This is a genomic window from Streptococcus sanguinis (genome assembly GCF_003943655.1).
Classification (GTDB): domain Bacteria; phylum Bacillota; class Bacilli; order Lactobacillales; family Streptococcaceae; genus Streptococcus; species Streptococcus sanguinis_F.
In genome coordinates, this window is the sequence record NZ_RJMM01000005.1 from 1 (window position 1) to 85,334 (window position 85,334).

Annotated in this window: 72 protein-coding genes, 2 tRNA genes and 1 rRNA gene; 69 read left to right on the forward strand and 6 right to left on the reverse strand. The window is 43.6% G+C overall.

Annotated features, from left to right (window positions below):
• Positions 1-38: 38 nt before the first annotated feature.
• The 3 genes from D8886_RS03750 (at position 39) to D8886_RS03760 (ending at position 6,750) form a co-directional block, all read left to right on the forward strand.
• Positions 39-1,289 (forward strand): dicarboxylate/amino acid:cation symporter, encoded by a 1,251-nt coding sequence (locus D8886_RS03750; protein WP_002914012.1) that lies wholly within the window; start codon positions 39-41, stop codon positions 1,287-1,289.
• Between the two features lie 14 nt (positions 1,290-1,303).
• A complete protein-coding gene (locus D8886_RS11680; protein ID WP_185761244.1) occupies positions 1,304-2,242 on the forward strand; it encodes an ATP-grasp domain-containing protein in 939 nt (312 codons plus the stop codon).
• Between the two features lie 281 nt (positions 2,243-2,523).
• A complete protein-coding gene (locus tag D8886_RS03760; RefSeq protein WP_125434281.1) occupies positions 2,524-6,750 on the forward strand; it encodes a GH32 C-terminal domain-containing protein in 4,227 nt (1,408 codons plus the stop codon).
• 150 nt (positions 6,751-6,900) lie between these two features.
• Here the strand turns inward: D8886_RS03760 and D8886_RS03765 are convergent, their stop codons facing one another.
• Positions 6,901-7,737: a MerR family transcriptional regulator gene (locus tag D8886_RS03765; RefSeq protein WP_125434282.1), complete on the reverse strand. Its 837-nt coding sequence runs from the start codon at positions 7,735-7,737 to the stop codon at positions 6,901-6,903.
• Between the two features lie 86 nt (positions 7,738-7,823).
• Here D8886_RS03765 and D8886_RS03770 point away from each other — a divergent pair, with 86 nt between their 5' ends.
• Complete coding sequence (locus tag D8886_RS03770; protein WP_125357298.1) at positions 7,824-8,858, forward strand: NAD(P)H-dependent amine dehydrogenase family protein; 1,035 nt, start codon at positions 7,824-7,826, stop codon at positions 8,856-8,858.
• Positions 8,859-8,916: 58 nt separating this feature from the next.
• On the opposite strand, the gene D8886_RS03775 is transcribed toward D8886_RS03770, so the two are convergent.
• Positions 8,917-12,024, reverse strand: coding sequence for an LPXTG-anchored zinc carboxypeptidase (locus D8886_RS03775; RefSeq protein ID WP_125357299.1), 3,108 nt, complete (start codon positions 12,022-12,024; stop codon positions 8,917-8,919).
• A gap of 255 nt (positions 12,025-12,279) precedes the next feature.
• On the opposite strand from D8886_RS03775, the gene D8886_RS03780 reads away from it, so the two are divergent.
• The 32 genes from D8886_RS03780 to D8886_RS03935 all read left to right on the forward strand — a co-directional run bounded on the left by D8886_RS03780 (position 12,280) and on the right by D8886_RS03935 (position 44,801).
• Positions 12,280-12,546, forward strand: coding sequence for an ACT domain-containing protein (locus D8886_RS03780; RefSeq protein WP_002893729.1), 267 nt, complete (start codon positions 12,280-12,282; stop codon positions 12,544-12,546).
• Between the two features lie 10 nt (positions 12,547-12,556).
• On the forward strand, positions 12,557-13,894 hold the full coding sequence (locus D8886_RS03785) for a PFL family protein (RefSeq protein WP_125434283.1): 1,338 nt from the start codon (positions 12,557-12,559) through the stop codon (positions 13,892-13,894).
• Between the two features lie 132 nt (positions 13,895-14,026).
• Positions 14,027-14,923, forward strand: a complete 897-nt coding sequence (locus tag D8886_RS03790; protein ID WP_125434284.1) for a hypothetical protein — start codon at positions 14,027-14,029, stop codon at positions 14,921-14,923.
• 136 nt (positions 14,924-15,059) lie between these two features.
• Positions 15,060-15,761: a histidine phosphatase family protein gene (locus tag D8886_RS03795; protein WP_125434285.1), complete on the forward strand. Its 702-nt coding sequence runs from the start codon at positions 15,060-15,062 to the stop codon at positions 15,759-15,761.
• A 99-nt stretch (positions 15,762-15,860) separates the two neighbouring features.
• Entirely contained in the window at positions 15,861-16,559 is a 699-nt protein-coding gene (locus D8886_RS03800; RefSeq protein WP_125434286.1) for a histidine phosphatase family protein, read from the forward strand.
• Positions 16,546-17,334: a M15 family metallopeptidase gene (locus D8886_RS03805; RefSeq protein ID WP_125434287.1), complete on the forward strand. Its 789-nt coding sequence runs from the start codon at positions 16,546-16,548 to the stop codon at positions 17,332-17,334. The genes D8886_RS03800 and D8886_RS03805 overlap by 14 nt, the downstream gene beginning before the upstream one ends.
• A 218-nt stretch (positions 17,335-17,552) precedes the next feature.
• Complete coding sequence (locus tag D8886_RS03810) at positions 17,553-17,876, forward strand: PadR family transcriptional regulator (protein WP_125434288.1); 324 nt, start codon at positions 17,553-17,555, stop codon at positions 17,874-17,876.
• Positions 17,876-18,448: a DUF2812 domain-containing protein gene (locus D8886_RS03815; protein ID WP_125434289.1), complete on the forward strand. Its 573-nt coding sequence runs from the start codon at positions 17,876-17,878 to the stop codon at positions 18,446-18,448. The genes D8886_RS03810 and D8886_RS03815 overlap by 1 nt, the downstream gene beginning before the upstream one ends.
• Before the next feature lie 41 nt (positions 18,449-18,489).
• Positions 18,490-19,329, forward strand: a complete 840-nt coding sequence (locus D8886_RS03820) for an ABC transporter ATP-binding protein (protein ID WP_125434290.1) — start codon at positions 18,490-18,492, stop codon at positions 19,327-19,329.
• On the forward strand, positions 19,322-20,050 hold the full coding sequence (locus tag D8886_RS03825; protein WP_125434291.1) for an ABC transporter permease: 729 nt from the start codon (positions 19,322-19,324) through the stop codon (positions 20,048-20,050). The genes D8886_RS03820 and D8886_RS03825 overlap by 8 nt, the downstream gene beginning before the upstream one ends.
• A gap of 163 nt (positions 20,051-20,213) precedes the next feature.
• A complete protein-coding gene (gene hrcA / locus D8886_RS03830; RefSeq protein WP_125434313.1) occupies positions 20,214-21,248 on the forward strand; it encodes a heat-inducible transcriptional repressor HrcA in 1,035 nt (344 codons plus the stop codon).
• 35 nt (positions 21,249-21,283) lie between these two features.
• On the forward strand, positions 21,284-21,820 hold the full coding sequence (grpE, locus tag D8886_RS03835) for a nucleotide exchange factor GrpE (protein ID WP_060976579.1): 537 nt from the start codon (positions 21,284-21,286) through the stop codon (positions 21,818-21,820).
• 137 nt (positions 21,821-21,957) lie between these two features.
• Positions 21,958-23,787, forward strand: a complete 1,830-nt coding sequence (gene dnaK / locus D8886_RS03840) for a molecular chaperone DnaK (RefSeq protein WP_125434292.1) — start codon at positions 21,958-21,960, stop codon at positions 23,785-23,787.
• A gap of 226 nt (positions 23,788-24,013) precedes the next feature.
• A complete protein-coding gene (locus tag D8886_RS03845) occupies positions 24,014-24,646 on the forward strand; it encodes a DJ-1/PfpI family protein (protein ID WP_125434293.1) in 633 nt (210 codons plus the stop codon).
• Between the two features lie 198 nt (positions 24,647-24,844).
• A complete protein-coding gene (gene dnaJ, locus D8886_RS03850; protein WP_002905343.1) occupies positions 24,845-25,978 on the forward strand; it encodes a molecular chaperone DnaJ in 1,134 nt (377 codons plus the stop codon).
• A gap of 320 nt (positions 25,979-26,298) precedes the next feature.
• Positions 26,299-32,031, forward strand: a complete 5,733-nt coding sequence (locus D8886_RS03855; RefSeq protein WP_125434294.1) for a ZmpA/ZmpB/ZmpC family metallo-endopeptidase — start codon at positions 26,299-26,301, stop codon at positions 32,029-32,031.
• 256 nt (positions 32,032-32,287) lie between these two features.
• Entirely contained in the window at positions 32,288-33,037 is a 750-nt protein-coding gene (gene truA / locus D8886_RS03860) for a tRNA pseudouridine(38-40) synthase TruA (RefSeq protein WP_002905341.1), read from the forward strand.
• Positions 33,027-33,797 (forward strand): bifunctional hydroxymethylpyrimidine kinase/phosphomethylpyrimidine kinase, encoded by a 771-nt coding sequence (locus D8886_RS03865; RefSeq protein ID WP_125434295.1) that lies wholly within the window; start codon positions 33,027-33,029, stop codon positions 33,795-33,797. The genes truA and D8886_RS03865 overlap by 11 nt, the downstream gene beginning before the upstream one ends.
• Complete coding sequence (locus tag D8886_RS03870; protein ID WP_125379907.1) at positions 33,778-34,260, forward strand: ECF transporter S component; 483 nt, start codon at positions 33,778-33,780, stop codon at positions 34,258-34,260. The genes D8886_RS03865 and D8886_RS03870 overlap by 20 nt, the downstream gene beginning before the upstream one ends.
• Positions 34,261-34,272: 12 nt before the next feature.
• Positions 34,273-34,836 (forward strand): TIGR01440 family protein, encoded by a 564-nt coding sequence (locus tag D8886_RS03875; RefSeq protein WP_125434296.1) that lies wholly within the window; start codon positions 34,273-34,275, stop codon positions 34,834-34,836.
• Between the two features lie 79 nt (positions 34,837-34,915).
• Entirely contained in the window at positions 34,916-36,199 is a 1,284-nt protein-coding gene (gene tig, locus D8886_RS03880) for a trigger factor (RefSeq protein ID WP_125434297.1), read from the forward strand.
• Positions 36,200-36,384: 185 nt separating this feature from the next.
• Positions 36,385-36,975, forward strand: a complete 591-nt coding sequence (rpoE, locus tag D8886_RS03885; RefSeq protein ID WP_002898937.1) for a DNA-directed RNA polymerase subunit delta — start codon at positions 36,385-36,387, stop codon at positions 36,973-36,975.
• A gap of 120 nt (positions 36,976-37,095) precedes the next feature.
• Complete coding sequence (locus tag D8886_RS03890; protein WP_002908763.1) at positions 37,096-37,782, forward strand: B3/B4 domain-containing protein; 687 nt, start codon at positions 37,096-37,098, stop codon at positions 37,780-37,782.
• A gap of 197 nt (positions 37,783-37,979) precedes the next feature.
• Positions 37,980-39,593, forward strand: a complete 1,614-nt coding sequence (gene pyrG / locus D8886_RS03895) for a CTP synthase (protein WP_125434298.1) — start codon at positions 37,980-37,982, stop codon at positions 39,591-39,593.
• A 70-nt stretch (positions 39,594-39,663) separates the two neighbouring features.
• Entirely contained in the window at positions 39,664-40,074 is a 411-nt protein-coding gene (locus D8886_RS03900) for a GyrI-like domain-containing protein (protein WP_125434299.1), read from the forward strand.
• A 144-nt stretch (positions 40,075-40,218) separates the two neighbouring features.
• Positions 40,219-40,304: transfer RNA gene (locus D8886_RS03905), tRNA-Leu, on the forward strand.
• A gap of 177 nt (positions 40,305-40,481) precedes the next feature.
• A complete protein-coding gene (locus D8886_RS03910; protein WP_002902377.1) occupies positions 40,482-41,363 on the forward strand; it encodes a class II fructose-bisphosphate aldolase in 882 nt (293 codons plus the stop codon).
• A gap of 205 nt (positions 41,364-41,568) precedes the next feature.
• The gene (locus D8886_RS03915) at positions 41,569-42,561 is read left to right on the forward strand and encodes an ABC transporter ATP-binding protein (RefSeq protein WP_002905304.1); all 993 of its coding nucleotides are present in this window, start codon (positions 41,569-41,571) and stop codon (positions 42,559-42,561) included.
• Position 42,562: 1 nt separating this feature from the next.
• Positions 42,563-43,381: an ABC transporter permease gene (locus D8886_RS03920; protein ID WP_002905303.1), complete on the forward strand. Its 819-nt coding sequence runs from the start codon at positions 42,563-42,565 to the stop codon at positions 43,379-43,381.
• A 1-nt stretch (position 43,382) separates the two neighbouring features.
• Positions 43,383-44,168, forward strand: a complete 786-nt coding sequence (locus D8886_RS03925) for an ABC transporter permease (RefSeq protein WP_125380128.1) — start codon at positions 43,383-43,385, stop codon at positions 44,166-44,168.
• A gap of 50 nt (positions 44,169-44,218) precedes the next feature.
• Complete coding sequence (locus D8886_RS03930; RefSeq protein WP_002902392.1) at positions 44,219-44,677, forward strand: GNAT family N-acetyltransferase; 459 nt, start codon at positions 44,219-44,221, stop codon at positions 44,675-44,677.
• Positions 44,678-44,728: 51 nt separating this feature from the next.
• Positions 44,729-44,801 (forward strand) — tRNA-Thr (locus D8886_RS03935).
• A gap of 52 nt (positions 44,802-44,853) precedes the next feature.
• Here the strand turns inward: D8886_RS03935 and D8886_RS03940 are convergent.
• Positions 44,854-45,117 carry a SemiSWEET family transporter gene (locus D8886_RS03940; protein ID WP_002902394.1) on the reverse strand — a complete coding sequence of 88 codons (264 nt, stop codon included), beginning with the start codon at positions 45,115-45,117 and terminating at the stop codon, positions 44,854-44,856.
• A 272-nt stretch (positions 45,118-45,389) separates the two neighbouring features.
• On the opposite strand from D8886_RS03940, the gene D8886_RS03945 reads away from it, so the two are divergent.
• The 16 genes from D8886_RS03945 (at position 45,390) to D8886_RS04020 (ending at position 59,631) form a co-directional block, all read left to right on the forward strand.
• Positions 45,390-45,836, forward strand: a complete 447-nt coding sequence (locus D8886_RS03945) for a LytTR family DNA-binding domain-containing protein (protein ID WP_023917202.1) — start codon at positions 45,390-45,392, stop codon at positions 45,834-45,836.
• Between the two features lie 5 nt (positions 45,837-45,841).
• Entirely contained in the window at positions 45,842-46,504 is a 663-nt protein-coding gene (locus tag D8886_RS03950; protein ID WP_002905297.1) for a LiaF transmembrane domain-containing protein, read from the forward strand.
• A 126-nt stretch (positions 46,505-46,630) separates the two neighbouring features.
• Positions 46,631-46,819, forward strand: a complete 189-nt coding sequence (gene rpmB / locus D8886_RS03955; RefSeq protein ID WP_001140948.1) for a 50S ribosomal protein L28 — start codon at positions 46,631-46,633, stop codon at positions 46,817-46,819.
• A 141-nt stretch (positions 46,820-46,960) separates the two neighbouring features.
• Positions 46,961-47,326 carry an Asp23/Gls24 family envelope stress response protein gene (locus tag D8886_RS03960; protein WP_002893676.1) on the forward strand — a complete coding sequence of 122 codons (366 nt, stop codon included), beginning with the start codon at positions 46,961-46,963 and terminating at the stop codon, positions 47,324-47,326.
• Positions 47,327-47,328: 2 nt separating this feature from the next.
• A complete protein-coding gene (gene fakA, locus D8886_RS03965) occupies positions 47,329-48,993 on the forward strand; it encodes a fatty acid kinase ATP-binding subunit FakA (RefSeq protein ID WP_002917709.1) in 1,665 nt (554 codons plus the stop codon).
• Positions 48,994-49,103: 110 nt separating this feature from the next.
• On the forward strand, positions 49,104-49,712 hold the full coding sequence (locus D8886_RS03970; protein WP_002911751.1) for an SP0191 family lipoprotein: 609 nt from the start codon (positions 49,104-49,106) through the stop codon (positions 49,710-49,712).
• A 417-nt stretch (positions 49,713-50,129) separates the two neighbouring features.
• Positions 50,130-51,005, forward strand: a complete 876-nt coding sequence (locus D8886_RS03975; protein ID WP_004192172.1) for an ABC transporter ATP-binding protein — start codon at positions 50,130-50,132, stop codon at positions 51,003-51,005.
• A 10-nt stretch (positions 51,006-51,015) separates the two neighbouring features.
• A complete protein-coding gene (locus tag D8886_RS03980; RefSeq protein WP_004184210.1) occupies positions 51,016-51,750 on the forward strand; it encodes an ABC transporter permease in 735 nt (244 codons plus the stop codon).
• A gap of 4 nt (positions 51,751-51,754) precedes the next feature.
• Positions 51,755-52,855, forward strand: a complete 1,101-nt coding sequence (locus tag D8886_RS03985; RefSeq protein ID WP_125434300.1) for a sensor histidine kinase — start codon at positions 51,755-51,757, stop codon at positions 52,853-52,855.
• Positions 52,852-53,451: a response regulator transcription factor gene (locus D8886_RS03990; protein WP_060976592.1), complete on the forward strand. Its 600-nt coding sequence runs from the start codon at positions 52,852-52,854 to the stop codon at positions 53,449-53,451. Before D8886_RS03985 ends, D8886_RS03990 begins: the two co-directional genes overlap by 4 nt.
• A gap of 260 nt (positions 53,452-53,711) precedes the next feature.
• Positions 53,712-55,412 carry an acetolactate synthase large subunit gene (locus D8886_RS03995; protein WP_060976593.1) on the forward strand — a complete coding sequence of 567 codons (1,701 nt, stop codon included), beginning with the start codon at positions 53,712-53,714 and terminating at the stop codon, positions 55,410-55,412.
• On the forward strand, positions 55,405-55,881 hold the full coding sequence (gene ilvN, locus D8886_RS04000) for an acetolactate synthase small subunit (RefSeq protein WP_002898887.1): 477 nt from the start codon (positions 55,405-55,407) through the stop codon (positions 55,879-55,881). The genes D8886_RS03995 and ilvN overlap by 8 nt, the downstream gene beginning before the upstream one ends.
• A 64-nt stretch (positions 55,882-55,945) precedes the next feature.
• Positions 55,946-56,968: a ketol-acid reductoisomerase gene (gene ilvC, locus D8886_RS04005; RefSeq protein WP_060976594.1), complete on the forward strand. Its 1,023-nt coding sequence runs from the start codon at positions 55,946-55,948 to the stop codon at positions 56,966-56,968.
• A gap of 99 nt (positions 56,969-57,067) precedes the next feature.
• Positions 57,068-58,318: a threonine ammonia-lyase IlvA gene (gene ilvA, locus D8886_RS04010; RefSeq protein WP_125434301.1), complete on the forward strand. Its 1,251-nt coding sequence runs from the start codon at positions 57,068-57,070 to the stop codon at positions 58,316-58,318.
• Between the two features lie 56 nt (positions 58,319-58,374).
• Positions 58,375-59,307, forward strand: coding sequence for an SPFH domain-containing protein (locus tag D8886_RS04015; RefSeq protein ID WP_002898882.1), 933 nt, complete (start codon positions 58,375-58,377; stop codon positions 59,305-59,307).
• Positions 59,308-59,415: 108 nt separating this feature from the next.
• Positions 59,416-59,631 (forward strand): capsule biosynthesis transcriptional regulator, encoded by a 216-nt coding sequence (locus D8886_RS04020; protein ID WP_002893653.1) that lies wholly within the window; start codon positions 59,416-59,418, stop codon positions 59,629-59,631.
• Positions 59,632-59,724: 93 nt separating this feature from the next.
• Here D8886_RS04020 and D8886_RS04025 read toward each other — a convergent pair whose 3' ends face one another.
• On the reverse strand, positions 59,725-60,465 hold the full coding sequence (locus D8886_RS04025) for an amino acid ABC transporter ATP-binding protein (RefSeq protein WP_002893646.1): 741 nt from the start codon (positions 60,463-60,465) through the stop codon (positions 59,725-59,727).
• Entirely contained in the window at positions 60,462-62,027 is a 1,566-nt protein-coding gene (locus D8886_RS04030) for an ABC transporter substrate-binding protein/permease (protein WP_125434302.1), read from the reverse strand. Before D8886_RS04030 ends, D8886_RS04025 begins: the two co-directional genes overlap by 4 nt.
• A gap of 131 nt (positions 62,028-62,158) precedes the next feature.
• On the opposite strand from D8886_RS04030, the gene D8886_RS04035 reads away from it, so the two are divergent.
• The 9 genes from D8886_RS04035 (at position 62,159) to sufB (ending at position 72,412) form a co-directional block, all read left to right on the forward strand.
• Complete coding sequence (locus D8886_RS04035) at positions 62,159-64,054, forward strand: DUF2207 domain-containing protein (RefSeq protein WP_125434303.1); 1,896 nt, start codon at positions 62,159-62,161, stop codon at positions 64,052-64,054.
• Between the two features lie 139 nt (positions 64,055-64,193).
• On the forward strand, positions 64,194-65,036 hold the full coding sequence (locus D8886_RS04040; protein ID WP_125434304.1) for an undecaprenyl-diphosphate phosphatase: 843 nt from the start codon (positions 64,194-64,196) through the stop codon (positions 65,034-65,036).
• 175 nt (positions 65,037-65,211) lie between these two features.
• Entirely contained in the window at positions 65,212-65,964 is a 753-nt protein-coding gene (gene mecA / locus D8886_RS04045; protein ID WP_002911767.1) for an adaptor protein MecA, read from the forward strand.
• On the forward strand, positions 65,955-67,121 hold the full coding sequence (locus D8886_RS04050) for a glycosyltransferase family 4 protein (RefSeq protein WP_125434305.1): 1,167 nt from the start codon (positions 65,955-65,957) through the stop codon (positions 67,119-67,121). Before mecA ends, D8886_RS04050 begins: the two co-directional genes overlap by 10 nt.
• Before the next feature lie 89 nt (positions 67,122-67,210).
• Positions 67,211-67,981, forward strand: a complete 771-nt coding sequence (gene sufC / locus D8886_RS04055) for a Fe-S cluster assembly ATPase SufC (RefSeq protein WP_011837463.1) — start codon at positions 67,211-67,213, stop codon at positions 67,979-67,981.
• A gap of 41 nt (positions 67,982-68,022) precedes the next feature.
• A complete protein-coding gene (gene sufD, locus D8886_RS04060) occupies positions 68,023-69,285 on the forward strand; it encodes a Fe-S cluster assembly protein SufD (protein ID WP_125434306.1) in 1,263 nt (420 codons plus the stop codon).
• Positions 69,286-69,325: 40 nt separating this feature from the next.
• Positions 69,326-70,558, forward strand: a complete 1,233-nt coding sequence (locus D8886_RS04065) for a cysteine desulfurase (RefSeq protein WP_125434307.1) — start codon at positions 69,326-69,328, stop codon at positions 70,556-70,558.
• Positions 70,545-70,982 (forward strand): Fe-S cluster assembly sulfur transfer protein SufU, encoded by a 438-nt coding sequence (sufU, locus tag D8886_RS04070; RefSeq protein ID WP_125434308.1) that lies wholly within the window; start codon positions 70,545-70,547, stop codon positions 70,980-70,982. Before D8886_RS04065 ends, sufU begins: the two co-directional genes overlap by 14 nt.
• Positions 70,983-70,999: 17 nt before the next feature.
• Positions 71,000-72,412 (forward strand): Fe-S cluster assembly protein SufB, encoded by a 1,413-nt coding sequence (sufB, locus tag D8886_RS04075; RefSeq protein ID WP_002893631.1) that lies wholly within the window; start codon positions 71,000-71,002, stop codon positions 72,410-72,412.
• A gap of 139 nt (positions 72,413-72,551) precedes the next feature.
• On the opposite strand, the gene pbp3 is transcribed toward sufB, so the two are convergent.
• Complete coding sequence (gene pbp3, locus D8886_RS04080; RefSeq protein WP_002920145.1) at positions 72,552-73,820, reverse strand: D-alanyl-D-alanine carboxypeptidase PBP3; 1,269 nt, start codon at positions 73,818-73,820, stop codon at positions 72,552-72,554.
• A 295-nt stretch (positions 73,821-74,115) separates the two neighbouring features.
• Here pbp3 and D8886_RS04085 point away from each other — a divergent pair, with 295 nt between their 5' ends.
• From D8886_RS04085 to D8886_RS04125, 8 genes are all read left to right on the forward strand, one after another.
• Positions 74,116-76,071, forward strand: coding sequence for a peptide ABC transporter substrate-binding protein (locus D8886_RS04085; RefSeq protein ID WP_032911845.1), 1,956 nt, complete (start codon positions 74,116-74,118; stop codon positions 76,069-76,071).
• Between the two features lie 191 nt (positions 76,072-76,262).
• Positions 76,263-78,233, forward strand: coding sequence for a peptide ABC transporter substrate-binding protein (locus D8886_RS04090; protein WP_125434309.1), 1,971 nt, complete (start codon positions 76,263-76,265; stop codon positions 78,231-78,233).
• Positions 78,234-78,465: 232 nt separating this feature from the next.
• Positions 78,466-80,451, forward strand: a complete 1,986-nt coding sequence (locus D8886_RS04100) for a peptide ABC transporter substrate-binding protein (RefSeq protein ID WP_125434310.1) — start codon at positions 78,466-78,468, stop codon at positions 80,449-80,451.
• A gap of 64 nt (positions 80,452-80,515) precedes the next feature.
• Positions 80,516-82,012, forward strand: a complete 1,497-nt coding sequence (locus D8886_RS04105; protein ID WP_125434311.1) for an ABC transporter permease — start codon at positions 80,516-80,518, stop codon at positions 82,010-82,012.
• A complete protein-coding gene (oppC, locus tag D8886_RS04110) occupies positions 82,012-82,938 on the forward strand; it encodes an oligopeptide ABC transporter permease OppC (RefSeq protein ID WP_002908085.1) in 927 nt (308 codons plus the stop codon). Before D8886_RS04105 ends, oppC begins: the two co-directional genes overlap by 1 nt.
• An 8-nt stretch (positions 82,939-82,946) precedes the next feature.
• Positions 82,947-84,014, forward strand: coding sequence for an ABC transporter ATP-binding protein (locus D8886_RS04115; protein WP_002908886.1), 1,068 nt, complete (start codon positions 82,947-82,949; stop codon positions 84,012-84,014).
• A gap of 10 nt (positions 84,015-84,024) precedes the next feature.
• Positions 84,025-84,951, forward strand: a complete 927-nt coding sequence (locus D8886_RS04120; protein ID WP_125434312.1) for an ATP-binding cassette domain-containing protein — start codon at positions 84,025-84,027, stop codon at positions 84,949-84,951.
• A gap of 316 nt (positions 84,952-85,267) precedes the next feature.
• Positions 85,268-85,334, forward strand: a 16S ribosomal RNA gene (locus tag D8886_RS04125); the annotation flags it as partial.

Consider the following 85,334-nt stretch of genomic DNA (forward strand, 5'->3'; position numbering starts at 1 on the left):
AATAGAATAGCTATCAAAATAGACTAAAGGAGTTTGGAATGAAAATCGTTTCTTTATGGTCAAAGGTTTCTCTGGGCTTACAACTCTTGATTGCTTTAATTTTGGGTGTTCTTGTTGCTCTTATTTGGCCGCAGTTTTCGGCTTTTTACCAGTTTCTGGGTCAAGCTTTTATCAGTTTGATTAATATGGTGATTATTCCGCTGGTCTTTCCGGTTGTAGTCGTAGCAGTAGCCAGTGTGATTGGTAAGAAATCTTTCGGGAAGCTTTTGTCAAAGAGTCTGCTCTATTTCTTTGGGGTCACGACGGCGATTACCTTTATTTTTGTCTTTGCATCTTATTATCTGGGCTTTGGTAAGGGAGTCAATATCGGTCAGGCGGGAGCCAGCATTGACGGGATTGCCAAAAGTATTCAGCTGGATGAGTTCTTGCTTAGCTTCATTCCCTCCAATATTGTCAAGTCGCTTTCAGAAGGAGCTCTGCTTCCTATTATTGTTTTTGCTATATTTTTAGGATTTGGGCTTGGAAGTCTCAAGGAAGAAAAGACTCAGAAAGCTGTTGAGCTGCTGCAGATTTGGATTGAGGCTATTTATAAAATTGTCGGTGTGATTGTGAAGCTGTCTCCGATTGGTATTTTTGGTTTTATTGCTAAGGATGTGGCGACGACAGGAGTTGACAAGTTGGTCGGTTTGGGGCAATTTGTAGCAGGAACTTATCTGGCTTATGCGGTTCTAGCTTTAGTGATTTTTCCTTTGATTGCTTTTGCTTTTAGAGTTCCTTATCTGACAAGTTTACAACGGATTTGGAGCCTTCTGACTTTGGCTTTTGTCTCTGGCAGTTCTAGTGTTGTCCTGCCGCCACTGTTGAAGGATTTAAAGAAGCAGGGGTATGATGAGCATGTCATAGATTTGGTTGTGCCTTTGGGTTACACTTTTAATCTTGAAGGGGCTGCTGTTTATTTCTCTGTAGCAACCATTTTTATTGCGCATGCTTATGGGATTGCTTTTTCTGTGTCAGGACTCTTCTTCACTGTTTTGCTTTTGACTTTGATTGGTAAAACGGCTGCGACTGTGCCTTCAGGAGCGATTGTTGTCTTGCTGGCAGCTGCGCCTCAGCTAGGCCTACCGGTGGAAGGCGTTGCTTTGATTTTTGCGGTTGATTTCTTTGTCAATGCCGGTCGAACTGCCCTCAATGTTCTAGGTCAAGTCTTGGCCGTCAGTGTTATTGAAAAGACGGAAGGCAATGTAGTAGAAGAATCGAAAAGCAGCAAGCTGGCTGTTAGGTATTCCTAAAGGAGAGAAGACTTATGAGTCAAGCAAAAGTATACGTTATTCATGAAAATTTGGAGTGGACGCAGCACTTGGTCAAGTGGCTGGAGGAAAAAGATGTGCCCTATGAACTGTGGGATTTGTCCAGCGGGATCCTAGATCTGCAGAGTCCGCCCCCAACAGGAATTTTCTACAATCGGATGTCTGCTTCTTCTCATACGCGTGGACACCGCTATGCACCGGAATTTACAGAACAAGTTCTAGCTTGGCTGGAAGCTCACGGTCGCAAGGTCATCAACGGAAGTGGGGCTATTAATCTGGAAATCAGCAAAATTAAACAGTATTTGAAGCTTTCTGAAGTTGGAATTGCTTATCCGGATACAGTAGCCGTTTTGGGACAGGAGAATATTCTTGAGGCAGCTAGAAAGCTTAATATTTATCCTCTGATTACCAAACATAATCGGGCTGGGAAAGGTTTGGGAGTGCAGCTCTTCAATAGTGAGGAAGAGTTGGAAGCCTATGTAGACAGTCCTGCTTTTGAACCTTCTGTGGATGGGATTACCCTGCTTCAGGCCTATATCAAGCCTGCGGATGGTCGGATTCGTCGTTCGGAGTTTATCAACCAGAAGTTTCTTTATACTGTGTCCATTGATTCATCAGATGGCTTTCAGCTTTGTCCGGCAGATGGGTGTCAGATTGGGCAAAAGCCTGCTCAGTTGGAAACATCGGATAAGTTTCAAATCACGGAGCCGCTGCATGCTAGTCAAAGACAGGCTTATGAAACCTTTCTAGCTCAGGCTGGTATTGATGTAGCAGCTATTGAGTGGGTAGAGTCGGAGTCGGGTCAGATTTATGTCTATGATGTGAATACCAATACCAACTATAATCCGACAGCAGAAGAAAAAGCAGGAATTTTTGCTCATCAGCACTTGGCAGAATATCTAAAGAACGAGCTGGCAGCATCCTATCCAGAATAAATTTAAAACAAACAAAAGCTTTCCGTTTTGGAGGCTTTTTGTTTTTTCTTCATTATTTCTAAAATATGACATCTGTCATTTTGTTTTTATGACAAACGTTAGATGAAGCGCTTACAAAAATTTGTTATATTTAAATTATTGAGATTGCTTCTTTTTTATAAGGGAGTTAGGTGTTAAACCAGGTGTTCATTTTGAACAAGAAAAGTTGAAAGGAGTGTGTTATGTAGAAGCAATTTGGTTGTGAGAAGTCTGATTTTATTTTTAGAATATTGAGGTGTGTCATGAAAAATCATCAGGAAAAAGTGTGTAAAAATTGGTTTATGAGAAAAAGCGGCAAGCGTTGGGTTTTTGGGTGTGCCCTGCTGACTTTTGGAGCATTCTTGTTAGATGGGGGTGGAGTGGTTTATGCGGATGAGGCTAAGGCTAATCCAGCTCCTGCGCAGGTCTTGCAGGCTGATTCATCAGCTGTCTCAGAGCCTGAGAGCGGACAAACAGCTGCTCCTACAATGAATGCTGATAAGACAGAAAACCTTGTAGCTGGGGAGACTGCTGCAACTGTAGCGACGGAAGCGGGTGGTCAGGATGCAGTAGTAGAGTCAGCCAACCAAAAGGCTGATAAGGAAGATCAAGTCACAGCAAATGCTAAAGAGACCAAACAGGAAGAAGACGAACAGCCAGCGGCGAAGGAAGTTGCTTCGGAAAAAATCCCTGCCGTAGAGACTGTAGATAAGCAGTCAGGCTTCAATACTAATTTGGCAGAAGCCAAGGGAGACAAAAATGGAGTTTGGGAAGTCCGGGAACAAGGTCTTTATAGTGATGCCAGAGGCAAAGGTGATAGTTTCTTTTACTCTCAAAGTCAGGGCAAGGATTTTGTTTACTCAACGGATGTAACTTTCCTCAGTAAGGAAGGGGCGGCAGCCCTCATTTTCCGCAGTAATAATAATCCGGATGACAAGAGCAGCTATGCAGTTAATATTGATGGTGGTAGCAACAATGTAAAGTTTTGGCGTTGGCAAGGCGGTCGTGACTATCAGTTTATCAATGAAAAAAATATCGAGCCAACGGATGATAATAAATATCGACTCAAGGTCGTTTCTATCGGCTCTTGGGTATCCTACTATGTCAATGATATCCTAGTGGCCAGCTCAGGAGATTACACGCTCCAGAGAGATGATAAGGGGCAGAATACTTATCTGTCAGAAGGTTATTTTGGCTTACTTAACTGGAATAGCGAGCTGCTTTTTCAAAATACCTTTTATAAAGAAATCACTCCTCAGTCTAATCCCGAGTTGGAGGATATAAGTGTGACTTCTTCGGTTGGGAAAGTGGAGCAGAAAGGTCAGTTTACTGCTCCTATCACTATCCAGTATGTCAAGCATGATGCTGAGACTGTAGACTTGACTGTCGTAGCGAAAAATCCTGCTGCCAAGGTAAGCGTGACCGATGCTGCGGGTAGGGTTTATAGTGATTTGAAGAGTATCCCGCTGGCAGTGGGGGCAAACTATCTGACTGTGACCAGTACTGTGACGGATGCGGATGGGCAGGAGGTCAGCCTGACTTACCGGCTCAATGTCCATCGTCGGCAGGCAGATGAGGTATACTACAATGAGCTCTATCGCGGTCAGTATCATTATTCGGTCAAGGACGGTTGGGCCAATGATCCCAACGGGCTGGTTTATTACAAGGGAGTCTATCATTTCTTCTATCAGTTTTATGACGATACCAAGTGGGGGCCTATGCACTGGAGCCATGCGACCAGCAAGGATTTGATTCATTGGGAAGAACAGCCGATTGCCTTTTATCCGGATGCTAATGGGGCTATGTTCTCAGGCTCTATTGTAGCAGATACAACCAATTCCTCTGGTTTATTTGACAATGACCAGGGCGGTTTAGTCGCACTGATTACTGCCGACGGAAACGGTCAGCGCATTAAGCTAGCCTACAGTAAGGATGAGGGCCGGACTTGGACGAAGCTTAATCAAATTGCAGCTGACTGGACGGATGATCCACTGCAATCTCAGGATTTCCGTGACCCCAAGGTCTTCCGTTGGGAGGGTAAATGGTTTATGGTCGTTGCAGGCGGACCGCTGAGAATTTATTCGTCTGATAATCTGCGTCATTGGAAGGTCGAGTCAACTTATGCGGATCTCCATACGGAGTGCCCAGATCTCTATCCTCTACTGGCAGATGATGGTAGCCTAAAATGGATCCTGTCTCGTGGCGGGCGTTCCTATAAGGTCGGTGATTTTAGACAGGTGGAGGGCAAGTGGACCTTCGTCCCAGATGCTGAGTTTGCTCAGGCTGATCAGGTCATGAACTTTGGTAAAGATTCTTATGCGGCCATGACTTACTACGTTCAGGACTTTGGCAGCAAGGCTAATCCAACCCTGCCCGACATTATTGAGTCTAACTGGATGAATACCTGGGAAGACTACTGCAATCTGGTAGCCGATACCGTCGGTCAGAAGTTTAACGGCACCTTCAATCTTAACCTCAAACTAGGCCTTATCAAGCAAGACGGCAGCTATCGGCTGACTCAGACACCAATTGCAGCTTATCAGACTCTGCGTCAGGAAGACAAGGCTGTGTTGTATAAAGACGTAGAAGTTAGTGAGAAGAATGAGCTGTTGAAAGATTTTTCCGGTGATCAGTATGAAATTGTCTCTACTTTCCGGCCAAGTGAAACGACCAAGAAAGTCGGTTTTAACCTGCGGGTTGGAGATGGAGAAGTGACTAGAGTTACCTATGATTTAGAAAAGGAAACTCTTTCTATTGACCGCAGCCAGTCCGGTATTCTTCTCAGTAATAAATTTGCTCAGGTGGATAGTCAGTCCGTCAAGCGCAATGCGGATGGCAGCATAGATCTGCATCTCTACATAGATCGCTCCAGCCTAGAAGTCTTTGCCAAAGGATATACTGTGGCGGGTGCCAATCAGATATTCCCTGCGCCAAATAGCCTTGCGGCTAGTGTTTTTGTAGAAGGTGGTGCTGCTAAGGCTGACATTGCTCTTTATCCGCTGAAGGGCATCTGGAAAGACAAGCAGGCAGTGACCAAACCACTGGAACTAGTGCAGGCTTCTCCTGTAACAAATAATATTTATGTCGGCGATACTTTGGATTTGAAAGCATATGTCATGCCAGCAAGTGTCTCTCAAGCGGTCAGCTGGAGTGTTGATCAGCCAGATCTGGTCTCTGTCGCGGAAGATGGCAACAAGCTGCGAGTGACTGCTCTGCAAAGGGGTGTGGTCAAGGTAACGGCGACCTCTAAGGAAAATCCAAGCCTTTCCAAGGCCTTCACCATCAATATCAGCCGCAATGACTTTAAGACCAATGTTCCAGACTTAAAAGCTGTCTCTGGTAAGTGGTATGTCGACGGTGAAAGCCTCTATAATCAGAATACCAGCGCCAATGATTATTATATGGGAGGTCAGAAGATTCCTTTCTCTGAGTATAACTTGGATGTGGATCTCAAGTATCAAAAAGGCTTGATTAACATTTTCTATGCGTCTGAAAATGTTGATCCTCGCAATGCTTATTCTATTCAATTTGGCGATAATGATAAGATTCGACTTTACCACTTTATGGGAGAGACGATTGCAGAAAGTAGCATGAATGGCAAGCATCTTAATGACGGCCAGTTCCACCATGTTAAGCTAGTGAAAACTAAAAATGGTGTCAGTGTATCTGTGGACGGTGTAGAATACCTGAACCACCAATTTGATACGGTTGAGCCTTATTATAATGATGCCTACGTCGGTCTGGGGCTTTGGGATGGAGATTTGGAAGCGCGCAATTTCTTTGTGACCAATCTTCATGCGCCAGCGGTTAATAAGACTTCTCTGCAGAAAGTGGTAGACAGTACATCTAGTCTAGATCCGAGCCTCTACACAGATGAGACAGTTCAGGCTTACCAGTCAGCCTTGGCTCGAGCTCAATCTCTTTTGGCAAATGAAAAAGCGGAGCAGGCAGATTTAGATAGAGCAGAGCAGGATCTGAAGACAGCTCTTGCAGCCCTAGCTCTGAAACCAAGTCATCAGGTCACTCCGGAAGAAGGGATAAAGGACCTAGTGGAAGAAAAGCCGTTCTTAGAAGTCGTAATGGAAGAGATTGCATATCAGACTCAAGAACAGGAAAATCCAGAACTGGAAAGAGGGCAGCGGCGGATACTTCTAGCCGGCCAAAAAGGTCAAAAGCGAGTCTTTGTAGAAGTCTTGAACGGTCAGCGAACCATCCTCGGTCAGGAAGTGCTCTCTCTAGCAGTTGACGAACTAGTAGAAGTTGGCAGCAAGGTGGTGGCTGAAAGTGCTAAACAGCCTTTGACAAGGCCCCAGCCACAAGCTCTGAAGCAAGGTGAGAAAGGAAAAGTTATTCCGACGCCAAGATTGCAGCCAGCTCCCGACTCAGCTCTGCCTAAGACTGGCACTCAAGAAGATAAGTTTTTGCCTCTGGCTGGTTTAGCTTTTCTGGGAATGGGTCTTCTAGCTGGAAGGAAGAAACAAGGAGACTAAGATGCCAAGCAATGGTTATTGGCACATAAAAAGGATGGGTGTTTTCCCGTCCTTTTTTGATATAATTATGGCTTGCGAAATGATTCGTTTCTAGCTGAGCATGCTCCAGTATTTGGTAAGAAATTTCGCTACATCCTCTTTCCTCCTTTCTTAATCCTCTATCCGAACTTGCATCCGGATGAACATATCGCGGTGCTGCTCCTGGAGTTGTGGCTGTTCATGAATCACCTCGCAGATATAATCGCCCACAGGAGTATATCCAGCTTGGGTCAGAGCTTGGTGAAAATGCGGCAGAGCTTTTAGTTCATCTGCAAAGGAAGAGCAGTAAGCAACAGCATAAGTTCCTGCCGGCAGCAATATTCGATTTAAGTGAGGGAGTTCATTGGGAGTATGATGGAAGAGACAGAGTTGTTTGGAAATCCATCTTTCTTTTTGGAAATCTTCTTGTTTCATAATGGAGCCAACACGGCTGAAATGAGTGAAAAAAGGACTGTAACGCAGGATTTCTTGCTTGAAGCAGCGGAGAGCAAGTTCGTATTCCTCACTTTTCATTTGATAAATATTTTGATCGATTTCAAAAGTAAGCAGCTGCCGTTCATGAAAAGTTAGGATTTCCAGTTCTTGCTCGCTCTGCTTTTCGCCATAGATACGGGCACCAGACCGAAAGATTTCGATTTCTTGGATTTGTTTTTCTAAATTCTCTTTTTCCTCTAGAAGGCGCTGATAGCGCTCCTCGATAAGCAGGTGCAGTTGAAAATGGTCCTTGTCAGATAGGATTTCTTTGATGTCTTCTAGAGAAAAATTCAGTTGACGCAGGTACTGAATGGAGTCAACCAGAGAAGATTGATTGATGTGGTAGTAGCGATAGTTGGTTTCTGGATCGACTTTATAGGGTTTTAAAAGACCGATTTGGTCATAGAATCGTAGAGTTTGGATGGAAATCTGATTTATTTGGGAAAACTCTCCGATACGCAAAATTTTTTTCATTTTTTAAAACCCTCTATTGACTCTCTAGTTACTAGAGATATTATACTATAATTGTGAAAATAATAACAATTAATGGAGGGTTTGCCATGAGAAATACAAAAATTCGTGCTGTCCAGTATGGCTGCGGCAAGATGTCTAAAGTGATTTTCAAGTACCTACTGGATCACGGTGTAGAAATCGTCGGAGCTATTGATAACAATCCAGCTGTTGTAGGGCAGGATGTTGGTGATTTTGCAGAGCTAGGCTATAAGACTGGTGTCCTGATTTCTGATAATGCTGAACGTGTCTTTAAAGAGTGTGACGCTGACATTGCTATTGTCACCATTGCTTCCTATATGCCGGAAATGTATGATTTTTTTGAAACAGCCATCAAACATGGAGTTAATATCATCACGACCTGTGAGGAAGCCATCTACCCTTGGACGACATCGCCATCTGAAACAAACCGCTTGGACAAGCTGGCCAAAGAATATGGTGTCACTGTAATGGGCTCAGGCATGCAGGATATTTACTGGATTAATATGCCTTGCTTGGCTATGTCTGGCCTTAATCGCATTCAAAAGGTGAAAGGGATTGTCAGCTATAATGTAGAAGATTATGGTCTGGCTTTGGCAGAAGCGCATGGTGCTGGTTACGATTCAGAGCGATTTGAAAAGGAAATTGCCAGTGCTGAGAGTCTTCCGTCCTATATGTGGAATGCTGCTGAGGCTATTTGCTCTAAGATGAACTGGACCATTCAGGATATTTCACAAAAGAGTGTTCCTTACATTTTGGATGAAGATGTTTATTCTGAAACGCTGGGACGTACAGTACCGGCGGGTCAAGTAACGGGTATGTCAGCTGTGACAACCATTCATACCCATCAGGGAATTGAGTTAGAAGTAGAGTGTATTGGCAAGGTCTATCGTGAAAATGACGGAGATATGTGTGATTGGGAAATTACTGGTGAGCCAAATCTAGTCTTCTCAGTCAGCAAGCCTGATACCGTAGCCTTGACCTGTGCCACTATCGTCAATAGAATCCCTTCTGTATTAGACGCACCGGCAGGTTATGTAACTTCAGAGTTGGCGCGTGAGTTGGCCTATCCGACTTATCCGCTTCATACCTATGTGGAAAAATAACAAAGCTTATAACTAAAAATACACCTCCCGCATCAGTTGGGAGGTGTGTTTTTAAGTATTAGTCTTCCTTTTTCTTTAAAAGTAAGAGTCCAGCTGCCCCTGCGATTAGGAGTCCAGCTAGAGCAAAGCTAGTAGGTTTTTCTTGACTGCCGGTCTGCGGAAGGGTCTGACTCTTGTAGGTCAGGACTACTGTTTGAGCCGGTGGATTCACTGTAGCAGGCTTCCAGTCAAGGACAGTCTGACTTGGTGCTTGATAGGTTGGGTCAGGTGCCGCAGGACTTGGAAGATCTGTCAGCTCGGCCAACTGGCTGCCAAAGATAGCATTGGAGATCCAGCGGTAGAAGTGAACAGGGTGAAGCCGATTGGTCGGATTGCCAGCGTAGACAAAGAGAGGCTGTTCTTTATAAGTGCCGGCAATGGCTACGACTTTGTTGGCCAGCTGTTCATTGCCAGGCCACCAGCCAGCGATGTAGAAGTCACTGCCAGCAATGCTGGCAAGAGTCCTAAAGTTGGCAGGAATCTTAGCAATCCAGTTACCAGAGTTGGAGTAAAAAAGTCCATCCTTCTTGTAGCCGCTGGTCAGCGGGTCTTGGTCTTGGATAACGGCCTTCATCAATCCTTCATAGTCACTGCCGTTCTTGAAGCGCTCAGCGTCAAATCCATCTAAGATTCCTAGTTTTTCCAAGCGCTGCATAGCAGAGCCTCCGACGACGATGGTTGGCTTAAGTCCGACAAGAGACTTGTCATAGTTGTTGCTTTCAAGAACGATGACGTCCGCTTCTTCTGGGCTGTCAACGATTTCAAAGCCCATATTTTTCAGAGCTAAGGCAGTATGTGCTGGAGCGTCCACGCCTGCCCATGAGAATTGATGCGGTGGTGCGTAGACCTTGAGAGGCTTCAGAGTTGGTCCCTGTGGAATCTTATAGAGGGCATCACCGTAAATAGCATAACGATCTAAAAGGCTAGTAAAGGTCGGTGTATCAACGATGTAGCCGTCATCTGTCAGGTAGACTTTCTTGCCTTCAGCAAGAGCTTTGTTGACGGCCTTGACCGCGCTCTCAGACGTATTGGCAATGACGTAATAAGGCGCTTTATGATCAACCTGACTGGTACGTGCAGCACGGAGGGCTGTCACGTCGCCTAGCTTGCCTTCAAAGAGCTTGTCGCCAAAGACTGGCTGGGCTTTGAAGCCTTTCATATCAGGAAAATTGACGACCAATTCCGCATACATGGCTGCCCACTTAGATTCATTTGAGCCTTTGTAGAGGACATGGTTGGCATAGCCACGCTTAGCCTGCGCCATATCGACAACCAAATCGCCTTTTTTATAGTTGCCGCTGTCTTCCTTGAGTTCTTTGACCAGGACACCGTTGCGCTTGAAATAGTCAATCATATTAAAGGCTTCTTGGGTATCGTTGTCCTTGTCTACTCCCATCGGGATGACATAGTAGTCTGGGAAGAATTTTTCCTGTCCTTTTTTAATCCGGCCTACGACCTGACCATCAGGTCCGACGAGTTCATTTTCTGCCTTAGGATCTTCGACTTTATTGATTCCGCGCAGGTAGAAGTTGAGACGCATCTCCATGAGCCTGTCGGGGTTCTGAGACAGATAGTCAAGGCCTCCTAAAACTGCATAATATCCAGCCTTGTAGGACTCTTGATTGCCCTCGGGAATTTCGATGGTATGTCCCAGAATGCCATGGTACATAGAATAAACTGCTGTGTAGCCGGAGAAGGAATCGTCCCATCCGTCTCCCCAGTCCAGTTTTGGAATGATGTATTTGTCGTAGCCAGAGTTGGCAACGCCGGCCCGTCCCATATGATGGGCATTGTCCAGCATGAGGTCAGATAAAAGGTCATATTCAAAGTTAGGATCGTGAGGCGGGGTTGCCGGCTCAATCAGGAATTCCTTGACAAAGCCGTGGATATCATAGAGGGCAATTGGGTTCCATTTGTTAATCAATCCAGCAACGATACGGGTTTCAGGATTGGCTTGGTAGCCAGTATCACGGTTAGGGTCAAGTCCATTGGCCAGAGCCCGAGTGTTGAGGACATCGCCGTCAGGGTTCTCCGTAAAGTCAAAGAGGAAGATAAACTTCTTTAGTAAATCTTGGATTTTGAGAGTGACAAGTTTTTCAGAACCATCGGCAGCGGTTGTTTTGAAGCTGACTTGGTCTTTAGTTGCAAAAGTTTTAAAGAGACCTGTGATAATATCAATCCCAGGCTGTTCATCAGCATGGGTGTTGTTAATGAGCACAGGCAGTTTATAATCTAAGTTGCCATTTTTGAGAGCTGCCAGCATTTCTGCTGGTTTGGTCAAGGCCTGCGGATTAGTTGTGCTGAGGTAGTCGTCGATGCTCTTTTGGTCAGAACTGATGATACCCAGCTTGATATCGCGGCCCTGAGCGCTCTTTCCAATGTTCTCAATCTGTACCAAACGATCTGTTTTGGCATCCTGTCTGCTTTTTTCAATAGATGCCAGCATCTCCTCATGGCTATGGAAGTCTTCATAAGGGCGCAAGACGATATTTTTGCGAATAGTCAGGTTCAGGTCCTGGCTCGTACCGACCAGTTCATGGTTGCCAATGAAGTTTCGATAGGTCCGGCGAATATTATGGGGAGAGCGCAGGCTGAGATCGTCTCCGAAAAGCTTTTGAAACTGCAGATTCAGATGAAGATTGTTCCCGTCGGCCTTTTCCTCAATTGTGACAAAGGGTTGGCCGGTAAAGGTGCCGCTGTCCATGTTCCAGGTTTTCCAGTCGGCTATTGGTTTATTGTCCAAAGTCCAGGTCAGTTTGCCCGCCTGAGAAGCCTGTCCTTGGACAGTTTCCTTGAGCTCTGCAGGCTCGGACATATAAACTGTACTGTCAGCCAGCTGGGTCTTGGCTTCCTCAGAAGCAGCTACTCTTGTTTGAGCTGCTGCAGAGACAGCTGGATTGTCCGCTGCAGGAGCAGGAGTCTGTTCTTTTTCTCCTGTCTGATTTGGAGTAGCTTGAGCTGCTTCTGTTGCAGGAGTGACAGCCTCTACTTGATTGGCAGCTGGCAGTGACTCAGTGCTGTTCTGCTGGTCAGCTGCAGCCTTGCCCTGAGCCAAAACAGTCATCAATACAGCGGCTGATAAACTTAAGGCCTGAGTATAGAGACGCTTCTTGTATGAATCGTTCATTAGGAAATCTCCTTTGTGTAAAATATTCTATATTTAGTATAACAAATATCGAAAGCGCTTTCAATTAAAAATAGAAAAAACTTACAAAGGTGTTCAAAATAGTTTCTCAGGTGAATTGCTGAGAATAGGGGGATTTTCCTTATTCCGAGTGCTATTTGCAATATCCGAACCTTCTGTCTTTATTTTCTGAAATAGTATACAAATTCCTCGAATTTATGCTACAATGAGACAAACTAAAAATGATTGGAGCCAAGCATGAAAGCAATTATTACCGTTGTCGGAAAAGATAAAACAGGGATTGTAGCCGGAGTTTCCACTAAGATTGCGGAGCTGGGGCTGAATATTGACGATATTTCCCAAACCGTTTTGGAGGAATATTTTACCATGATGGCCTTGGTGTCAAGCGATGAAAAGCAAGATTTTACGGCCCTTCGCAATGAGTTTGAAGCTTTCGGCCAAGAGCTCAACGTCAAAATCAATATTCAAAGCGCAGCCATTTTTGATGCCATGTACAATATCTAAGGAGTCAAGGATGGATATTAGACAAGTAACAGAAACCATTGCCATGATTGAGGAGCAGAATTTTGATATTCGGACCATCACCATGGGCATTTCACTCTTAGACTGTATCGACACAGATATTGATCGGGCGGCGGAGAAGATTTACCAAAAAATAACTACCAAAGCGAAAGACCTGGTGGCAGTTGGGNATGAAATTGCAGCAGAGCTCGGGATTCCCATCGTCAACAAGCGGGTTTCAGTGACTCCGATTTCGCTGATTGGGGCAGCGACAGACAGCAGAGATTATGTGCCGCTAGCCAAGTCTTTAGACAAGGCGGCCAAGGAAATCGGTGTTGACTTTATCGGCGGCTTCTCGGCCTTGGTACAAAAGGGCTATCAAAAAGGCGATGAAATTCTTATTAATTCTATTCCACGTGCTTTGGCTGAGACGGACAAGGTCTGCTCCTCTGTCAATATCGGCTCAACCAAGACCGGTATCAATATGACGGCAGTGGCGGATATGGGGCGGATTATCAAGGAAACAGCCCAGCTTTCTGACATGGGGGCGGCCAAGCTAGTCGTCTTTTCCAATGCGGTAGAGGATAATCCTTTCATGGCGGGTGCCTTCCATGGTGTCGGTGAAGCAGATGTGGTCATCAATGTCGGTGTTTCTGGGCCTGGTGTTGTCAAACGAGCCTTGGAAAAGGTTCGTGGTGAGAGCTTTGACGTGGTCGCTGAAACGGTCAAGAAAACGGCCTTCAAAATCACCCGTATCGGTCAGTTAGTCGGTCAGATGGCCAGCGAGCGTCTGGGCGTCAAGTTCGGGATTGTTGACTTGAGTCTGGCTCCAACACCGGCAGTCGGAGACTCAGTGGCCCGTGTCTTGGAAGAAATGGGCTTGGAAACAGTTGGCACTCATGGCACGACAGCGGCGCTTGCCTTGCTAAATGACCAGGTCAAAAAAGGTGGTGTCATGGCCTGCAATCAGGTTGGTGGTCTGTCTGGTGCTTTCATTCCTGTGTCAGAAGATGAGGGCATGATTGCTGCAGTACAGAATGGCTCGCTCAATCTAGAAAAGCTAGAAGCTATGACAGCTATCTGCTCGGTAGGTTTGGATATGATTGCCATTCCAGAGGTGACACCGGCTGAAACCATCGCGGCCATGATTGCGGATGAGGCAGCGATTGGCGTTATCAATCAGAAGACGACAGCTGTGCGGATTATTCCAAAGGGCAAGGAAGGCGATATGATTGAATTTGGCGGGCTCTTGGGAACAGCTCCGGTCATGAAGGTCAATCAGGCTTCGTCAGCTGCCTTTATCGCCCGGGGGGGTCAGATTCCAGCGCCCATTCACAGCTTTAAAAATTAAAAAGCTAGATTTGAAACAGCTTTTAAGATAGCCTCGTAAAGGACAGCTATTCAGTTTCCGAATAGGAGTTTGAGTGATTGAGTCTAGCTGGATGCTTGAAATGTAGGGGATTATAAGGAGATTGTTTAGGTTATGAATAAAAGAGAGCTAGCTGAGCTGGCCCTTGATTTAGGTTTGGATTTTGATAAAGAGAGCGGCATTATATATGGCCGTAGAAGGGATTATGCTTTTTATCTAGAGACCATAACAGATGGCGATGAATTTGCGATTTTCTTTTCAGTCAGATGTGAGCAGGGCTATATAGGTCGAGATACCTTAGAAGCTCTGATCAACGATTCCGAGGTCTTGATTGATTTTGAGAGAGCTGGCTATAGCCTAGCCTGTCAGATTTTGGCTAATCAAGACCGAGATTTGCTGCCGGACATTTTGGAGGAGGCTATCGAAGACTGCACCCGCTACTTTGAGGAACAAGGGCTGGTTAGCGCCTGTGAGAAAACCGGTGAAACTGGAGATGTGAACCTGTATCAGTTCAAAGGAGATTGGCTCTTTCTCACGCCATCTAGCTATGAGCGGATGGTTTCCATCTCACAGGATAAGGTGACAAAGCGCTCCCTTCCTCATCAAAGACCGCAGAAAATACATTATTTTCTGGGGATTGTCGGGGCTTTCTTGACTAGCTTGCTTGGTGCATGCCTTGTCTTCTTCCTGACAGGTGCATCCTTGGCTATGGGCTTCATATCAAGTTTTACACTGCTATTTAGCATTGCTTGTTATGAAAAGTTTGTCAAAGGGATTTCGGTTTTAGGAATTGTAGCAAGTTTCTTTTTTACTTTAACGATGAGCTTTGTAGCTGTTCAAATTGGTTATGCCAATTCTTTTTACCAAGGGGAAGGCAATATTTTGCAGGCTATTATCGCTATTAATAAAGCCGCTTTATCCGGACAGTTTGGTCTTAATTATTGGCTCCATTATCTGTTCATTGTTCTTGGATGTGTCAGTGCTGTAAAAGTTCATGTTAAGTCTCTATAGTTGATTAGATGCTGATTTCACGGTAAGCCTCTGTCTATCATAGCGGAGAACTGAGTTCTCCCTCTTCTTTATCCTAAAGAATTCGAAGGCCTTTTTCAAAATTTACTATAACAAACAAAAATAAAAGAGGTAAACTATGTCAAAAACAAGACTCTATGTTATCCGTCATGGCAAGACCATGTTTAATACTATCGGCCGGGCACAGGGCTGGTCTGATACGCCGCTGACTGCCGAAGGCGAGCGCGGTATTCGTGAGCTGGGTATCGGATTGCGAGAGTCTGGCTTGCCTTTTATCAAGGCTTTTTCAAGTGATAGCGGCAGGACCATTCAGACCATGGGGATTATCCTAGAGGAGCTGGGTCTGACTGGCCAGATTCCCTATCGCTATGACAAGCGCATCCGGGAGTGGTGTTTCGGAAGTTTTGATGGTGCCTATGGGGGTGAGCTCTTTCATGGCGTTATCCCACGAGTTCTTAAGACGGATAATTACAAAGAGCTCAGTTGGCCGGATTTGGCGAATGGTCTGGTAGAAGTGGATTCGGCTGGCTGGGCTGAGCCTTGGGACAAGCTTAGCGGTCGGATTTTAGAAGGCTTTGAAGCCATTGCTAGAGAGGTGGAGTCCTCTGGCGGCGGCAATGCTCTGGTTGTCAGCCACAGCATGACCATTGGTACTTTGGCTTATCTGGTTGATGAGAATATCACGAAAAATCCTAATGTCGATAATGGCAGTGTCACAGTGTTGGAGTATGAAAATGGTCGCTTCAGCATTCAAGCTCTGGGCGATGTGTCTTACCGTCAGCTCGGCGCAGCTATATTGGACCGAGAAAATCAAGAATAAGCGGGAGTTTTGAGACTCCTGCTTTTTGCTTTGAAAGCCAGATGGCGCCAATTTCTTTATAAAATGGTATAATATGAAAAGAATAACGGAGGAAATGAAATGGCAAAAACAAGATTATACTTGGTTCGTCATGGCAAAACCATGTTTAATACTATCGGCCGGGCTCAAGGCTGGTCTGATACCCCTTTGACTGAAGTTGGGGAACGTGGCATTCATGAGTTGGGCATTGGCCTGAGAGAAGCTGGGCTAGAGTTCAAATTAGCCCGTTCTAGTGACAGCGGCCGAACTATTCAGACCATGGGCATTATTCTAGAGGAGCTGGGATTGACAGGACAGATTCCTTATACCTTTGACAAGCGGATTCGCGAATGGTGCTTTGGCAGTTTTGACGGTGGTTATGATGGAGAACTCTTTATGGGTGTGATGCCCCGGGTTTTCAATATTGAGCATGTCCATCAGCTCAGCTATGCTGAGTTGGCAGAAGGTCTTGTAGAAGTCGATACAGCTGGCTGGGCGGAAAACTGGGAAAAGCTCAGCGGCCGAATCTGGGAAGGTTTTTCAGCCATAGCTGAGGAGCTGGAAGCTGCTGGCGGTGGCAATGCTCTTGTCGTTAGCCACGGCATGACCATCGGAACCTTTGTCTATCTAATCAATCGAACTCGGCCTCATGGTTTGGACAATGGTAGTGTGACGGTTGTAGACTATGAAGACGGTAAATTCACAGTAGCTTGCGTCGGAGACATGTCTTATCGAGAGGTCGGTGCCAAAGTAATGGAGGAAGAAGTTGAAGCGCGCTAAACATCGCAAAGAAAAGAGAAAATCGAAGTCTAAGAAGATTGGGTTAACGTTTTTGTTGTTAACCGTCTTGTATCTGGCAGCTGGAGGAACGGTGATTTATTTCCGTCCGTCCCTGCTGCAGGATCTGCTTGCAAAGATTCAGTTTTCGGGTTCGTCCAGCAGTTCTGCTACGAAGGGCACTTCTAGCTCAGAGAGTTCGCAGTCTGATTTGCCCAAAGTTTCTTCTGCTGACTGGAATTTGATTTTGGTCAATCGTGACAACCAGCAAGAAGAAAAGACACCTGATCTAACTCAGATTGGAGAGGTCCAGGTCGACAGCCGCATTGCTGAAAATACTCGGCAATTCCTAGCTGCAGCCCAAGCGATAGCTCCTGAAGAAACTTTAATCTCTGGCTATCGCAGCCGAGCGGAGCAGGAGGAACTCTATAACGAAAAAGTTGCTGGGGAAGTCGCCAAAGGCTTGTCAAATGAAGAAGCAGTCAGTATCGTGCTGAAGCAGGTGCAGCTTCCAGGAGCCAGCGAACATCAAACGGGCTTGGCTATTGATATGAGCGTTCCAGAAGGCCAGGAGGATGAACTGGCAGCCAAAATTGCTGAGCTAGCTCCGCAATATGGCTTTGTCCTTCGCTATCCGGATGGCAAGAGTGATATTACTGGAGTTGATTTTGAGAATTGGCATTACCGCTATGTCGGTGTGGAGAATGCCCAGTATATGCAGAAGCATAATCTGGTTCTGGAAGAATATATCGCCCTGCTGAAGGCAGCTGGAAAATAAAAAAGTAAGTCAGGTGTTCCTGGCTTTTTCTATGCAGATTTATCAGGATGCAGCTCTCTAATCCTTTTAGCTCCTGATTAAATCAACTACAAGTATTGAAAGATAAAAATGAATCACTTTCTGTAAAAAATATTTATAAATCCTTGACAACTATATCGGACTGCGATATAATTTTTATATCAAGGTTCGATATATCGAGGTGAAAGTGAGATAAAAAGATGAGTGGATTGACAGAAAAGCTTAGGAGAGTCTATGTGCCAATGACAGAGACAGGTTTTTATATCCTCTTCTGTCTTCAAAAGGAGAGGCATGGTTACAGTATTACTCAAAAAGTCAAGGAACTGACAGAAGGGCAGCTATCTATCAGCCCGGGAACCATGTACGGAACCTTGGCAAAGATGGAAAAAGATGGTCTGATTGTCTTTGTTCGTGAGGAAGAAAAGAGAAAGCTCTATTCTATCACGGAGCTTGGAAGACAGATTTTAGAGTTGGAAATCCAGCGGATTGAGCGCCTTTACCGCAATAGTAAGGAGGAAGTTTGATGGAAAAGAAGATTGTCTATAAAATCTTTACCATTGCAGACTATGACAGAGAAGCGGCTTATTTTAAAAAAATGCATAGCCAAGGCTGGAAATTGAAAAAAGTAAGTTATTCTCACTTTCTTGTTGCGGTTCGTTATGCTTTTGAAGCCTGTCCGCCTCAGGACGTGGCCTATCAATTAGATTTTCGCCCCATAAAGAAGGCGGAGCAAGAATCCTATTATCAACTGTTTGAGGATTGTGGCTGGGAGCATATTACAAACTTTAATCAATTTTCTTATTTCCGCAAGCCAGTTTCTCAGATTGATGCGGAGAGCAATCTTGAAATCTATAATGACGCATGGTCTAAGCTAGAAATGGTCAAGCGTTTACTTGTATGGCGGTTTTTGCCAGCCATCATGGTTTTGTGTGTCACGACTTATCTCATTCTAGATATTTCCCAGAAAAGTTTGAAAGCAAGTCTGTTATTCAAATCAATCTTAGCAATAGACTGTCTTATATTGCTCATTCTGTTCTGTCAACTGGTCCATATTGCCTTGCGTTTTTGGAAAATGAGGCAGGAACTGAAAGACTGATTGCAGTTTTGTTAAATACTGTTGTGAAAGCGAGGAAAACAATGAAAAAGACCATTATTGAAGTGCAAGGCTTGAAAAAGAAATTCAAGGAACAAGAAGCCTTAGCAGGAATCGATTTTTCCATCCGAGAGGGAGAAATCTTTGGCTTCCTAGGACCATCTGGATCTGGTAAAACGACGACTATCAATATCTTGACTGGTCAGTTGTCTGCAGATGCTGGGACAGCTCATGTGCTGTCTGCACCGGTTGAGGATTTGAAGGCAGAAGTGCTGGAGCAGATAGGGATTGTCAGCGATGGCAGTGGTTTTTATGAAAAGGTGTCACTTTATAAAAATCTCAAAGCCTATGCCATGCTCTTTGGGGTTAAGATGACAGAAGTCGATGAACTTCTCCGAAAAGTGGGGCTTTATGATAGCCGCAACAAGGTGGCTGAAAAACTATCTACGGGTATGAAACAACGGATGCTACTGGTTCGAGCCCTGATTAATCAGCCCAAATTGCTCTTTTTGGATGAGCCAACCAGTGGTTTGGATCCGTCAACCTCTCGCACCATTCATGAACTACTGCTGGAACTAAAAGCTCAGGGGACAACTATTTTTCTGACGACTCATGATATGCAGGAAGCTACCCTCTTGTGTGATCGCTTGGCCTTGCTAAGTAAAGGAAAACTAGTCGAAGTAGGCAGTCCGCATGAGATAATCCAAAAGTATAATACAGATAAGAGGGTTCGTTTAGAATATGAAGATTTGACGACGAAGACAGTTACCTTTGATGAACTGCAAGGTGGTTTGGATTTGTCCAATGTTATCAGTATTCATTCCTGCGAACCAACTTTGGAAGATGTTTTCATCACTTTGACAGGAGGTACCTTAAATGTCTAATAAATTCAAAGGTATGATTTGGCTGAGAGGTCAAGTGACACTAGCTAATAAAAGTATTCTATTGCAGGTTTTTATGCCGATTTTCCTCATTTTTCTCTATAAATTTATTTTTTCTCTGAATGGAGCAGGTAAGGAAATTGGAGCGGATAAACTAGCTACTATGTTGCTTACGGTCTCTCTGCCCTTCTCTCTAGCCATGTCAGTTGGGACACCTATTATCATCATCCTAGCTGAGGAAAGAGAAAAACATAATTTGCAAAGTTTGCGCTTGTCTGGTGTGACAGCTGGTCAATACATTCTCTCTGCTTTAATCTGGCCAGCGATTATTGGGATTTTTTATATCGTTATTACCCCAATTTTGGTGGGAGCCAAGCTTTCTAAACATCTGTTCAGCTATGGTTTGGTTCTCTTATTGACCATGCTGGTCTTAATTTTCTTCTTTTTAATGGTTGGTCTGTTTTGTAAAAATCAGGTCATGGCACAATCTCTTAGTGTTCCAGCCATGCTCTTGGCGGCATTTATTCCTATGTTTTCAAATATGAGCGAGGAGTTATTTAAGGTGCTGCGTTATAGCTTTATGGGCCTCTTTAGTAGTTATATGAAAGATTGGTCTCATTTCCATTTATGGAGTGGAGAATTTTTGGCTCTGCTAGTTTGGCTGCTTCTTTTTGCAGGAATTTCTTTCTATTTGATGCGCCATTTGCAAATCTTGGACGACTAATCTAGGTCGCTAGACCGATTTTTAGCACTCTTGTAAAAAGAGTGCTAATTTTTTGAGTTTTTGTCTTGACTTTGGTGTGGAAGAGTGTATAATAGAATCATGAGTTAGCACTCGAGGTGGTCGAGTGCTAATCGACAACAGAATCTTGATTGGAGGTGATGCCGTGGTCACGGAGCGTCAAAATGAGATTTTGAATTTGATTATTGATATCTTTACCAAGACCCACGAGCCGGTCGGCTCCAAAGCCCTGCAGGATTCCATCAATTCCAGTAGTGCTACTATCCGAAACGATATGGCAGCTTTGGAAAAGCAGGGGCTTCTGGAAAAGGCGCATACGTCCAGCGGTCGTAAGCCTAGCGTGGCTGGTTTTCAGTACTTTGTCAAGCATTCTCTGTCCTTTGATCGTCTCGCTGAGAATGAACTTTATGAGGTTATCAAGGCCTTTGACCATGAGTTTTTTAACTTGGAGGACATTCTTCAACAGGCAGCAGACCTTTTGACCAAGCTCAGTGGATGCACGGTTGTTGCACTGGATGTAGAACCCAGTCGGCAGCGTTTGACAGCTTTTGACATCGTTGTGCTCAGTCAGCACACGGCTCTGGCGGTCTTCACCTTGGATGAGTCCAATACCATTACTAGTCAGTTTATGATTCCGCGCAACTTCTTAAAAGAAGACCTGGATAGGCTTAAAGGCCTAGTAAGGGAGCGGTTTTTGGGACAGACAGTGCTGGACATCCATTACAAGATTCGGACGGAAATTCCGCAGATTATCCAGCGCTATTTCACTACGACGGACAATGTCATCCAGCTCTTTGAGCATATCTTTGGTGATATTTTCAAGGAAAATGTGATTCTGTCTGGCAAGGTTCAGCTCTTGGAATTCTCAGATCTGACGGCCTATCAGTTTTTTGATGACCCGCAGAAAGTAGCCTTTGAAATCCGCGACAGCTTGGCCGAGGATCAGATGCAAAGCGTACGCGTGGCAGACAGTAGGGAAAGCTGTTTGGCTGATTTGACATTGATTTCCAGTAAATTTCTGATTCCTTATCGAGGCTTCGGAGTACTGGCAATTGTCGGTCCGGTCAATCTTGACTACCAACGGCTGATTAGTCAGATGAATGTCGTCAACCGCGTGCTGACCATGAAACTGACCGATTTCTATCGCTATCTTAGCAGTAATCACTACGAAGTCCATTAATTATAGTATAAATATTCCTAAAAAGGAGGTGCCTTGTGGCAAAACACAAACAAGAAGAACATCCAGAAGATGTGGAAGTAAAAGAGGAAGCTGTAGAAACAGCTGAGCAAGCTGAATCAGCAAGCCCTGAAAAATCAGAATTAGAACTAGCCAATGAACGGGCAGAAGATTTTGAAAACAAATATCTCCGTGCTCATGCAGAAATGCAGAACATCCAGCGCCGAGCAAATGAAGAACGCCAGCAGCTGCAAAGATACCGCAGTCAGGATCTGGCAAAAGCTATTTTGCCTTCGATAGATAATCTGGAGCGCGCGCTTGCCGTTGAAGGTCTGACAGATGATGTTAAAAAAGGACTGGAAATGGTGCAGGAAAGCTTGATTCATGCTCTCAAAGAAGAGGGTATCGAAGAAATTCCAGCCGACGGAGCTTTTGACCATAACTATCACATGGCCATTCAAACAGTTCCAGCCGACGATGAGCACCCAGTTGACACTATCGCGCAGGTCTTCCAAAAAGGCTACAAACTTCATGATCGTATCCTGCGCCCAGCAATGGTAGTGGTCTATAACTAGGCTAGAAAACTTGAAAAATCTTGTCCGAAACGACAATAAACTATGAAGAAAGATAAAAAATTGTTCAGCTTTGCAATAGTGAGCGAAGCGAACCAAAGAGTATCAAAAATAAAATTAAAGTAAAAAGAGGTAAAAATATGTCTAAAATTATTGGTATTGACTTAGGTACAACAAACTCAGCAGTTGCAGTTCTTGAAGGAACTGAAAGCAAAATCATCGCAAACCCAGAAGGAAATCGCACAACACCATCTGTAGTGTCATTCAAAAATGGTGAAATCATCGTTGGTGATGCGGCAAAACGTCAAGCAGTGACAAACCCAGATACAATCATTTCCATCAAATCAAAAATGGGAACATCTGAAAAAGTAGCTGCTAACGGTAAAGAATATACTCCACAAGAAATCTCAGCTATGATTCTGCAATACTTGAAAGGCTATGCAGAAGAGTACCTTGGTGAAAAAGTAAGCAAAGCGGTTATCACAGTACCAGCTTACTTTAACGATGCACAGCGTCAAGCGACTAAAGACGCTGGTAAAATCGCTGGTCTTGAAGTAGAACGTATCGTCAACGAACCAACTGCAGCAGCACTTGCTTACGGTCTTGACAAACAAGATAAAGAAGAAAAAATCTTGGTCTTTGACTTGGGTGGTGGTACCTTCGACGTTTCAATCCTTGAGTTAGGTGATGGTGTATTTGATGTACTGGCAACTGCTGGTGACAACAAACTCGGTGGTGATGACTTTGACCAAAAGATTATCGACCACATGGTGGCTGAGTTCAAGAAAGAGAACGGCATCGACTTGTCAAATGACAAGATGGCGCTTCAACGGTTGAAAGATGCAGCTGAAAAGGCTAAAAAAGATCTTTCAGGTGTAACTTCAACTCAAATCAGCTTGCCGTTTATCACAGCTGGCGACGCTGGACCTCTCCACTTGGAAATGACTTTGACTCGTGCTAAATTCGACGATTTGACTCGTGACTTGGTAGAGCGCACTAAAGAACCAGTTCGCCGTGCTCTTTCTGACGCAGGCTTGAGCTTGTCAGAAATCGACGAAGTAATCTTGGTTGGTGGTTCAACTCGTATTCCAGCTGTTGTAGAAGCTGTTAAAGCTGAAACTGGTAAAGAGCCAAACAAATCAGTAAACCCTGACGAAGTAGTTGCCATGGGTGCTGCTATCCAAGGTGGTGTTATCACTGGTGATGTTAAGGATGTTGTCCTTCTTGACGTAACACCATTGTCACTTGGTATCGAAACAATGGGTGGCGTCTTCACTAAGCTAATCGACCGTAACACAACAATTCCAACTTCTAAATCACAAGTCTTCTCTACAGCAGCAGACAACCAACCAGCCGTTGATATCCATGTTCTTCAAGGTGAACGCCCAATGGCAGCAGATAACAAGACTCTGGGACGTTTCCAATTGACAGATATTCCAGCTGCTCCTCGTGGAATCCCTCAAATCGAAGTAACCTTTGACATCGATAAGAACGGTATCGTGTCTGTTAAGGCTAAAGACCTTGGAACTCAAAAAGAACAACACATTGTTATCCAATCTAACAGCGGCCTGACTGACGAAGAAATCGACCGTATGATGAAGGATGCGGAAGCAAATGCTAAAGCAGATAAGAAACGTAAAGAAGAAGTTGACCTTCGTAACGAAGTTGACCAAGCTATCTTTGCGACTGAAAAGACTATCAAGGAAACAGAAGGCAAAGGCTTCGACGCAGAGCGTGACGCTGCCCAAGCTGCTCTTGATGAACTTAAGAAAGCGCAAGAAGACAATAACTTGGACGACATGAAAGTGAAATTGGAAGCTCTCAACGAAAAAGCTCAAGCACTGGCAGTGAAACTCTATGAACAAGCTGCTGCGGCTCAACAAGCCCAAGCAGGAGCAGAAGGAGCTGAAAACGCGGGCTCAACTAAAGCAGACGATGATGTCGTAGACGGAGAGTTTACTGAGAAATAGGCGGTGAGACAGAACTAAAATTGAAAGTTTTTAGTTCGTAGTCGAACCCCCGCGAGGATGATTAGGATTTTTGGGAGTCTGAAAGACGAACCTAAAATCCAATCAGCTACCGCGTCAAAAATTTTTCGAAAAATATTGTTTTGAAAATTTCACGTCGTAATGATAGGAAGAAATCCAGAGGTTGCAACCCAGCCTCTGTTTTTCGCTAAACTAGAGGGTGACGCTTATGAAGAAAGTGCTCTGTTTAATTTATCCTAATTTCTCACTTTATGAAGTAGTTGGTCTGACTAGTACTTTAGCTCTATCTTTTGGTGTCGAGGTTGATTATGCTGGTTCAGATAGAAATGTTATAAGATCGGAAGATGGATTAGTCTGTCAACCTACTAGAACACTGGATGAAGTAGTTATAGAAGACTATTCTTGTGTCATTTTGCCAGGAATGATAAACATCGCTCCTGCTTTGCATGATGAAAAATTGATTTCTTTCCTAAAAAGTTTGAAGCAGCAAGAGATTTTGATTGCAGCTATTTCCTCAGCGTCCATTTTATTGGCGAGAGCAGGCTTGTTGAACGACACGAAATTTACTGGTGGGATTTGGCAAAACTTCTTTGACTATTTTGAGTTTCTTCCACGGGAAAATTTCAAAGCTCAAGCTGTTCTGCAAGATAAAAACATCATTACAGCTGTTGGTTTTGCACATCAAGCGTTTGCGAGAAAAGTGCTTCTTAGTCTAGGTTTGGTAGATAATGCTGACAACTATTTTAAAGAACGGAATCAATATTCGGAAGAGGACTTGATATTCACTTTATCAGAAGAAGAGTTTGCTGAAATGAAGCATGAATTTGAAAATACCCTCTGATCAATATTTTCTAAAATTTAAAGAAAGGAACATGGGTGTTCGCAACTGAACACGGGTTCCAAAAATTCTGACTCAATATAAAAGAAAGGAACTGAACCCGACCTAAATTCTCGGAAAAGAGAGAAATCTGTCTAGGAGCATCGCTCCGTCGCCTGATTTCCTATTTTTCAGTCGAATTTTACGGTCTTGGTATCTTACATGAACAATACAGAATATTACGACCGTCTAGGTGTCTCTAAGAATGCTTCTCAGGATGAGATCAAGAGAGCCTATCGGAAATTATCTAAAAAGTACCACCCCGACATTAATAAGGAAGCTGGGGCGGAGGACAAATATAAAGAAGTCCAAGAGGCTTATGAAACGCTGAGCGACGAGCAAAAGCGGGCAGCCTATGATCAATACGGTGCAGCGGGAGCTAATGGTGGCTTTGGCGGTGGTGCAGGCGGCTTCGGTGGCTTTGATGGCTCCGGCTTTGGTGGCTTTGAAGATATCTTCTCCAGCTTCTTTGGTGGTGGCGCTTCGCGTAATCCTAATGCTCCGCGCCAAGGGGATGATCTTCAGTATCGTGTAAATCTCCGCTTTGAAGAAGCGATTTTCGGAGCTGAGAAGGAAATCAAGTATAACCGCGAAGCGACTTGTCGTACCTGTGACGGGTCTGGTGCTAAGCCAGGAACTAGCCCTGTTACCTGTGGTCGCTGCCATGGCTCAGGTGTCATCAATGTTGATACCCAGACACCGCTTGGCATGATGCGTCGGCAAGTGACCTGTGATGTCTGTCATGGCCGAGGAAAAGAAATCAAAAGTCCTTGTGAAACCTGTCACGGAACGGGTCATGAAAAACAGGCTCACAGCGTTAAGGTGAAAATCCCAGCTGGTGTGGAAACTGGTCAGCAGGTCCGTCTGTCTGGTCAAGGTGAAGCAGGCTTTAATGGCGGCCCTTATGGTGATCTTTATGTTGTGGTCCAAGTTGAGCCGAGTGACAAGTTTGAGCGAGATGGCTCTACCATTTACTACAAGCTCAATCTCAACTTTGTCCAAGCAGCTCTTGGTGACAGTGTGGATATTCCAACTGTTCACGGGGATGTGGAGCTGAATATCCCAGAAGGAACACAGACTGGCAAGCGTTTCCGCCTGCGTGGCAAGGGAGCACCGAGTCTGCGTGGTGGAAGCATGGGTGACCAGTATGTTACAGTTAATGTTGTGACGCCGACTGGCCTCAACGACCGTCAAAAAGCAGCCCTCAAAGAATTTGCGGAAGCAGGCAATATCTCGGTCAATCCTAAGAAAAAAGGCTTCTTCGACAAAATGAAAGATGCCTTGGAAGATTTGTAATCATATAAAAAGGAGCAGCCTAATGCTGTTCTTTTTATGTTTTCTAGAAGGCTATTGGGAAAATGTAGTCAAAAAAGAGAGCAGCTCTGATCAGCCATTTAATTAAAAGAAATTATCTATAAAAAGTGTAAAGAGATTTTTTCTCTTTACTTTTATAAAAATTAATTGTTTTTTTAAGTAAAATCTATTGTAAAAATTTCCTAAAAGATATATGATAATACTATATGTATAAAACGCATCTTTTTAGCCTGCTGGGGAGTTGGCTAGAGAGATAATGGGAGATTAGCTTTATACATTTTAGGAAAAAGGGGATTTATAAAGTGAAACGTTTTGAAAAAGTGCAGGAGCGAATTCAGAAATATTCGATTCGCAAATTGTCTGTCGGTGTGGGCTCAGTTGCCGTTGCAGCTCTGATTTTTGGGAGCTCTTTGTCCAGTTCGACTGTTGCTGCAGATGAAGTAGGAGGCGGTGCGACTGCTCACTATAGCTATGTCGAAGAGCAAGAGCTAACAGAGCAGGAAAAAGGGCTGATTAAGAAAGGTCTGCCTGAAAATCTGCAAACAGGGGAAAATTATTACCTGATTTATCGGAAGCAAGATGGGCAAACTGTCTTGCCGAGTACAGGAAATAACGGTCAGCCGCTTCTCAGCTTATTTGCGGGAACGGCTATTTTGGCTGTCTTGGTATTCTCACGAAAGAAATCTGGTAAGTTACTAGGAGTGCTTTTGCTAGGTAGCTTGGGACAGACTCTATTACAGTCTCCTCAAGCGTTTGCGCTAGAAAATCGGGAATTACTTTCCTATAACCGTCAAGTTGCGGTTTCGTCAGCAGTTTCTGAAGCGGATGTGACTATTGCAGGCTATAACTATATCGGTTACTTTACAGCTTCTGATTTGCGTACTTTGACAGAGACCAAGCCAACCTCTTTGTCAGCTGGTCAAGAGGCTCAAGCGCAAGCAGAAGTGTCAGAATCTGCAAAAGAGGCTTCTGATTCTATTGATCGAGCTGCTCAGGCAGGGTTGCAGTATCAGCTGAATCCTGATGAAAGTGATTCTGGCCAGATAGGGAATCTTCCAACTCCAGCTCCAGCTCCAAATCTTAGTCCAGCTCCTCAGCCGTCAAATCCACCTATAGAAACGGCAAAAGGAGAAAGTTTACAAGAGCCCGCCTTACCGGAGTACAGCGGTGCTGTGAACGGTGAGTCGCTAGTTCAAGCGGAAACTCCAGTCTATACTGCCCCAGTCGTTACAGTTGGCGACACAGCCCCAGTCGAGTCAGCCCTCCCAGAATACACAGGCGGCGTTAATGGCGAATCGCTAGTTCAAGCAGACAATCCAGTCTATGATGCTCCAGTAGCTACAGTTAGTGACGTGGCTCCAGTTGAGCCAGCTTTGCCAGAATACACAGGCGGCGTTAACGGCGAATCGACAGTTCAAGCAGACAATCCAGTCTATGATGCTCCGGTAGCTACAGTTAGTGACACGGCTCCGGTTGAGCCAGCTTTGCCAGAATACACAGGTGGCGTTAACGGCGAGTCGACAGTTCAACCAGAACAGCCTAGTCTACATACAGACATCAAGCTAGAAACGATTGAACCTCAAGTTGTCAACAAGACAGATGATAGCAAGTATCTTGATGAGGAGACCACTGTCGATGGAACTCCAGGACAAAAAGAAATTGTAACCAGCTATGAAGTCTTGGATGGTAATCGCATATCGGAGCCACAAACAACTGAAAGAATCTTGCATGAAGTAGTTGATACAGTGGTCACTCGAGGTAGCAAGGCTCGCATCAATAAAGAAGAATTGAGCAAGCAGCTGGCTTTAGCAGCAGCTGTGGATCCTGCAGTTTACACTAATCAATCCTATCAGCAGCTGCAGGCAATTAAGAATATGGCTGCGACGGTTTATCAAACTTCGTCAAGTCAAGATGAAGTAGATGCGGGTGTCAACCAACTTAAGCAGGCTTTGGCCGACTTATTGGCTCTTAAAGCAGCACCAACTCTGACTGTTTCAGCGGTTAAGAAGGATGAATTGCAGAAATCAGTTCAGATTCAATACCAGCTGACGGACAGAGATCAAGCCTTTACTAGTGCTCATGTTCGTCTGAAGAAGGATGGCCAGCTGATAGCAGAGCAGAACTTGACGGCAGGCCAGTTGACTGCTAGCTTCAGTGGTTTGGACTACTATACACCGTATAAGATTGAGACGATCCTGTCCTATGATTTAGGAAATGGCTCGGAAAGTCAAGAATTAGCTCAAGAGACAGTCCAGCTTGATCTGAAGAAGGTGGAACTCAAGTCCATCACTAATGTCGCTTTGATGAAGGTTGAAAATGGCCAGACAAAATTGATGCCTACTCTGGCTGAGAAACCAGCAAATCTGGACCAATATTACCTGCACTTTACATCCGACCAGTTCAAGGACACTGTCCTGCCAGTTACTTCTATCGAGGAAGTGGTCGTTGACAACCAGCCTGTCTTTAAGATTCAAGCTCAGCTGCCAAACTTGCTGCAAAGAAGCACAACTGGTCTTCAAAACAGCTTTGATTTCTATCTGGAAAAGGCCAAGAAGCGTGAAGGAAATGTCTATTATGACTTCCAAGACCTCTTGGACGGCATCAAGGAAAATCCTTCTGGAACCTTTATTCTGGGCCGGAGTATCAGTGCCAAGTTGATTGATAAACCTGCCAACAGCAAGTCTTACCTGCAAGGTGAATTTAAAGGCCAGCTGATTGGTGGTCAAAATGGTGAGCGCCATGCCATTTTAGACTTGGCGCATCCTCTATTTGATACGATTACTGGCGGAACGGTCAAGGATATTGACTTTAAGCGAGTCAATATGGTTTATCCAGATTCGCAAGCGGGCGATACAATTGCCACAATTGCTGCTCGCTTGAAGAATAAAGGAATAATCGAAAACGTCAATGTCCAAGGATACTTGGAAGGAAGAGATCATATTGCCGGTCTGGTTAATAATATAGAAGGTCAGTCTCGAGTGGAAAATGTCTCCTTTAAGGGCCGCATCAAGTCCAAGGGTGGAAATTCTGTGACAGGCGGTATCGCAGGCACCAACGCCATGTCCTTGGTGAAACGAGCCTACGTTGAAGCAGATATTTGGGTTAAGAGTGGCCAAAATGCTGGTATGCTAGTCGCTCAAAACTTCACTGACTATTCAGGTACAGGCTGGGGGAATTGGGGCAGATTGATGCAATCAGTTGCCAAAGGTAAGTTAGAGGATGCAGGCTCAAGAAATTCAGCAGGTATCGCTGCTTCCATTTGGCCGTATGGAACCATCAATGACACTGTCAGCTATGCCACTGTAGTGAACGGTAAAGAGCTCTTTAGCTCAGATAATGAGATTACCGATGCTTGGATGGGACAAAAACTCCAAAATCTCTTTGGTGTTCAGGGGCAAAGCTCTGGAACCAAGACAGGAAAAGATGCCAAGTTCCGCCGCTTGACAGAAGCTGAAGCGGAGCAAAAAGTTAAGAGCTACCAGATTACCGCTCTTGACCAAAGCAGCGCAAATGAAGTGACAACTGAGAAGCTAAATGCTGCTATCCTGAGAACAAGTACTTATCAAGACAAGCCAGGTTACAAGGCAGAAAATGAACAGCTTTATCAGAACCTCGAGCGCTTTATGCCTTTCTACAACCAAGAGTTCTTGATTCACGAAGCCAATAAGCTGGTGGATGCTGGTAAGGCGGGAGATCTGTTGACTAAGAAAGTTCTATCAGTTCAAGCCCTGAAAGGCAATCAGTTTGTTGCTAGCGGAACGGATGCAGATAAGATATTAGTCCATTTTGCAGACGGAAGCAAGACCATCTACAATCTTCAAAATCAAGCACGATTTGAACAGACTGCTCTGCCGGAATATCAGATTGCAGAGCTTGACACAGTCTATACTCCAAATCACTCAACGGCAGTCAATGAAGACTTGCTGACCCAGCTGACTGAGAGCTTGAAGAGTTTTGAGCTGTACAGTGATGAAGTCTATCGATCTGTTGGTCTTCCAAATGATAATGACAGGGTCAACAAAGTCAAGCGCCTCTTCTTGGATGAATCTCTGGCTGAGGTGAAAGCCAACTTGCAGGATATGATTGGTAAGCTCTTGGCCAATGAATGGACACGATTCCATGCTGACAATCCAGCAGCCAACGAAGCTCTGAAAGCTAAAATCGAAGAGAACAAGACCGCCATCATGCTCGGACTGACCTACCTCAACCGTTATTACGATCTCAAGTTTGGCGACTATAACCTCAAGGAGCTGGTGCTCTTCAAACCAGACTTCTATGGTGAAAAAGTGCCATTGTTGGATCGCTTGATTAAGATTGGACGTTCGACAGAAAATCAACTGAAAGGGGCAGACAATGTCAATATGTTTGCACGTCAGTTGAAGGCTGAGTCCAAGGCTAGTGATTTGGTGGCTTACTTGGATTACAACCGTCGCCTGCTGACTGACTTTGCGGACATGGATACTTGGTTCAAGGATGCAACTCGAGGCTTTATTCAGTTTGAAGAACGCCAGTCAGAAGTCGAGGAGATTAAGACTGCTAAGTATCGCGTCTTTGATAACCTCAACTCGGAGTACTTCAGCAACTATATCCTTCCGCTGCTAACCTTGAAGAATACGCGCTTAGCCATTCTGTCAAACTATAGCACGATGGCCTTTGTCAACAGAGACAAGCGTCGGTCATGGTCTGATGAACGATTTAATGCGCGCATCAAGGAAGTAGCGACCCAGCATAGAAATCACGTAGACACTTGGTACAAACTGCTCTCAGATGATATCAAGTCCAGAATGGTCAAGGAAAATGTAACGGCTGTATGGGATGGTTTTGATGTAGAAGGACGCGGCTGGATTGATGTCAACGGAAATGATAATAAGGGCAATCCTTATGCACCATCCCGCGAGTTCTTTAACCTAGTTGGTGGCAGAGCTGGTGGCTGGTACAAGTCAAATGGCTATGGCGCCCATGCTGCCGGTTCAATCCGTGTTAACTTTGAGGCCTTTGACCTCTTGACAGAATACGGTGTGTCCGTCTTCACGCACGAGCTCACCCACGTCAATGACAGAGATATTTATCTGGGTGGACATGGCAGACGACAAGGTATCGGACCAGAAGGTTATGCCCAAGGTATGCTCCAATCACCTGTTCCTGATCAGCCAGGTTGGGGTGCTTTGGGTCTCAATATGGCCTTTGATCGTCCAAATAATGGCAGCCTCATTTTCAATAGCTCGCCAAGTCTCTTCAAGAACCGAGCAGACATCGACCATTACATGAAGGGATATAATGATACCCTCATGCTGCTGGATTACCTTGAAGGCCAAGCGGTTGTGGATAAAGGAAATGAAGCAGCAGCCAAATGGTTCAAGAAGGTTGAACCGAAAGTTGTAGATCCTCGAACCCAATATGACGTCGTAAGAGAGTTGACGGCTGAGGAGAAAGCGGCCATGTCAGTCTCTTCTGTAGAGGACTTGGTTGACCAAGGCTTGCTGTCTAACCGTGCTGTGGACAATCGAACCTATAACCCTGCTGATTACGACTCTAGTTACATTGCTATTGACTTCATGACGGGTATCTATGGTGGCGGTCAAAACAATACTGGAGCACCAGGCGCCTTGATGTTCAAGCATAATACCTTCAGAATCTGGGGTTACTATGGCTATGAAAAAGGCTTTGTAAGCTATGCTTCTAATAAACACCGTAAGACAGCCAATGAGCAAGGTGTGACTGGTTTGAGCGATAACTTTATCATCAAGCAAATTTCTGAAGGCGAATTTGAAACCATGGAAGCCTTCAAGAAAGCATACTTCAGACAAGTTGCTGAGAAAGCTCAAAACTTAGGAATTAAGCCAGTGACAGTCAACGGAAAAGTCTACAGTACTTTTGAAGAGCTGAAGGCCGGTTTTGCAGAAGCTGTTGAAAAGGATCTGAAGAAGGCTCGTGTCGATGAACGCGCAACCAAGGACTTCAAGTATGCTGTCTTTACGCAATTGCTCAAGAACACCAACAGTTTTATGGATGAAAACTCTATTTGGGGTTCCTAAGAAAAAGTGTCAGATTTGCTGCATGTGTAACTGCAAATAATGACCTTTAGCAATATGCAATCAACAACCCATTTGAATTAGCTCTGTTTGTGTCGTCACTGACAGTCTGATTCAGATGGGTTGTTATGTTGCATAACGGCAACAAACAGTATCGATTATCTCTAATTCTTATATGGTATTTTCATAAAAATCTGTCCCCAGACAGTTCCTGCTTTTAGGGCTTGCTGGGGGCTTTTTTTCCTGCTAAAATAAACACATGACACGATATAAAGCGATTATTTCCTATGATGGTTATGACTTTGCTGGCTTTCAGCGACAGCCCCATGCCAGAAGTGTTCAGGAAGAGATTGAAAAGACCCTGACCCGTATCAATAAAGGGCAGCCTGTGGTGATTCATGGAGCGGGCCGGACAGACAGTGGTGTTCACGCTCTGGGCCAGGTACTGCATTTTGATTTGCCTGAGGATCGTGATGAAGAGAAATTGCGTTTCGCCTTGGATACCCAGACGCCGGAAGATATTGATTTTATCAGTGTGGAGCAGGTATCGGAAGATTTTCACTCTCGCTACAATAAGCATAGCAAAACCTATGAATTTTTGGTGGACATCGGCCGGCCTAAAAATCCTATGATGCGCCATTATGCCACGCATTATCCTTATCCGTTGGAGCTGGGTCTGATAGAAGAAGCGATTGCTCAGTTAGAGGGGACGCATGATTTTACTGGATTTACGGCTTCGGGGACCAGTGTGGAAGACAAGGTTCGGACCATTACCGAGGCCAAGGTCCGCTATGATGCAGAGCGTAATTTTCTGGTCTTTACTTTTTCGGGCAATGGCTTTCTTTACAAGCAGATCCGCAATATGGTCGGTACCCTGCTTAAGATTGGAAACAAGCGCATGCCAGTGGAGCAGATTCAGAGGATATTAGCGGAGAAAGACCGCCATCTGGCAGGACCAACAGCTGGTCCAAACGGCCTTTATCTAAAGGAGATTCGTTATGAAGAATAAGTTGATTTTAGCCCTTTCAGGCAATGATATTTTCAGCGGTGGCGGACTGCACGCTGATTTGACTACCTATACAGTCAATGGTCTGCATGGTTTCGTAGCTGTGACTTGCCTGACGGCTATGACTGATAAGGGATTTGAAGTTATTCCAGTTGAGGAAGAGGTTTTTGCCCAGCAGTTAGCCAGTCTCAAGGATATTTCTTTTTCTGCTATTAAGATAGGACTTTTGCCCAATCTGGAAATAGCAGAGCAGGCATTGACTTTTGTCAAGCAGCATGGGGATATACCAGTAGTCCTGGATCCTGTTTTGGTCTGCAAGGAAAATCATGATTTGGAAGTCAGTGCACTGAGAGAAGAAATCATCAAGTTTTTCCCTCATGTCAGCATCATCACACCAAATCTAGCAGAAGCTCAGCTATTAACCCAAAAAGAAATCAAATGTCTGGAGGATATGCAGGCTGCAGCCAAGGAACTCCATGATTTGGGAGCCAAGCATGTGGTGGTTAAGGGCGGCAATCGCTTGAGCAAGGAGCGGGCGGTGGATGTTTACTATGACGGCCGAGATTTTGAGGTCATGGAATCGCCAGTGCTGGCCTGCAACAATACTGGAGCGGGCTGCACATTTGCTTCCAGCATTGCCAGTCAGCTGCTTCTCGGCAAGTCTCCGCTTGCAGCAGTTCAAATTTCTAAAGATTTTGTTTACCAAGCGATTCAGCGCTCAGATCAATATGGGGTGGTTCAGTATGAGAAATCATCAAGTTAAAAAATTAGTTATCTTAGCTTTCATCACAGCACTGTCTGTGGTTTTGGGGAATTTTTTAAAAATCCCAACTCCAACAGGATTTTTGACACTGCTGGATGCAGGGATTTATTTTACAGCTTTTTACTTTGGTCGCAAGGAAGCGGCTATTGTCGGAGGCCTTTCAGGCTTTTTGATTGATATGATTGCCGGCTATCCTCAGTGGATGATTTTCAGTCTTATTTGCCACGGACTTCAAGGGTTTTTTGCTGGCTTTGAGGGCAAGAGTCGCTATCTTGGTCTGGTCTTGGCTACAGTAGCTATGGTCGGTGGCTATGCCCTCTTTGGTAGTATTATGAATGGTGTCGGGGCTGCCCTAGCCGAAATCTTAAGTAATTTTATGCAGAATGCATTTGGTTTAGCAGTTGGATTTGCTCTTTACAAGGCCTTCCCAGAGAGTTTGAAAAAGGCAGTCGCAGTGAAATAAACGAGGTGAGACATGGACTTAGCTAAGATTGGAGCAGAAACTCGTCAGATTGTTCTAGATGTTTTGGACAAGGCTGCCTTGGTCGAGGGAGATATTTTTGTTCTGGGGCTATCCTCTAGTGAGGTTGTCGGAGGACATATCGGTCAGAATTCCAGTCTGGAAGTCGGACAGGTCATTGTCAAAACCATACTGGATATCTTAGAAGAGGAAGGTATCTTTCTTGCAGTTCAGGGATGTGAGCATCTCAATCGCGCCCTCGTAGTCGAAAGAACCTTAGCGGAAAAGAAGGATTTGGAGATAGTCAATGTTCTGCCTACTCTTCATGCTGGAGGCAGCGGTCAGCTAGCGGCTTTCCAATACATGAAAGATCCTGTCGAGGTAGAGTTCATTGTCGCTCAGGCAGGGCTGGATATTGGCGATACTGCTATCGGTATGCATGTCAAGCATGTGCAGATTCCTATTCGACCGATTCTCAAGGAATTGGGAGCTGCCCATGTCACGGCTTTAGCCAGCCGTCCCAAGCTAATTGGCGGCGCCAGAGCGGCCTATATAGAGGATAAAATCAGGAAGGGATAAAAGGAAAAATAATTTTGAAAAAAACTCTAATTATGCTATAATGGGTTGTATTCAATAAATTTTAAGGAGAAATGACAGAATGTCTGTATCATTTGAAAACAAAGAAACAAATCGCGGCCTTTTGACTTTTAGCATCAGTCAAGAGAAAATCAAGCCTGCCTTGGACCGTGTATTTAACTCAGTAAAAAAAGATATTGCTGTACCAGGTTTCCGTAAAGGTCACCTTCCACGTGCTATCTTCAACCAACGTTTTGGTGAAGAAGCCCTCTACCAAGATGCGTTGAACGCTCTTCTTCCAGAAGCATACGAAGCGGCTGTCAAAGAAGCAGGTATCGAAGTAGTTGCTCAACCTCAGTTTGATGTCGAGTCTATGGAAAAAGGCCAAGACTGGGTCATCAAAGCTGAAGTAGTCACTAAGCCAGAAGTTAAGCTGGGTGCTTACAAAGACTTGGAAGTAACTGTTGAAGCTACTAAAGAAGTGACTGACGCTGAAGTAGATGAGCGTATTGAGCGTGAGCGCAACAACTTGGCTGAGTTGGTTCTCAAAGAAGGTCCAGCAGCTGATGGTGATACAGTTGTGATTGACTTTGTTGGATCTGTTGACGGCGTTGAATTTGACGGCGGCAAGGGCGACAACTTCTCACTTGGATTGGGCAGCGGTCAATTCATCCCAGGATTTGAAGAGCAGTTGGTTGGCCACAGTGCAGGTGAAACAGTGGACGTTGTCGTAACCTTCCCAGAAGACTACCAAGCAGAAGACTTGGCAGGCAAGGAAGCTAAGTTTGTGACAACTATTCACGAAGTTAAAGAAAAAGAAGTTCCAGCATTGGACGATGAACTTGCAAAAGATATCGACGAAGAAGTGGAAACGCTTGACGAGCTGAAAGAAAAGTACCGCAAAGAATTGTCAGAAGCTAAGGAAACAGCTTATAAGGATGCGGTAGAAGCAGCAGCTATTGATCAAGCAGTAGCAAACGCTGAAATCGTTGACTTGCCAGCTGAAATGATCCACGAAGAAGTGCACCGTGCTGTTAATGAATTCTTGGGCAACATGCAACGCCAAGGAATCTCACCTGACATGTACTTCCAAATCACTGGCACTACTCAGGAAGACCTGCACAAGCAATACGAAGCAGATGCTGAGTCACGCACTAAGACAAACCTTGTCGTAGAAGCAGTTGCTAAGGCACAAGGTTTTGAAGCTAGCGCAGAAGAAATCGAAGCAGAAGTAACTTCATTGGCTACAGACTACAACATGGAAGTGGAACGTGTTCGCCAATTGCTTTCAGAAGATATGCTGAAACACGACATTGCTATCAAGAAAGCTGTTGAAGTGATTACAAGCACTGCGAAAGTGAAATAAGCTTCATCATTCAAAATGAGATCATTTGAAACTAGTGTACAGATGCACTAGTTTCTTTTTGTACTTGTTCCGTGATTTTTCCTGGATTTTCTTTTGACGAAAATAGAAATTTATCGTACAATAGAAAGTAGCGAAAAATTGCAAGAGGGCGACAAGCCTTTACTTAATCTTAAAGGAGATCAACTTTGGAATTAGAAGTATTTGCTGGACAGGAAAAAAGTGAGCTTTCTATGATTGAAGTGGCGCGTGCCATTTTGGAAGCCCGCGGCCGCGATCATGAGATGTATTTTAATGATCTGGTCAATGAAATTCAAAACTATCTGGAAAAATCAAACAGTGAGATTCGTGATGCTCTGCCATTGTTCTACACAGAACTCAATGTAGACGGCAGCTTTATTCCGCTGGGAGATAATAAATGGGGCCTGCGTTCATGGTATGCAATCGACGAAGTGGATGAAGAAATCATCGCCTTGGAAGAGACTGATGAGGACGACGCACCTAAGAAACGTAAGAAGAAACGCGTCAATGCCTTTATGGATGGCGACGAGGATGCCATTGACTACAGCGATGACGATCCAGAAGATGAGGACGGCTACGAAGCAGATCCTGCTCTCTCATACGATGAGGAAAATCCAGATGATGAGAAGAACGAAGTGGAAGCTTATGATGCTGAAATCAACGAAATCGCTCCAGATGATCTAGGTGAAGAAGTCGAACTCAACGAAGAAGATGACGACTACTCTGACGAAGATACGGAGACCGAAGAGGAAGAATAAATCAACCAAAAGAAGCAAGGGATGAAATCCCTTGTTTCTTTTAATATTCCTTGAAATATAAGTTCGGAAGGTGTAGAATACTAATAAAATTTAATAAAGAATAGATGGAGGAAGACTGCTATGAAATTTGTCATTGATAAGAGTCTGGGTGATTTAGGCATTAAGAGTGTTGCTATCGGGATTGCCAAGAATGTTAATCCGCAGGCAGAACTGTCTCCCTCATTTCTAAAAAAGAAAAAGGAAATGGAAGACTGGGCTCTGGCTTGCGACTTGGATGAGGTGCTTGAGTCGCCAGTGGTTCAAGGTTATATAGAAATACTGCAGCGCGTAGGTCGCAGTGTTAAGAAAAATCCTCCGACGGTTCCCGCGCTGATTCGCAATATCCAGCACCGAGGCTCACTCCCTCATATTAATAGCATTATTGATATTTATAATGTTGAAGCCCTGCATTCTCTACTGGCTATTGGTGGGCATGATTTTGATAAGATTGAAGGTCAGATAGAATTCACCGTAAGCCAAAAGGAAGATGTTTTTCTGCCTATTTTGTCCAAGGAGAAGCATGTTGCCAAGACGGACTATGTCTATCGGGATGCCAAAGGCATTTTGGCTTGGCTGGATGTTCGTGACAGCGAGTATTATAAGTTTGATGAGGAAACCAAGGACGCCATTTTCATCATTCAGGGGAATGCCAATACCTCTGTCGAAATGCGTCTGGAAGCCTTGGAGCGAATCCGACACGATTTAGCAGAGTGCATGCCCGATGTAGAATTCGAAACACATGTCATCAGTATTGGTGAAAATGGATGAAAACCGACTGAAAATATTTGACAATTTTTTAGGTTTGCGATATCATACTGTTCGGGCACCTCTTTTAGAGGTCAGAGCTTCCTGTTTTCAGGGAGCTATTTTTCTTTTTCAGACAGATTATGGAAAATCCTCCTCTAGATAAGTTTCCAGCAACGACGTCGTTGCTGGAACGAATTGTTTTATGAAAAGGAGCATGTATGTCAACTAAATATATTTTTGTCACCGGCGGTGTAGTTTCTTCTATCGGGAAAGGGATTGTGGCAGCTAGCTTGGGCCGGCTTTTGAAGAATCGCGGTCTCAAGGTTACGATTCAGAAGTTTGACCCCTATATCAACATTGATCCCGGCACCATGAGCCCTTACCAGCATGGAGAAGTGTTTGTCACAGATGATGGAGCCGAGACGGATCTTGATCTGGGGCATTATGAGCGTTTTATTGACATCAATCTCAATAAATACTCTAATGTCACCACTGGTAAAATCTATAGCGAAGTCCTGCGCAAGGAGCGTAAAGGCGAGTATCTGGGGGCGACGGTTCAAGTCATTCCACATATTACAGATGCTCTCAAGGACAAGATCAAGCGGGCAGCACGGACGACGGACTCGGATGTGATTATCACAGAGGTCGGTGGCACAGTGGGCGACATCGAGTCTCTTCCTTTCTTAGAGGCTTTGCGCCAGATGAAGGCGGACGTCGGAGCAGACAATGTCATGTATATCCATACGACCCTCCTACCCTATCTCAAGGCAGCTGGCGAAATGAAGACCAAGCCGACTCAGCATTCTGTCAAAGAGTTGCGCGGTCTGGGGATTCAGCCTAATATGCTGGTCATCCGCACAGAGAAGCCAGCTGGACAAAACATCAAAAACAAACTGGCTCAATTCTGTGATGTGGCGCCGGAGGCGGCCATTGAGTCGCTGGATGTGGAGCATCTTTACCAAATTCCTCTCAACTTGCAGGCGCAAAAGATGGACCAAATCGTCTGTGACCATCTGAAGCTGGATGCGCCGGCGGCAGATATGACGGAGTGGTCAGCTATGGTAGAAAAAGTGATGAACCTGAAAAAGCAAGTACGTATTGCTCTGGTCGGTAAGTATGTCGAGTTGCCAGATGCCTATATTTCAGTTGTTGAAGCGCTCAAGCATGCCGGCTATGCCAATGATGCGGAAGTTAAGATTGACTGGATTGATGCGAATCAGGTAACGGCCGAAAACGCCGCAGAGCTTCTTGGAAATGCGGATGGGATTATCGTTCCGGGTGGCTTTGGTCAGAGAGGAACTGAGGGTAAGATTCAGGCAATCCGCTATGCGCGTGAGCAGGATGTGCCTATGTTGGGGATTTGCTTGGGCATGCAACTAACCTGTGTCGAATTTGCCCGTCACGTCTTGAGATTGGCTGATGCCAACTCAGCGGAGCTCAATCCAGACACACCATTTCCGATTATTGACCTCATGCGTGATCAGATTGATGTCGAAGACTTGGGTGGGACGCTGAGACTGGGGCTCTATCCTTCTAAACTTAAGCCTGGCTCTAAGGCAGCAGCAGCTTACGACCATCAAGAAGTCGTGCAGCGCCGTCACCGTCATCGCTATGAGTTTAACAATGCTTTCCGCGAGCAGTTTGAGGCGGCTGGATTTGTATTTTCTGGAGTTTCACCAGACAATCGCTTGGTCGAAATAGTGGAAATCCCAGAAAACAAATTCTTCGTTGCTTGTCAGTATCACCCAGAGCTTTCCAGCCGCCCGAACCGACCTGAAGGTCTTTATACAGCCTTTGTCACAGCAGCGGTAGAAAAGAGCTCGGAGAGATAGACCTGCTTTTTCTAGGATAAGCGATTTTTCTAGAGAAATGTTATAATGAAAAACAAAAGGAGGGAAGAAGATGTTTTTGAAAATTTTGGCCAGTATTCGTACTAATAATTTCCAAGATGAGCATTGTATAGAAAAAATTCAAGCTCTCTGGCAGGAACAAGAGGGAACTGTGAAAGAAGCTTTTGCTGAGGGAGAACCAGTTTATGCCGTCTATCATGACTATGCCAGTGATTACAAAGGAGACTACAGTCTCTCTATCTGCCGTTTGACAGATGGGGAAGTCTATGATTTTGATACATCCGAGCAGACCTATCAAGTATTTGAAGCGGATAAGGAAGATCCGCAAGCGATTCTTCATGCTTGGCAGAGGATTTGGCAGGCAGAGGAAACAGGTGAGCTTCATCGAGACTACACTATTGACTTTGAAAAATACGATCCCGACCAAACTGTGGCTGTCTTTATTGCGACTCAGCAGCACTGAGTTTTCCGTGTTCCTTCCTTGACTTCATTTTCGCTTAGATTTCCCAATTTTACTGATTGAGTAGAAAGTTGATTTTTTGAAATAAACTAAAAAATTTTCTTGACAAGCCTTAGCTGTCCTGTTATACTAGTAAGGTACTCAATCGCGGGGATGGCGGAATTGGCAGACGCGCAGGACTAAGGATCCTGTGACCGCTTTAGGTCGTGAGGGTTCAAGTCCCTCTCTCCGCATCAAGTAAGCTGACTTCGGTCAGCTTTTTCTTTTTGCGATAGAGACGCTTAAAAAGGCTGAGTGTCTCCCTGCAATTCTTTAAAATTTCAGGAAAAACTAGCAATTTTAGTGAAAAAGTGATAAAATAAACAATGTAAGTGGTTTAACCACAAAAAATAAGAGGAGGCCTGATAAGAATGGCAATCGTTTCAGCAGAAAAATTTGTCCAAGCAGCTCGTGACAATGGTTACGCAGTTGGTGGATTCAACACAAACAACCTTGAGTGGACTCAAGCTATCCTGCGTGCGGCAGAAGCAAAGAAAGCACCAGTGCTTATCCAAACTTCAATGGGTGCTGCTAAATACATGGGTGGCTACAAAGTTGCTCGTAACTTGATCGCTAACCTTGTAGAATCAATGGGCATCACTGTACCAGTTGCGATTCACTTGGACCATGGTCACTACGAAGATGCACTTGAGTGTATCGAAGTTGGTTACACTTCTATCATGTTTGATGGTTCACACCTTCCAGTAGAAGAAAACCTTAAATTGGCTAAGGAAGTCGTTGAAAAAGCACATGCTAAAGGTATCTCAGTAGAAGCTGAAGTTGGTACTATCGGTGGTGAAGAAGACGGTATCATCGGTAAAGGTGAATTGGCTCCAATCGAAGACGCTAAAGCAATGGTTGAAACTGGAATCGACTTCTTGGCAGCAGGTATCGGTAACATCCACGGCCCATACCCAGCAAACTGGGAAGGTCTTGACCTTGACCACTTGAAGAAATTGACAGAAGCTCTTCCAGGCTTCCCAATCGTATTGCACGGTGGTTCAGGTATTCCTGATGATCAAATCCAAGCTGCTATCAAACTTGGTGTTGCCAAAGTTAACGTTAACACTGAGTGCCAAATCGCATTCGCTAACGCAACTCGTGCATTTGCTCGTGACTACGAAGCAAACGAGGCAGAATACGACAAGAAGAAACTCTTCGACCCACGTAAATTCTTGGCTGACGGTGTAAAAGCTATCCAAGCATCAGTTGAAGAACGTATCGACGTATTCGGTTCAGAAGGTAAAGCTTAATCTAGCTGAACAATACAAAACAGAAACCTGCCTGTAAAGGTGGGTTTTTTTGGTGTGTGACAAAATATGATAATTATTTTTAAATTACCTATGTTCGTTTGAAAGTAAAAGTGGTAGTATAGTGAGGAGATAAGATTCTATTTTCCTGAGTTAAGTAGGGAAATGATCTGTAACATGAATTGAATGATGGGATATTGAGAAACGTATGGCAATGATAGAAGTAGAGCATCTTCAGAAAAATTTTGTGAAGGCTGTCAAGGAACCGGGATTGAAGGGGGCTTTGCGCTCCTTTATTCATCCTGAAAAGCAGACCTTTGAAGCGGTCAAGGATTTAACCTTTGAGGTTCCAAAAGGGCAGATTTTAGGCTTTATCGGGGCCAACGGTGCTGGGAAGTCGACAACCATCAAAATGCTGACAGGAATTCTGAAACCGACATCTGGTTTTTGTCGAATCAACGGCAAAATTCCGCAGGATAATCGTCAAGACTATGTCAAGGATATTGGAGTGGTCTTCGGACAACGAACCCAGCTATGGTGGGATTTGGCACTGCAAGAGACCTATACAGTCTTGAAGGAAATTTATGATGTGCCAGACTCGCTTTTCCATAAGCGCATGGACTTTTTGAATGAAGTCTTGGATTTGAAGGAATTTATCAAAGATCCCGTGCGGACTCTTTCACTTGGTCAACGGATGCGGGCGGACATTGCGGCTTCCTTACTTCATAATCCCAAGGTTCTCTTTTTAGATGAACCAACCATTGGGTTGGACGTTTCGGTCAAGGACAATATTCGTCGGGCTATCACCCAGATTAATCAGGAGGAAGAAACAACCATTCTCTTGACCACTCATGACCTGAGCGACATTGAGCAACTCTGTGATCGGATTTTTATGATTGACAAGGGGCAGGAGATTTTTGATGGAACGGTTAACCAGCTCAAGGAAACCTTTGGCAAGATGAAGACTCTCTCCTTTGAACTACTACCAGGTCAAAGTCACCTCGTTTCTCACTATGAAGATTTTTCGGATATGACCATTGATAGACAAGGAAACAGTCTCAATATTGAATTCGATAGTTCCCGCTACCAGTCGGCTGATATTATCAAGCAAACCCTGTCTGATTTTGAAATTCGTGATTTGAAGATGCTAGATACGGATATTGAGGATATTATCCGTCGCTTCTATCGAAAGGAGCTCTAAGATGGTCAAATTGTGGAGACGTTACAAACCCTTTATCAATGCAGGGGTTCAGGAGTTGATTACCTATCGAGTCAACTTTCTTCTCTATCGAATTGGCGATGTCATGGGAGCTTTTGTGGCCTTTTATCTCTGGAAGGCAGTCTTTGATTCCTCGCAAGAGTCCTTGATTCAGGGTTTCAGCATGGCAGATATCACCCTCTACATCATCATGAGTTTTGTGACCAATCTTTTGACCAAGTCGGATTCTTCCTTTATGATTGGGGAGGAGGTTAAGGATGGCTCCATTATCATGCGCTTGCTGAGACCAGTTCATTTTGCGGCCTCTTATCTCTTCACCGAGCTTGGTTCCAAGTGGTTGATTTTTATTTCTGTTGGAGTTCCATTTCTATGTGTCATTGTATTGGTAAAAATCCTTTCTGGGCAAGGGATTGTAGAAGTGCTGGGATTAACTGTCCTTTATCTCTTTAGCTTAACGCTGGCCTACCTGATTAACTTTTTCTTTAATATCTGCTTTGGATTTTCAGCCTTTGTATTTAAAAATCTATGGGGTTCTAATCTACTCAAGACTTCTATAGTGGCCTTTATGTCGGGGAGTTTGATTCCCTTGGCTTTCTTTCCTAAAATTGTTTCAAATATTCTTTCCTTTTTGCCTTTTTCATCCTTGATTTACACTCCGGTTATGATTATCGTTGGGAAATACGATGCCAGTCAGATTCATCAAGCGCTTTTGCTACAGTTTTTCTGGCTCTTAGTGATGGTGGGCTTGTCTCAGTTGATTTGGAAAAGAGTCCAGTCATTTATCACCATTCAAGGAGGTTAGTATGAAAAAATATCAGCGCATGCATCTGATTTTTATCAGACAGTACATCAAGCAAATCATGGAATACAAGGTTGATTTTGTGGTTGGTGTTTTAGGTGTCTTCCTGACCCAAGGCTTGAACCTCTTGTTTCTCAATGTCATCTTTCAACACATCCCCTCGCTAGAAGGCTGGACCTTTCAAGAGATTGCCTTTATCTATGGTTTTTCCTTGATTCCCAAGGGACTGGACCATCTCTTTTTTGACAATCTCTGGGCACTGGGGCAACGATTGGTGAGAAAGGGAGAGTTTGACAAGTATCTGACTCGTCCTATCAATCCTCTCTTTCACATCCTAGTCGAGACTTTTCAGATTGATGCCTTGGGTGAGCTCTTGGTCGGTGGAATTTTACTAGCGACAACGTTCTCTAGCATTACTTGGACTATTCCCAAGTTCTTGCTTTTCCTAGTCTGCATTCCTTTTGCGACCCTGATTTATACTTCTTTGAAAATCGCGACAGCCAGTATCGCTTTTTGGACCAAGCAGTCAGGTGCTATGATTTACATTTTCTATATGTTTAATGATTTTGCCAAGTACCCGATTTCCATTTACAATTCGCTCCTTCGTTGGTTGATTAGTTTTATCGTTCCTTTTGCTTTTACAGCCTACTATCCTGCTAGCTATTTCTTGCAGGAAAAGAATGGACTCTTTAACATTGGTGGTTTGATTCTGATTTCCCTTGTTTTCTTTTTCATTTCGCTCAAACTCTGGGATAGGGGATTGGATGCCTACGAAAGTGCGGGTTCGTAAGATGGAAAATATGTTTAGTCCTAAAGCTTAAAACATGAAAGGATTTAAAGATGGTAGCGATTGAAGAAGTGAAGGAAGAAAAACAAAAGATGATAGCAGTCAGTGAAGTTTTAAAGGATCTACCAGAATGGTTTGGAATACCTGAAAGCACACAAGCTTACATTGAAGGAGCTAGGGATTTACAAGTTTGGGTTGCTTATCAGGAGAGTAAATTGGCTGGCTTTGTAAGCTTATCTTATTCTAGTGAAGATTGTGCAGAGATTGACTGCTTAGCTGTTAAGAAATTCTATCATAGAGCGGGAATTGGTAGTCAACTTCTAGAAGTTTTAGAAAAATCTGCTCGTCAAAAAGCATCCTATCTGCAAGTAAAAACGGTAGCACCAGGTTATTATCCTACCTATGACAGAACTAACGCTTTTTATCAGGCTCAGGGCTTTAAAAAGTTAGAAATTTTTCCTGAACTTTGGGATAAAAGCAACCCTTGTTTGATTTGGGTTAAGAAATTGTGAAATTCTAACTTGACAAAAAAACTCAAGATGCTAAAATAAAGGGGAAAAGACGCCGATTTAGCTCAGTTGGTAGAGCAACGCACTCGTAACGCGTAGGTCACAGGTTCGATCCCTGCAATCGGCAGAAAGAAAACCAGCAACTTTTTCATGGGTTGCTGGTTTTGTTTATCTAATTCTTATAAAGAAGTAAGAAAAGTTAGACCGCCTAATATCACTCCTGCCGCATTGGGAATGATAAGGATCCAGTCTTTTTTAGGTTCTTTGGTCCAACCATAGATTACCCAAATTAAACAAGAAACTGCTGCGAATAGTGGTTGGAATGGTTGAGCTTTTTCTCCTTGCAAGTTAGCGATAATTTGTGGAATATATGCAATAAAGACAAGAATCCCAATAAAAGCTCCAATAGATCCGACAAAGCGATTAATTTTTTGTTTAGACATATAGTACCTCCTGAGGTACTATTATATCAGAAGGAAAAAAGTTTTCAAATTTGTTTGATCATAAAATAAGACAGATATTCAATATGTGTAAGTCGTGCTTTTATACTAAACGAATCTATTGGAGAGTCTAGGATGAGAAATCAAATTTGCTTAACATTTTTTGAGAAGGGTAAGCTACCACTTAGTTATCAAAAATAACCACTTACTGAAAATGCCTTGTTTCTTTTTTGAAAATTGTTATAATGAAGTCAGAAGCAAGGAAAGGAGTGGCTATGAAGATTAGGATTGAGCTTGATACAGATATGGCAGAAACTGAAGTCGTTATCCGAACGGCTCAATATGGTGAAGAGGTGGCTCGGATTCAAGCAGCTCTTGAACAAGCCAACCGTCAACCGATAGCTTTCTATAAGGATACAAGTGAATATTTTGTCGATTTGAAGAATATTTTATTTTTTGAAACGGATGCTACCAAAATTTATGCTCATAGCAGGGATGATGCTTATGAAGTCAAATTGAAGCTATACGAATTAGAAGAGAGACTTCCGGCATATTTCTGTCGCATTTCAAAGTCTACTATTGCCAATGCCAAGGCTATTTACGCTTTGGATAAATCATTTTCGGGAACCAGTACTATCCAATTTTATGACACACATAAACAAGTGCACGTTTCCCGACACTACTATCAAATTTTAAAAGAAAAGTTAAACGAAACGAGGTAATTTTCATGAAAAAAACAATTTTTGGAATCGGCTTTTTAGTCTTGGCAGCTTGGGTTCTGCTGCAGGGGAATTTTGGGATTCCTGCCTTCAATTTTAATATTTGGCCCATGCTAGTAGTTGCAATGTTTGCCTATTTCGCCTTGGAAAATTTCTTAGAAAGAGACTTTGGCACTGGGCTGATCATGGCAGTTATTGCGCTGATTATTGCCAATGCCGTTTACCACTTTTTAGCTATTTCAACAGGAACCTTGGTTTTGGGTGGTATTCTGGCTTGCATCGGTCTCAATATGATTTTCAAGCCCCGGCGCATTTTTAAGGGGCGTATCTTCTCAACTGCCTCTTCTTCCTCAAAAGATGATATTGCTTTTGGCAGCGGCACGCGCTATATCAACTCAGATAACTTCACCTATGAAAAGTTAGACTGTGCTTTTGGCAGTGCATCGGTTTATTTTGATAATGCGACTATCGAAGGGGACTCAGCAACTTTTGAAGTGGATCTGTCTTTTGGCAGTGTGATGCTTTATGTGCCCAGCGACTGGCGTGTAGAGCTGGATGTAGATAATGCCTTTGGCTCTGTCTACAATCCCCGCAATGTCAATGAAAAGAGAAAAACTCTCTATGTCAAAGGCAACGTAGCTTTCGGTTCTTTGAAGATTAGCTATGTTTAGGAAAACGGATTAATTTCGAAACTTTGGACAAATGTACTTGTCAAACGTCAAGTTTTTTGGTAATATAGGAAGGTATGTGGTGCTAGCACATCCGTAATATTAGATCTAATAGGAGGAAACACGATAATGGCTAAAGTATGTTACTTTACTGGTCGTAAGACTGTATCAGGAAACAACCGCTCTCACGCGATGAACCAAACAAAACGCGCTGTTAAACCAAATCTTCAAAAAGTTACTGTTTTGATTGACGGTAAACCTAAAAAAGTTTGGGCTTCAGCTCGTGCCCTTAAATCAGGTAAAGTTGAACGCGTTTAATTTTTATTTAAAAGGATGGAAATTTTCCGTCCTTTTTTGCTTGTAAATTTCCGCCTAGACAGTTGATTTAGACCCTTCCTCCTTTACACCCTGTATAAAATATGGTAGAATAAACTATAAAATACTTTTGAGGTACAAATTATGACTGTGAAAATTAATACAAAAGATGGTCAAATTGAGCTGACTGATGATGTGATTGCGACAATCGTCGGCGGTGCAGCGACTGAAATTTTTGGTGTAGTTGGCATGGCCAGCAAAAATGCAATCAAGGATAATTTTCAAGCCCTTTTAGGAAAAGAAAACTATGCTAAGGGCGTGGTTGTGAAAGCGACTGATGAAGGTGATATCGCAGTTGATGTCTACACTGTGTTAAGCTATGGAGTCAAAATCAGCGAAGTTTCCAAAAACATCCAAGAGCGTGTTAAATTCAGTTTGGAAAACAAGCTCGGAATTACTGCCCATGCAGTGAATGTTTATATCCAAAATATTAAAGTCGTAGGAGAATAATCGTGGCAAATATTACTACTAGTTTATTTCAAGAAATGGTGCAGGCGGCATCTACTCGCTTAAATAAACAGGCTGAATATGTAAACTCTTTGAATGTCTTCCCGGTTCCAGATGGCGATACAGGGACCAACATGGGCATGACCATTGAAAATGGTGCCAAGGAAGTGTCAGATAAGTCTGCTTCAACAGTTGGCGAAGCGGCGGGTATCTTTGCGAAAGGCCTTTTGATGGGCGCGCGTGGTAACTCAGGAGTTATCACTTCCCAGCTTTTCCGCGGTTTTTCTCAAAGTGTGAAAGAGCATGAAGAGCTGACTGGTGAAGATCTAGCTCTGGCCTTTCAGTCTGGTGTAGAAGTGGCTTACAAGGCAGTTATGAAGCCGGTTGAGGGAACGATTTTGACTGTTTCCCGCGGTGCGGCTATCGGAGCCAAGAAGAAAGCTGAAGTCACTAATGATGCTGTAGAAGTTATGAAAGCAGCTCTTGAAGGAGCAAAGGCTGCTTTGGCTAAGACACCGGATATGCTGCCGGTTCTGAAAGAAGTCGGCGTTGTGGACTCTGGCGGTCAAGGGTTGGTCTTTATCTACGAAGGCTTCTTGTCTGCACTTACAGGCGAATATATCGCATCTGAGGACTTTGTGGCGACACCTGCGACCATGTCTGAGATGATCAATGCTGAGCATCATAAGTCTGTAGCTGGCCATGTGGCAACAGAGGACATCACTTACGGCTACTGTACAGAAATCATGGTGGCTCTCAAGACAGGTCCAACCTATGTAAAAGACTTTGATTATGATGAATTTCGCAACTACCTCAATGATTTGGGAGATTCCCTGTTGGTAGTCAACGATGATGAAATCGTCAAAGTCCATGTCCATACCGAAGATCCAGGACTGGTTATGCAGGAAGGTCTCAAGTATGGTAGTTTGGTCAAGGTCAAGGTTGACAATATGCGCAACCAGCACGAAGCACAGGTTGAAAAGGAAGAGCGCTCAGCTAAGCCGGCTCAAGAAAAAGAATTTGCGATTATTGCTGTAGTGGCTGGTGATGGTCTGGCTGAAATCTTTAAGGCTCAGGGAGTTGACTATATCATCTCTGGCGGTCAAACTATGAACCCATCAACAGAAGACTTCATCAAAGCTGTGGAGCAAGTCAATGCTCGTAATATTATTATCTTGCCAAACAATAAAAACATCTTCATGGCAGCCCAATCAGCAGCAGAAGTGATTGAGCAGCCTGCAGCAGTGATTGAGACTCGCACAATCCCTCAAGGTTTGACCAGTCTCCTAGCTTTTGATGGCAGCAAGACTATTGAGGAAAACCAAGAGCGTATGACTGCAGCCTTGGCAGAAGTAGTCAGCGGCAGCGTGACGACTGCGGTTCGTGATACGACGATTGATGGCTTGGAAATTCATGAGAATGACAACCTCGGTATGGTGGATGGCAAGATTGTTGTTTCTAATCCAGATATGCTGACAGCTTTGAAAGAAACGTTCAGCAAGATGCTCAATGAAGACAGCGAGATTGTCTCTATCTATATCGGTGAAGACGGCAGCGAAGAGTTGGCTAGCAGTCTTGCTCAAGATTTAATGGAACAATTCGAGGATGTCGAAGTAGAAATTCATCAGGGCAGTCAGCCGGTTTATCCATATATTTTTAGTGTTGAATAGTATAAAAAGGCAATCGAAAGGTTGCCTTTTGTCATTTTGTAGAAAATACTTAGACAAGAAACTGGTATTATGTTATACTGTAACAAATAAAAAGTAAAAAAAGGTGAACTATGAAAAAATTTTTCATTCTTGTTATTTCTGCTTCGGTACTCTTGACGGGCTGTGTGCTTCCTAGCTTCAGCAAGCATCGTCCTAGACATTCTTCTGAATCAGCAGCTTCTTCTAGGCGGACTAAATCCAGCTCTAGCTCCAGCTCTAGCAAGTCATCCAGTTCTTCTTCTGAAAGTACAGAGATTGTCTCTAAAACCTTGGTTGGAGACATTGAAGGAATCCATCATCGTGATACAATTACCTATCAGGGCAAGAAAATCTTGAATCTTCGTATGGAATTGCTCACTTCCTTGCCAGAAGAAGCTAGTGCGGCATCAGCTACTTTGACTCCAGAGGAGATGACGACTATCATTCGTGAAGGAATGCAGTCTGATTCAAACTATGTAGCAGCTAAGAGTCTGGAAGGTGTCAATATTGATTATTCAGTTACAGCAGAGAAGAAATTGCAGACCTTGATTGAAATTGATTTGCAAAAGGTCAATGTCGAAGAGGTGGAAAAGAACAGTTTCTTCCAAGGTTTTGGACTGAAGGATATTAAGGATATTACACCTGAGATGTTTATTCTGAGTCTGAAGCTCAATGGTCTCAAAGAAGAGGTACAGAGCTAAAGTTTAAAAGCGTTGGTCGCCTCATCTTACAGATTGAGTAGCTAGTTTATTGAAAAATTTTTTAGATTAGGCTGCTTTAATTCCAGTTTCTATCTAAATTGCAACAGACATACAACTAGTCGGTTCCTCTCAACGAGGGGGCCGGCTTTTTTTGTGTCTTCATGCAGAAGGGAGATAGACAGATTATTCCAATATTTGCTGGCTTTGTGCTCTAAAAGCGGAATAGTGACATTTGTCATGTCAGCTGGTGACAAAATCAACTAGTAGGAAAAATTTCTTTGCCTTATAATATAGTTAACAAAATGATAAAAGGTTGCTGTAAGAATTCAAAAAGCATTTGGTCTTTATTCTTCTTCCGGCTTTGGAAAAATAAAGGAAAGATGCACATGCGCTTTATCGAATCAAAGGAGGAGTAAAATGGAACTGATTGAAGTAAAGAAGCTTTCAAAAAGCATTCATGGTAAAGAGATTTTAAAGGATATTTCGTTTGAAATCTCCCAAGGTGACTGTGTGGCCTTGATTGGCCCCAACGGAGCAGGTAAAACGACTCTCATGGATTGTTTGTTGGGCGATAAGTTTCTGACAGCTGGTGAAGCAAGGATTCAGGGGCTCAAACCAACTGACAATCATCTCAAGCAGTCTGTAGCGATTTTACCACAGGAAAATACAGTGGTGGAGGATTTGAAGGTCAAGGAACTCTTGGCGTTCTTCCAAGCTATTTATCCAAATAGTTTGTCCAATCAAGAAATTGATGACTTGCTGCAATTTACAGACAAGCAAAAGAATCAGTTGGCCAGCAAGCTGTCTGGTGGACAAAAGCGTCTCTTCTCTTTTGTTCTGAGTCTGATTGGCCGTCCTAAGATTCTGTTCTTGGACGAACCAACTTCAGCTATGGACACCTCTACTCGTCAGCATTTCTGGGAAATTGTTAATCAGCTCAAGCAGCAGGGAGTGACCATTGTTTACTCCTCTCACTATATCGAAGAAGTTGAGCATACGGCAGACCGGATTTTGGTGCTGCACAAGGGCGAGTTGATTCGCGATACAACGCCTTATGCCATGCGCAGTGAGGAGCAGGAAAAACACTTTACCTTGCCGCTGACTTATCAGTCTGTGCTGGAAAAACTGGATAATGTGACTGATTTAGAAATCAAGCAAAAGGCTTTATCTTTTGCTACTAGGGATGCTGGACAGGTCTGGCAGGTTCTTCAGGAAAACGGCTGTACAATCGAAGAGATTGAAGTACGTAACCGTACCCTCTTGGATAGTATTTTTGAAACGACACAAGAATAGGAGAGTAATCATGAAAAATATGGCAAGTCTTATGAAGATTGAGTTGATTTTAATGAAGCGGCAGGCTGCTTATTATCTCTTGTCTATTGGTCTGCCCAGCGTATTTTACCTGATTTTCTCAGGAATGATGTCTGGAAGTGATACGCCTGAACATGTGCTTCGAGGCTACCTCTTCTCTATGACTCTTTTTAGTATCATGTCTAGTGCTTTCTTTAGCATTCCAAGCACTTTACAGTCTGATAAAAATAATAACTGGCAAAAAATGATTCAGCACTCGCCGATTTCTATGGTAAAATATTATATATCAAAACTTTGCAGTACGCTGTTGACTTTTATGCTTTCTATTATCGTAGTCTTCTCAATTGGGCATTTTGTTCGCGGGGTTAATCTGCCAATGGTGGACTGGCTTCTTATTGCCGTGATCCTTCTGGTAGGAAGTGTGGTCTTTATTGCCATGGGTGTATTGGTCAGTCTCTTGCCAAGTGCTCAGCTCATGTCTGTAGTGGGCAATATCGTCTATATGGCACTGGCTGTTCTGGGCGGTCTATGGTTCCCTCTGACTATGTTCCCAAAATGGCTCCAGCCAATCGGTAAGTTGACGCCAAGTTATCAACTGATGCAGGTTGTGTCTTCTTATCTAGAACACCATCAGTTCAATGGCAAGGCAGCTTTGATTGTTCTGATTTATACGGTTTTGGTCAGCATTCTTGTGCTGCAGCTCAAAAAGCGAATTGAGGTAAAATAAAAGCATGTGGGAAAAGCTTAAACAAGTCCACTATATGTTTCATATTGCGCTGGTCTTTATCATCTTTCCAGTGGCGGGAGTAATCAGCGGGGAATACCCGCTTTTCCTCTTGCTTGGGACAGCTATTTTTGTTGCGGCTTACTATGCGGTTTTGCTAAGTAACCATCGCCTTATTCAATTTTTTTCTTGGTGGTTCTTGGTTGTTTACATATACTATGGTTCTGTCTGGCTAAATACAGGTTTTACCTGGTATATTTTTTATCTATCTAATCTGCTGATTTATGAGCTGGATGATGTCTCGTTTAAATCCTGGCGTTTTTGGACCTTTATTGATTTGCAGCCTGCTATTGTGCTGACTAATTATTTGATGGGTCATGTTGGTCCAGCAGAACTACTCTTCTTTATTGTCACTTTTCTCTTTTCAGATGGCTTGACCTTTGGTCTCCATCGGATTCAGACAACCGAGCGAATCAAGGAAGAAAAGACCAAACAAAATGCCCAGCTGAATCTCTTTCTAGCAGAAAATGAGCGCAATCGGATTGGTCGAGACTTACATGATAGTCTAGGACACACCTTTGCTATGCTCAGTGTCAAAGCGGAGCTGGCTCAGCAGTTTTTGCAGATGGAAGCCTATGAAAAGGCAGCAAAAGAACTGCAGGAAGTGCAAGAGATTAGTAAGAAGTCCATGGCTGATGTTCGGCGGATTATTAATGATCTAAAGAATCGGACGCTGGACGAGGAACTAGTGACCATTCGTGCCATGCTGGAGATGAGCGGTGTTCAGGTAGAAATGGATAACCAGCTCAATGTTGCCAGTGTCCCACCGAGTCAGCAGTCAACAATCAGTATGATTTTGCTGGAGGCTGCTACCAATATCATCAAGCATGCCAAGGCTAAAAAGAGTAATTTTTCTTTGGTAAAGAAAAACGAAAAGCTTATTTTAGACATTCAGGATGATGGTTGTGGTTTTCAGAAGCTGACCGGACGGGAGTTGCATAGTATTCGAGAGCGGCTGTCTGCCTTATCAGGAAAGCTTGAGATTCTTAGCAGCCAAGATCCAACATGGATTCGAATTGAATTGCCATACGGAGGGAAGGAAGCATGAAACTTTTGTTAGCAGAAGATCAAAGTATGCTGAGAGATGCCTTAGCTCAGCTCTTACAGCTGCAGCCAGATGTCGAAGAAGTCTATCAGGCCGCAGATGGGCAGAAGGCTATTGACTGTCTTAACTCAGAAACTGTTGATGTAGCTATTTTGGACGTGGAAATGCCCCACCAAACCGGCCTAGACGTTCTCGAATGGGTCAAGGCCAATCGACCCAACATCAAGGTCATCATCGTCACAACCTTCAAGCGACCGGGCTACTTTGAGCGAGCTGTTAAGGCGGATGTAGATGCTTATGTGCTCAAAGAGCGCAGCATTGCGGATTTGATGAAGACCATCCATACCGTTCTAGATGGGCAAAAGGAATATTCGCCGGAATTGATGGAGGTGCTAATGACCAGTAGGAATCCTCTCTCTCAGCAGGAGAGGCTAGTCCTGCAAGCTGCGGCGACTGGCCTGTCCAATAAAGAAATTGCTGAAAAACTCTACTTGTCAAATGGAACGGTTCGTAACTATATGTCTGCTATTTTGACCAAGCTAGATGCTGAAAATCGAACAGAAGCAGTCCGAATCGGTCAAGAGAAAGGCTGGTTATAGCTGGAAGATTCAGCTTCGTAGAAAAGATGAGGAGCGGGAGCTTTCCCATAAACGGAACATTTGAGAGCTAATAATTCTAATGAAAAGTCAGTACTATAGATATAGTTCTGGCTTTTTATCTTTTGTTTGAAAAACATTCGGATTTAGATAAAAAATCAAGAAAAAAATTAACTAGCGGCTTGCAATTTTTTTCAAAAATGTTATCATAGTAGAAAGCTTTTTGAATTTTTAGAAAATTGTAAATAAATGAAAGGGGAAGAATGGAGAAAATCAAATTAGAAACTTCTAAGACAGGCTCAGAGCTTGTGTTAGAAACCTTGAAAAATCTTGGTGTTGATACGATTTTTGGCTATCCCGGCGGCGCTGTACTGCCGCTTTATGATGCTATTTATAGTTTTGAAGGCATCCGTCATATTCTAGGCCGCCATGAGCAAGGCTGTGTTCACGAAGCAGAAGGCTATGCTAAGTCTACTGGGAAAATCGGAGTTGCGGTTGTGACCAGCGGTCCAGGAGCGACCAATGCTATTACTGGAATTGCTGATGCCATGAGTGATAGCGTTCCCCTTTTAGTCTTTACTGGTCAGGTAGCCAAGGCTGGAATCGGTAAAGATGCTTTTCAGGAAGCGGATATTGTCGGTATTACGACCCCTATTACAAAGTACAATTACCAGGTTCGGGAGACGGCGGAAATTCCGCGTATCATTACAGAAGCTATTCACATCGCGACGACAGGTCGTCCTGGGCCAGTCGTTATTGATTTGCCTAAGGATGTCTCCGCTCTGGAAACGGACTTTATCTATGACAGCAAGTTGCATCTGCCGAGCTATCAGCCGACTATTGAGCCGAATGAATTGCAGATTAAGAAGATTATCAAGCAGATTTCTAAGGCTAAAAAGCCGGTTCTGCTTTCAGGAGGCGGTATTAGTTATGCCGAGGCAGCAGCAGAGCTGGTTGCTTTGTCGGAGCGGTATCAGATTCCAGTAGTCACTACCTTATTGGGCCAGGGAACCATTGCGACAGACCATCCTTTATTCTTAGGTATGGGTGGAATGCACGGTTCTTTTGCGGCCAATATTGCCATGACTGAGGCCGACTTTATGATTAGTATCGGCTGCCGCTTTGATGACCGTCTGACTGGTAATCCGAAAACTTTTGCCAAGAATGCTAAAGTAGCACATATTGATATTGACCCAGCGGAAATTGGAAAAATTATCAGTGTAGACATTCCTATCGTAGGGGATGCTAAGAAAGCCCTGCAGATGCTGTTGAATGAAGAGCAGGTGCATAACAATACCAGCAAGTGGATTGAAAAAGTAACGCAGGATAAGGAGCGGGTCCGCTCATATGATAAGAAAGAACGTGTTGTACAGCCTCAGGCTGTCATTGAGCGCGTAGGTGAGTTGACCAAGGGTGATGCCATCGTTGTAACAGACGTCGGTCAGCACCAAATGTGGGCCGCCCAATATTATCCGTATAAAAACGAGCGTCAACTGGTAACATCTGGCGGTCTAGGAACCATGGGCTTCGGTGTACCTGCAGCGATTGGAGCTAAGATTGCCAATCCGGATAAGGAAGTGGTGCTCTTTGTCGGAGATGGTGGCTATCAAATGACAAACCAAGAGATGGCTATTCTCAATATCTATAAGATTCCAATTAAGGTCATCATGCTTAATAATCATTCGCTAGGCATGGTGCGCCAGTGGCAGGAAGCTTTCTATGATGGTCGTACCTCTGAGTCTGTCTTTGATACTTTGCCAGATTTTCAGCTCATGGCTCAGGCCTATGGTGTTAAAGCTTATAAATTTGACAATCCGGAGACCATTGTTCAGGATTTGGAAGTCTTAAAGGAAGATATACCAATGTTTATCGAGGTAGATATCTCTCGCAAGGAGCATGTTCTTCCAATGGTGCCGGCCGGCAAGAGCAATCATGAGATGTTGGGGGTGAAGTTCCATGCGTAGAATGTTGACAGCTAAACTCCAAAACCGTTCGGGTGTTCTAAACCGCTTCACGGGTGTTCTTTCCAGACGTCAGGTCAATATTGAGAGTATCTCAGTCGGAACGACGGAAAATCCGGAAGTATCCCGTATCACCATCATCATTGATGTGGCTTCATTGGCAGAGGTTGAGCAGATTATCAAGCAGCTCAATCGTCAGATTGATGTGATTCGAGTTCGAGATATCACGGACCGTCCTCACTTGGAGCGCGAAGTGATTCTGGTTAAGGTCTCGGCTCCAGCTGATAAGCGGGCAGAGATTCTGTCTATTATCCAGCCATTCCGGGCAACAGTTGTAGATGTAGCACCTAGCTCCATTACCGTTCAGATGACCGGTGATGCAGAGAAGAGCGAGGCTCTGCTTCGAGTCATTCGCCCATATGGTATTAAAAATATTGCTCGGACTGGAGCGACAGGCTTTACCCGAGATTAAATCAAACCTTTAATTTGTTAAAACCGCCTAACAGGCAATAAAAATAGAAAAGAGAGTAAAACTTATGGCAGTAACAATGGAATACGAAAAAGATGTAAAAGTAGCAGCACTTGATGGTAAGAAAATTGCCGTAATCGGCTATGGTTCACAAGGTCATGCTCATGCGCAAAACTTGCGTGATACAGGCCACGATGTGATTATCGGTGTTCGTCCTGGTAAGTCATTTGACAAGGCTAAAGAAGATGGCTTTGATACTTATACAGTAGCAGAAGCAACTAAATTGGCTGATGTTATCATGATTTTGGCTCCAGATGAAATCCAACAAGATCTCTATGAAGCAGAAATCGCTCCAAATCTGGAAGCTGGCAATGCTGTTGGGTTTGCTCATGGTTTCAACATCCATTTTGAATTTATCAAAGTTCCTGCTGATGTAGATGTCTTCATGTGTGCGCCGAAAGGTCCTGGTCACTTGGTTCGCCGTACTTTCGAAGAAGGTTTTGGCGTACCAGCTCTCTATGCAGTTTACCAAGACGCTACTGGAAATGCCAAAGACATCGCAATGGACTGGTGTAAAGGTGTTGGTTCAGCTCGTGTTGGTTTGCTTGAAACAACTTATAAAGAAGAAACAGAAGAAGATCTCTTTGGTGAACAAGCTGTGCTTTGTGGTGGTTTGACTGCCCTTATCGAAGCAGGTTTTGAAGTCTTGACAGAAGCAGGTTACGCTCCTGAATTGGCTTACTTTGAAGTGCTGCACGAAATGAAACTGATTGTGGACTTAATCTATGAAGGTGGCTTCAAGAAGATGCGCCAATCTATCTCAAACACAGCTGAATATGGCGACTATGTATCTGGTCCGCGCGTGATTACTGAGCAAGTCAAAGAAAACATGAAGGCGGTCTTGGCTGATATCCAAAACGGTAAATTTGCAAATGACTTTGTAAATGACTACAAGGCTGGTCGTCCAAAACTCACTGCTTACCGTGAGCAAGCTGCTAATCTAGAGATTGAAAAAGTCGGTGCAGAATTGCGTAAAGCAATGCCATTCGTTGGTAAAAACGACGACGATGCTTTCAAGATTTACAATTAAGATAAAGAGCAGATAAGACATTAGGGGTAGGAATGCGAATTCCCAGCCCCTTGTTTTGCTTGATAGAGAATAAACTGAAAAAACAGGGAAGGAAGAAACATGCTCAGAGCAAAAGATATCACTCATGCTCATAAAGTGTTAAAAGATGTGGTTGTCAATACTCCGCTTGACTACGACCACTATTTGTCGGAGAAGTACCAGGCCAAGATTTACCTGAAGAAGGAAAATATGCAGCGGGTACGCTCTTTTAAACTCCGCGGGGCTTATTATGCCATTTCTCAACTTAATGAAGAGGAACGTCAGCGTGGGGTTGTCTGTGCTTCTGCGGGAAATCACGCCCAAGGAGTGGCCTATACTTGTAAGGAAATGAAAATTCCAGCAACTATTTTTATGCCAATCACGACCCCGCAGCAGAAGATTGGACAGGTTCGCTTCTTTGGCGGTGAATTTGTGGAAATTAAATTGGTTGGAGATACTTTTGATGCTTCGGCCAAGGCAGCGCTTGATTATACTAAGGATGAAAACTGCACCTTTATCGATCCTTTTGACAATGATGATGTCCAAGCTGGTCAAGGAACAGTGGCTTATGAAATCTTAGACGAGGCTAAGAGAGAAGCAATCGATTTTGATTCAGTTTTAGTACCAGTTGGCGGCGGCGGACTGATATCAGGAGTCTCAACCTATATCAAAGAAAGTCAGCCATCTATCGAAGTTATTGGTGTGGAAGCCAATGGTGCCCGCAGTATGAAAGCAGCTTTTGAAGCTGGAGGTCCAGTCAAACTCAAAGAAATCGACAAATTTGCGGACGGTATCGCAGTCCAGAAAGTCGGTGCATCAACCTATGAGGTTACACAAAAGAATGTTCAAAATCTTATCGGTGTAGATGAAGGGCTTATTTCAGAGACCATCATTGACCTATATTCCAAGCAAGGGATTGTCGCAGAGCCAGCTGGTGCGGCAAGTGTTGCTGCTTTGGAAGTCCTGAGCGAGTATATCAAGGGGAAGACTATCTGTTGCATTATCTCAGGTGGTAATAATGACATCAACCGGATGCCAGAGATGGAAGAACGGGCACTTATTTATGATGGTATCAAGCACTATTTCGTGGTTAACTTCCCGCAGCGTCCAGGTGCCTTGCGTGAATTCGTAAATGATATTTTAGGACCCAATGACGATATTACTCGTTTTGAATATATCAAGCGGGCAAGCAAGGGAACAGGACCGGTTTTGATTGGTATTTCTCTGGCTGATAAGCATGATTATGCTTCTTTGATTAACCGTATTGAGCAGTTCGATCCGTCCTTTATCAATCTGAACGGGAATGAAACACTCTACAATATGCTTGTCTAATTGTAAATATATTTTAGCCTAATTTGTATGCTTTCGTTTGAAACTGCAAATTAAATATGTTAGAATATACTATAGTGAATCAAGGAGGCTTGAACATGTTTTTTATTCCATTTTTCTTTATCATATTGATCATAATCTTTATATTCTTGTTGCTTAGTGCAGTCTATGTGGTTCGTCAGCAATCTGTGGCAATCATTGAGCGTTTTGGACGCTATCACAAAACCAGCAGCAGCGGTATCAATTTCCGCCTTCCTTTAGGGATTGACAAGATAGCAGCTCGCGTTCAGCTGCGTTTGCTGCAGAGCGAGATTGTCGTTGAGACTAAGACACAGGATAATGTTTTCGTAACTATGAATGTTGCGACCCAGTATCGCGTAAATGAGAACAACGTGATTGACGCTTATTACAAACTTATGCGACCAGAAGCTCAAATTAAGTCCTATATTGAAGATGCCCTTCGTTCCTCCGTTCCAAAACTGACCTTGGACGAGCTCTTTGAAAAGAAGGACGAAATTGCCCTAGAAGTCCAAAAGCAAGTGGCAGAAGAAATGTCGACCTATGGTTACATTATTGTCAAAACCTTGATTACCAAGGTTGAGCCTGATGCTGAAGTTAAACAGTCTATGAACGAAATCAATGCGGCGCAGCGTAAGCGTGTGGCTGCTCAGGAATTGGCTGAAGCGGATAAGATTAAGATTGTGACAGCTGCCTCTGCAGAAGCTGAGAAAGACCGCCTGCATGGTGTTGGTATTGCCGAGCAGCGGAAGGCCATTGTGGATGGTTTGGCAGACTCCATCAAGGAATTGAAGGGAGCCAATATTGAGTTGACAGAAGAGCAGATTATGTCTATTCTTTTGACCAACCAGTACCTGGATACTCTGAATAATTTTGCAGATAGTTCGGGTAATAATACCATCTTCCTTCCAGCAAATCCAGAAGGTGTCGAAAGTATTCGGACTCAGATACTTTCAGCCCTCAAAGCTAAGTAAAGAANATTCAGAATTATTTAATTTGTTCGAATTTGGTTTGTTTAAGTTGACAAACTGTATAAAAACAATTATAGTAGTTGATGTAGCTAGAATAGAGAGGAGTAAGAAATGGCTAAATCTAATTTCGAGAAAGTAGAATCTGTTGTTAGTTGGGTACGTGATAAGAAGATCACCGGTTACCGTATTAGTAAAGAAACAAATGCACGTGAAATGTCTATCATTGCTCTTGCTCAAGGACGTGCAAAAGTGAAAAATATCTCTTTTGAAACAGCTCTTGGCTTGATTGATTTCTACGACAAAAACCATGAAAAATTTGAAGACTAAACTTCAAAATCGTGCAACTGATATTGCTCATTAAATAAAAAAAGGAATCTGGACTTAGTTCTAGATTCCTTTTTGTTTTTGAAAATAAATAGTTTAGCTGAGGAAACGTTGCAGGAATTCTTTGGTTCTTTCTTCTTTTGGATTGGTGAAGATATCCTGCGGGCTGCCAGCTTCAGCAATGACGCCCTTGTCCATAAAGATAACACGGCTGGAAACATCACGGGCAAATTCCATCTCGTGGGTTACGACAATCATAGTCAGTCCTTCCTGAGCCAGTTCTTTCATGATTTTCAGAACTTCACCAACCATTTCAGGGTCGAGGGCTGAAGTCGGCTCGTCAAAGAGGATAGCATCAGGATTCATAGAGAGGGCGCGGGCAATAGCGACCCGCTGCTTCTGACCGCCTGAGAGTTGCTTAGGCTTGGCCTGCCAGTATTGCTCGCCCATTCCAACCTTGTTGAGGTTTTCTTTGGCAATTTTCTCGGCTTCGGACCGTTCTTTTTTCAGGACCGTTGTCTGAGCGACGATAGTGTTTTCAAGGACATTAAGATTCTCGAAGAGATTGAAAGACTGAAAGACCATGCCCAGCTTTTCACGGTAATGGGTCAGGTCGTAATTCTCGTCCAGAACATTCTTGCCGCGATAGAAAATCTGACCGCCAGTTGGTGTTTCCAGAAGGTTAATGGAGCGCAGGAAGGTTGACTTTCCGCTACCGGAACTGCCGATGATGGAAATCACTTCTCCTTTATGAACGGTGAGGGAGATGTCCTTGAGGACTTGGTTTTCACCGTAGGACTTTTTGAGGTTTTTAATTTCTAAAATGGTTTCTGTCATGATTTTACTTCTCCTGTCTGCATTTGATTGGCACCTGTCGTGTAGTTGTCTGTGTCAAAGCGTTTTTCAACATAGCGCAGGATGCGTGTCACGCTGAATGTCAGGACAAAGTAGATTACAGCGATGATGGTAAAGGTTTGGAAGTATTGGTAGGTCTGGGTAGCAATGGTATTTCCAGAGAAATAAAGCTCAACCACCGAGATAACGTTCAGCACAGATGTATCCTTGATATTGATGACAAATTCATTACCAGTTGCAGGCAGAATATTGCGGACGACCTGAGGCAGAACAATCTTGCGCATGGTCTGGCCGTGGGTCATACCCAGTGCTGTTGCGGCCTCGAATTGCCCCTTATCAACAGCAAAGATACCACCGCGGACAATCTCGCTCATATAAGCTCCGGTGTTGATAGAGACGATGAAAATAGCAGCGATAGTCCGGTCGATAGAAATTCCAAAAGCCTGAGCTGTTCCGTAGTAGATAACCATGGACTGAACAATCATGGGAGTTCCGCGGAAAATCTCAATATAGACATTTAAGAACCAGCCAAAGATTTTTTGCAGTGATGCTAGGAGTTTATTCTTAGAAGCTGGTGCTGTCCGATAAACGCCAATCAGCAGTCCGATGATGAGACCTGCGATGGTTCCTGTTATCGAAATAAGCAAGGTCAAACCAGCTCCGCGTAAAAATTGCGGCCAGTTTTCAGCCAGGATCTTAGCCACTTGACTGAAGAATGATTCATTCGTTGTTTCACTATCCGTATCAACAGGCTGTTTCTGAATCATCTCATCCATCAGCTTGACTTGGTCATTGGTAGTAATCTTAGCGATAGCTGCATTGGCTTGCTCGATACGATTGTCATCTTTACGCATCCCAATGGCAATGGAAGCATCTTCTTCTCCTACTTCAAAGCCTTTCTCAAATTGGATCATTTTGAAGTTAGAGTTGGCAGTCTCAGCAGTCAAAGCTTCTGGCCGCTCAGAGATATAGCCATCAATAACTCCAGATTCCAAGGCTTGACGCATCTGAGCAAAATCGCCCATAGCTGTCTCTTTTTTGGCACCAGACAGTTGGTCAATGAGATTGTAGAGGTAAACTCCTTGCTGGGAAGTGATTTTGGCGTCTTTGAAGTCTTCTAGAGTCTTAGCGGATGCATATTTTCCATCTTTACGAACTAGGAGAACTGGCTCGCTGGTGTAGTAACTGTTGGAAAAGGCGATTTCCTTTTTCCGCTCGGCAGTTGGACTCATACCCGCAATAATCATGTCAATCTTTCCGGAGGTCAGAGCAGGAATTAAGCCATTCCAAGAAGTCTTGACAACCAGAGGTTCCTTGCCCATCTCTTGAGCAATTTTTTTGGCAATCTGCACATCGTATCCGTTGGCATATTGGTTGGTTCCTTCGATTTTTACAGCACCGTTGGAATCGTCATCCTGAGTCCAGTTGAAGGGAGCGTAGGCTGCCTCCATACCGATTCTCAGGTAGTCATCGGCTTGGATAACTTGGGCTGTTCCTAAAGCGACCAGGAGGGCAGTAAATAAAGTGAGTAATAATTTCTTCATGGGTTTCTCCTGCTTATCTAATAATTGTTCTTCCTATTCTATCGAAAATTACCGTTCTTTTCAATCCTAGTAAGCCCTTACTTGATAAAAATGATATAATAGAACAAAATATCTGTAAAGAGAGGTTGAGTATGAAACGATATTTTTGTCTCCTATTAGTCTTATTTTCCTGTCTTTGTTTTGGTCAGGTTGTCTCGGCTGTTGACTATGATATTGAATCCTATCAAGGCGATCTGGCCTTGCGTGAGGACAATACAGCTACCTACACAGAGAAAGTGACCTACAAGTTTAATGACGACTATAATGGTCAGATTGTTTCGCTGGGCTCTGCTGGAAAGATGCCCAATGGCTTTGCCATTGATGGGAATCCGACGGTCTCGGTTCTGACGAATGGTGAGCCAGATATGGACATTAACCCCCAAGTCAGAGACTTAGGCGACGGTTATGAAGTCAAAATCTATAATTCAGGAAACGACGGTGACAGAGTTGTTGTCACTGTGACCTGGCAGTTGAGAAATCTCCTTTTTCTTCACAAGGATATTGCTGAGCTCAACTGGACTCCTATCAGCGACTGGGATCAGGGGATAGGAGAGGTCGTTTTGACGGTTTCTGGCTTGAGCAATCCAGATAAGAGTGAACTCTTTGCTCATAGTGGCTACTTTGGTACCCAGCCTTTCGTGGATAAGGATGGCACTGACTATCTGGTCAAAATCAATGGAATTGGCTCGGGCGATAATGTCGAGCTCCACGGCTATTGGGAGCGACAAGCGGTTTCTCTTGTGTCCCAGAATGAAGACGAGAACGACTACTTGCCAACCTTTAAAGCTCAAGAAGAAAAGATTGCCCGCAGGACGGTCTTTTACCGGCAGCTAGGAGAAATTTATATGCCCTTGCTGCTCTTATGTGCCATCCTTGTAGCGGTTATCCTTTATTTTGTCTTTGCCCAGAAAATCAAGCCTAAGCAGTCTTATCCCAAGAATGCTCGTCTATATGAGGCTCCTCAGGACTTGGCTCCTCTTGTCTTGGCGGAAAATATTTACGCGGTGGATATGGAGGATGTCAATCCGACGAATGGCGGCAAGGCAGTGCTGAACTTTGAAAACATGGTCCAGGCGACTTTATTAGACTTGCTGGATAGAGGCAATCTCCTCCTGCAGGGGGATGCTGAAAATCCTGTTCTGCAAATAGTGACTTATGATGGGCTGGCAGACTTTGAGAGACGTTTTCTGGGCATGGCTTTTAACAAGCAATCCCAGGCTAGGGTGAAAGATCTCTTTTCAGCCTATCAAATTTCAGAAGATATTTATAAGCACAAGTCTTCTGCGGATGAGTCCTATATCCGTAACATCGGTAGTAATATCAAGTCCTTATTTACTAACAGTTTGCGCTCCTTATCTAAAGAAGTGCGCTCTGAAGGCAAGCGTTTGGGTCTCTTTGCTCACTACCGGCCTCTTAAAGTTCAGGAAAAGAGATTGCTGATTACTGCTATTATTCTGGCTTGTGCTGGTTTGGTAGTGTCTATCGCTGTTTTCTTTATCTATATGGCTTCTTTTGGCGGCTTTATCTGGTATTATATTCCTTTGGCGCTGGTGAGTCTTGTCTTGATTCTCATTTTTGCTAGTAAGGCACAGCTTTATTGGCGAGATGGCGTCCTGAATGACGAAGGCGCGCACGACTTCTATCTGTGGCGAAGTTTTTCCAATATGCTGCGAGATATTGCCCATCTGGACAATACAGAAATCGAAGGCATTATCCTGTGGAACCGTCTCTTGGTCTATGCGACCCTCTTTGGTTATGCAGATCGTGTCAGCCGTGTCATGGCTCTGCGTCAGATTCACTTGGAAAATCCATCTATGGACAGCTATGTTCAGGCTAACCTGCACTATGCCTTCTATAGCAGTATGCACAGCTTCTCAAACTATGGTCATGTAGCCACTACAGCCAGCAATTTCTCTGTCTCATCTGGCGGTAGTTCAGGTGGTGGGTTCTCTGGCGGCGGAGGCGGCGGAGGCGGTGGAGCTTTCTAATAGATAAACTCCCTCCTAGCCGGAAAAGTCTTAGTACTGGCTTTTCCTAGCCTTGAAATTGTGATATAATAAAACCTAATACTCTTTGGGAATTTAACTGTGACTTTCCTTGAGTAAACCCTTGTTTCAGGAGTATTCTATGTTTATCATTGAAATTTTCATCTCTATTATTTACGGAATCATCGAAGGAATCACAGAATGGCTGCCGATTTCTAGTACAGGCCACCTGATTTTGATTCAAGACTTTATCCAGTTTAAGAATCAAAGTCCAGCCTTTATGGAAATGTTTAATGTCGTTATCCAGCTGGGAGCTATTTTGGCGGTTGTCGTTATCTATTTTGACAAGCTAAACCCTTTTAAACCAGGCAAATCAGCCCGTCAGGTTCAAAAGACCTGGCAGCTTTGGGCTAAGGTCGTCGTGGCAGCCTTGCCGGCTGCTGTTATCGGCTTATTCTTGGATGATTGGTTTGAAGCGCATTTCTACAATCTAGTATCTGTATCAGTGATGCTGATTGTCTATGGGGCGGCTTTTATCTATCTGGAAAGGCGGGAGCATGAGGAGCCTGCTGTGACAGATTTAGCTTCTCTTCCTTACAAGACTGCCTTGCAAATTGGTCTCTTTCAGGTTCTAGCTCTCTTTCCTGGGACTAGCCGTTCTGGTGCCACCATTGTCGGTGGTCTCCTGAATGGTGTCAGTCGTTCTGTCGTGACAGAGTTCACTTTCTATCTGGGGATTCCTATTATGTTTGGTGCTAGTGGCTGGAAAATTCTCAAGTTTATCAAGAATGGGAACAGTCTGGGATTTGGGCAAATCTTCTTGCTCTTAGTTGCCATGGGGGTTGCCTTCGGTGTTAGTCTAGTCGTGATTCGTTTCCTGACAGACTACGTCAAAAAGCATGACTTTACAATTTTTGGGAAATATCGGATTGGCCTAGGCGGTGTGCTTCTGGTTTATGCAGCAATCAAAGCCTTGATGGGTTAAAAAGGTAATTTTAATGTTTCCCTGACTCTTTCTCATGTAATGAAATAATAAGCTCTCGGAATTTTCTGAGAGTTTTTTCTTGCAAATTCCATTTTCAAAGCGTTACTAGCTATTTTTTGAAATACGGGGGATTTTTTAGTATAATAGTAGGACTAGAAGTGTATGAGGTAGAGATATGGAAATGAAACAGATTAGTGATTCGACCATAAAAATCACGATTCAGCTGGAAGATTTGGAAGAGCGCGGCATGGAAATGGCTGATTTCTTGGTTCCCCAAGAAAAGACGGAAGAGTTTTTCTATACCATCTTAGATGAGTTGGAGATGCCGGATAATTTTTTGGACAGCGGTATGCTGAGTTTTCGAGTGACGCCTAAACCAGATAAGGTGGATGTGTTTGTTACCAAGTCTAAGTTGGATAAGAATCTGAGTTTTGAGGATTTGGCAGATTTGCCAGACATGGACGAGCTGTCTCATATGTCTCCAGATGAATTCCTCAAGACATTGGAAAAGAGCATTTTTGAAAAGAGTAAGGAAGACATAGAAGCAGTCCAATCTTTGGAAACAGCCGAAGCAGAGGAAAGGGAGCAGCTTTCTCAGGAGGCGGCTGATGAGCAGTCGGCGGAAAATGCAGAGCGTTACATTTACTACATCCTGCGTTTTGAAGATATTAAAGCTGCTGCGGCTTTTGCCCAGACGGTGGACTATAAGATTGACTTATCAGAGCTTTATAAGTATGATTCAGCTTATTATTTGACGATTTTAGTAGATGTTGAGGGCTTTCCAGAGCGCTATCCAGCTTGGCTCTTGGCCAAGATGCGTGAATTCGCAGATGATTCAGATATCACTCGGGCAGTGCTGCAGGAGCACGGTCATCTTCTTTTGGTGACAGATGCCGTCTCCGGCCTGCAGAAGGTTGAATGCCTATGATTACTTTTCCTTTAAAGTTTATCTTGGTATTGCTGGGAACTTTTTTTATCGGGGTGATTCTAACACCCTTGGTTCGGCTCCTAGCCTTTAAGATTGGTGCGGTAGATTATCCCAATGCTCGTCGCATCAATAAAAAGCCCATGCCTAGCAGTGGCGGGCTGGCGATTGTAGCGGCTTTTTCTATCTCTACTCTGCTCTTGATGCCGCAGATTGTTGCTGTAGATTTTTTTGGACAGACCTATTTTGATTATGTTTGGCCGGTCGTTCTAGGTGGTTTGATTATTGCCTTTACAGGGCTGGTCGATGATATCAAAGAACTATCGCCTATGTTGAAAATGGGTGGAATTGTTCTAGCAGCCAGCCTAATCTGGTGGCTGACTGATTTCCGATTGGATGATTTTAAGATTCCTTTTGGCGGACCTTTCCTGCATTTTGAGCCTTGGCTGTCCTATATTTTGACAGTGGTGTGGATTATTTCTATCACCAATGCGGTTAATTTGATTGACGGTCTGGATGGTCTGGTGAGTGGGGTGTCCATCATCTCCTTGGTGACGATGGGGATTGTTTCTTACTTCTTTTTGCCCCAGCACAATCTCTTTTTGACCCTGACAATTTTCGTCTTGGTCTTGTCAATTGCGGGCTTTTTCCCTTACAATTACCACCCGGCTATCATTTATCTTGGTGATACGGGGGCTCTCTTCATCGGCTTTATGATTGCTGTTCTGTCCTTGCAAGGACTAAAAAATGCGACAGCTGTTGCTGTGGTGACGCCTATGATTATCTTAGGAGTGCCGATTACGGATACTTTTCTGGCGATTATCCGCCGTACTCTATCTGGTCAGAAATTCTACACGCCTGACAAGCACCATCTTCATCATAGACTCTTGTCCTTGGGATTGACTCACCGAGGAACAGTACTGGTTATCTACGGGATTTCGCTGGTCTTTGCCATGATTTCTCTCTTGTTGAATGTTTCCAGTCGAATTGGGGGCGTGCTCTTGATGATTGGCTTACTTCTGGGAGTTGAGCTCTTTGCTGAGTTGGTCGGAGTTTTGGGACCTAATCGTACTCCTTTGCTCAATATTCTCCGCTTTATTGGGAATTCCTCCTACCGAGAGGAAGTTCGGCGGAAATGGCGTCAAAAGAGGGATAAATAAGAATAGCTCTAAACAAAATAAAAGCCTTTTGGGCTTTTTTTTGGTATACTAAAGTATGTAAATCAGCTAAGCAAAGAAAGGAAAAAGAAATGTCTGTCTTAGAAATCAAAGATCTTCATGTTGAAATCGAAGGGAAAAAAATTCTCAAAGGAGTGAATCTCACTCTGAAAACGGGGGAGGTTGCAGCTATTATGGGCCCGAATGGAACAGGGAAGTCCACCTTGTCTGCAGCTATCATGGGCAATCCTAACTACGAAGTGACTCAAGGAGAGGTGCTTTTTGATGGAGTCAATATCTTAGAATTGGAAGTGGATGAGCGTGCTCGCATGGGACTCTTCCTGGCTATGCAGTACCCTAGTGAAATTCCTGGTATTACTAATGCAGAGTTTCTACGTGCAGCTATGAATGCTGGCAAGGAAGAAGAGGAAAAAATCTCTGTCCGCGACTTTATCATGAAGCTGGATGAAAAGATGGAACTGCTCAACATGAAAGAAGAAATGGCTGAGCGTTACCTTAATGAAGGTTTCTCCGGTGGTGAAAAGAAGCGCAATGAAATCCTGCAGTTGCTCATGCTTGAGCCGACTTTTGCACTCTTGGATGAGATTGACTCAGGTCTGGATATCGATGCTCTTAAGGTTGTGTCCAAAGGGGTTAATGCTATGCGCGGTGAAGGCTTTGGTGCTATGATTATCACCCACTACCAACGCTTGCTCAACTATATCACTCCTGATGTGGTTCATGTCATGATGGATGGTAAAGTCGTTCTTTCTGGCGGTCCAGAATTGGCAGTCCGCTTGGAGAAAGAAGGCTATGCCAAATTGGCTGAAGAGTTGGGCTTCACCTATACCGAAGAAGCCTAGTCAAACATTCTTTTGACTTTGATAAAAGATAGGAGAATGACATGACTAAAGAATTAATTCAAGAATTTTCACAGCTACATGCAGAGCCAGACTGGCTCTTTCAACTGCGCCAGCAGGCCTTTGATAAGATTGACCAGTTAGAATTGCCGCGTATTGAGCGGGTTAAATTTCATCGCTGGAATCTGGGAGACGGCCGTATTTCAGAAAGTGAGCCGCTGACAAGTGTTCCAGACTTTACAGCCCTAGACGACAATCTCAAGCTTGTTCAGTTGGGAACTCAGACTGTTCTGGAGCAATTGCCAGCTGACTTGGCAGCGCAAGGCGTGATTTTCACTGATTTCCACTCTGCTTTGGAAGAGATGCCAGAGCTGGTAGAGAAGCATTTTATGTCTGCGGTCAAGTATGACGAGGACAAATTGGCGGCTTACCACACTGCCTATTTCAACAGCGGTGCAGTTCTTTATGTGCCGGACAATGTTGAGATTGATCAGCCGATTGAAGGAATTTTTTATCAGGACAGCGAAAGCGATGTTCCTTTTAACAAGCATATTTTGATTATCGCAGGCAAGCATTCCAAAGTTAACTACTTGGAACGCTTGGAAACTTATGGTGAGGGCTCTGTTCCAGTAACAGCCAATATCACTGTCGAAGTTATTGCTCAAGCTGGCGCTCAGATTAAGTTTTCAGCTATTGACCGCTTGGGCGAAAATGTAACGGCTTATATCAGCCGTCGCGGTAAGCTGGACAACGATGCTATGATTGACTGGGCCATTGGCGTTATGAACGAAGGCAATGTCGTGGCAGACTTTGACAGCGACCTCTATGGCAAGGGCAGCCATGCGGATATGAAAGTGGTGGCTCTCTCAAGCGGTAAGCAGGTTCAGGGAATTGATACCCGCGTAACTAACTATGGCTGCAACTCTATCGGAAATATCCTGCAGCACGGGGTTATCCTGGAAAAAGGAACCCTGACCTTCAATGGTATCGGTCATATTATCAAAGGGGCTAAGGGAGCAGATGCCCAGCAGGAAAGCCGGGTTCTCATGCTGTCTGATCAAGCTCGCTCAGATGCTAATCCCATCCTCTTGATTGATGAGAATGATGTGACAGCTGGTCACGCGGCTTCTATCGGCCAGGTGGATCCAGAGGATATGTATTATCTCATGAGTCGAGGTCTTGATAAGGCGACGGCTGAACGCTTGGTCGTGCGTGGTTTCCTAGGCTCAGTGATTGTGGAAATCCCTGTTAAGGAAGTCCGTGATGAAATGATTGAAAATATCGATATTATTCTCGCAAAAAGATAAAAAGCTGGGCCTTGTCCCTTGTAAGTAGATAGGAGTCTTCATGTCTGGATTTAATGCAGAAGCAATCAAGCAAGATTTTCCCATTTTGGACCAAATTGTCAATGATGAGCCTTTGGTTTATTTGGACAATGCGGCGACAACCCAGAAATCTAAGCAGGTGCTAGATGCCATTGAGGAATACTATCTTAGAGACAATGCCAACGTTCACCGCGGTGTGCATACGCTAGCCGAGCGAGCGACAGCATCTTATGAAGCAGCCAGAGAAAGAGTTCGCTCTTTTATCAATGCGTCTTCTAGCAGAGAAGTCCTCTTTACACGAGGAACCACGACGAGTCTCAATTGGGTGGCTCAGTTTGCGGCTGAAAGGTTGCAGCCTGGTGATGAAGTGATGATTTCTATCATGGAGCACCATTCCAATGTCATTCCCTGGCAGGAAGCTTGTAGGAAGACCGGAGCCAAGTTAGTCTATGTCTATCTCAAAGACGGTGCTCTGGATATGGAAGATTTCCGTGCCAAGCTCAATAAGCGGACCAAATTTGTCTCTCTGGCTCATGCTTCTAATGTCCTCGGGGTTATCAATTCCATCAAGGAGATTGCCCAGTTGGTTCATCAGCAAGGAGCGCTTTTGGTGGTGGATGGGGCTCAATCCATTCCGCACATGAAGATTGATGTACAGGATTTGGATGTGGACTTCTTCGCCTTTTCGGGGCATAAGATGGCAGGCCCGACTGGTATCGGAGTTCTCTATGGCAAGGAAGAATTGCTAGAAGAGATGTCGCCAGTCGAGTTTGGCGGCGAAATGATTGATTTTGTCTATGAGCAGGAAGCTACCTGGAAGGAGCTCCCGTGGAAGTTTGAGGCCGGCACTCCGAATATGGCAGGAGCAATCGGTCTTGCGGCAGCCATTGATTATTTGGAAGACTTGGGCATGGATGCCATTGCCCAGCATGAACAGGACCTGATTGCCTATGTATTTCCTAAGCTGCAGGAAGTGGAAGGCTTGACCATTTATGGCTCTCAGGATTTGGCCCAGCGCTCAGGTGTGATTGCCTTTAATCTGGACGGTCTCCATCCACATGATGTCGCGACAGCTCTGGATTACGAAGGAGTGGCTGTTCGGGCGGGTCACCATTGTGCTCAGCCTCTGCTCACCTATCTGCAGGTGCCAGCGACTGTTCGAGCCAGCTTCTATATCTACAATACCTATGCGGATTGCGACAAGCTGGTAGATGCTTTAGAAAAGACAAAGGAGTTTTTCAATGGCGCTTTCTAAGTTAGACAGTCTTTACAAGGCGGTTGTGACCGACCACTCAGCTCACCCCCATCATCATGGGAAACTGGAAGATGTGGATCAGGTAGTCCTCAATAACCCGACCTGTGGGGATGTTATCAGTCTGTCTGTCAAGTTTAATGCTGAAAATCAGATTGAGGATATTGCCTTTGTAAATTCTGGCTGTACCATCTCAACGGCTTCAGCCAGCATGATGACGGATGCGGTTCTGGGTAAGACAAAAGAGCAGGCGCTGGAATTAGCAGAAGTTTTCTCGCAGATGGTTCAGGGCCAAGAAGACAGTCGCCAGAAAGAATTGGGAGATGGCGCCTTTTTAGCAGGCGTTGCCAAATTCCCGCAGCGGATTAAGTGTGCGACCTTGGGTTGGAATGCCCTCAAGCGAGCAATTGAAGAAGATAAAAAGTAAGAATGTGAAAGGAAATTATGTCAGAAGAAAGAGTAGAACCAAAACCGATTGATCTCGGAGAGTACAAGTTTGGTTTCCATGACGATGTTGAACCTGTCCTCTCGACAGGGAAAGGGCTGAATGAAGCGGTCATTCGTGAGCTTTCTGCAGCCAAGGATGAACCAGAATGGATGCTGGATTTCCGCCTCAAATCCTACGAGGCTTTCAAGAAGATGCCGATGCAGACTTGGGGACCGGATTTGTCGGAAATTAATTTTGATGACTTGATCTATTACCAAAAGGCCTCTGATAAACCTGCTAGAAGTTGGGATGAAGTGCCTGAGAAGATTAAGGAAACCTTTGAGAAGATTGGGATTCCAGAAGCAGAGCGGGCCTACCTGGCTGGTGCGGCTGCCCAGTATGAGTCCGAAGTGGTCTACCACAATATGAAGGAAGAGTTCCAAAAGCTAGGAATCGTCTTTACGGATACCGACTCAGCTCTCAAGGAATACCCAGAGCTCTTCAAGCAGTATTTTGCTAAGCTGGTCCCTCCAACAGATAACAAGCTAGCAGCTCTCAACTCCGCCGTCTGGTCTGGTGGTACCTTCATCTATGTGCCAAAAGGTGTCAAGGTAGATGTTCCCTTGCAGACTTATTTCCGGATTAACAATGAAAATTCTGGTCAATTTGAGCGGACTTTGATTATTGTCGATGAGGGCGCTAGCGTCCATTATGTTGAAGGATGTACAGCTCCGACGTACTCTAGTAATAGTCTACATGCAGCAATTGTCGAAATTTTTGCTCTTGATGGTGCCTATATGCGCTACACCACTATTCAAAACTGGTCTGATAATGTCTACAACCTCGTGACCAAGCGGGCGAGGGCTATGAAAGATGCAACGGTTGAGTGGATTGACGGGAACCTCGGTGCGAAAACGACTATGAAATATCCGTCTGTCTATCTGGATGGACCTGGAGCGCGAGGAACTATGCTTTCCATTGCCTTTGCCAATACCAATCAACACCAAGATACAGGGGCTAAGATGATTCACAATGCTCCTCATACCAGCTCATCTATCGTGTCCAAGTCTATTGCTAAGGGCGGAGGTAAGGTGGATTACCGCGGTCAAGTGACCTTTGGAAAGAATTCACAGAAATCCGTCAGCCATATTGAGTGTGATACGATTATCATGGATGATATTTCGGCATCAGATACCATTCCCTTTAATGAAATTCATAACTCTCAAGTAGCTCTAGAGCATGAGGCCAAGGTTTCTAAGATTTCAGAAGAGCAGCTCTACTATCTCATGAGCCGTGGCTTGTCCGAATCCGAAGCCACCGAAATGATTGTCATGGGCTTTGTTGAGCCTTTCACCAAAGAATTACCTATGGAATACGCTGTTGAGCTTAACCGCTTGATCAGCTATGAAATGGAAGGATCAGTTGGGTAAAGCTTCGTCTAAGCGAAATTTTGAATCACTGCTTGAAGACACGCATTGTGAGTTAATATTCAAAGATGTTTGCTAGCTCTAGTCCAACATTTAGAAAACATACAAAACAACCGCGAATCATTTGATTCGCGGTTGTTCTTTATAATTTCTCGTTGACATAGCGGACAAAGTCATTCCACCAGACCTTGAAGAAGATACTTTTTTCTACCTCTTGGCCTGCCACCATCGTGACAGAAGGCGCTTTGTTTTCCAGATAACCTTGGCCGATTGGCTCAGGGTCGGTATAGGTCAAGGTTCCGAGCTCAGTATTTTTTTTCAGCGGAGCTTGGAAGCCTTTTTCGTTGGTGGAAAATTCCACCTTGTGCTCAGCCTGATTGGCGATGCGCTCAATGATGGTGAAATCCTTGCTGGCGACGGCTGGAACGGTCTTTTGCTTGCCGTCAATAACGGTTGAATTACTTTTATTGTAGGTCTCCCCCTCAGCCACAATGGTCGTCTGAGTGAAGTTTTGCGAAACATAGTTCATCAAAGATGCTGTGGCTACAAAGCGTGCGTAGGGGTCGCCGTCGGTTTGCTCAACGTCCAGCACAACAGTAATCATGCGGATACCATTTTCAGTAGTCGTCGCAACAAAGGAAGAGCCTCCCTTATCCGAACTGCCGGCTTTGAGTCCGTCTACACCTGAGCGGAAGTTGGACTGGTTTTCCAACATGAAGTTATAATTTTCCAGACTCGTCCCTGCAATTTTAGCTGTGGACTTGGAAGTGATGTCTGTCACTTGAGGGAAGTCCATAATCAGATGCCGGCTGATAACAGCCAAGTCGTAGGCACTGAATTTATTTTCAGTGTCCTTGCTTTTTTTAGATGTGCTAGCTGAGGCGCTATACTCTGTTTCTTCAGTTGCGTATTCTAGAAGAAGAGTATTCAGCCCTGTGGAGTTCACAATAGTAGCATCTTTGATTCCCCATTCTTTAAGCTTGGCCTTCATCATTTGGACGAAATTTTCTTCGCTGCCTCCAACCTTTTCAGCCAAGGCAATCGTGGCACTGTTGGAGCTGGACATCAAGGAAGCGGCAATCAAGTCCTTGGCTTTGTAACGTTTGGCTTCCAAAGGGACATTGCTGATATTTGGATTAGATGTTAGAGTGTAGGCGTAGTCTGAGATATCAACATAGGTATCGGCAGTCAGGTCTCCTCTGTCAATGGCTTCATAGACCAGATAGACGGTCAAAAGATTGGTGATGGAGCCGACTTCGATTGGAGTATTAGCATCTTTTTCGTAGAGAATCTTTCCGGAAGTAGCGTCTACAGCTATTGCACTCTTAGCTGCAATGTTGAAATCATCTGCTGCAACCTTGCTGGCGGTCATTCCGACCAAAACTAGTAAACATAGGAATAATCGTTTCATTTCTTTCCCCTAAAACAAGATATAACCATTGTATCATAAAAAGCTCTTTTCTTTCACAAATGAAGGATAATAAAAATATTACAGAATAGATGTAAAAAGGCGCTGATATTGACTTTAAACGCATTTTTATAAAGTTTAGCATAGAAAAATATGACAATAATTAAAAAATATTTGAAATAACACAGTTTATAAGGCTGAAAAATAGAAAATTATTACTTTTTTACATAAAGCGTTTACTTTTTTAGAAAAATATTGTATAATAATACAATATACTGAATTGAGAAGGAGAATGCTCATGAAAAAATCTAAATGGTTGGCCATTACTGGACTGACAGTCGTGTCAACACTGATTTTAGCTGCTTGTGGAAACTCTAGTGCCAGCAATACCTATTCTTATGTCTATTTGAGTGACCCTGATACTTTGGACTATGTCAATTCAAATCGGGCTACTACGTCCGATGTTATTACAAACTTGGTGGACGGCCTTTTAGAAAATGATAAATATGGCAATTTGGTTCCATCTATTGCGGAAGACTGGACTGTTTCAAAGGATGGTTTGACCTATACCTATAAGCTTCGTAAAGATGCTAAGTGGTACACATCAGATGGTGAAGAATATGCAGAGGTTAAAGCACAAGACTTTGTAGCAGGTTTGAAGCACGCGGCAGATGAAAATTCTGAAGCTCTTCCTATCGTCCAAAGCTCTATCAAAGGCTTGGATGCCTATGTCAAAGGAGAGTCTAAAGACTTCTCAACAGTTGGAGTAAAAGCAGTTGATGACCACACGGTCGAATACACGCTCAACCAGCCAGAAAGCTACTGGAACTCTAAGACGACCATGGGGATTCTGTTCCCCATCAATGAGGATTTCTTGAAGTCACAAGGCAAAGATTTTGGTACCGTAAAACCTTCTTCCATTCTTTATAACGGACCTTATGTTCTGAAAGCATTCACTTCTAAGTCTGTCATTGAATATGCTAAAAACCAGAACTATTGGGATAAGGACAATGTCAAGGTTGAAAATATAAAACTGACTTATTTTGATGGTTCGGATCAGGAATCCTTGATCCGCAACTTCTCAGACGGGGCTTATTCTCAAGCACGGCTTTACCCTACGAGCTCTAACTATGCTTCTGTAGAAAAGCAGTACAAAGACAATATTATTTACACACCACAGAATTCAACTAGTTTCTATTTTGCTTTCAATCTGAATCGTAAGACTTATAATCATTCGTCTAAGACATCAGATGCTCAAAAGGCATCAACTACAGCTGCTATTCAAAATAAAGACTTCCGTCAGGCAATCAACTTTGCCTTTGACCGGACATCTTTTGGAGCTCAGATGAATGGTAAAGATGGGGCGACTAAACTCATCCGTAGCTTGCTAGTTCCTCCTAGCTTCGTGCAGGTTGATGGCAAAGACTTTTCAGATGTAGTAGAGAGCAAACTTCCTACATACGGTGATGAGTGGAGCGGTGTCAAACTGACAGATGCCCAAGACAGCATCTACAATGCTGATAAAGCCAAGGCGGAATTTGCCAAGGCAAAAGAAACCTTGCAAGCTGAAGGTGTAGAATTCCCAATCCATATTGACGTCCCTGTCGATCAGTCTGACAAGGTTTTGGTACAACGGACGAATTCCTTCAAACAGTCTGTCGAATCAGCGCTTGGCCAAGAAAATGTCGTTATTGATGTTCAGCAAATGTCAACAGATGACTTTGATAATTCTGCCTACTTTGCAGAAACAGCAGCTCAGAAAGACTACGATCTCAACATGTCTGGCTGGTCAGCAGACTACCAAGATCCATCAACTTATCTGAATATCTTTAACCCTGAAACAGGTGATGCTGCAGATAATATTGGTATAGAAAAAGGGAAAAATGCTGATGTGGCAAATAAGGTTGGCTTGAATGAATACAAGGCTTTGCTGGATGAAGCTGATCAAGAAAAACAAGATACAGATGCTCGTTACACCAAATACGCAGCAGCTCAGGCTTGGTTGACGGATAGCTCCATTGTTATTCCTAGTGTTTCTGGTGGTGGTTCACCAGTCGTTCAGAAGGTTGTGCCATTTACCAAGTCTTACTCTTATGTCGGAATCAAAGGAGATGCCTATGTCTTTAAGAACATGGAGCTCCAAAATGATATTGTTACAGCTAAAGACTATGAAGCGGCTCTTAAGAAATGGGAAAAAGAAAAGGAAGCATCCAATAAAAAAGCCCAAGAAGACTTAGAAAAACACATTAAATAAGGTTCTGAACCGCGAGCTTTTGATTCTTTATAAACAGTTTGGAATCAAAAGTTTGTGAATACGATAAAGCGAGACTGAGACATTTTGTCCCAGTCTCTTTTTTATATGACTCTCTATTGCATTGAAGCGTTTACATCCTGTCGCAGAAGTGCTATAATGAAAGTAATCTTAATGAAAACTGGAGGAAGTTTATGAAAACATCTAAGTTAGCTGCAGCTGCTGGGCTTGTCATTCTCTCTGCAGGAATTCTGGCTGCCTGTTCGTTTGGTGGCTCCAATTCATCTGGGAAAAACTATAGCTATGTTTATACGGCAGATCCAGATACGCTGGATTACACTGTGTCCAATAAGCGGGCAACCAATGAGATTATGGCTAATGTAGTGGATGGTTTGCTAGAAAGCGATAAGTATGGTAACTTAGTGCCTTCTCTAGCGGAAGATTGGACCGTTTCAAAAGATGGTCTAACCTATACTTATAAGCTTCGTGAGGGAGTGAAATGGTATACTTCTGATGGTGAAGAGTATGCAGATGTGACTGCTAAGGACTTTGTGACCAGTCTGAAGCATGCCGCAGACAGCAAGTCTGAGGGTCTCTATATCATTCAAAAATCTGTTAAAGGCTTGGACGACTATGTCAATGGTAAAATAACTGATTTCTCCCAAGTGGGTGTCAAGGCGGTGGATGATTCTACTGTTCAATACACTTTGAATCAGCCAGAAAGTTTCTGGAATTCTAAGACAACCATGGGGATTCTTTTCCCAATTAACGAAGAATTCCTGAAATCAAAAGGTGACAAGTTTGCTCAGGGAACGGATCCGACCAGTGTCCTCTATAACGGTCCGTTTATCTTGAAATCTATCACTTCGAAATCTCAAATTAGCTTAGAGAAGAATCCAAACTATTGGGATAAGGAAAAGGTGAAAATTGACACTGTCAAATTTTCTTACTACGATGGTCAAGATACAGAATCTCTAGTGCGTGGCTTCTCTGACGGCAACTACACCATTGCTCGTCTTTTCCCAAATAGCTCCAACTTTGCCAGTGTGAAGAAACAGTATGGCGATAATATCGTCTACACTCCTCAAGGTTCAGGAACCTTCTTTGTCACAACTAATATCGACCGTCAGTCTTACGAGCATACTTCTAAGACAACGGATGCACAGAAATCTTCTACTAAGAAAGCACTGCTCAATAAAGATTTCCGTCAGGCTCTGCTTTTTGCCTTTGACCGTACTGCCTATTCTGCACAAACCAATGGTGAAGAAGCAGCAGACAAGCAGCTTCGTAATACCTTTGTTCCGCCAACCTTTGTACAAGCTAATGGTAAAGAGTTCGGCAGCATTGTAGAAGAAAATCTGGCTAGCTACGGTGATGAGTGGAAGGGAGTCAAATTAGACGACGCTCAGGATGGTCTTTATAATCCAGAAAAAGCCAAGGCAGAATTTGCCAAAGCTAAGGAAGCGCTGCAGGCAGAGGGAGTAGAATTCCCTATTCATCTGGATATTCCGGTTAGCTCAGCAGATACCAATGGTGTTAAGAGTGTTCAGTCACTGAAGCAGTCTATTGAATCCAATCTTGGCTCTGACAATGTGGTGATTGACATTCAGCAGATGACAGATGATGAGTTGAATAACATCACCTACTTTGCGACCTCGGCATCTCAAGAAGACTGGGACTTAAATAATAATCTTGGCTGGAGCCCAGATTATAACGATCCATCTTCTTATTTGGAAATCACTGGCTCTAAGACTGGTGAGAATGTTGACGGCTACTTTGGATTTGATCCTGGTACAGACAATGCGGCAGCTAAAGAGGCTGGCTTTGAAGAATATGACAAACTCTTGGAAGACGCAGCTGCGGAAAACGAGGATATTAACAAACGTTACGAAAAATATGCTGCAGCTCAGGCTTGGCTGACAGACAGTGCTCTGTTGATGCCAGCTTGGTCATCTGGTGCAACACCAAGTGTCCGTAAGGTTGTTCCATTCTCAGGACCATTTGCTTGGACTGGAAACAAGGGTGAATACAGCTTTAAATATGTTGAAATCCAAGATAAACCAATAACGACTAAAGATTATGAAAAAGCGCGTGAAAAATGGGCAAAAGAAAAGGAAGAATCCAATAAAAAAGCTCAAGCAGAACTCGCAGAACATATCAAATAAATCAAGAAAATCCCATTGTAGCAACAGTGGGGTTTTTGATGATTTGAGAGATAGAATAAGCGAGTTTGAGCTTATCTAATCCTATATAGCAAACATGCAGGAAGCCTGATTACATAAACATCTTAGGGTGTTAGTGAGCTAACTTAATATTCTGAAAATTTATTTTACTTTTAGTACTATCTATGCTATAATCTTAATTAAATCTAAAAATCTAAAAGATGGAGAAACCCATATGAAACAAAGCAAAGTCCTTGCGTTAGCAGGAGTTACTCTTCTTGCGGCTGGCTTTCTTGCAGCTTGCTCAGGCTCTAAGCCAAACACAAAGTCAGGCAGCTCAGACTCTTCAAACACCTTTAATTATATCTACGAGACAGATCCTGAAAACTTGAACTATCTCACTTCAAGTAAAGCTGCTACAACAGACTTGACTGCCAATGTTATTGACGGTCTTTTAGAAAACGACCAATATGGAAACTTGGTTCCTTCAATGGCAGAGGAATGGACTGTATCCCCAGATGGGAAAACTTACACTTACAAACTTCGCAAAAATGCTAAGTGGTATACTTCCGAAGGTGAAGAGTACGCAGATGTCACAGCAGAAGACTTTGTTACAGGTCTTAAGTATGCAGCAGACAACAAATCTGAAACAATCTACTTGGTTCAGGATTCTGTCAAAGGGCTTAAGGACTATATTTCTGGGAAGATTGATTTCTCAGAAGTAGGGATCAAAGCAGTCGATGATCATACCGTTGAGTATACTCTTAATGAGCCAGAAAGCTTCTGGAACTCTAAGACTACAATGGGAATTCTCTACCCGGTAAACAAAGACTTTTTGAAAAACCAAGGTGATAAGTTCGCTCAAGCAACCGATCCAACAAGCTTGCTTTATAACGGACCTTTCTTGCTCAAATCATTGACTTCAAAATCTGAAATTCAATTTGAGAAGAATCCTAATTATTGGGACAAAGAAAATGTTCACGTAGATGCAGTTAAACTCTCTTTCTATGATGGACAAGATCAAGGGAAACTAGCTGAGCAGTTCAGTCAAGGTGCTCTGACAACAGCCAGACTCTTCCCGACTAGTGCGACTTATGAAAAGGTTGAAAAAGACTTTAAAGATAATATCGTTTATACACCTCAAGATGCCTCAACTTTCTTAGTAGGTACAAACATTGATCGTCAGTCGTACAACCATACGGCTAAGACATCAGAAGCTCAAAAAACTTCAACTAAGAAAGCCTTGCTTAACAAGGACTTCCGTCAGGCTTTGACCTTTGCCTTCAATCGTGAGTCCTATGCATCTCAGATTAATGGTAAGGACGGAGCAGACAAACTTCTTCGTAACCTTTACATCCCACCTACATTTGTGCAGGCTGGTGACAAGTCCTTCGGTGACTTAGTTAAGGAAAAAGTAGTAACTTATGGCGACGAATGGAAAGACGTTGACTTCTCAGATGGTCAAGATGGTCTCTATAACGAGAACAAAGCAAAGGCTGAATTTGCTAAAGCAAAAGAAGCTTTGAAAGCTGATGGAGTAGAATTCCCAATTCATCTGGATATTCCGGTTGATCAAACAGCTACTTCTAAAGTACAGCGCGTTCAATCCCTCAAGCAATCCATTGAGAAGACTTTGGGAACAGATAATGTTGTGATTGATGTTCACCAATTGTCTAAGGATGAAGTGACTAACATTACCTTGTTTGCTCCTTCTGCTGCTGAAGAAGACTGGGATATTTCAGACAATGTCGGCTGGACTCCGGACTATCAAGATCCATCTACTTATCTTGACATCATCAAACCTGGTGGTGAAAATACCAAGACCTTCTTAGGATTTGATGGCACAGATAATGCCGCAGCGAAACAAGTTGGTTTGGATGAATATACCAAGCTAGTGGACGAAGCGGGTGCAGAAAAGCAAGATTTGAACAAGCGTTATGAAAAATATGCGGCAGCTCAGGCTTGGCTAACTGATAGTGCTTTGTTGATTCCGGTAACTTCTAGAACAGGCCGTCCAACCTTGACTAAGGTAGTACCATTCTCAGCACCGTTTGCTTGGTCTGGTGCTAAGGCGCGTGAAGCAGCAAGTTATAAGTACATGAAATTACAGGATGAGACTGTAACTACAAAAGATTATAATAGCGCTCAGGAAAAATGGAATAAAGAACGTGCGGAATCTAATAAAAAAGCTCAAGAAGAATTAGCAGACCACGTGAAATAAGCTTGCTAAGAGAACTTTCTCTAATAGAGGAGAAAGTTCTTTTGGAATTTAAAGGAAACGATAAATGAAAAAATATATTTTTATGCGTATCTTACGCTCAATTGTGTCGATTTTCTTGGTGACAACCCTGACTTATGCCATTATCTATACTATGGTGCCAAGAAGGTTGATTTTCAAGCAGGATCCTAACTATAATAAAATAGCGACCAATAAAGATAAAAAAGCTAACTATGAAAACACCATCTTTGAGCGGATGGGTTACATTGACTATTATGATACTAAGGAACTGCAGGAGAAGGCTAGCAAGGAAGATTCCTCAGTTACAACAGAAGCTACAGAAGCAAACAAGAAGATTTATCAGAAGTATATTGATAAACTTGGTAATGGTTGGAAATTGCAGAAATTTCCACTGAGCGGAGAATTCTACGCTGTACGCGAAGTACCTGTGTATGAACGTGTCTTTGAGTTCTATGCTAATTTGATTCAAATTGACCATCCAAATGTTATCCAAGATGAGGAAAATCCAAACCTAGAGCGTTATATCCGGTTTGAAAATGATCCTTCTGTTGGCTGGTCTCTTGTGGGTTCAGGTACCAAGCATAAGTATCTGCTGTACTTTAACGGTCAGTTCCCATTTGTCCACCAGAACTTTATCACCTTTAATTTAGGTAATTCTTATCCGACCTATGCTAATATCCCTGTTCTGCAAGTTATTACACAGGGACAAGGACAAACTAAGTCTTCTGAAGTTCAATTCCCAACAGGTAAAAAGACATCATCTGTTAACATTTACTCTCGTACCTATAAGACGCCAAGCAAAGCCGACTCACAGGATATTGCTAAGTTTGGTAAGGGAGATGCTTATACGGCGACTCAAAGCAACTATCAAAATCCATCCATGATTACCAGCTCAGCCATTATCGGTTTGATTGGTGTGGCTCTGTCTTATCTGATTGCTATTCCACTCGGATCCTACATGGCTCGACTCAAGAATACATGGTTTGATAGCATTTCTACAGCGGGCTTGACCTTTATGATGTCACTGCCAACCATCGCCTTGGTTTACATCGTTCGTTTGGCGGGGTCTGCTGTTGGTCTTCCAGACTCCTTCCCAATCTTGGGAGCAGGAGATTGGCGTTCTTATGTCCTTCCAGCTGTTATTTTAGGGCTTTTGAGTGCTCCTTGGACAGCTGTTTGGATTCGTCGTTATATGATTGACCTGCAGTCTCAGGACTTTGTCCGCTTTGCACGTGCTAAGGGTCTCTCTGAAAAAGAAATTTCTAACAAGCACATCTTTAAAAACGCTATGGTGCCGCTGGTATCTAGTATCCCAGCTTCTATCGTTGGTGTTATTGCAGGTGCGACTCTGACAGAAACTGTCTTTGCCTTTCCTGGTATGGGTAAGATGCTGATTGATTCCGTTAAGGCATCCAATAACTCTATGGTTGTTGGTCTTGTATTCATCTTCACATGTCTGTCTATCTTTGCCCTCTTATTGGGTGACATTCTGATGACAGTACTGGACCCACGTATCAAGTTAACATCAAAAGGAGGTAAATAATGGCTACAATTGATAAAAGCAAATTCCAATTTGTCAAACGTGACGATTTTGCCTCTGAAACGATTGATGCTCCAGCCTATTCTTACTGGAAGTCAGTCATGCGTCAATTTCTGAAAAAGAAATCAACCATTACCATGCTGGGGATTCTGATTGCCATTATTCTTATGAGTTTCATTTATCCTATGTTTTCAAACTTCGACTTTAATGACGTGAGCAAGGTAAATGATTTTAGCATGCGTTATATCAAGCCAAGTGGTCAATACTGGTTTGGAACGGATAGTAATGGTAAGTCTCTCTTTGACGGTGTTTGGTTTGGTGCCCGTAACTCTATTCTTATTTCGATTATTGCGACGGTTATTAATCTGGCTATCGGAGTTATCATTGGCGGTATCTGGGGAATTTCCAAAACAGTTGACCGTGTCATGATGGAAATCTACAATATCATTTCAAATATCCCAGCCCTCTTGATTGTCATTGTCTTGACNTACTCTATCGGTGCTGGTTTCTGGAATCTTATTTTTGCCATGACGATTACTGGTTGGGTCGGTATTGCCTACACTATCCGTGTGCAGATTATGCGCTATCGGGATTTGGAATACAACCTTGCCTCTCGTACTCTTGGTACACCGACTCTCAAGATTGTTACGAAGAACATTATGCCGCAGTTGGTATCTGTTATCGTGACTACCACTTCACAGATGTTGCCAAGCTTTATCTCTTACGAAGCCTTTCTGTCCTTCTTTGGATTAGGTCTTCCTGTAACAGTGCCAAGTTTGGGACGCCTGATTTCAGATTATTCTCAAAATGTGACGACGAATGCCTACCTCTTTTGGATTCCACTCACAACTCTGATTTTGGTATCTCTTACCTTCTTCGTAGTTGGTCAAAACTTAGCTGACGCCAGCGATCCACGTACACATAGATAGGAGTAAATATGACAAAGAATGAAAATGTAATATTGACTGCTCGCGATATTGTCGTGGAATTCGATGTTCGCGATCGTGTCTTAACCGCCATTCGTGGAGTCTCTCTGGACTTGATTGAAGGCGAAGTGCTGGCTATTGTTGGTGAATCAGGCTCAGGAAAGTCTGTATTAACAAAGACCTTTACTGGTATGTTAGAAGAAAATGGCCGTGTAGCTAAAGGAACTATTGACTATCGCGGAAAAGATTTGACAACTCTTCGTAATAATAAGGATTGGGAGCCGATTCGCGGTGCAAAAATTGCGACTATCTTCCAAGATCCGATGACGAGCTTGGATCCCATTAATACGATTGGGAGCCAGATTACAGAGGTCATTATCAAGCACCAAGGAAAATCAGCCAAAGAAGCTAAAAAAATGGCCATTGACTATATGAGTAAGGTCGGGATTCCAGATGCGGAAAAACGTTTCGAAGAATATCCTTTCCAATACTCGGGTGGTATGCGTCAGCGGATTGTTATTGCTATTGCTTTGGCTTGCCGTCCTGATATTCTTATCTGTGATGAGCCGACAACGGCCCTTGATGTAACGATTCAAGCGCAGATCATTGACTTGCTCAAATCCTTGCAGCAAGAATATCATTTCACAACCATCTTTATTACGCACGACCTTGGTGTTGTGGCTAGTATTGCAGATAAGGTTGCGGTCATGTATGCCGGTGAAATTGTAGAATACGGTACAGTTGAAGAAATCTTCTACGAGCCAAAACATCCTTATACATGGAGTTTGCTATCCAGTTTACCTCAGTTGGCAGATGCGAATGGTGCGCTCTACTCGATTCCTGGTACTCCACCGTCACTTTATTCACCAATCAAAGGGGATGCCTTTGCTTTGCGTTCTGACTATGCCATGTCAATTGACTTTGAAGAAGAAGCACCGGCTTTCAATGTGTCAGATACTCATTGGGCTAAGACATGGTTGCTGCACGAAGATGCGCCTAAGGTTGATAAACCAGAGATTATCGAAAACCTGCATGAAAAAATTCGTTCAAAAATGGGCTTCAATCAATTAGAAGCTTAGGAGGAAGGAAATGACTGAAAAATTAGTTGAAATTAAAGATTTAGAAATTTCCTTCGGTGAAGGAAGTAAGAAATTTGTGGCAGTTAAAAATGCAAATTTCTTCATCAATAAGGGAGAAACTTTCTCTCTTGTAGGAGAGTCAGGCTCTGGTAAGACTACTATTGGTCGAGCTATTATTGGCCTTAATGATACCAGTGCAGGTGATATCTTCTATGAAGGCAAAAAGATTAATGGTAAAAAGTCAAAAGCAGAAGAAGCAGACTTGATTCGCAAAATTCAGATGATTTTCCAAGATCCAGCTGCCAGTCTGAATGAGCGTGCTACCGTTGACTACATCCTTTCTGAAGGTCTCTACAATTATCACTTGTTTGATAGCGAAGAAGATCGTCAAAGAAAAGTCAAAGATATCATCAATGAAGTTGGCTTGTTAGCTGAGCATTTAACTCGCTATCCTCACGAATTCTCTGGTGGACAGCGTCAGCGGATTGGGATTGCTCGTGCTCTGGTCATGCAACCAGACTTCGTAATTGCAGATGAGCCGATTTCTGCCTTGGACGTATCTGTTCGGGCTCAGGTTTTGAATCTTTTGAAAAAATTTCAAAAAGAGCTTGGCTTGACCTACCTGTTTATTGCCCATGACCTTTCGGTAGTTCGTTTTATTTCTGATCGTATCGCCGTGATTTACAAAGGTGTCATTGTAGAAGTGGCAGAGACAGAGGAGTTGTTCAACCATCCTGTCCATCCCTACACACAGTCCCTGCTCTCAGCTGTTCCAATTCCAGATCCAATCTTAGAGCGTAAAAAAGTCTTGAAGGTCTACGATCCTGAACAGCACGATTATTCTGTTGATAAACCAGAAATGGCAGAGATTCGTCCAGGACACTACGTCTGGGCTAATAAAGCTGAACTCGAAAAGTATAAACAAGAACAAGAATAGAAAAAATGTCCGAAAGGGCATTTTTTTGCGCATTTAAAAAAGATATAGAATGTAAATTAATCGATCGGCCACAAAGGTATGTAATATCAACCACTAACTTAAAAACCATAATTTTTCAAAAAAATGTAAAAAAAATTAGAAAAGGTATTGACAAGAGGTGTGGTTGGGTGATATACTAATATAGTTGTCGCGAAAGACAAAGCCCTTTGAAAACTGAACAAGACGAACCAAGTGCAGGGTGACATAGAGATATGTAACCTGTCAAAAAAACGAGAATAAATCTGTCAGTGGACAGTAATGAGTGCGAACTCAAACTTTTAATGAGAGTTTGATCCTGGCTCAGGACGAACGCTGGCGGCGTGCCTAATACATGCAAGTAGAAC

Coding starts and splice junctions, on each gene's coding strand:
- D8886_RS03750 (WP_002914012.1), top strand. CDS start 39: ATGAAAATCGTTTCTTTATGGTCAAAGGTTTCTCTGGGCTTACAACTC.
- D8886_RS11680 (WP_185761244.1), top strand. CDS start 1,304: ATGAGTCAAGCAAAAGTATACGTTATTCATGAAAATTTGGAGTGGACG.
- D8886_RS03760 (WP_125434281.1), top strand. CDS start 2,524: ATGAAAAATCATCAGGAAAAAGTGTGTAAAAATTGGTTTATGAGAAAA.
- D8886_RS03765 (WP_125434282.1), bottom strand. CDS start 7,737: ATGAAAAAAATTTTGCGTATCGGAGAGTTTTCCCAAATAAATCAGATT.
- D8886_RS03770 (WP_125357298.1), top strand. CDS start 7,824: ATGAGAAATACAAAAATTCGTGCTGTCCAGTATGGCTGCGGCAAGATG.
- D8886_RS03775 (WP_125357299.1), bottom strand. CDS start 12,024: ATGAACGATTCATACAAGAAGCGTCTCTATACTCAGGCCTTAAGTTTA.
- D8886_RS03780 (WP_002893729.1), top strand. CDS start 12,280: ATGAAAGCAATTATTACCGTTGTCGGAAAAGATAAAACAGGGATTGTA.
- D8886_RS03790 (WP_125434284.1), top strand. CDS start 14,027: ATGAATAAAAGAGAGCTAGCTGAGCTGGCCCTTGATTTAGGTTTGGAT.
- D8886_RS03795 (WP_125434285.1), top strand. CDS start 15,060: ATGTCAAAAACAAGACTCTATGTTATCCGTCATGGCAAGACCATGTTT.
- D8886_RS03800 (WP_125434286.1), top strand. CDS start 15,861: ATGGCAAAAACAAGATTATACTTGGTTCGTCATGGCAAAACCATGTTT.
- D8886_RS03810 (WP_125434288.1), top strand. CDS start 17,553: ATGAGTGGATTGACAGAAAAGCTTAGGAGAGTCTATGTGCCAATGACA.
- D8886_RS03815 (WP_125434289.1), top strand. CDS start 17,876: ATGGAAAAGAAGATTGTCTATAAAATCTTTACCATTGCAGACTATGAC.
- D8886_RS03820 (WP_125434290.1), top strand. CDS start 18,490: ATGAAAAAGACCATTATTGAAGTGCAAGGCTTGAAAAAGAAATTCAAG.
- D8886_RS03825 (WP_125434291.1), top strand. CDS start 19,322: ATGTCTAATAAATTCAAAGGTATGATTTGGCTGAGAGGTCAAGTGACA.
- dnaK (WP_125434292.1), top strand. CDS start 21,958: ATGTCTAAAATTATTGGTATTGACTTAGGTACAACAAACTCAGCAGTT.
- D8886_RS03845 (WP_125434293.1), top strand. CDS start 24,014: ATGAAGAAAGTGCTCTGTTTAATTTATCCTAATTTCTCACTTTATGAA.
- dnaJ (WP_002905343.1), top strand. CDS start 24,845: ATGAACAATACAGAATATTACGACCGTCTAGGTGTCTCTAAGAATGCT.
- truA (WP_002905341.1), top strand. CDS start 32,288: ATGACACGATATAAAGCGATTATTTCCTATGATGGTTATGACTTTGCT.
- D8886_RS03865 (WP_125434295.1), top strand. CDS start 33,027: ATGAAGAATAAGTTGATTTTAGCCCTTTCAGGCAATGATATTTTCAGC.
- D8886_RS03870 (WP_125379907.1), top strand. CDS start 33,778: ATGAGAAATCATCAAGTTAAAAAATTAGTTATCTTAGCTTTCATCACA.
- D8886_RS03875 (WP_125434296.1), top strand. CDS start 34,273: ATGGACTTAGCTAAGATTGGAGCAGAAACTCGTCAGATTGTTCTAGAT.
- tig (WP_125434297.1), top strand. CDS start 34,916: ATGTCTGTATCATTTGAAAACAAAGAAACAAATCGCGGCCTTTTGACT.
- D8886_RS03890 (WP_002908763.1), top strand. CDS start 37,096: ATGAAATTTGTCATTGATAAGAGTCTGGGTGATTTAGGCATTAAGAGT.
- pyrG (WP_125434298.1), top strand. CDS start 37,980: ATGTCAACTAAATATATTTTTGTCACCGGCGGTGTAGTTTCTTCTATC.
- D8886_RS03900 (WP_125434299.1), top strand. CDS start 39,664: ATGTTTTTGAAAATTTTGGCCAGTATTCGTACTAATAATTTCCAAGAT.
- D8886_RS03910 (WP_002902377.1), top strand. CDS start 40,482: ATGGCAATCGTTTCAGCAGAAAAATTTGTCCAAGCAGCTCGTGACAAT.
- D8886_RS03915 (WP_002905304.1), top strand. CDS start 41,569: ATGGCAATGATAGAAGTAGAGCATCTTCAGAAAAATTTTGTGAAGGCT.
- D8886_RS03920 (WP_002905303.1), top strand. CDS start 42,563: ATGGTCAAATTGTGGAGACGTTACAAACCCTTTATCAATGCAGGGGTT.
- D8886_RS03925 (WP_125380128.1), top strand. CDS start 43,383: ATGAAAAAATATCAGCGCATGCATCTGATTTTTATCAGACAGTACATC.
- D8886_RS03930 (WP_002902392.1), top strand. CDS start 44,219: ATGGTAGCGATTGAAGAAGTGAAGGAAGAAAAACAAAAGATGATAGCA.
- D8886_RS03940 (WP_002902394.1), bottom strand. CDS start 45,117: ATGTCTAAACAAAAAATTAATCGCTTTGTCGGATCTATTGGAGCTTTT.
- D8886_RS03945 (WP_023917202.1), top strand. CDS start 45,390: ATGAAGATTAGGATTGAGCTTGATACAGATATGGCAGAAACTGAAGTC.
- D8886_RS03950 (WP_002905297.1), top strand. CDS start 45,842: ATGAAAAAAACAATTTTTGGAATCGGCTTTTTAGTCTTGGCAGCTTGG.
- rpmB (WP_001140948.1), top strand. CDS start 46,631: ATGGCTAAAGTATGTTACTTTACTGGTCGTAAGACTGTATCAGGAAAC.
- D8886_RS03960 (WP_002893676.1), top strand. CDS start 46,961: ATGACTGTGAAAATTAATACAAAAGATGGTCAAATTGAGCTGACTGAT.
- D8886_RS03970 (WP_002911751.1), top strand. CDS start 49,104: ATGAAAAAATTTTTCATTCTTGTTATTTCTGCTTCGGTACTCTTGACG.
- D8886_RS03975 (WP_004192172.1), top strand. CDS start 50,130: ATGGAACTGATTGAAGTAAAGAAGCTTTCAAAAAGCATTCATGGTAAA.
- D8886_RS03980 (WP_004184210.1), top strand. CDS start 51,016: ATGAAAAATATGGCAAGTCTTATGAAGATTGAGTTGATTTTAATGAAG.
- D8886_RS03985 (WP_125434300.1), top strand. CDS start 51,755: ATGTGGGAAAAGCTTAAACAAGTCCACTATATGTTTCATATTGCGCTG.
- D8886_RS03990 (WP_060976592.1), top strand. CDS start 52,852: ATGAAACTTTTGTTAGCAGAAGATCAAAGTATGCTGAGAGATGCCTTA.
- D8886_RS03995 (WP_060976593.1), top strand. CDS start 53,712: ATGGAGAAAATCAAATTAGAAACTTCTAAGACAGGCTCAGAGCTTGTG.
- ilvN (WP_002898887.1), top strand. CDS start 55,405: ATGCGTAGAATGTTGACAGCTAAACTCCAAAACCGTTCGGGTGTTCTA.
- ilvC (WP_060976594.1), top strand. CDS start 55,946: ATGGCAGTAACAATGGAATACGAAAAAGATGTAAAAGTAGCAGCACTT.
- ilvA (WP_125434301.1), top strand. CDS start 57,068: ATGCTCAGAGCAAAAGATATCACTCATGCTCATAAAGTGTTAAAAGAT.
- D8886_RS04015 (WP_002898882.1), top strand. CDS start 58,375: ATGTTAGAATATACTATAGTGAATCAAGGAGGCTTGAACATGTTTTTT.
- D8886_RS04020 (WP_002893653.1), top strand. CDS start 59,416: ATGGCTAAATCTAATTTCGAGAAAGTAGAATCTGTTGTTAGTTGGGTA.
- D8886_RS04025 (WP_002893646.1), bottom strand. CDS start 60,465: ATGACAGAAACCATTTTAGAAATTAAAAACCTCAAAAAGTCCTACGGT.
- D8886_RS04030 (WP_125434302.1), bottom strand. CDS start 62,027: ATGAAGAAATTATTACTCACTTTATTTACTGCCCTCCTGGTCGCTTTA.
- D8886_RS04035 (WP_125434303.1), top strand. CDS start 62,159: ATGAAACGATATTTTTGTCTCCTATTAGTCTTATTTTCCTGTCTTTGT.
- D8886_RS04040 (WP_125434304.1), top strand. CDS start 64,194: ATGTTTATCATTGAAATTTTCATCTCTATTATTTACGGAATCATCGAA.
- mecA (WP_002911767.1), top strand. CDS start 65,212: ATGGAAATGAAACAGATTAGTGATTCGACCATAAAAATCACGATTCAG.
- D8886_RS04050 (WP_125434305.1), top strand. CDS start 65,955: ATGCCTATGATTACTTTTCCTTTAAAGTTTATCTTGGTATTGCTGGGA.
- sufC (WP_011837463.1), top strand. CDS start 67,211: ATGTCTGTCTTAGAAATCAAAGATCTTCATGTTGAAATCGAAGGGAAA.
- sufD (WP_125434306.1), top strand. CDS start 68,023: ATGACTAAAGAATTAATTCAAGAATTTTCACAGCTACATGCAGAGCCA.
- D8886_RS04065 (WP_125434307.1), top strand. CDS start 69,326: ATGTCTGGATTTAATGCAGAAGCAATCAAGCAAGATTTTCCCATTTTG.
- sufU (WP_125434308.1), top strand. CDS start 70,545: ATGGCGCTTTCTAAGTTAGACAGTCTTTACAAGGCGGTTGTGACCGAC.
- sufB (WP_002893631.1), top strand. CDS start 71,000: ATGTCAGAAGAAAGAGTAGAACCAAAACCGATTGATCTCGGAGAGTAC.
- pbp3 (WP_002920145.1), bottom strand. CDS start 73,820: ATGAAACGATTATTCCTATGTTTACTAGTTTTGGTCGGAATGACCGCC.
- D8886_RS04085 (WP_032911845.1), top strand. CDS start 74,116: ATGAAAAAATCTAAATGGTTGGCCATTACTGGACTGACAGTCGTGTCA.
- D8886_RS04090 (WP_125434309.1), top strand. CDS start 76,263: ATGAAAACATCTAAGTTAGCTGCAGCTGCTGGGCTTGTCATTCTCTCT.
- D8886_RS04100 (WP_125434310.1), top strand. CDS start 78,466: ATGAAACAAAGCAAAGTCCTTGCGTTAGCAGGAGTTACTCTTCTTGCG.
- D8886_RS04105 (WP_125434311.1), top strand. CDS start 80,516: ATGAAAAAATATATTTTTATGCGTATCTTACGCTCAATTGTGTCGATT.
- D8886_RS04115 (WP_002908886.1), top strand. CDS start 82,947: ATGACAAAGAATGAAAATGTAATATTGACTGCTCGCGATATTGTCGTG.
- D8886_RS04120 (WP_125434312.1), top strand. CDS start 84,025: ATGACTGAAAAATTAGTTGAAATTAAAGATTTAGAAATTTCCTTCGGT.